Below are 115,343 nucleotides of genomic sequence, written 5' to 3' on the forward strand. Positions count from 1 at the left end.
CGACTGTCCACCCTCGCTCGGAGTACTGACCCTCAACGGTCTCACCGCCGCACAGTCGGTGCTGGTGCCTCTGCAGTGCGAGACCCTCGCTCATCGAGGAGTCGGCCAACTGCTGCGGACGGTGTCCGAGGTGCAGCAGATCACCAACCCCGACCTGACACTGCTCGGCGCACTGCCCACACTGTTCGACGCTCGTACAACCCACAGCCGGGATGTCCTCGGTGACGTTTCGGACAGATACGCGCTGCCGGTCCTGGCGCCACCTATCCCGCGGACCGTTCGATTCGCCGAGGCGAGCGCATCGGGCGCGACGGTGCTGTCGGGGCGAAAGAACAAGGGAGCGCAGGCCTATCGGGAACTCGCCGAGAACTTGCTCGCGCACTGGGACGACGGAGCAGCGCTGACAACGTACGACTCGGCCGAGTAGATCCGTTCCGCGGGCAGATTGGTCAGCCGAGAGCGACGAGGTCGTCGCCGCGCTGCTCGACGACCACATCACCGATCACCGACATCTGGATCGGACCGGCGTAGTCGCCTCGGTCGACCGGGATCTCGGCCGTCGCGACGCCGGTTGCGAGATCGAGCACCGCGATACCGTCGGGCACCGGAACCAGCAGCCGTCCTGCCATGACGGCTCCGCTCCCGAGGGCTCCGGGGTAGGACCACGACGGCGACAGGTCGGCGGTATCGAACGCCTGCACTCCTGCGCCGGTGAACCAGGTGAAGACCGAACCTGCTTTCGTCGCAGGCGAATTCGGGGAGCCCTGAGCGGGAGAGAGGGTGCCGGGCAGGGTGAATTCGGAGATCTTCGCGGCCGAGTCGTCGAAGATTCCGACTCGATCAGGTCTACCGTTCTCTGCTGGAATGTGCAGCGCAACAAGGCTTCCGGTTACCGCGATGATGCTTCCGGTAGTAGGGGAGTCGGGCCCGGGAACGAGTTCGGGTACTACGGTCGACCCGTACTCCTCGGGTTCGCTCGCGTCCTTGGGGGCGGGAGCGAGCACCGACAATCTGGCTGCGGCCTCGCCCGGGCACTGCTCGAGTACGGCGGTGCGGGAGTTCGACGACGCCGAGGACAACAGAGTGCACCCGGTCCTCGGCTGACTACCAGGATTGACCGGGGCAGCGACCCGACCGTACTCGAGGGTGCGCACCATGTCCGATCGCCACAGTTCCATGCGGGTATCGCCCCTCGACGTCACGTAGGTGCCGTCGGAGGACAGACGAACCGCCGCGTCGGCGTCGGATGTGCGTTGCGCAGTCCGCTGCCCGGTTGCCCCGCCGAGTTCGGTCACCTGTGAACAGCCGCGATCATCGCGGTAGACCGCGACTGCGGTGTTCCAGGACGAGACCACCGCGCAGAGCGGCAGATCACGACTGTAGGACCAGGCCTGTTCGCCGGACCGTGGGCTTCGACCGACGACCGACCCCCCGTCGGCGGTCACCACCGAGGACCCGGTGACAACCGGCACCGGTGTGCGGGCGGCGTCCGTGGCCCCGCTCGCTGCGCGCCACAGTTCGGTCAGGGACGCAGGCACAGCGGTCGCCGGCTCGACCGCGGGAAGCGGTTCTCCGGCGGGCACCGAGGTGGTGCCGCGGGCATCGCCGGTGAACCACGCGGTGCCCATGGCAACCAGTACCACCACTGCAATGGCTGCTGCGACGACGAGGTCGGTTCTCGTCCGACGTTCTGGAGCCAGCACGACGGGAGGCTACTCCGACGCGCTCGCGGTGGCCGGCCCGGCATCGGCGGAGGATCCACTGGACCGGCGGCGTCTGCGGCGACGCGGAGCGGTCTTGGTGGTCGTGTCCGATGCAGAATCTCCTGCGCCGCCCTCGGGGGCACCCGACGCGGCGGCGGTTGCGGACTCGGTGGAACCGGACGCCTTCTGGCTGTCCTGCCCGGCGCGGGTACGTCGACGACTGCGCGAGCGGCGCGGCTTGGTCGGCGTGGACGGGTCGGCTGCCGTCGACGCGGCGCCTGCCGTGCTGTCGCCGTCCGACTCCTCCGACGCGCGCGACGGTTCCTTGCGCATGGTGCCGGTGGCATCGGCAGGGATACCGAGGTCGGTGAACAGGTGAGGCGAGCTCGAGTACGTCTCGAGCGGATCCGGCATGCCGAGATCGAGGGCCTTGTCGATCAGTTGCCAGCGCGGAATGTCGTCCCAGTCGACGAGGGTGACTGCGATACCGGTACGTCCGGCACGGCCGGTACGGCCGATCCGGTGCACGTAGGTCTTCTCGTCCTCGGGGCACTGGTAGTTGATGACGTGCGTGACATCGTCGATGTCGATACCGCGAGCCGCGACGTCGGTTGCAACCAAGACGTCGATCTTGCCGGTGCGAAAGGCCTTGAGTGCCTTCTCGCGCTGGACCTGGCCGAGGTCACCGTGTACGGCACCGACGGAGTAGCCGCGCTCGGACAGTTCGTCCGCGACCTTCTGCGCGGTGCGCTTGGTGCGGGTGAACACCATGGTTGCTCCGCGTCCCTCGGCCTTGAGTACCTTGGCGACCATCTCGACCTTGTCGAGTGCGTGCGCCCGGTAGACATGCTGGGCGGTGCGATCGTGGACCGCCGAGGACTCCGCCTCTTCGGCGCGGATGTGCGTGGGCTGCGTGAGGAATGTGCGGGCCAATGTGATGATCGGCCCGGGCATCGTTGCCGAGAAGAGCATCGTCTGGCGCTTGTCGGGCACCATGCCGAGGATGCGTTCGATATCGGGCAGGAATCCGAGGTCGAGCATCTCGTCGGCCTCGTCGAGTACCAGGACGCCGATCTTGCCGAGGATCAGATGGTTCTGCTTGGCGAGGTCGAGCAGTCGGCCGGGCGTACCGACGACGACGTCCACGCCTTTCTGCAGCGCGCTGATCTGTGCCTCGTACGGCCGACCGCCGTAGATGGACAGCACCTTGACCGGACCGTTCGCACCGCTGAGGTACTTCGAGGCGTTCTCGAGGTCGGAGCTGACCTGGACGCACAGTTCTCGGGTCGGCACGATGACGAGCGCGCGCGGCGTGCCGTCGAGCGGGGTGGTTCCGGAGTTGTCGGTGGCCAGGCGATGCAGAAGAGGTACTCCGAAGCCGAAGGTCTTGCCCATTCCGGTGCGCGCCTGACCGATGAGGTCGTCGCCGGCGATGGCGAGTGGCAGCGTCAACTCCTGAATGGCGAAGGTTCGCTCGATTCCCATTTCGGACAGCGCCCGAACGATGGAGGCGTCCACGTTCAGTTCGGCGAATGTGGGAGGTACGTGAGTGTCGTCCAGTTGTGCCGACATCGTCGTGTCGCCGGTCTCGGATTCTTGGTCGATGACTATCTTGCTCAGGGGACTGCCTTCCTCGTGGTCGAACGTACGCACAAGGAAGGGCACAGGCCTATTGCCGGCCGAAGTCGATGCCCTCAATCCGATGTGATGTCGCCGTCAGCCTCAGCGCGGCCACGGACTGTGACGTCCGCTGCGGCGAAGCTGTCGAGGCGACCCGGATCAGGTGCGCACACATTATCGATGATCATCGCGTGTTCTTTCGGTCCGTTTCATCGGTCCGCGAGCGACGATCGGGTTCCATGGTAGCTTGCCGAACCGAATTCTCCATCGTCGCCCGGTGACGGCAGGTCCTGCGCGCGCTGCGACGGGGCATCGCACACGGGACTACGATTGCCAGCCATGGGACCCCACTCGTCGGAGCCGTCGTCCGTAGCTGCATCCACCACGTTCGCCGGGTCGGCAGGTTCGACCGAACCTGGCCCGCCCAGCACCCGCATCGAACCTGCCATCGCACATGATCACCCCGGAGTGCCCGATCTGTTCGCGGTGCTCGCGTACGGCGAGATCTCGGCGTTCTACCGGCTGGCCGAGGACGCCAGGATGGCACCGTCACTCGAGGGCCGGGTGGCCCTGGCCAGCATGGCGGCAGCGGAGATGAGTCACTTCGAGACCCTGGAGCGGGCGCTGTCGGACCGCGGACTCGACGTGTACGCCTCGATGTCACCGTTCGCGCGGGCGCTCGACGACTACCACGCGTCCACGACGCCCTCGACGTGGTTGGAGTCCCTCGTCAAGGCCTATGTCGGCGACGGAATCGCAGCCGACTTCTATCGGCAGATCGCGCACAGCCTCGACCCGGACGTGGCGGATATCGTTCGCGATGTGCTCGCCGAGACCGGCCACTCGGAATTCGTCGTGCACGAGGTATCGGATCGAGTGCGCGCGAGCACCCAGGACAAGGCACGCCTGATGCTGTGGGGTCGGCGTCTGCTGGGCGAGGCCATCACCCAGGCACAGTTCGTGCTCGCGCAGCGAGATTCGTTGACCGATCTCGTCATCTCCGCATCGGGCGACCTCAACGGGGTCGTTGCCCTGTTCGATCGAATGCAGGAACAGCATTCCGAACGCATGTCCTCGCTCGGCCTGGACTGACCCGCCCACGCCCGGTGTTCGCTGACAGCACAGGGCTGCGGGCGCAGTGAGTGAGCCCGCTGCACTAGCCTGGCGTGAGCAGAGTTGTCGAGAGTTCGGAGGTTGACCGTGGAGGTCAAGATCGGTGTTTCGGAGAGTTCCCGTGAGCTCGTCGTGAACAGCACGCAGTCCCCGGCCGAGGTCGAAGCGCTCGTATCGACCGCCTTCGCCGGTAAGGACGGAGTGCTGTCTTTGGAGGACGAGAAGGGACGCAAGTTCTTGATCCAGGCCGCCAAGGTGTCGTACGTCGAGATCGGCCCGTCCGATGCTCGGAAGGTCGGGTTCGCGACCGCCTGAAACTGCCAGGAAACGCACCGCACGCCCCTGACTCGGATTCGAGTCGGGGGCGTGCGGCGTTGGATGAGGTGTACGACGCGCTACGGCGACTGCAGAGGAACGTGCGACAGTCCGCCCCAGGCCAACGACACAGTGGTGTCGACTGCGTCCTCCTTGGAGATCGGCCGATCGGCCTCGAGCCAGTACCGCGCTGTGAACTGACTGGCACCGACCAGACCGACCGCGAGCACGCGGGCTCGGTAGGGGTCGAGCCCGGAGTCGTGAGCGACCAGATCGAACACGGCGTCCACGCAGGCCTCGGTCGCCTGTTCGACGCGCGCATTGACCTGCGGGTCGCCCATCAGGTCCGACTCGAAGACCAGGCGGAAGCCCTGTGTATCGGTATCGACGAAGTCGTAGAACGCCAGTACTGCGGCGCGCACGCGCTGGCGGTTGTCGGTGGTCGAGCGCAGGGCCTGCCGTACTCCAGCGATCAGAGTGTCGACGTAGCTCTGCAGTACCGCAAGGTACAGCTCGAGCTTCCCGGGAAAGTGCTGGTACAGGACCGGCTTGCTCACGCCTGCACATTCTGCGATCTCGTCCATTCCGGACGCGTGATATCCGCGGGTTACGAATATCTCGCTCGCAGCGGCGAGCAGTTGCGCCCGACGGGCATCGCGCGGCAGCCGTGCGCTGCGGCGATTGCCGGTGGTGGCCGGTCGGTCCGAAGACCTCCGGTCGTCGAGATCTGTCATCAATTCTTGTCCCATCCACGTCGACAACTGCGCTCGTCTTGGTCCGACAGCGAGCGATCCGATATGAACTTCCGGCGGGTGGCCGTCGGTTCGGAACGCTCGTAGCGCAGATCACGGGTAACGATACTCGTGGTCGTCAGCACCATCGGAATCCCGGGTGATGGCGATGAAATGCGAGATTGCCGAAACCGATCGAGAGGTTTGTTCGTATGATGATTTCATACCTGGAACCCGATAGTTCCGTTGCCGTTTTCGGCGTGCCGAGCGGCGGGCGGCAAGGATTGTGAGATTGTGATCGAGTGACTGACCGAGGCGGGCCGCGCATTCGCGGTGGTGTGCCGTCGGGCGGTGTCGACGACGAGTACGGAGATCGGACGGACGGCTTCCCTCGCACGGTGGGAAGCCGGGGTTCGCATCAACCCCTCCGCGCGCAGTGGGACCCGACGCAACGCGAGGTCAAACAACGCAGTTCTCGGCCCGATCGTGACGTACGCAAGCAGAGCAGGTTGGGCAAATTCGCCTCGACGTACGGATGGCGCGCGTATGCGGTGCCGATCCTGATCGTGGTCACCGGTCTCGTCGTGGTCGATGCTGTGCGCACCGGCGAGCCCATTACCGGTAACGCAGTGCAGAGCACGGATGTCGATCCCGGGTTCGGCACCCTCAGCGGAGATACGACGTCGGGCACCGGAATCATCGGCGTGCCCCCGCAGGCCGATGGCAACTTCGCGTCGTCGGTGCCCTCGGGCGAGCTTCCCGACGGCGGTCCGTTCACGGTTCAGGGTGCCCAGACCTGGCACATCGTGTCCGGTACCACCGATCAGGTGGGGCAGGGGACCGAGCGGGTCTTCACGTACACCGTCGAGGTCGAGGACGGTGTGGACACGGTCGGGTTCGGCGGCGACGAGTCGTTCGGACGACTGGTGGACCAGACGCTCGCCAATCCCAAGAGCTGGACGAACGACCCACGCTTTGCGTTTCGGCGAATCGACCAAGGCGATCCCGATTTCAGGATCTCGCTGACCTCGCAGATGTCGATCCGTCAGGCCTGCGGATACGACATCCAGCTCGAGGTCTCCTGCTACAACCCGGGGATCGGACGAGTAGTACTGAACGAGCCCAGGTGGGTGCGCGGGGCGATCTCGTTCCAGGGCGACATCGGCTCGTACCGTCAATATCAGATAAATCACGAGGTGGGCCACGCGATCGGGTATCAGCAGCATCAGCCGTGTGAGACCGACGGCGGGCTCGCTCCGGTGATGATGCAGCAAACGTTCGGGACATCGAACGACGACATTGCGCGCCTGGATCCGGAGGGTGTCGTGCCCATGGACGGTAAGACCTGCCGCTTCAATCCGTGGCCCTACCCGCGAGGGTGATCGGGCGCGGATTAGATTCGAAGGCGGCGCGTCGGGTCCCCGGTCGCCGTGTCGAGTCGAGGAGCGTCGCTGCGTCGTGGTCCACCTACCTCCCCTGGTCGAACCGGCAGGCGAACTGACGCCCGATGAAGTTGCCCGGTACAGCCGCCACCTGATCATCCCCAACGTGGGTATCGACGGGCAGAAGCGGCTCCGACATGCGCGCGTGCTCGTCGTCGGTGCCGGGGGACTGGGATCGCCCGCATTGCTCTACCTCGCGGCCGCGGGCGTCGGGACCCTGGGAATAGTGGAATTCGACGATGTCGAACTGTCCAATCTCCAACGGCAGATCATTCACGGGCGATCCGATGTAGGACGTCCCAAAGCCGAGAGCGCCAGGGACTCGATTCTCGAGCTCAACGACGGGGTCGAGGTCAGGCTGCATCGGGTTCGGCTCGACTCCTCGAATGCGCTCGAGCTGTTCGAGAACTACGACCTCGTGCTCGACGGGACCGACAACTTCGCTACTCGATACCTCGTCAACGACGCGGCCGCCATCGTCGGCATCCCGTACGTCTGGGGTTCGATCTATCGTTTCGAGGGCCAGGTGTCGGTGTTCTGGGACGGTGCGCCGGACGGAGCAGGCATCAACTACCGCGACCTGTACCCGGAGGCCCCGCCCCCGGGCATGGTTCCCTCGTGTGCCGAGGGCGGGGTGCTGGGCGTTCTGTGTGCCTCGATCGGGTCGATCATGGTGACCGAGGCCGTCAAGCTGATCACCGGAATCGGCGAAACGTTGTTGGGCCGACTGATGATCTACGACGCGTTGGCCATGAGCTATCGAACGGTGGGCCTCAGTCGCGATCCGCACCGGGTCCCGATCACCGAACTGATCGACTACGAGGCATTCTGCGGAGTCGTCCCCGCCGTCGAATCGAAGGACGCGACCATCACTGCCCAGGAACTGCGAACGATGCTGGATTCCGGCCGCGAGGTGGCACTGATCGACGTGCGTGAGCCGGTGGAGTGGGACATAGTCCGCATCGACGGTGCGCGCCTGATTCCCAAGGACCGAATTCTCTCGGGGGCCGCCCTGACCGATCTTCCCCAGCATGTACCGATCGTGCTCTACTGCAAAACCGGCATCAGGTCTGCAGAAGCGCTTGCTGCCGTGGTCGGTGCCGGTTTCTCGGACGCGTCCCATCTGCAGGGCGGAATTGTGGAGTGGGCCAAGCAGATCGACCCGGGTATGCCCATCTACTGATGCGGAGCGGGTGTGCGCGTCGTCCGCGGTGGCGGCCTGATCGGCGGTACCGTTGCGTTCGTGAGCTCTGTCGAACCTCCTCAGCACGTGATCTCTACGTTCGGGCTGCGCGATGTCGACCCTGCGCCGCTCGGTGCGGACTGGGACGGCGGGTGGCGGCTGGGTGATGTCGTGTTGTCTCCGGTTGCCGACCATGCTCGCGCCGCCTGGTCGGCCAAGGTACGTGAGACCTTGTCGGTCGACGGGGTTCGACTGGCCCGCCCTGTGCGCTCCACCGATGGCCGATACGTCGTGTCGGGCTGGCGCGCAGACACGTTCGTAGCCGGGGAACCCGAGCCTCGTCACGACGAGGTGGTCTCGTTGGCGATGCGGCTGCACGCAGCGACGGCGCAACTCGAGCGCCCCCGCTTTCTGGTTCAGCCGCCCGTGGCACCGTGGGCCGATGTGGACGTGTTCGTGGCGGCGGACAGAGCGGCCTGGGAGGCCGTTCCGCTTCGGTCGGCGCGGGGCGCGGGAGCGCCCGAGCCCTCTTCCAATGACGGCAGGACCAGCCTCGAATTGGTCAAACAGCTTGCGACACTGCGCAAGCCCGTCGAGTCGCCGGATCAGTTGGTGCATGGCGATCTGTTCGGGACGGTCTTGTTCTCGGGCAGTGACGCACCCGGAATCAGCGACATCACGCCCTACTGGCGACCCGCGCCGTGGGCCGCCGGAGTAGCCGTGGTGGATGCGCTCTCCTGGGGCGACGCGGACGACGGGCTGGTCGGCCGCTGGGACGCTCTTCCGGAGTGGCCGCAGATGCTACTGCGCGCGTTGATGTTTCGACTGGCCGTTCATGCACTGCATCCGAGGTCTACCTCGGAGGCGTTCCCGGGCCTCGCGCGGACAGCAGACCTGGTACGTCTCATTCTGTGAGTTCTGCTGCGCGAGTTGGGGGCTCGGACAGCTCTCGGAAGAGCGATCGGGCCGCTGTCGTCGCGCCGCCGACGTCAGCGTCGATGATCGCCTGAACCAGCGTGGTGTGCTCGGCGATGTAATCATCGTCGTGATCGAGGAAATGATCTCGTATCGCCTCGTGGATGACCGGAAGCAGTGAGTCGTAGAACTCGAGATAGATGGCGTTGTGGCTGGCGGCGACGATGGTGCGATGCAGGCAGGCGTCGATGCCGACGGCCTCGGCCAGCGGAGTCCCACTCGACCACGCCGCGTTGCGATTGTCGAGAGCGTCGAGCATGGCGCGGATGTCTTCGTCGTCGCGCCGGTCTGCCGCGAGCGCAGCCGCGGTGACTTCGAGTGTCTCGCGCAGTTCGGTGACGTCGCGGTGCCGGGCGTCCGAGAAGTACTTGCCCAGAGTGCCGCCGAGGCCCGAGTTGGTCAGCACGAAGGTGCCCGAGCCCTGTCGGCGCTCGAGCATGCCTGCGTGAACGAGCGCCTGCACAGCTTCGCGCACGGTGTTGCGTCCCGTGCCGGTCAGATCGCACAGCTCCGGTTCGGTGGGAATCCGACTGCCGACCGGCCATCGCTGCGACGTGATCTCCTCGCGCAGCTGGGCGGTGACCTGTGAGATCAGGCTCGATCGCTTGACCTGGCGCACGAAATGCTCCTCGTTCGGTTGATGGTCCGTCGTCGATGATACGTCGTTGCACCCGATGATCCGGTCATCCTATGATTATCGGGTGAGTGCCTCTGCCGTGTCCGAAACGACCCCCACCGCCGTGTCGATCGTCCGGGGCCGTCTTCTGGTGTTCGCGGCCATCGTTCTCTCGGCGCTCACCCTGCGCGCTGCTGTCACGTCCATCAGCCCGCTGTTCGGCAGGATCGCCACGGATCTGCACTTCGGCGACACCGTCATCGGAATCACCGGGATGCTGCCTCCGGCGATGTTCGCGGTGTTCGGCCTGGCCACGCCGTTCCTCGCCAAGCGCACCGGCCTCGAACGAGCAGCTCTGCTCGCGATGACGCTGACGACCGTGGGCATGGCGACTCGGGCTTTCGCGCCCGGAACTGCATCCTTGCTCGCACTGTCCGCGATCGCCCTGGCAGGCATGGGTATCGGAAACGTCGTGATCCCCCCGCTGGTGAAGCGGTACTTCTCGGACCGACTGGCAGTGGTCAGCACCATCTACATCTGTGTGCTGCAGATCAGTACGATGGTTCCGCCCCTGCTGGCGGTCCCGGTCGCGGATGCCCACGGCTGGCGACTGTCGATAGGAATGTGGGCGATCGTCGGCGTCGCCGCCGCACTGCCGTGGCTCGGCGTCGTGATCGCCCGACGTGGGCACGATGAGAAGGACGTCTCGGCCGAGGCGGGTTCGGCCGCCGTGCACTCCACATCCGGTGGGCGGATTCATCGGTCCACCCTGGCGTGGGGGATGGTCATGATGTTCGCGATGACGTCGCTGATCACGTACTCCATGCTGACCTGGCTCCCGACGTTGCTGGTCGACTCGGGCATCGGCGAAGGGTTGGCGGGGGCCTCGGTCGCCGCCTTCGGCGCAATGGGCTTGGTCACCTCGCTGGCCACTCCGACCCTCTGCGCGAAAATGCGCAATCCGTTCGGGCTCGTCGTGCTCGCCGCACTGTGCTACCTCGGCGGCTTCGGCGGCCTGCACTGGTCGCCGTCCGCGGGGACGGTGGTGTGGGTGTGCCTGATCGGGCTCGGCACGATGACCTTTCCGATGTCGCTGACCCTGATCAACCTCAGAACCCGCACGCCTGCAGGCTCGTCCTCGCTGTCGGGATTCACCCAGGGCCTGGGCTATGTGGTCTCCTCCACCGGCCCCGTCCTGTTCGGGCTCTTGCACACCCGCTCCGGCGGATGGGGCCTGCCGCTGTTCTCGCTCACCGGATGTGTGGCAATCCTCCTCCTCGGAGGTTATCTGTGCTGTCGTCCGAGGATGCTCGAAGACACCTGGTGACGCCGCATCTCACGCCGGTCCCCGCGGCGGCGTGAGAGCAAGTTAATCTTCCGAGTCACTGCGGGCAGCGTCGCGGCAACATGACTTTCCTAGGTTCGGTTCACACACCGATCAGGAGTCCAGAGTCGACCAGTCTTCCTCGCAGCGGTCCGCCAGCACGGCCGCGACCGTCGTAGGAGCAATCGAGAAGCTCTGCGCGGAAACGCGAATTCGGAAGGACCGGCAATGAAGAACGCGGTAGTAGTAGGCCACGGAATGGTCGGGCATCGCTTCGTCGAAGCGTTGCGCGCGCGTGACGAGGCGGCCGAGTGGAAGGTCACGGTGCTCTGCGAAGAGCCGCTACCGGCCTACGACCGGGTGGGTCTGTCGTCCTACGTCGGTGCCTGGGACCACACAGAACTGGCGCTGGCCGGCAACAACTATCCTGATGACGCACTCGTCGAGATGCGCACCGGCGTGCGGGCCGATCGCATCGACCGTGACCACCGCATCGTCGTGACCTCGGCGGGCGACTCGGTCGGCTACGACGCGCTCGTCCTCGCCACCGGTTCCTACCCGTTCGTGCCCCCGATCACCGGACACGATCTGCCCGCGTGCTTCGTGTACCGCACCCTCGACGACCTCGACAAGATCCGGGCCCGCGCCGATGCCGCGGGACCGGGTGCCGTCGGTGTGGTGGTCGGCGGTGGATTGCTGGGTTTGGAAGCTGCGAATGCGCTGAAGAAGATGGGGATGACGCCCCATGTCATCGAGTTCGCCCCACGGCTGATGCCACTGCAGGTGGACGAGGGCGGTGGCGCGCTTCTGGCACGTCTGGTCACCGAGCTGGGACTGAATGTCCATGTGGGAGTGGGCACGTCCTCGATCGTCGAGAACAGTGACGGTGCCCTGACGGTCGAGTTGAGTGATGGGACCACGATCGAGGCAGCATTGCTCGTGTTCTCCGCAGGGGTCAGACCGCAGGACCGGCTCGCCCGCGAGAGCGGACTCGAGATCGGTGAGCGGGGCGGAATCATGGTCGATATCGGCTGCAGTACAGCCGATCCCGCCGTCTACGCGATCGGTGAATGCGCCGCGGTCGAAGGTCGGTGCTACGGCCTGGTCGCGCCCGGATACTCCACCGCCGAGGTGGTGGCCGACAGGTTGCTCGGCGGCGCAGCGCAGTTCCCGGGTGCCGACATGTCCACCAAACTCAAGCTCATGGGTGTCGACGTGGCGAGCTTCGGCGACGCGATGGGGGCTACGCCCGGGGCGCTCGAGGTGGTGTTCAGCGACGCTCCCAAGGGCACGTACGCCAAGCTCGTGGTGACGGACGACGCGAAGACCCTGCTCGGCGGAATCCTTGTCGGTGATGCGTCGGCGTACTCGCTGCTTCGGCCGCTGGTGGGACGCGAGTTGCCCGGCGACCCGGGTGCTCTGATCTCACCGGCAGCCGAACAGGTCGGTATCGGTGCGCTGCCCGACGACGCCGAGATCTGCTCCTGCAACGGGGTGAGCAAGGGGGCGATCTGCTCGGCGATCGACGAGGGAGCCTGTGATCTGGCGACCGTGAAGAGCTGCACCACCGCGGGCACCACCTGCGGCGGCTGCCTGCCGTCGATCAAGTCGCTGCTGGCGGCATCGGGAGTGGTGCTCTCGAAGTCGTTGTGCGAGCACTTCGTTCAGTCCCGGGCCGAGCTGTACGAGATCGTTCGGGCCACGAACACCCGCACCTTCTCCGGATTGATCGCCAAGTACGGCACGGGAAAGGGGTGCGACATCTGCAAGCCCGTCGTGGCATCGATCCTCGCATCGACGTCCTCCGATCACATCCTCGACGGCGAACAGGCATCGCTGCAGGACACCAACGATCACTTCCTGGCCAACATCCAGAAGAACGGCACGTACTCGGTGGTGCCGAGAATGCCCGGCGGCGAATGCACCCCCGAGCAGCTCATCGTGATCGGTGAGGTCGCTCGCGACTTCGGTCTGTACACCAAGGTGACCGGAGGCCAGCGCATCGACATGTTCGGTGCCCGCGTCGAGCAACTGCCTGCAATTTGGAAACGTCTGGTCGACGCCGGAATGGAATCGGGTCAGGCGTACGGGAAGTCGCTGCGGACCGTCAAGAGCTGTGTCGGATCCACCTGGTGCCGCTACGGCGTCCAGGATTCGGTGGGAATGGCCGTCGACCTGGAGAACCGATACCGGGGTCTGCGGTCGCCGCACAAGATCAAGTTCGGCGTCTCCGGCTGTGCACGTGAGTGCGCCGAGGCCCGAGGCAAGGACGTCGGAATCATTGCCACCGAGGGCGGCTGGAACCTCTACGTCGGCGGCAACGGCGGCCAATCACCCAAGCATGCTCAGTTGCTCGCCTCGAACCTCGACGATGCCACGTTGGTGAGTTACATCGACCGCTACCTCATGTTCTACGTGCGCACTGCAGACCGATTGCAGCGCACCGCGCCGTGGCTCGAGTCGCTCGACGGGGGACTCGATCATCTCAGAGCGGTCGTGTGCGAGGACAGCCTCGGCATCGGCGCAGAACTGGAAGCCGACATGGCTCGTCACGTCGCCGGGTACAAGGACGAATGGGCAGGGGTGCTCGAGGACGAGAACAAGCTCGGTCGCTTCGTCTCGTTCGTCAACGCACCGGGCGAGGCCGACCCCACCATCGCGTTCGACGAATCGGGGGCACGCAAGGTGCCGGTGCTGATGGGCATGCCTCGAGTCGGCTCGTAGGCCGACAGATTCTGACAATCGACCGGTCACGACACTGAGTGCATGTGCACAGGCGAGTAATCACCACTTAACGGGCCAGAAACAACGGCAACGTGGAATAGCTGACCAGGAGGTACGCCATGACTGTCATCGACTCACACACAGCAGTACCGAACGACGTAGCTCATGATTGGACCCCGGCCTGCACGCTCGACGCCCTGATCCCGGGTCGGGGAGTTGCCGTGCTACTGCGAGGCGGTACCCAGGCGGCGCTGTTTCTGCTCGACGACGGACGGCTGTTCGCGGTGGGCAACATCGATCCGTACGGTCGCGCGGCCGTGATGTCGCGCGGCTTGGTGGGTGATCGTGGGGGCGAGCCAACGGTGGCATCGCCGTTGCTCAAACAGGTCTTCTCCTTGGCGGACGGGCGTTGTCTCGACGACCCCGAGGTCACGCTGGGATCCTTCGAGGTCTCCTGCCAGGGCCGCGTCGTGCTCGTCCGCGGTGGCTCTACGTGAGTGAAATCGCCGGGGCGGGAACGCCTCTGGCCGGGTTCACCGTGGGAATCACCGCCTCCCGCCGGGCCGAGGAGTTCGCGACTCTACTCGAGCGGCGGGGCGCAACGGTGATGCATGCACCCGCAATCCGCATCATCCCGCTCGCCGACGATGCCGAGTTGGAACGCGTCACTGCCGCCGTCATCGCCGATCCACCCGAAATCACTGTTGCAACAACAGGAATAGGATTTCGAGGCTGGATGGAGGCGGCAGACGGCTGGGGCAAGGTGGAAGACCTCGGCCGCGCACTCGGTGCGTCCCGGGTGCTCGCTCGTGGGCCCAAGGCGAAAGGGGCGATCCGGGCGGCCGACCTGCGCGAGGAATGGTCGCCTGCCTCCGAGTCCTCGGCGGAAGTACTCGAACATCTCCTTGCCGAGGGGATCGAGGGCAAGCGCATCGCGGTGCAACTACACGGCGCGACCACCGAATGGGAGCCCATCCCCGACTTCTGCGAGGTACTGCGCTGCGCCGGAGCCGAGGTGGTTCCGGTGCCGGTGTACCGCTGGACGGCCCCGGACGATCAGAGTCCGATGGATCGGATGATCGAATCGGTGATCATCGGCGATCTCGACGCGCTCAGCTTCACCTCTGCGCCTGCGGTGGCGTCGATGCTGATGCGTGCCGACGAGAACGGCGTCCTCGAACCCCTGCTGCAATCGATGCGATCGAGAGTGCTTCCGGTCTGTGTGGGGCCGGTGACGGCTGCTCCCCTCGAGCAATTGAACGTCACCACCACGCAGCCCGCGCGGGCGCGCTTGGGTGCCCTGGCGCGGCATATCGCCGAGGAACTGCCGCGCCGAACCGGGCGGCTGCATGCAGGAGGTCACGTGGTCAGTGTTCGTGGCCGCTGCGTCGTGGTCGACGATGAGGTGCGACCGGTGTCTCCGGCAGGCATGGCGTTGATGAAGACGCTCGCCCGCAACCCCGGACGTGTCGTCTCTCGGGAGGATCTGCTCGCCTCGTTGCCCGGCGGCGGGGGCGATACCCATGCGGTGGAAACCGCGATGACCAGACTTCGATCCTCACTCGGTGCTCCGAAAGCAATCCAGACCGTGGTCAAGCGGGGCTATCGCATCGCCCTCGATCATGTCGAGACCGAATCGACATGCGACGCAGGAGTATTGGAGCCACGGGTGGCCGCCGTAGACGGGGGAAAGTACTGATGACACCGACCTTGGTGTTGGTCGCACACGGCACCCGAAACCCCCGTGGCGTCGAGATGGTCGCAGCACTCGCCGATGCCGTGTCCACTCGGATCGGCACCACGCGAGTGGCTTTCGTCGACGTACTCGGACCGTCCCCGGCCGAGGTGCTGCGCGGCACCCCCGAGTCGGCAGTAGTGGTGCCCGCATTCCTGGCATCGGGGTATCACGTTCACACCGATGTGCCGAGGGAGATCGCCGACAGCGCCCACACCTCGGTCGCGGTCACCCGCGCTCTGGGACCGGACCCCGTGCTGGCAGAGGTCATGATCGACCGGCTACGCGATGCAGGCTGGCAGGCGGGTGACGCCGTCGTGCTCGCAGCGGCAGGCTCTTCCGATGCTCGTGCACTGGACGAACACCGGCGTGCGGTCGAGATGTTGACCGACCTCGCCGGGGTCCCGGTACGCGTCGGCTACGTCGCCACCAGTGTCCCCACCGTGTCCGACGCGGTGGCCACACTGCGCGAAGCCGGGCACGCACGTGTGTTCGTGGCCTCGTATCTGTTGGCGCGCGGGCTCTTTCACACCCGGTTGGCCGATGCAGGTGCCGATGGCGTCGGTGATCCGCTCGGAGTGCATTCCTCGGTCGTCGATCTGGTCGTCTCGCGCTACCGCGAGGGCGTTCGATCGCTCGGTGGATCTATCGGTGTGGCAACGGAAGAATTATCGCCGGTTCGTCGTCGCTGATCTGCGCTGGAATCAGGGCAAGCGCATCGCGGCCGACCAGATGGGCCAGATGTGCGGTGCGAACCGTGGTGTCGGCTCGAAAGCGGGTGCCGACCGCGGTGACGGGGACGAGGCGCGGGACCGCAGATCGAACATCGGCGGCATTGGACAACAACCCGAGCTGAGGAGGGCGCACCGTCCGACTGGTCAGAGCGTCGACGATCGACGGTGCCGTCAGCAGGGCAGTGCTGACGGCCGCGAGCGGATTACCGGGGAGGCCGAGCACCACGGTGCCGTCGGGCAGTACCGCGGTGATCTGGGAACCGCCGGGACGTACCCGCACTCGGCCGACGATGGAGTGCGCGTCGAGCGCGGCCAGTGTGGAGCGCAGTTGGTCGGCTGCGCCACCGCCGGTCGCTCCGACGACGACGACGACATCGACGTCCTGCGTTCGGGTCAGGGCGTCCCTGAATCCCGTCGCCGAGTCGTCGAGCAGTGTCACATCGATCGTGTCGATGCCGCAGTGCGCCAGATACTCCGGAAGAACCGAGCCGAGAACGTCCCGGGTCTCGCCGGGGGCGAGCGGGCCCGTCGATCGAATTTCATTGCCACTGATCACAACTCGGCCGCGAACGGGTCCGCGTACTGCGATGTCGGTGATCTCCGCGCTGGCCGCCAGCGACCGTACCGCAGCATCGACCGGGGTGCCCGCGCTCACCAGTTCCGCCCCAGGTAGCCACTCCTCGCCGCGTCGACGCGTGTCGTCGGCCTCGGGTGCCGTCGGCAGGCGGCGCAGCACACCGTCCGAACCACCGGTCACGCGCTCGTCACGTACCACCGACGTGGATCCGGGTGGAACCGCCGCTCCGGTTGCGATGCGCACCGCGGTTCCCTCGGTGAGCGCAGCGATATCTGCGCTTCCCGCGTACGCGATGTCGGGACGCAGCGTCCACGGTTCGGTGCCGCATACGGCATAGCCGTCCATCGCGGAAATGTCGACGGCAGGCAATGCTGTCACGGCCACCAGAGGTTCCGCGAGAACACTTCCGGCACTGTCGAGTAACCGAACACGACGGGTCGCAAGAGCGGTGATGTGGTGTCGGATGCGATCGAGTGCGTCGGCGACGTCGAGTGTCTCCGAGGGCTGTACGGCGAGGCGGGCGGCGAGAAGATCGGCGGGGGTGTCGCAGTCTTCGATTCCGGGTAGATCGATGACCAGATGATCGACCGGGACGATTCTTCGCATCGAAGCGCCCTGCGTTGAATCCAACTGTGCTACAGCGGACTTCAATGCGGCGTACCGCCAGACGCCGAGCAGGAATTGGGTGCGGCCCGCACCGTCGCGGGCGTAGACGGCGTCGGACTGCGTGTGCTGCAGCGATGTGATCAACGACGTGACGGCGTCTGCGTCGAGACGCGGAATGTCCGACGCGATGACCGTTACCAGATCCGCTGTGCCGTCGAGCAATCGCAGTGCGGCGGCAAGGGCCGCGACGGGCCCACCCCCTGCGGGGGTCTCGCGGGTCTGAAACACGTGCTCGGGCACTCCGTCGCGCGCCGGTCCCACCAACACCGTTCTGCGGCAATTCGATACTGCATCCAAGGCGATGTCGACCATGCGTCGTCCGCCGACCGTCATGGCCGGCTTGTCCACATCGTGCGAGGAGTTCGTATACCCGGGATCGAACATTCTCGATCCGCGACCACCGGCGAGGACGATCGCATCGCACACCGGTCGGGTCATGTTCTGGGCGCTGTCATGTCGGCAGGGGCACGTTCTGAAGCCGAACCTGACCGCGGGCGATGGTCTTGCCGCTGTCGGTGGCCGTGACGGTTACCAACCACAGTTGCTGAATGCGACCCTGCTGCAACGGTTCTGCGAGAACATCGACGCGTCCACCCTTGCTTGCGCGCAAGAAATCGGTGCCGTTGTGCACTCCGACGGCGAACTCACCGCGATCCTTGACCGCCTCGCTCGCACCGATGCTCGCAGCACTCTCCACGGCGGCGGTGTACACGCCGCCGTGAACGACACCCCACGGGGTGAAGTGCTCCTCCGTCAGGTCGATGTGTCCAGCTACCCGAGTGCCCGAGACCTCGTCCACCACGAGACCGGCCGAGGCGACGAAGGCGCTCGCGCCCGACAGCGCGTACTTCGCGGTCGGGCGCGGATCGAACTGTCCGAGCGAGTCTCTGATGTTCATGCTCCGAGGTTAATGGTCGGTGGGAGGTAGCGGTGGGAGCGCCCCGAAGTCGAAACGAATCGACTTCAGCGGGACTCGGCCGTCGTGCACCGCCACGCCTTCGCTGCGTAGCGTCTCGAGCTGCCGTGCTGCCAGGTGTGGGGCGGGCTTGCCACTGGCGCCGAGCACTCGATGCCAGGGCAAGTCCGCGGAGTCGGTGCGCATGATCCACCCGACGATGCGCGGACTGGACAGCTCCGCAGCGGCGGCGATATCGCCGTAGGTGGCGACGAATCCCGCTGGAATGGACGCCACGAGCGCGCGCACCCGCTCTACCTGGATGTCGGTGATGGGGGCCATCTACAGCACGGATCGCACCAGATCGGCCACCTCGACCGGCTTGGCTTGGCCGACCATGTGATCGCAGTCCAGTTCCACCGTGCGGAGATTGTCGCCGAGCTTGCCGCGCAGCGCCGAGACGAACTCGTCCGTCACATAGGGAGGGTCGACACGCATGGCCCGCACCACGATCGTCGGGACATTCTCGGCGGGCACCACGATCGGACGAGCCAGCTCGCCCCACGTCGCGACGATGGCCGGAATCGACATTCGCCACGAGACCTTGCCGCCGTCGGCGGGGACCAGATGATCGACGATCTCGCGGTCGAGCAGTGCGGTGGGAACATCGGCCCAGGCCCCGTGGATCTTCTCCGATCGCGCTTCGTCGGCGTCGGTGTAATCGGGGAACTTCGCCGTCGTCTCGGCCATGTCGAGCAGTTCCTCGGGAGGCAGTGCGATCGCGGGATCGAGCAGAACCAGCGCGCGTACAGCTTCGGGGAATCGCTGAGCGAGGTGCACGGCCAGCGCGCCGCCGTACGAATGGCCGAGGACGACAACCGGTCCACGCGCATGGGCGTCGAGAACGGCTTTCAGAGCGGTGACCTGAGCGTCGATGTCCCAGGGCGGCGTGGACGGGGAATGCCCGTGACCGATGAGGTCGGGTGCCAGGATCCTTGCCTCGGGAAGGTGGTTCTCGGCGAGGTCCCACCAGCGGGCACCGTGTCCGGTGACACCGTGGACGGCCAGGATTTCGGGACCGTCTGCGGGTCCGAACGTATGCAGATTCAACTCGGGCACGTCGACCACTATGCCGTATCGCCCTAGGACCAGCGAAACAACCGGACGGCGCACGCGATCCCGAGGATCACGGTGGCGACGAGCCCGATCGGTCCGGCGGCGTCGACCGCAGTTCCGGCCCAGGCAGACCCCAGCGCAGTGACGGTGGCACCGAAGGGTAGTACTTCCCCGACGGCCATCACCGGGTCCGGTAGATCTGTGACCGGTCCGAACAATCCGCCGGTGGCACCGAGAAGCAGGAACACGGTGAGGCCGATCGCGACGGCCGAGTTCGCGGTGGGTGCGAGGGCAGCCACCACGATCCCCAGCGAATACATCGCCGCGCCGCCCAGCATCAGAATTGCCGCAACCAGAATCGGGTTGTGCGGGGGCGTGATTCCGAAGAGCACGGCCGCAGCCGACAGGGCGATGCCGATTCCGAGCATCGCTTGGACGGCGCTGGTGATCACCTGTGCGGCCAGCACCTGCGTCGGTTCGATCGGTGTCGTCGACAGTCGCTTGAGCACCCCGGACTTGCGATAGAGAGCAAGAAAGCTCGGCATGTTCACGATGCCGATGACGGCGACGATCATGGTCAGGACAAGCGGTAGGACGAACCGATCGAACGCGGTCATCTCGCCCGGGCCGACGATCTCCGCCGAAGTACCGGCTCCGTTCATGACCAGTACGAGAACCGGGAGGGCGATGGGCACGATCAGCCCGGCCGTGTCCCGGGTGACCATGCGCAACTCGGCCCCGACGAGTGCTCGCGTGGCACGCAGGCCAGGGCGAGGTGCAGCGTGAATGTCGTGTGCGGTCATGCCGAACTCCGATCCGTCAGTGTCAGGAATGCGTCTTCGAGGGTGGCCCGATGGTCGCCTCCGAGGCCGGCATCGGCGATCAGAGAGTCCGGTGTGCCGGTGGCCACGACGGACCCACGATCGAGGACGGTGATGCGATCGCACAGGCGGTGAACCTCGTCCATGTGGTGACTGACCAGCAGGATGGTGACACCGTCTGCGCGCAGATCCTCGATCAGGTGCCACACGGTGCGTCGCGCATCAGGGTCGAGTCCGGTGGTGAGCTCGTCGAGCAGGACGACCCGAGGGGAACCGATCAGGGCGAGAACCACCGACAACCGTTGTTGCTGGCCGCCGGACAGACGCTCGTAACGCACCCGGCGGTGCTCGTGCAGGCCCACTGCGCGCACGAGTGCGTCTCGATCGGCAGGTCGACGATAGAACGAGGCGAACAGATCGACCAGTTCGGCAACGGTGAGGGCGGTGTGAAGGTCGTGGGACTGCAGCTGTACCCCCAGAACGGCGCGCACTCGATCGCGGTCGGTGAAGGGATCGAGTCCCAGAATTCGCACGGCACCCGAACTCGGTCTACGAAGGCCCGCAACGGTTTCGACCAGGGTCGTCTTACCCGCACCGTTGCGCCCGAGCACGCCGTGCGTCTCGCCTTCGGCGACCGAGAGGTGCACGCCTGCCACAGCGGTGTGCCCCCGATACCGCTGCGTGATGTCTCGAACGTCGATCGCTGCCATCCGATGCTCCTTTCTCGATGGTCTCGATCTCGACGCTAGATCCGTCGTGGCCTGCGCACAGGTGCCGATGGTCACCGATGGCGATCGTGACTTTCGGCACGGGTGTGCAGGCGAATCGGGCGATAGGGTCGCCAGAATGAGACGCTTCGAGCCCGACGTTCTGGCCGGAGTGTTCGTGTCCGCGCTCGCGGTCGCTATGGGCGCTCTCGTCGTCTTCGATCGGTCGATGGCGGACGGTCTCGTGGTTCCTCGCTGGTTCTGGGTTGTGCTGTTCGCGGCTTTTCTCCTGGTGCAAACCGTGGGTATGTGGTGGGAAGACCGGTTACCGGATCGTCTCGTGCGCGGGTGCTTCGCCGCGCAGGTGGTGCTGGTACCGGTTCTGGTGCTGACTGCTCCGTCGGCAAGCTGGTTGCCGATCCTGCTGGTCTTCACCTCGACGTTCGCCGTGTATCGGGTGACCGGTTCGTCGGTAGCGGTGATAGTCGCGGTCTACACCTGTTGTGTGGGGGTGTCGGTTGCGATCCGGGGTGGACGGGTCTCGGAGATCGCCCTGATCATGTCGATCTACGGAGCGTTGCAGGTGGCCAGTGCGTTGTCGGTGACCGCGCAGCTGCACCAGGCCCGCTTGCGGCGGGAACTTGCCGTTGCGCACGCCGAACTGCGCGCCGCCAGTGCGTTGTTGGACGATTCCTCCCGTGCCGACGAGCGATTGCGGATCGCGCGAGAGTTGCACGATGTTCTCGGCCACCAGCTCACCGCACTGAGTTTGGAGCTCGAGGTTGCCTCTCACCAGGTCCCCGAACCTGCGCGCGAACATGTCGTTCGAGCCCGATCCATCGCGCGCGACCTGCTCGGGGACGTTCGGGCGACCGTCGGCGAGGTACGCAGCAGAACTCCGGTGCTGGGCGAATCGCTCGAAGGTCTGGTCGCTCGGCTACCCGAACCGGTCGTGCATCTGACGGTCGACTCCGAGATTCGGGTCGACGACGCTCGCGCGGTGGCGGTGATCCGCTGCGTACAGGAGTTGATCACCAATACCATTCGTCATGCGAATGCCGAGGAGATGTGGATCGAGGTACGCGCAGATCCGGCAGGCGCGTTGTCGGTCTCGGTACGCGACGACGGCCGGGCGTCGGCCGAATTCGAGCCGGGGCACGGGCTGCAAGGAATTCGAGAGCGCATCGAAGGACTGGGCGGCACGGTGTCGTTCGTGGTCGATCGCGGATTCGCGGTCCATGCCACGGTGCCGGCACCGTGATCACGGTGTTGATCGTCGATGACCACACTCTGGTCAGGCAGGGGATCCGGAGCCTGCTCGAACTGGACCCCGACATCGAGGTGACCGGTGAGGCGGAGGACGGCGCTGCTGCGGTCGGGTCGATCGAACTCGATCCTCCCGATGTGGTCCTGCTCGATCTACGCATGCCGCGGTTCGATGGATTGTGGACGCTTCGGGCATTGCAGGACAGGGAAATTCGGGTTCCCGTCTTGGTTCTGACGACATTCGACGACGACGAGTTGGTGCTCGGGGCACTTCGTGCAGGCGCTCAGGGTTACTTGCTCAAGGACGTGAGCTTCGAGCGGCTCTGCGGCGCTGTCCGTGATCTCGCGGCCGGGCGCACCGTGGCTCAACCTGCCATCACCGAGCGACTGCTGGATGCTGTTCGGAGCGGGAAGCACGGCCGCAGCGACGTCGGAGTCACGGAAACACTCACTGCCCGTGAGATCGACGTTCTACGGCTCGTGGCAAGTGGGTACACCAACAGATCCATCGCCGACGTACTGCATCTCGCCGAAGGAACCGTCAAGAACCATATGTCCTCGGTGATCGTCAAACTCGGAGCGAACGATCGAACGAGCGCCGTCCTGCGTGCGTTGCGAGACGGGTTGCTCGACTGACCGGGCCGCGCCCTTGTTCCGGGCGGCGGCCGAGGTGTCGGTGGCTCGTGATTGCATCTGTGTCATGAGCTCGGACAGCAGACACGGCGCGACGGTCACCCTCGTCCGGGCACCCAAAGTGGCTCGGCCCGCGCGCACGTGGACCGGCGCGGCGGCTCGGCTGCTGTCGTCGACGCCCGACTCGGCAGCGGAGGCCGCGAAAGGGGCTCCGCGGTGGAATCCGTGGCAGGTGATCGGTGGCCCCGGAACGGGTAAGACCTCGCTGGTCGCCGATTACGCGGTCTCGCGCATCGTCACCGGTGATCCGGAGTCGGTTCTGGTGCTCACTCAGTCCAAACGGGCCGCAACCGCGGTGCGCGAGGTCATCACCTCAGGTCTCTTCAGCGGCGATCATGCGTTGCGGGCAACCCGTGAACCGTTGGTACGCACGGTGCACTCCTATGCCTTCGCAGTGCTGCGGCTGCAGGCTTCGCTGTACGGCAATCCGCCGCCGCGATTGCTGACCGGTGCCGAGCAGGACGCTGTGGTGCGAGAGATGCTGCGCGGCGATCTCGAGGATGGGGCACACGACTGGCCGGAGCGGTTGCGCCCGGCATTGGGCACCGCAGGATTCGTCACCGCGGTGCGAGACATGATGCTCAGGTCGGCCGAACGCGGGATCGGCCCGGAAGACCTCGTCAAACTCGGGCGCAAGCACGGCAGACCGGAGTGGGTGGCCGTCGGGAGGTTCGCCGCTCGGTACGAGCAGGCCATGCTCTTGCGCGGTGCCGTCGGAGTGGAAGCGGCGGGAGCCACGGCACCTGGTCTCGATGCCGCCGAGCTGATCGGTGCCGCGCTGATGGCGTTCGCCACCGATCCCGAACTGCTACGCAGTGAACGGGCTCGTATTCGCCATCTCGTCGTCGATGACGCGCAGCACCTCGATCCGCAAGCGGCACAACTGGTCCGGCTGATCGGCACCGACACCGAATCGACCGTCGTCGCCGGGGACCCCGATCAATCCGTATTCACGTTCCGAGGTGCCGACCCCACTTTCGTGACCGACCTGGTCGAGGTGGACTCGCCGCGTCGCGTCGTACTCGACCGCAATCACCGGTCCGTGCCCGAGGTCGCGGAGCTGACCGACATCGTTGCCGGACGGCTGCCCGGGCTCGGTCGGCACCGCTGTCCCGAACCGGTGGGGACCGCCCGATTCGGAGAACCGACAGCGCGAGTGCACGTCGTGTCCTCGCCTGCGAAAGAGGCAGCGATCATCGCCGACGCCATGCGCCGGGCCCACCTGATCGACGGCATGCCGTGGTCCGATATGGCGATAGTGGTTCGGTCTGTGCCGCGCACCCTCGCACCGTTGCGTCGAGCTCTCCACGGCGCAGGGGTGCCGATGATCACCCCGACCTCGGAGCTGCCGCTGCACCGCCAGCACGGAGCCGTGGGTCTCCTGCTGGTTTTGCGGGCGATCTCCGACCCGAGCTTCGACGGTGAGGATGCACTCGCACTGCTCTCCGGGCCGATCGGTGGAGCCGACCCGGTGGGTCTGCGCCGACTGCGCCGGGGCGTGCGCAGGCTCGAGCTCGCATCGGGCGGCGAGCGCGACTCGGCCGAGTTGCTCAGAGTCGTACTCACCGACGACACGCGGGGGAGTGCCGGGTGGACCGGCGGACTCTCGGATGTGGAGTCGGCCCCGCTGCGCAGAACCCTCGGTGTGATCAGGAAGGCACGAGCGCTCGCCCGCGCCGGTCGTGGTGTCGAGGACGTGTTGTGGGCGGCATGGCAGGCATCGGGACTCGAGCGGCGTTGGTCCAGCGCGTCCGCCTGGGGTGGCTCGGCCGGGGCTCAGGCCGACCGCGACCTCGACGCCGTGGTCGCGCTGTTCGACGCGGCAGCGGCATACGTGGACAAGTTACCGCGGGCCAGTGTCGGTGGATTCCTCGATTACATCGCGCAGCAGGAGATTCCAACGCTCAACTCGCACCGCACCACGGTACGAGCCGATGCGGTGTCGCTGCTGAGTGCGCATTCTGCGGCCGGTCGGGAATGGGAGCTCGTCGCGGTTGCCGGCGTGCAAGAGGGGCTGTGGCCGGCTCTGCGGTCACGCGGCAGTCTCCTGGGCACCGACACCCTGGTCGACCTCGTCTCCGGCACAGTCGACGCAGCTGCGGCACTCGACGGACGACTGTCGAAGTCCGCGCCGTTGCTGGCCGAGGAACGCACCCTCTTTCTGGTGGCGTGCAGTCGCGCTCGGTCGACGCTGCTCGTCACCGCCGTCGATTCCAGTACCGGGGATGCGGATCTGGTCCGGTCGCGGTTCGTGGACGAACTGCGCGGCCACGACGCCGAAGCGGGAACGGATCTCGCACCCGAGCTGCCCGCTCCTGAGGCTGCACACCGGGTGCTTGCGCTGCCCATGCTGGTGGCCGAGCTGCGCAGTGTCGTATGCGATCCGGTTGTCGCCGAGCAGGATCCGGACAGGCGAGCCCGAGCAGCGCGGCATCTGGCAACGCTCGCCGAAGCCGGAGTTCGCGGCGCGCATCCCGACGAGTGGTTCGGCGTGGCAGGGCCGAGCACCGACGCGCCGCTGTGGCAGCTCGGCGACGGTCCGGTTCCGCTGTCGCCATCGACGGTGGAACAGCTCACCACCTGTCCACTGCGCTGGATGCTCGAACGTCACGGCGGCAACGACGGCACGAACACCCATGCGGTCACCGGCACACTCGTGCACACTCTCGTGCAGGCGGTGGCCGGTCGGATACCGCCGGATCGACTCCGCCGCGCTCTCGAAACAGCCTGGGATGCAGTAGATCTCGGATCGCAGTGGTATTCGAGGCACGAGCTCGACCGAACCGGGACGATGCTCGAGACCTTCGAGGCCTGGTTGCAGGGCAGTCGAGGCGAGCTCACCGAGGCCGGAGTCGAAGTGCGCGTCGACGGCATCCTCGACGCCCGGTCGGAGAACGAACCTGCGGTGGCGTTGCGCGGCCGCATCGACCGACTCGAGCACGATCCCGATGGTCGGCCGGTGATCATCGATGTCAAGACGGCCAAGACCGTGCTCTCCAAGGAGGATGCCCGTAACCACCATCAGCTGGCCACCTACCAGGTTGCCGCGGCAGCAGGTGCCATCGAGGGCGAGCCCGCGGGCGAGCCGGGCGGAGCGCGGTTGGTATTCGTTGCCAAGCCCCACAACAAGGACGGGGCGACGCAGCGTGTCCAGGAAGTGCCGACGCCGGAGAGACTCGAGGAGTGGCGAGACACCGTGCACCAGGCCGCATCGGCAACGCAGGGACCCACGTTCGAGGCGCGGATCAACGACGGCTGCAGGCATTGCCCGGTCAAGTCCAGTTGTCCGGCACACGAGACGGGTAGGCAGGTGACCGAGCAGTGACGACATCGACGAGGCCACGGACCGCCTCGGTGCGGGTATCGCCGATCGAGCTCGCCCGGGCGCTCGGGCAGAAGCACCCGCCGACCGACGAACAAGCCGCGGTGATCGCAGCGCCGCCCGGCCCGACGCTCGTCGTCGCGGGTGCAGGTGCAGGCAAGACCGAGACCATGGCTGCCCGCGTGGTGTGGATGGTGGCCAATGGTTTCGTCGACCCGGACCAGGTTCTGGGACTGACCTTCACTCGAAAAGCTGCACAGCAGTTGACCTCTCGGATCAGAGCCCGGCTGGCACGGCTGGCCGGGTCCGATCTGGTGCGCGCACTCGATCCCAGTCTGGCGCTTCGCGAGCGCATCCTCGGTGCCGAGCCGGAAGTGAGTACCTACCACTCCTATGCCGGCCGATTGCTCACCGAGCACGGCTTGCTGTTGCCGATCGAACCGTCCGCGACGCTGCTCTCGGAAACCGAACTGTGGCAGCTGGCCCATCGCGTCGTCAGTACCTGGGACGGAGATCTGGACACCGACCGCAACCCCACCTCGGTGACCGAGGCAGTACTCGCGCTCTCCGGTCAATTGGCCGAGCATCTGGTCGACCCCGAGGAACTGCGTCACGCGCACGTGGAGCTCGAGAAGTTGGTGCACACGCTCGGTCCTGGGCCGCGACAACGCGGCGGCCCCACCAAGGAGCTGCTGAACATCCTCGACGCCCAGCATCAAAGAATCGGGTTGTTGCCGTTGGTGGAACGGCTGGCGCAGACTCTACGGCGCGAGGGAGCGCTGGATTTCGGCTCGCAGATGTCGATGGCGGCGCGGGTCGCTGCCGAGCATGCCGAGGTGGGAATCGCCGAACGGCAACGCTTCCGGCTCGTGTTGCTCGACGAGTACCAGGACACCGGCCATGCCCAACGCGTCCTGCTGTCGTCTCTGTTCGGTTCGGGGACCGACCCGCAGTTGGCCCTGACCGCCGTCGGCGACCCGATGCAATCGATCTACGGGTGGCGCGGCGCATCGGCTGCGAACCTGCCTCGGTTCGCCACCGATTTTCCTGGCGCCGACGGCAGCCCGGCACCTCGGCTCGAGTTGCTCACCAGCTGGCGAAATCCGCCCGAGGCGCTGACTCTGGCAAACCTGATCACCGACCCACTGCGCCGCGTCGGTGTGCCGGTGCCGACGCTGCGGGCCCGGCCCGGTGCGGTTCACGGTGATATCCGACTCGCCGTCACCGATACCGTCCTCGGCGAACGAGAGTGGATAGCCGACCGGATAGCGGGGGAGTACCGCGCAGCCCTCGAGCAGGATCGGCCGCCGCCCACCGCAGCAGTTCTGGTACGCCGAAACGCCGACGCCGAGCCCATCGCGGAGATGCTGCGAAGCCGCGGGTTGCCGGTGGAGGTCGTCGGGCTCGGTGGATTGCTCCATGTTCCCGAGGTGGCCGACATCATCGCGATGCTGCGGTTGGTAGCCGACCCCACTGCCGGTAGCTCGGCGATGCGCATCCTCACCGGATCTCGGTGGCAGATCGGGCCGACCGATCTGCGGGCACTCTCCCAGCGAGCCCGAGAACTCGAGATCCGCGGTGGATACGGCACTGCGGGGCGGGTCGACGACTCGCAGGCACTCGAGGCGGCGCTCGGTAGCGCGCTGCCCGGTGAGCAGTCGGAGCAGGCCGGACTGGCCGATGCGATAGCCGATCCCGGTCCGGCCGAGCGGTACTCGCAGGCGGGCCATCGCCGGATCCTCGCCCTGGCCGGCGAGCTGCATCTGCTACGCGACCGGATCGGTCAACCGCTCACGGAATTGGTCGCCGATATCGAACGGATCATGGGCATCGGGGTCGAAGCGCAGGCGCGCACGCCGATCAGCACCGAGGGTGCGGTCGGCCGTGAACACCTCGACGAGTTCGCGCATGTGGTGGCCGATTACGCCGACAATCCGACCGCCACCGTCACCGGGTTCCTGTCGTTCCTGGCCGCCGCCGAGACGGTCGAGGACGGCCTTGCCCCCGGAGAGGTCGACGTCGCACCCCATCGTGTGCAGGTGCTCACCGTCCATTCGGCGAAAGGCCTCGAATGGGAGGTGGTGGCCGTCCCACACGTGGCGAAGGGAGTGTTTCCCTCATCCAACGCATCCTCGACCTGGCTCGGGGCACTGGCCGAATTGCCGCCGACCTTGCGCGGTGACCGCGCGCTCGACGGCGAAGGCTCCGAAGGGGTTCCCGTTCTCGAACTCGACCGACTCCACAATCGCAAGGATCTCGAGGACGCCGTCAAGAGTCACAAGGATGCGCTGGCGCGGCGTCGGCTCGCCGAGGACCGGCGACTGTTCTATGTGGCACTCACCCGCACCGAACGGGTGCTGTTCGTTTCGGCCCACCACTGGGACGAGACGTCCACGAAGCCACGCGGACCGTCCGAGTTTCTCGACGAGTTGTACCGGCAGGTCGGCGAATCCGCCGATGCGCCTGCGGTGATCGAGCACTGGGCACCGGCTCCTGAGGACGGGGCACAGAACCCGCTCGGGGCCGAGCCGCACACGGCGTCCTGGCCACGCGATCCGCTCGGCCCGAGGCGGGCCGCAGTCGAGAGCGGAGCGCGCGAAGTGCTGCGCGCACTGGAAGATGTCTCGGCTGCACCGAGCGATGAGTGCGAGGCCGTCCAGGATCGAACGCAGGAGGACCCGGAGAACTGGGCTGCCGATGTGCGGACGCTGCTGGCGGAGCGGGCAGCGAGATCGGTCGCGGGAGTCGATGTCACCCTGCCGGGCAATCTCTCGGTGACGCAGTTGGTCGACTTGGCTGCAGATCCCGATGCCCTGGCGTCACGTCTGCGCAGACCACTACCGTTCCCTCCGAATCCGTTGGCCCGCAGAGGAACCGCCTTTCACGCCTGGATCGAAAGACGGTTCGGTGCGACGCGGCTACTCGATCTCGACGAGCTGCCGGGCTCGGCCGATACCGGTGCCTCGGCCGACGTCGACCTCGAGACCCTGCAACAGGCATTTCTCGACTCGAAGTGGTCGCTGCGCAGCCCGGTGGAAGTCGAGGTGCCCTTCGAGACATCCGTGGCGGGAACGGTGCTGCGCGGACGCATCGACGCCGTGTTCGCAGACTCCGACGGCGGCTGGACCGTCGTCGACTGGAAGACCGGTGCCGAGCCGACAGCGTCGGAGGAGCAGGCTGTGGCAATGCAACTCGCGGCCTATCGTGTGGCGTGGGCGGAGTTGATGTCGATCGGGCGGGCCGAACCCGTGCCACTCGACCGGGTGCGTGCGGCATTCCACTACGTCCGCAGCGGTCGCACCGTCTCGCCTGAGAACCTGCCGGACGCCACAGCGTTGGCCGCGCTGCTCGACGGTCCGAGGACGACCGAGCCGTCAGGATCTACGGGGCATTCCGACGAGCCTTCAGAGCCTCGGTGACCAGTGGGATCTGCAGCGGGAGGCGGGCGATCATGGCCGCTTTGAGTGCCGGTGAAGCCTTCGGGCTCTGCACGTACTTCCAGGCGAGATTGATATTGGCGGGGAAGACCAGGACGAACAGCGCAGCCGCCAGCGCGCCTCCCACTCGACGTGTCCTGGGAACGGCCAGTGTCGCGGCCACGGCCAGCTCGGCGACGCCCGAGACCTGGGTGTAGGTGCGCGGCGAGCCCGGCAACGCTGTGGGGACCTGAGTATCGAAGAATTTCGGAGTGACGAAGTGAAGAATACCGGCCCCGGTGAGCAGTCCCGCGAGGCGCAGCGCCGCTGCCTGGCTTGGTCCCTGTGTCATGCACACACCGTGCCACATCGGCTGTTGTCGGCGCGGATTTGTCTCGTAGGGTTACGCTGCGTGCCGTGAATGATCTCGACTTCGGTGAGTACCTCGGCGGGCGACGTGGCAGGTAGGTTACGTGCGCGCCTGAGCGACAGTGGTGCGCTGACCGACAAGCCCGATTTCGCGCTCGTCGGAGTGCTCCGAGTGCCGGAACTGGAATCGAGTCCGTGGCGCGCCATCTACAAAAGGGTGCTGTTGGCGCTGGGAATTCTGTTTCTCGCAGCGTTCGTGGTGTACCTCGACCGCGACGGCTACAGCGACGCCCAGAACGGCGAGCTCTCGTTCCTGGACGCGTTCTACTATGCGACGGTATCGCTGTCGACCACGGGATACGGAGACATCGCACCGATGAGCCCGTCGGCGCGGCTGGTCAATATCCTTGTCATCACACCACTTCGGGTCCTTTTCCTCATTCTGCTGGTCGGTACGACGTTGTCGGTTCTCACCGAGCGGTCCCGGCAGGCATTCAAAATTCAGCGATGGAGACGCAGCGTGCGCAATCACACCGTGGTCATCGGTTTCGGCACCAAGGGCCGAACCGCAGTCGACGCGATGCTCGGAGACGGCGTGACGGCGTCCGACATCGTCGTGGTCGATACCGACCAGACGGTGCTGGACGCCGCATCGGCTATGGGGTTGGTCACCGTGCACGGTTCGGCGACCAAATCCGACGTGCTCCGGCTCACCGGGGCCCAGCATGCAGCGGCCATCATCGTGGCGACCAATCGAGACGACACCGCCGTCCTGGTGACTCTCACCGCTCGGGAGATAGCTCCCAAAGCCAAGATCGTCGCAGCGATCAGGGAGGCAGAGAACACCCATCTGCTACGACAGTCCGGAGCCGATTCGGTGGTGGTCTCGTCCGAAACAGCGGGCAGGTTGCTCGGTATCGCCACCTCGACCCCGTCCGTGGTGGAGATGATCGAGGACCTGTTGACTCCGGAAGCAGGATTTGCGATCGCCGAGCGTGAAGTCGAACGCGACGAGGTGGGCGGATCGCCGAGGCACCTCACCGACATCGTCCTCGGAGTTGTCCGGGGCGGCAAACTGTTTCGAGTCGGGGCGGCGGAAGTGGATGCGATCGAGGCGGCCGACCGCCTGCTCTACATCCGTCGTGTGGGTGATTAACGAAGGCAAAGTAAGGTTTCGAGTGTGCCGAAATTCCACCTCGCTCACCCACCTCGCTTGTCCCGATCGCCAGTGAACAGGGCAGAGGAATTGCGTCGAGACACCGCTGCCCTGGCGGCGGGCTGGGCCACCGGCCGAATACTCGATGTCGATGGCAGGGGAAGATTCGGCGTCGACGAGGCGGGCCTCGTCCTCACGTCGGCGCTCGATGTGGCAGCAGAGCCGACGGCCGACGCGGTTTTTCTCGGAATTCACGACGATCGGCACCTGTGGGCGAGGCGGGTGGAGATCGTGGAGGGCACGCTCGGCGACCTACGCACCGACGGCGATCGATTGGACAGTGACGCGCTGTCGATGGTCACCGCCGCCCTCGCGATCCTGAACTGGCATGCGAGCGCACAGTTCAGCTCACTCGACGGTGCGCCGTCGATTCCGTCGAGCGCGGGATGGTCTCGAACCAGCACATCCACCGGGCACGAGGAATTTCCCCGTACCGACCCTGCCGTCATCTGCCTGGTTCACGACGGAGGCGACCGGGTGCTGCTGGCGCGCGCGCCGGCCTGGCCGGAACGGCGATTCTCCGTGCTGGCGGGATTCGTCGAGGCTGGCGAATCGCTGGAAACCTGTGTGGCACGGGAAATCGAGGAAGAGGTCGGCCTCGACGTCTCCCAGATCGAGTACCTGGGTAGCCAACCGTGGCCGTTTCCGCGCTCGGTGATGATCGGATTCTCGGCCGTCGCCGACCCGGAGCAGCCGTTGTCGTTTCAGGACGGTGAAATTGCCGAGGCCCACTGGTTCGATCGAGCCGAAGTGGTCGCGGCTCTCGAACTGGGTGACTGGGGGTCCGATTCGACCTCCAGATTGCTGCTTCCCGGGTCGATCTCCATCGCACGCGGAATGCTCGAGGCGTGGGCGGCGTCGAGCTGATACTCGGCCGGGTCAGCGCGAGAGTGCGCGTTCGACCTCGGCGAGACTGGGATTGGTGGCCGTCGAGCCGTCCGCGAAGAGCACGGTGGGTACCACGTGGTTGCCGTTGTTGACGCTGCCGACGAAATCGGCTGACTCCGGGTTCTGCTCGATGTCGATCTCGGCGTACGCGATACCGGCTTGGTCGAGTTGCGTCTTGAGGCGGCGGCAGTAGCCGCACCACGTGGTGGAGTAGACGGTCAGCGCGGCCGGGGTCTGCGGAGTGTTCTCGGAAGTAGTCACGACAACAGTCAACAGGAACGCCGACGCGATTGTTCCTGCCGATCCCGGAACAGGGACGGGACAGGCCGGGACAGGGCGGGGGAGCTGTCGGTACGCACTGACACAATGGTCCTCATGGCTGACGACGCGATGACCGCCGGACTCGATCCGGAGCAATCCGCGGCGGTACTCGCTCCTCGTGGCCCGGTGTGCGTTCTCGCCGGCGCTGGTACGGGCAAGACGCGCACGATCACCCGACGCATCGCGCACCTCGTCTCGGCCGGGCACGTGTCCTCTGGGCAGGTGCTGGCGGTGACGTTCACTGCACGCGCGGCAGGGGAGATGCGCGGCCGCCTGCGCGAACTCGGTGTCGGCGGGGACGGACCGCCGGTGCAGGCCCGCACGTTTCACGCCGCTGCGATGCGCCAACTCAAGTACTTCTGGCCACAGGTGGTCGGAGACACCGGGTGGCAGTTGCTCGATCGCAAGTTCACCGTGGTCTCGCAGGCCGCCAACCGCGCCGGGGTGTCCACGTCCACCGACGCGATCAGAGATCTCGCGGGCGAGATCGAGTGGGCCAAGGGATCTCTGATCGCACCCGAGGACTATCCGCGTATCGCGGCCAGCAACCGCCGTGATGTTCCGATGGACGCAGCGAAGGTCGCCGCTGTGTATGCAGGCTACGAGGAGCTCAAGTCCCGTGGCGGTGACGGTATGTTGCTCGACTTCGACGACCTGCTCCTGCACACGGCAGCGGCCCTGGAAGAACACTCGTCGGTGGCCGACGAGTTCCGTGAGCGCTACCGCTGCTTTGTCGTCGACGAGTACCAGGACGTGACGCCGCTGCAGCAACGTGTCCTCGACGCCTGGGTGGGTGAACGAGACGATCTCACTGTCGTCGGCGACGCGAATCAGACCATCTATTCCTTCACCGGTGCCTCCCCGCGGTATCTTCTCGACTTCTCCCGGAAATACCCCGAGGCCACCGTGGTTCGGCTCGAACGCGACTACCGATCGACGCCCGAGGTGGTCTCGCTCGCGAACCGCGTCATCGGTGCCGCACGTGGTCGCATTGCCGGCACCAGATTGCAATTGATCGGCCAGCGCGAGCCGGGACCCGAGCCGGAGTTCTTCGAGTACGACGACGAGCCGGCGGAAGCCGACGGCGTGGCACGGGCGGTCAAGAGGTTGATCTCGAAAGGCGTGGAGCCGGCCGAGATCGCGATTCTGTACCGCATCAACGCACAGTCCGAGGCCCACGAGCAGGCCTTGACCGAGCTGAAGATTCCGTATCAGGTTCGCGGCGGCGAGGGCTTCTTCACCAGGCCCGAGGTGCGGCAGGGAGTCAACGCGCTCCGGCAGGCTGCCGGGCGCGACGATCTGCCCGAGGGTGCGCAGGCGGGGGACGGTCTGACCGCCCTGGTGCGGGCCGTGCTTGCCCCGTTGGGTCTGACGGCCACCGAACCGGCCGGCGCACAGGCCCGGGAGAAGTGGGCATCGCTCGGCGGTCTGGTGCAACTGACCGAAGAACTCCTCGTGCACGAGCCGGACTTGACGCTCGAGAAGCTACTGGGGGAGCTGGCAGCTCGCGCCGAGGCGAGGCATCCACCGACGGTGCAGGGCGTCACGCTCGCCTCGTTGCACGCGGCGAAGGGCCTCGAGTGGGATGCGGTGTTCATCGTCGGGCTGGCCGACGGCACTCTGCCGATCTCGCACGCGATCGGCAACGATCCCAGCGCCAACAACGAGGCGGCCGTCGAGGAGGAACGCAGACTGCTCTACGTCGGTGTCACGCGCGCCCGGGTCCACCTCCATCTGTCCTGGGCGCTCGCCCGCAACGAAGGTGGGCGTAAGTCGCGTCGCCGATCGAGGTTTCTCAACGGCCTCGTCCCCGAGGATTCGCCCGCATCACGAATCGCGGCACCGGCGGCCAAGAAGTCAGGGCCCAAGTGCCGGTTGTGCGGAAAGCCCCTGATCGGGACGTCGGCGACCATGCTCGGCCGCTGCGACAGCTGCCCGTCGAACGTCGACGTCGCCCTGCTCGATGCGCTCAAGTCCTGGCGACTGGACAAATCCCGTGAACTGAAGGTGCCCGCGTACGTGGTGTTCAGCGACAACACACTCACGGCGATTGCCGAGCAGCAACCTCAGGACGAGCGTGGCTTGGTGGCGATACCGGGAATCGGGGCCAAGAAGCTGGAGCGGTTCGGTGAGGACGTGCTCACAGTCGTTCGGTCCTCCGATCGGTGATGGCGCGGCGTGCTCATCGAAGAAAAACTGCAGGTCAAAAATAACTTGTGCAGATATCGACGGGGGGCTTAGTCTGTTTCACGTGCCGCGGGAGACTGCGCACTGCCCATCCACCTACGAGACCAGAACAGGAGCTGAAAGAAATGATCAACACATTCCACGCCGCCGTTGCCGATGCAACCGTCGCGTTCAGCCCTGTCCTTGGCATGGCGCCCTTGGGTATCGCGTCTGAGCGCAATGCCGGTGCCGCAGCCGCTGGCTCGGTTGCACAGACGTGGATTCGCTCCTCCGCCTTCGGTCCCACTCAGGAATCCGCAGCCGTGGCACCAGGAGCGAATGCAGTTGCTCTGGCAACTCGACGTCACCGCGCACCCAGCGCGTCCGTGGTCGACAGCAGACACCGACTTCACTGTCGGTAGACGCTTCGATCAGCCCCACCAGGCCACGGACCCGCAGACGCGGACCGTGGCCTTTCTCGTTCAGGTAGTTCCTCTATCCGAGCGTGAGGCCGACAGGTTCGCATTACCCCTCGAACCGATAACGAAGCCGCACGAAAAGTAGAGGAGACCGACGTGTCAACCGCCACGATCCGGACGACATGCCGACCAGAGTCCGAAAGTGCCTACGCTGCACAGTCTTCGACCGAACAGGTCGAGCTGGCACTGTCGGTACCCTGTCGAGCGGCGAACCCCGACATGTGGTTCGCCGACACCCCTGCCGAACTCGAGCAGGCCAAGGCGTTGTGCGCCGACTGCCCCATCCGGCGTACCTGCCTGAGCGCGGCCCTCGACCGCGCCGAGCCATGGGGCGTGTGGGGCGGCGAGATCCTCGAGCAGGGTGTCGTCATCGCACGCAAGCGTCCTCGGGGACGGCCGCGCAAGAACGCAGCATGAGGCCCGGCACCGATGCCCGGCTTCGCCGAACGAGTCAGTCGGTGAAGCCGGGCAGCCACTCGGTGAGGATGGCCATGTACGGCGCATAGGCGTCCAACTGCGCGCAAATTCCCACCAGCCCGCCCAGCACCCGGAAGACCATCACGTACTCGGCAGGCATGTTCAACGCGCGAACCGTACGAAACTGCGCGCTGTTGAAATCCGTGGCGGTGCCCGCGGCCTTCTGCAGCCAGGCCCGGGTGAAGTGGAACGATTCGGTGTGAATCGGGTCGGTGAAGGGACGCAGATAGTCTTCGATCTCCTTCTCCGTGACGGTGCGCCCGGGAACCACGAAACCGCTCTCGCTGCAGAGTTCGACCAGTTCGTCGAACTTCTCGTCGCGTGCGAGCGAGACCATCCGACCCAGAACGGGTGGGAGGCCGTCCGGCATCGGAGCGCAGGCACCGAAATCGATGACGCCCATGCGCCCGTCGTCGAGCATCATGAAGTTGCCCGGGTGTGGATCGGCGTGCAGCAACTTCGCGCGAGCGGGTGACATGAATGCGAACAGTGCCAGGAGTTCGCCGGCCCGGTTGCGTTCCTCGGCCGTTCCGCTGGCAATGACGTCCGACAATGGTCGGCCTGTCATCCACTCGCTGACAACGACTTTGGGCGCACTGGCGACGATCCTGGGGATGGCGAATTGCGAATCGCCCGCGAATTCCTTGCTGAACACCCGCTGGTTCGCCGCCTCGATGCGGTAGTCGAGTTCGTCTTCGGTGCGGGCGGTCAACTCTTCGAGAACCGGTTTGACGTCGGTTCCCGCGAGGACGGTGCTGAACAGGTTCGCAAAACGTGAGAGCGTCTTGAGGTCGGAGCGCAATGCGTCGTCCGCACCCGGATACTGAATCTTGACCGCGACATCGCGTCCGTCCGACCACGTAGCGCGGTGCACCTGGCCGATGCTCGCCGAGGCGATGGCGGTGTCGTCGAATTCGAGGAAACGCGATCGCCAGGCAGTTCCGAGTTGCTGGTCCAACACCCGGTGAACCGTCTTCGCGGGCATGGGTGGCCCCTGGGCCTGGAGTTTGGTCAACGCCTCGCGGTAGGGCTCGGAATACTCCTCCGGCACCGCGGCTTCCATCACCGACAGCATCTGCCCGAGTTTCATCGCGCCGCCCTTGAGTTCCCCGAGCACGGCGAAGAGTTGTTCTGCTGCCTTCGCGGCCATATCGGCATCTATCTCGTCGCGATTGCCGCCCGCGAGCTTCTTGCCGAAGCCCATGGCGGCACGCCCCGCCATTCCCAGGGGAATGCTGGCCAGCTTTGCGGTGCGGGTCGATCCGCGGCGAGGTATGTCAGACACGACTCCATCATGGCCGAACCAGCCGACAAATGCTCGGACCGCCCGGTTGCCGCCGGTATCGGTCGAGGTCAGCTCGCGCGATGGGCATCCGGTCAGTGCCAACAATCGCAATGCGGATGCTTGGACCACTGTCTTTTCCGCACGGTGGTTCCGGATGCTGCAAACTTCAACTCCATCGTGCAGTCGGCCGTTTCGGGCAGGGCAGCGTCGCTTCGGGCGATGAGGGATTCGAGTTGAGCGAAAGCACACGCTGCCGTGGCCAGTACCGTCGCGCTACTGGCATGGCCGACCGTGCCGAGAAGGTGAGCGGACAGATGCGGCCACTCGGGCTCGAAGTCGCAGCGAGTCAGATCCGCGCACCGCAGGCAACTCGTGCGGCCGGGCAGTACGAACGGGCCGACCAGTCCCGCTCCGTCACGTAGGCGAACCTGCAGATGCGGGATGCGGAGACGCACCAGATCGGCGACCAGCCGCGGTTCGGCGACGAGATCGTCGGTGAGTACGACGACATCGTAGGTCCAGGCGTTCACCGCTGCGTGTGGGTAGCGCGTCGGGGTTAGACTCGACCGGGTCACAGAGGCGTTGGTCCGACTCAGCCCTGCAGCCAAAGCATCGGAAATCGGACCCCGCCCCACGAGATGGACGGTGTTCAGCGTCGCAGGCATGTCCGGCGGGACGCGTTTTGAGGCATCGGATGCGACGGGTCCGCTCGTACCGTGCACGAGCAACCCGGATTCCTCCAGCTCGCCGAGCATCGCCGAGGTTCTGTTGGCCGACAGCCCCAATGTCATTGCATGGCAGACGATATGAGGTCTCGAGTGGCCTGCGGCGATGAGGCGAAGTATCTCGAGTATCGAACCCGGCTCGGCATCGGGAGGTGGAGTGACGACGACACTGGTCTCGGGGCTCCAGCCCAACTGAACAGTGCCGTCTCGTCGCGGCAGGATTGCCACCGAAGGATCGAGTCGAACGGTCGGTGTGATCATGGAACACACTCTGGCAGCGAAAGCAGTGACGAATGCCCGCTCGAAGGCGGTTATCCACAGGGCGGAAGTGCCTCCGAGCAGGCATTCTGTCGATTCGGGCGAATCAGCACGAACGAGACCGGATCAGGGTGTGGATGAACCCTTCTCGGGGTCCTCGTCGGTACCGTCGTCGTGGCTCGCGGCCTCGGCGCGCTCCTTGGCCTCCATCGCTTCCAGTTGTGCGATCGGGTCGTCGAAGCTCGATGTGCCGCCGCCGACGACGCGGTCGATGAAGGACGCGGGATTGTCCAGATCCGAGGAATCGGGAAGCAGGTCGGGATGGGCCCACACGCCGTCACGTCCCTCGATGTCGGCGGCCGACAGCAGCTGACGCCACAGATCGGCTGCTTCGCGGACCTTGCGTGGCCGCAGCTCGAGGCCCACCAGCGTGGCGAAGGTCTGCTCGGCCGGTCCGCCGGATGCCCGGCGTCGTCTGATGGTCTCGCCCAGTGCGACCGCCCCGGGCAGGCGGTCACCCAGTGCCGCTGCGACCACAGTCTCCACCCATCCCTCGACCAGGGCCAGCAACGTCTCGAGACGTTCGAGAGCGTGCTTCTGCTCCGGCGTGGTCTGCGGCTCGAAGGAACCCTGCTGCAGGATTTCCTCGATCTTCGACGGATCGGTCAACGCGGACGGGTCGAGACCCGCAGCCGCCTCCTCGATCGCCGAGAAATCCATCCGGATTCCGCGTGCGTACTCCTCCACTGTGGCCAGCACCCGCTGTCGTAGCCACGGAATGTGGCTGTACAGACGTTGGTGTGCGGCCTCTCGCGCTGCGAGGAATACCAATACCTCGCGCTCGGGCTGCTCGAGACCCTCACTGAACGACGCAATGGCCGAGGGCAGCAACGCCGCTGTTCCGGACGGGCCGAGTGGCAGGCCGATGTCGGTCGAGGTCAGAACCTCCTTGGACAGCTGGCCGAGTGCCTGGCCGAGCTGCGAACCGAAGGCCATGCCGCCCATCTGCGTCAGCATGCCCATCATCGGCCCGGCCATCTGCTGAGCCTCGGCGGGAAGACCGGAGGTCCACATGCCCGAGATCTGCTCGGCGACAGGGTCGCACAGGCGCTTCCAGGTGTCGATGGTGTTGTCGAGCCAATCGACCGGTGTCCACGCAACGGTCTTGGTGGCCCCGGCAGGCAAGGTCGTCGCCCCGTCGAGCCAGAGCTCGGCCAGGTGAGCGGCATCGGTGATGGCCTCGCGCTCGCCTGCCGAGACCGGGCTGAAATCGCCCATCTGCTGGCGCGCGAGCTGCTTGGCGAGGTCGTAGTTGACCGGGCCCGACCCGGTTCCGCCTGCCCCGGCAGCACCCATGCCGCTGAGCATCTGGCCGAACTGCGTGAGCATCTGACCCAGCTGGGCAGGGTCGAAGCCTTCGGCACCGAAGCCGAAACCGGCAGCGCCGGCCGAACCGTCCGGATCCTTTTTCTTGTCCGGATCGTCGTCGGAGGCACCGAAACCAAAATTGCTCATGACTCAACGGTACAAGCCCGGCGAAGGCAGAGCGTGGCAGATCGTCACGCTGACGGCGAACACGGGTGCCACCGACGGCGCACAGGGCCCTGCGGTAGGGGCGGTCTGCACGGGCGATGGTATTCGGATCTAGTGTCTACGGAGTGAACCGAAGGATCGCCACTCTTGTCGCTGCGTTGGTACCGGTGGTGGTGCTGGGCGTCACCGGTTCGGTCGTCACCGTTCCGTTCGCAGCCCTCGGCCCCGGCCCGACCTACAACACTCTCGGCGATGTGGACGGGGAACCGGTGGTGCAGATCGACGGAACCGCTGTCGATCCGACCACCGGCCACTTGAACATGACGACCGTGGCCGTGCGCGATCAGCTCAATCTGTTCGAGGCACTCGGTTTCTGGGCGAGCGGTCGTCAGGGTCTGGTGCCACGTGAAGAGGTCTATCCGCCGAACAAGACCAAAGAAGAAGTGCAGCAGGGCAACCAGGCCGACTTCGAGGAGTCCGAGTCCAGTGCCGAACTGGCAGCCCTGCACTACCTGAATCTGCCGGTGTCGCTGACGGTGGCGAGCGTGGCCGAGGACGGGCCCGCCGCAGGCGCATTGAACGTCGGTGACACGCTCGTGTCGGTCGGCGGTACCCCCGTTGCCACTGCGACGGAGGTGCGTGAGGCGGTCAGCTCCAGATCGCCGGGGGAGTCCCTCGACATCGAGTACATCCGAGACGGCACTACTCGGACGGCCTCGGTGGTACTCGGAGCGCGCCCCGACGACGCATCCAAGGGATACCTCGGCGTGACGCCCGAGGAGCAGCCCGATGTGCCGTTCCAGGTGACGTTCAATCTCGCCGACGTCGGTGGGCCGTCGGCCGGACTGATGTTCAGCCTCGCGGTGGTGGACAAGCTCAGTCCCGGTGAGTTGAGCAACGGGCAGTTCGTCGCGGGCACCGGAACCATCGACGCCGACGGGACGGTCGGCCCGATCGGCGGAATTCCCTACAAGCTGATCGCCGCCCGCGAGGCCGGAGCGACCACTTTCCTGGTCCCGGACGCGAACTGCGGTGAGGCGCAACAGAACGTCCCCGACGGCCTCCGGCTGGTACGCGTCGAATCGCTGGACAGCGCCGTCGACGCGCTGCAGACGATCGGCTCCGGCGGGGACGCTCCGTCCTGCAGCTAGTCGTCCCTGCAGCTAGTCGTCCTCGACCGCGTCGAACGTGGCGTAGAGGCCGTGCACGATGTTGGGGGCCAGATTCTCGGCGATCCGCAGTTCGATCGGGGCGAAGGGATCGGCGTCCTCGTCCGGGTGCAACTGCAGAAGTGTCAAGGACGGGCCGTTGTCGAGTACCGCCACGATCAGTCGCGCATCGCGCTTGTCGGGATGGTTCTCGGCAGCCGAGCGAGCGGCGTGGTCGGCGGCGTCGGGATCGGCGAGCAACGGCATCAGGGCGTCGTCGAGGGTCGATTCGGCAGTCGGGGGCAGGACGACGATCTCTTGAACCAGAGCGCATCCGACGACGCCCTCGGGCCACGTCGAGGTGGCGAGGAATTCGTCGAGGGCGGGGGAGCCGCCGGTGATGTCCTCGGGGAGCGAATGCTGCTGAATCGGAGTCAGTGCCGCGCCGTCGGCCAGATCGTCGAGCAAACCCGGCTCGGCCGCGGCGAGTGCTGCGGTGGGCACCAATGCGAACATCTGCGGTGCCTGCTGCCATCCGCCTGCATCGACGAAGTCCGCCACCTCGCGGGCACACCGCGCCAGAGCCTCGGCCGCGTCTCGACCACCCGAACGAGGGTCGAACTCGTCACCGAAATTGTCTTCGTCGTGTGGTCCGTCGCTGTCGTTGCTCACGGCACTATCCTCGCATTCGGATGGTTCTCCGGATGCCGATGCTCCTGACCTGCGGTTGGCTGTGGCCGCAGTACGGGTGTCGCAGCCGTAGGATCAACGTACGTACAGTAGGGCGAAACGGACATGCGGTGCACGACGAGTGTGCCGAAGAAGTCATCTGCGGCGCCGGACGGCGTCGCCCGAAGTTGGAGTGTGGCACGTGGGCATGAGGCCCCCCACCGGTATGCCGTCCTTGTCGCGGCGAAGCCGGATCTTGCTCGTATTGGCCTTGGTGGCAGCAGGTCTGCTGCTCATCGGACCCCGTCTGATCGACATTTACACGAACTGGCTGTGGTTCGGCGAGGTCGGCTTCCGCGGTGTGTACACCACCACCCTGCTCACGCGCGTCGTGCTCTTCGTCGTGGTCGCGCTGGTGGTCGGGCTCATCGTGTTCGGCGCACTGCTGGTTGCCTACCGCAATCGTCCGGTGTTCGTTCCGGTCGCCGGGCCCAACGATCCGATCGCGCGGTACCGCACCACGGTGATGAGCCGGTTGCGTCTGTTCGGCATCGGAATCCCCGTGGCGTTCGGGTTCCTCTCCGGCATGATCGCCCAGACGAACTGGGCAACGGTGCAGCTGTTCCTGCATGGTGGTGACTTCGGGATCACCGATCCTCAGTTCGGTATCGACGTCGGGTTCTATTCCTTCGACCTGCCGTTCTACCGCTTCATCTTGAACTGGTTGTTCGTGGCCATCGTGGTGGCCTTCTTCGCGAACCTGGTGACGCAGTACGTGTTCGGCGGGATTCGCCTCGCCGGGCGCGAGGGGGCTCTCACTCGCGCTGCACGCATTCAACTGGCAGTTATCGCCGGCACGTTCGTTCTGCTCAAGGCGGTCGCGTACTGGTTCGATCGGTACACGCTGCTGTCGAGCAGTCGAAAGGAACCCACCTTCAGCGGTGCCAGTTTCACCGATATCAACGCGGTCCTGCCTGCCAAGCTGATCCTGCTGGCCATCGCGGTCATCTGCGCAGTGGCGTTCTTCGCGGCCATCTTCCTGCGTGACCTCCGTATTCCGGCCTTGGCGACTGCGCTTCTGGTGCTCTCGTCCATCCTGATCGGAGCGGTCTGGCCGCTGGTGATGGAACAGTTCTCGGTTCGTCCGAACGCGGCCGAGAAGGAGAGCACCTACATCCAGCGAAACATCACCGCGACTCGGGACGCGTACGGAATCGGCGACGACGTCGTCGAATATCAGGCCTATTCGGGCGAGAGTTCGCAGAACCCGCGCGAGAGTGCGGCGGACAGGACCACCATCGCCAACACGCGCCTGTTGGACCCGAACGTGCTCTCCCGGACGTTCACCCAGCAGCAGCAGCTGAAGAACTTCTTCGGTTTCCCCGACACCCTCGACATCGACCGGTACGAGATCGATGGGCAGCTGCAGGATTACATCGTCGCTGCTCGCGAGCTCTCCCCGCAGTCGTTGACCGGTAACCAGACGGACTGGATCAACCGGCACACCGTGTACACACACGGGAACGGCTTCGTCGCGGCACCTGCCAACCGGGTGAACGCAGCGGTACAGGATCCCACCGCCGAGGGTGCGACCAGTAACAGTGGCTACCCGATCTACACGGTCAGTGACATCGCCTCGCAGGGCAAGAATCAGGTCATCCCGGTCGATCAGCCACGCATCTACTACGGCGAGGTCATCGCGCAGGCAGACCCGGACTACGCCATCGTGGGTTCCACGGGTACCGGTGACCGTGAGTACGACACCGACGAATCCAACTACACCTACACCGGTTCCGGCGGCGTCCCGGTCGGTAACTGGTTCAACCGGTTTGCTTTCGCCGCGAAGTACGCCGAGCGGAACATCCTCTTCTCCGGTGCGATCGGCAGCGACTCGAAGATCCTGTTCGATCGCGATCCTCGCGACCGGGTGCAGAAGGTTGCGCCGTGGCTGACGACCGACACCGATTCGTATCCGGCAGTGGTGGACGGCAAGATCGTCTGGATCGTCGACGGCTACACGACGCTGAAGAACTACCCCTACGCCCAGCGTGCCTCGCTGGACGGTTTGACGGTGGACAGCGTGGAGCCGACGACGGGTCGCCCGTTGCCGCGCGACGAAGTGTCGTACATTCGCAACTCCGTCAAAGCGACGGTCGATGCGTACGACGGCACGGTGACGCTGTACCAGGTGGACGACAAAGACCCAGTCCTGAAGGCGTGGATGGGTGTGTTCCCGGGTTCGGTTCAGCCCGAGTCCGCGATCACCGACGAGCTCCGTTCGCACTTCCGTTACCCGGAGGACCTGTTCAAGGTCCAGCGGGAAATGCTGGCGAAGTACCACGTGGACAACCCCAACGAGTTCTTCACCAACAACGCGTTCTGGTCTGTACCGAGTGACCCGACGAGCAACAGTGGTGCCGGCAGTGATCTGAATCAGCCGCCGTACTACGTGCTCATCGGTGATCCCGAGACCGGAAAGCCCTCGTTCCGACTCACCAGCGCGATGGTCGGGTTCAATCGTGAACTGCTCGCTGCGTATATTTCCGTGCGCTCCGATCCGGACAATTACGGCAAGTTCACCGTTCTGCAATTGCCGACTCAGACTCAGACACAGGGTCCGCAGCAGGCGCAGAACTCGATGACCTCCGACGCGCGTGTGGCGTCAGACCGAACCCTGCTCGAGCAGTCGAACGAACTGCAGTACGGCAACTTGCTGACACTGCCCATTGCCGACGGCGGAATCCTGTACGTGGAACCGCTGTACACATCGCGGAAGAATGCGGCGACGTCGACGTTCCCCCAGCTGACCAAAGTTTTGGTGAGCTACCGCGAGCCAGGGGCCGAGGGTGGTGTGCGCGTCGGATACGCGGCCAGATTGTCCGAGGCACTCGATCAGGTGTTCGGTGCGGGTACCGGATCGGCAGCCACTGCTCCCGGTGGAGCGCCCGAGAATCCGCAGCCGGCGGAGTCCGGCGGAACAACAGGGTCGGAGACACCGGCACCTGCGCCTGGGAACCCGGCTCCGTCCAACGGCGGCTCGGCTACGAGGGACGCTGCGGTCACCGGGTTGAACTCTGCGCTCGATGCCGTGCGCACCGCACAGCAGAGTGGAAACCTGGCCGATCTCGGTACTGCACTCGAGAACCTGCAGACTGCCGTGGACACGTACAACTCCGCCGCGAACTGATCGTCGAGTTCGCAGCGGACTGACCTACGCGAAGAGCCGCCTCACCGAAACGGTGAGGCGGCTCTTTCGTTGTTCGCTACCCGCGACTGGGTGCCTTCGGCACCGCGGGTGGACGACCGTACGTGCTTATCAGCGTCCGATCGGCGCGAGCACGGGAGCGTTCGCAGCAACGAGGTGCTGGAACTGGGCGCTCAGACCGTACTGATCGGCCAGCTTGGAGGCAGCGTCGAACGCTCCCTGCGCGGCCTGCGTCACGGCGGCTGCCTCGGGTGCGACGGCCGGTGCCGGTGCCGGTGCGGGTGCCGGAGCCGGCTTCGGTGCCGGTGCGGCCTCGGGCTCGGGCGTGGAGGTGCCGGTGGTGAGGTGCTGGCCACAGACGGGCCACGCGCCGGGGCCCTGGGTCTGCAGGGTGTTCTCCGCGACGCGGATCTGCTCGGCCTTGGATGCGTTGGCCGGCGAGCCGGTTCCGCCGTTGGCCGTCCAGGTGCTCTGCGAGAACTGCAGGCCGCCGTAGTAGCCGTTTCCGGTGTTGATGCTCCAGTTGCCACCGCTCTCGCACTGTGCGACGCCGTCCCAGTTGTGGGTGGCTGCGTTGGCGGTTCCGGCAGAGACGCCGAGGGGGATTGCTACGGCGGCACCTGCGATGGCGGCCATTCCGAGTGCGCGCCGAGCCTGCACAGCGACGCGGGTCTTCGTGCCGAAATTGTTCTGAGTGGTCATGCGGGGTGAATCCTCTCCGCGCTCGACTGGCGCGACTGGCCTGCAATCACGTCGCCGGTGTTGATGGCGATGGTGACCAGGCGCTTCGTATCGTCGCGGCTCTGCCCCCGTACGTCTTGGGGACCACACCCGCGGGGCAGAGCGAAGGAAGCGGCGGGGTGGTGCAGGCCCAGCTGTTGAGGGCCGTCCGTGAAGGTAGTCGAGGAATCACGGGCCGTCACTGAGGAGAAATGGGATGAAACGCGATCACATACTGGGACGTCGTACGCGTTTTCCCTGCTCAATACTGGTTGTGGCGCTAATGTTGCTACTTCGTGACCTGAACGTTATGTGATGCGAAACACGCAGAAAAAGAGACGCGGAGCACTATTTCGGGGCCGCTTCGACGTGCTATGCGGCACGTTCGAGTACGCCTCCCGCACCTGTGCTGGAGTACCCGAGCACTCGAATGTCATGTGATTTGCATTCGCCGTACGCGCGGGAGTAACTTCGTAGATGCAACGCGGGGTGGAGCAGCTCGGTAGCTCGCTGGGCTCATAACCCAGAGGTCGCAGGTTCAAATCCTGTCCCCGCTACCAAAGTGGAAAAGTTAGAACCAGCGCCCTCAGGGCGCTGGTTTTTTCTTTTGAGCAAGGAACGACCGGTTGAGTCGGGGGTTGTCGAAAACTGCGAGTTCAAAGTAGTCCACGACCCGTCCGGCTCCTGCTGCGCGTCAGACTCTGCACGAAGACGCTTTGCAATATTCGGGTCCGTAAGGACCTCAAACAGTGAAGTCATCTTCACGTCGATGTCATCGTCCATCACCTCGAAGTGTCTGATGATGGATGCATTGAGTTCGCGTCGAACCGCACCCGTCCCCTTCTCGTACAACTGTCCTGCGTTGGCCAGTATCTTGAGTGCCCGGTCCAGGCTTCGAGTGATGTGGTCGTGGGTGAGGCGGGTGCCGTCCAGGGTGTTTTGAGCATGCGTAATCTGCTCTGCGATTCGTTCCTGTTCCGTCTTCAGCTGATCAAGCGGCACTGCGCCTTGATAGTGGGCGTGTAAGACGGCCTCACGTTGTTTCTTCAATTTGGCAACCGCGTTCTCAGCACGGGTAATACGTCGACCGCCGCTCAACGAAGAAAACGACTCGTGGCTGCGTCGAAAGTTAGCTGACAGCAGGCACCAGGAGGCAGAGCACTTCTATCGAGCGCTTGAGGCAAGCACGATGGGGGAGAACATTCATTCGATTTGGCAGAAGTTCGTACTCGACGGACATCGAGCAGAACTATCGGGCGACACCAGTGCAAGCCAGGTGCACAGCACAATCGCAGCGTGTGAGGAATATCGCAGTGCGATTGATCAGGACTGGCTGAAAATAGCTGATTGGTATGCACCGGGCTCGAAAGCGCCGCGTGGAAAAGACGGAAAACATCTGTATGCAGAACACGTGGAGTCGCTTGAAATAACGCCACAATAATTTGGGCTTATTGTGAAATTAGGTGCTGGACTCGGCGTCAGGGACAAGCTCGACGCTCCAACCTGCGGCGAAATCGTCTCCGACTACCTGGTCGATACTTTTCTCGGACAGAACTCTGACCAGGGCGAGTCGCCTGCTTTCAAGATCGCGCAGCGTCGCATCTCTCGTTGAGTCGAGACTGTGTGGTGCCACCACGGCGATGTCCGCGTCCTCGCTGTCGATCAGCAAATAGTTTGATGCCCTGTATCCAGCGTCTGCCGCGTTGTCTGAGGCACCGTGGAGCAGGTCAAACATTCCGATGGTCTCTTTTGTTGCTCGTTCGCTGCTTCGACCCGGTTTAGGTAGATGGTTCACGGCCATTGGTTCTCCCAATTAGTATTGTTTAATACGACTTTATCACAATTTGTTGTCAAAATCGACCGGTAAAAACTAGCTAACTCTGGCATCATTCATGAACCAGAATCGCAGCATGCGAACTGTGCTGACTGATATCGCAATAGCCGCCATCCATGCGCTGATGCCAACTGCAACATTCCAGAGGATAGTGGAATCAAAGACTGCCATAACCCACGGCAGGTTTTCCACGTTTCGACCGGCTACAACCAGTGCGTATGCGAGAAATTCCAGGTGAGGCTGACGGCTCCAATTAGCGAGAACGCTAGGGCGCTTGCAGATGACACAAGTGAACGACGCATTCGTGCCAAGTAGATAGTGACGGCCGTTGCTATAAGTAGTGGACACGCCAGAGTTGCGGCAACGAAGTCGCTGCCCGATTCTGAATTGACGACGGCCTGACGGAGCGAGATTGTGATTCCTAGAACGATTGTCAGCCAGAATGCCGAAAGTAGGTCTGAACCAGTCGGCCTCTCAAATACTCTTAGCCGCATGAAGTAATCGGAGTTTCCCGATTTTGCAGCTTCTCGGCTATAAAAATGTGTCTGTGATGCACCTCGTTGTGGCAGTCGGAAGTAGCCTGGTGACATTGTCGATGCCGGTCGCGTTGAGCGGGTAGTGTTGCCTGTTCGATGCTCGATGGTTATCCTGTCCATAAAGGATCCATCGGGTACGGTTACCGATAGATGATAACTTTTAGACCGCTCGGCTCGGCCGAGGCCAATCTGAACGTGGCCGCTTGAGATTTTGAACAGTCGAAGAAACAATTGCGCGGGACGGCTGTATTCTGATTCGGACGCTGACTTCTGTATGGCGCTGTTCGGTATGTCAAAGGAATAGTTAATGGAGTAATGTGTCTGCGCTGGAGCCTGGATCACTATAAAGAATCTTGTCACCAGAGCCTGCGCGAAAAGCCTGGAGAGGGAGTGTGCATTTGGGTCATTTATTGTTGAATTCGAGAATGCGCTGTTGACCCTCCCCAGTAATTGGGCGGAAATGCCTCCGTTATTGCGGGCAAGAACATGAGCTGGCTGAATGGCTGCACCGACCAGATCATTCAAATGTGAGGTAAACTCGTGGGACCAAAGGCTGAGATCGGGGTCAAGATTATATGCTTTCTTGTATAGAGAGATCATTGATGCGACCGCGAGAATGTTGCAATCGGCGAGTGATTGCGCACTCTGCGTAGTCGGGGGATCAGTTACCGCCGCCGTTGAAGTTGCCGCCGCCGTTCATCGTCCACCCCCCTTCGCGTAGATCATTTCCTTGCCAGCTGAGTAGTCGGCAGACGTTACGCGGGTGGATCTTCGTCTGACCGTCCTCGCAACGTCAGGATCAGAATACGCCGTTTACGCATGGGTGCAATACGCATGGGTACATTCCTCTCTGGCCGTATGGACGTGGGCCGTATGGGGTTGATAGGTGCCCGATGCAGCGAAGCCTCCCCTCAACGCCACGACGCGCGAGTTTGGGGCGCGTATCCGTGCCCGCCGGGAGGAACTTGGACTCAGCCAGGAGGCCGCCGCGCTGCGGTGTGGCATCCACTGGACGCAGCTCGGGAAAGTGGAGCGCGGTCAGCGCAGTCTGCGGCTGGAGAACATCGTAAAGATTGCGTTTGGTCTTGATGTCACACCAGGTGGGTTGCTCAACGGCGTGCCGTTGCCTGGTGATGAGAATCAACCCGGATGATGGAACGCGGATCCCATCGGTATCAGTACCACCCCGTCACAGCCTGACTCAGCGGTAGCGATTGGTAAGGAGCCTGTCTGATTCGGACGTGCAATTGCAGCATTTCGGTCCGACGACGCATCAGGCCGTGAGTTCAGCACTTTTGGCGTAAGTGCTGATATCAAGGTGGGCCTTCGGGCGTTGTTGTCGCGATCGGAGTGCGCTCATTGGTTGCGGAGTGCGATTCGTGTAGTCCCCCAGCGGGCGCTTATGGCACTATATGGGTTCGAGTAGTGTAAGAATTCAAAACGGTCGGTATTCTATCGTTCGTGGCGCCGGAAGTGAGTTCGGACGCGAGGTTGGGGGTCTTTTATGTCCGTCGCAGTATGGTATCTGTTGCCATTCGCAGCAGTCGGAGTCCTGACGACCCTTCATGCGTTGCGCGCGTTTGCTCGTCGATCAGGCGACAGCCATGTGGGAGTCTCCGGCGTATACGGAACCTATGATCCGGAAGCAAACCCCAATGTCAGAGCAGGTGTTGCGATCGTCAAGCAGAGAGGATCACGAATTTGCGTTCGAGTTGAGCGCGAGATTAGTCGATCGAACACGCCGCAGAGTCCCCGGAGAGTATTCGTCTACCGCGGGATATACCAAGCTGATAAAATTGCGTTGACCTTTGCAGACCGACGTCTTAAGCACCGGATTGGCACCTTAATTGTGCACCGGGAAGGAACAAATGACTTTTTCTCCGGACTTGCGGTGTTCTACGAAGGTGACAACTTAGTGACGCACAGGTTTCAGCTCCGTAAGGACGGTTCACTGACAGGCGGTGCTGTTCTGCGATGGAGGGTCGGCACCGCGTTGTGGTTGTGGGGCGGCCTTGGTTGAGGGCGGCATGTACGTCACTCAGCTGGTATAATACCTACATGAAGCCTGATATCCCCGCTATGAAGCCGGCCGGTCACGCCGGCAGCGGCTTCGGGTGTCGCCACGTTTTGCCGCGGCCAATCGAGGCTGCGGATTTGGCGCGTATCGCGTCGAGGTTCCAAGCCGTCGTGGGTTCTAAGATCGACGGACCAGTCCATCTAATCTCTGTGGCCAAGAGTGGCTACCCAATAGGCACGGCAGCGGCGCTGGAATTGATGCGCTCGGATGCTCAGCGTCAGGTGTATTTAAGTTGTGTAGATCCTACGGCAGATTTAAACACTTTCGCCGATATTGTTCAGTTTTCAAACTGCACAACCATACTTGTAGATAACTCGATAAAAACTGGAGAAACTGCTGTTCAGAGCGTAAAGATTCTTCACGATGCGTCTATTGATATCAACTTTATTGTTAAACTTGTAGAGTATAAAGACCTTGCCGAAATTGAGGCTCAGTCGTATATTAGTGGAGTGTGTCCATCGGCAGAAATTCTATCGCTGTACAGCGAAGGCGAAATTCGACAGCGCATAATTAGCGGATCTTGAGTCGTTTATACTTTGGCAAGCTTAGGGGATTCCTATTATTACCGCCATTCTAGCTGGATTTTCGGTGCTTTCGGGTCTAGTTACTATTGTCGCTTTCTGCTTTATTGTCCATGATGAGATTATCACTCGTCGAGTTAAGTCGTCCGATCTGAATGAGCCGTTGCGGATATGGCGATCGATCAGATACCGAGACTACTTAAACTCTATCGCTGTAGTGACCGAGCGTATGAAGTCGGCAGAGTTTTCACCATCTTATATTGTCGCAATTCAGTACGGTGCCTTTGTTCCATCGGCTGAATTTGCAAAGAAGTTTAGGGTTCCTGTTTTGCACGTCGAAGTAGACTTGGATACAACGGATGTTGTGCCTGTTTGCGAGAGAGTAAAGCTGAAGTTCGATATAGAACTAATTGCAAACCGGCAGATACTAGTAGTGGATAACACAATTACCACCGGTAAAACTTTACGAATGACTTTAGATGAGATTGGAAAGGTGGATGGTGTCAAATTGATATCCTGCGTAGTTTATCGTCCGAGTCTGAACTCTCCCAATTATGGTTCGCCGGACCATCTCTTGTTTCAGTCCAGGAGGAGGGTGACGCCGCTACTCCGTTGAAAGAATCGCATCATTTTTGTTGAACTAAATAGTCGGTCTATTGGCCGAAGCGTATATGCCGTATTCATTTCTCCTCCTTGGTGTGAGTCTCCTCTTTATCAAAACTGGGCCATACCAGCTCCGTGGCTTTCAAACGTCAACAAGCACGAATGTGTCTGTCAATATTCTTGCTTGAGTCTGCCAAGCTGATGCAGCCTCGATCTTTTCGACGAAATGCCCCACTACCGCGACGAGGGTCAACTTGCGGTTCGGTGCGAAGGTGTCTCCGAGCGCGCCATAGTTGTAGTTTGAGCCATGTGCTTAAATGGCATGATAAGTTCGTAACGCACACCAGAAGAGAGACCATCGTCATGGCCAAGCAAATCTTCGTCCAACTCGTCGACGATCTCGACGACAAAGAGATCCCCGAAGGTACGGGGGAGAACATCACATTCTCGGTCAACGGCAACGAGTACGAGATCGATCTGAGCGACAAGAACGCCAAGGAGTTTCACCGCAAACTCGACTACTACATTGGGTACAGCACCAAGGTTGGCGGACGCAAGGCGCGCAAATCGGCCAAAACGGGAGCTACCGCAAGCTCGACCGGCGCGCCCAAGCGAGACGCAGCTCAGACCCGTGCCATCCGTGAATGGGCACTTGCGAATGGGTACGAAATCTCCGCTCGCGGCCGTATTCCCGCAACAGTGGAAGAAGCATTCGACGCTGCTCACTGATTGACCGTTGATCATAGAGGTGTTCGTAGATCGGCATGAAACGCCGCAAAACTGAGCCGGTATGAGGCTTTGTCAGCTGGAATTTTGATTGTCCGGGCCGCGTGGATGTTCAACGCACCGCATAGCCCAAAGCCCGCCGGACACCCGATGCGTCGTCCAACTTAATTCCTGCGCCGTACCGCGTAGCTGCAGGTAAACGCCGCTATTGCCAATGGCCAAGACATCACGATGCTCCTAGAATTGGGTGTTTCGCGACCCAGTGAAGTTGTTTTGATGTCGCTTGGACTATCCCGAACAGCTACGCTTGCGCTAGCCGCATACGTGACGTCTGAGAGATGGACCGCTACCGAAAGCATCAGCTGGCTGAGGCGTCAAAACATTGAAGGACTGGATATCCCGATCTTAATACAGAAGGAGATCCAAACTCTGCTAGATTCGCTTCAGTCTCGTCCTGAACAGCCTGGCTAAATATGGCGGCCCACCGATTGAATCTGTACGGGTGTTGAAATCAGCAGAAATTATTTTTCGACTAGCCGAAGTTCGACGTTCACGGCGTTGACGTCACTGGGCCTTGGCGTCTGCTTCCGTTTAAGCCTTTGCAACCAAACTATCGTCGCTAATATCAGCAACACTGCCGAGTCAATTCGCGATGGCCTTTTCGCCCGCTAGGATTGTGACGAAGGTGTCGCGCTAGTCACATGCCCTGACGAATGTGAAAAGGTTTTGAGCGACCGAATGATGGGTGCAAGTCGGAACACAAATCAAACGATGCGCGCCCGGATCCGTGACGTTCTTCCATCCTTCAGTCGAATGACAAGCTATCCGTATGTGGAGTTGACCATCACGTCCGGCTCTGCGACCCAACCCAGCTCTATGCGAATCGCGAGAATACTAGCTGGTATCACCATTGGTCGGTCCGTCGAAGAGCCTGCGCGGCAACATTAGGCAAAGAAATAGTAGCTACCTAGGTGTGATGCGAAAGCCGGATGTTAAGATGGTAAGAACATAGACATGCGATTTAAGTTTATTTTTTGACAAGTTATCTTAATTGCAAGAAGGAGGCAATAGTTGCAATGGCAATTTCCGAGCAAGACGTGCTTCGTGTTGTCAACCGCTATATCGGGGTTGATGGAGGATATTTGGGTGACTTCAGTTATAGAACGCACACAGATTTCTACACCGAGTATTGCGGCATATATGACATATTTCCTGACGAGCTCGAAGGAACGACACGTCAAAGATTCATTTCGATTCTGACTCAACAGTCGGCGGACAGGCAGGCAAAGATTCTGCGTGGTGTTCTGGAAAAGTACCCAGCAAACAACGAGTCTAGACGGCAATTCCTTCCAACTATTGAAGCCTGGATCAGGCAGCTTGAGGGAGCGCCCGTTGTCGACAGTCCAAAGCCAATTGAGTCGATGAGTGCAGTTGTTCGACAAGCGTTGGTTGATGCTGAGAATCTTATTCGGACGAGTGGACCTGCAAGTGCGGTAGATAGGGTTCATACTGCGCTGCATGGACATGTTAAATCCTTGTGCGACGCTGCAGGAATAGCACTTCCTGAACGTCCGACGTTGCAGGTTGCGGTGAAGCGTCTACGTGAGAACCATCCGCAACTTGTTCCAGCCGGTGAGCGTGCTGACGAGGTAAGTCGAATCCTGTATTCAATGGCTACGACACTGGACGCTCTTACGACTTTGCGCAACAATGCTACAGCGGCGCATCCGAATGAGTCGTTACTGGGCGACCATGAAGCATTATTAGCGATTAATTCGGCCCGTACAGTCTTTGCGTATCTTGACTCGAAGGTGCAGGCATGAGTCAGCTGTTTAATCGAGGAGAGTTAAGCGACTATCTTTCAAGTCGGCTAAGGTCTTGTCTGGGTCGGCTGGAGGCTATGCATGAGGACGAAGTCTTAGCGAGATCAACCGACGATATCGTCGCAGCACTTGCTGAAGCTGCCTATGTTGAGCCTGTAAAAGTTGGAGCGGACGCCGTAGATGGAGGTGTGTCCGAGACGAAAGTCGAGTCATACGATCGCTTTGATGGACAGTCTTATGTAGTGGCAGGACTGAAAATTCATGCTGTGTTCGAGTACTCTGGCAATACTGAAATTCTTTACTATCGCCCTTCCACACGGCTTCTTACGAGCTTCAATGCAGAAATAAGAAATAATACCATCACAGTGAAGATCGAGCAGGCAGGATCAACCCCCAACCCGACTGTAGCCAAGGATGCTATTAATCGTCAGATCGACCAGATCAGAACCATGGTCGGGCATGCTTCTACGGATATTACGGCCTTTAATGCGACGCTTGATACTCGAATTCGATCAGCTGTTGAGCGTCGCAAAGAATTTTTGCAGAACAGGCGCGATCTAGCTGGTGCCCTTGGGTTCCCGTTGAAAAGAAGAAGCGATGCGCCCGCTCCGGTTCCACTACACCGCAAGGCTATGGGTGTCAGTCGATCAAGTTCTGCTAATCCGCGGTTGCCTTACAAAGACGAGCCGGCTTTGACCGAAGCGCAGTACGAGGATGCTATATCTGTCATTTCTTCTGCGTTGCTCTCGATGGAGCGTACGCCGTCTGTGGTTGCAGGAAAGAATGAAGAAGAGCTTCGCGATTACATCCTTTTTATGCTGAACGGCACGTTCAAGGGATCGGCCACTGGCGAAACATTCGTTAAGTCGGGTAAGACTGATGTTCTAATTCGTGTAGAGGATCGACATGTATTTGTCGGTGAGTGCAAGTGGTGGAAGGGCGCAAAGGCGCTTGATGCAGCAATCGGCCAATTGCTCGGTTACTTACCATGGCGTGACGAAAAGGCGTCGCTTATTATCTTCATAGACAATAAGGATGCCAGTGCAGTCTTCGATAAGGTGGAAGCGTCGGTGAAGGCACATTCTGCTTACAAGCGGGCGGGGAAAGCATCATCTGATGGTACAAGGCGACGAAATTTTGTTCTAGGTCACCCAGAAGATCCTGAGCGGGAGATCCAACTCGCTGTCATGTTTGCCGTTGTAGACACAAAGTAGATGCTGTCTCCGCCGCACCTTTTATGCACTGGCGTGTCTTGGGCTATCAGAATATACAGCGGCAGGTACAATTTTTGACTTTCTTGGGGCTATTCTAAGAGTACTTATGCAAAACCCTGAACCAAAGAAACGTACGACTCCATCAAAATCATCACCACGAAAACCTCGCAACATTAGCGTTCGCGCGGTGCGGCTAGAGAACCCCGATCTCGATCGGTTCGCCCGAGCGGTCCTTGAGATTGCTCTCTTGGAAGCCGAGAAGGCTGCCCGCATCGAGCAGAACGACAAGCTTGACTGGCCTAAGTTGCCTAACTGAGTCTGGCTCAATACCGCCCACCCCACGGCCGAACCGTCGCCTCACGTTCGCGCAGTACCTTGAGAACCGTCGCCTTCCCGATGCCAAGCTCCTCGGCAACCATCCGGCTCGTCGACCCAGTCTCATACAGCTCCACGACTCGATCCTTCAGCCGCTCAGTCATGCGGGTACGTGTTCGTGGCCGTTGGTCGTCTGTATCAATGAACGTACTGGCGTCGGGTCTTGCATTCACCGTAGATCTGTGAGCAAGATCACTGTATTCGCTCAAGTTAAGTTGCTCCAGCGCTACCAATAAAAAGACCCAGGACATATGTCCTGGGTCTTTTTCGTGATTGCATGAGCGAATGACTCCACGTGGCGTGACCTGGTACCGAGCGGGCCGAGTCCGGTGATCCTTCCCCAAGTCAGAGACCCGCGATTGATCACCGTGCGCCGCGGCGGCCAACTGTCCGACGAGGACCATCGACATATCGCACTGTGGGCGGCCGAGTGTGCCGAACACGTCCTGGGATTATTCGAGGAGGTCGAACCCTCCGATTCGCGGCCCCGCGCCGCCGTCGACGCGATCCGCGCGTGGACGCGTGGCGAACTCGCCATGATGGACACGCGAGCGTTCGGCGGACACAGCATGGGTGCAGCGCGGGCCCTGTCCGGTGCCGCACGTTTCGCCGCCTACGCGGCCGGCCAGGCGGCGTGTGTGGCCCATGTTCCCGAGCATGATCTGGGAGCGGCCGCGTACGCCATCAAGGCGGTTCGGGCCGCGGCACCTGCGGGTGCGCAGGCAGTCGCTGGACGCGAGGAACGCGCGTGGCAGCGCGATCGTCTCCCTCCCAGCGTGCGGGAGTTGGTCCTGGAGGATCAGAAGCGACGGAACAGTATCTGCTGGTTCGTATTCGATTCCTGATGCCCTGGAACCGCTCGCCTGAGTGTCATGCCACCCGAATCAGTCCGAGACCTGCTCCCGGGCATCGTCGGACGTGACAGTCTCTGCGCCGTCGTCGGAATCATCGGCGGTGAGGTCGACCGTGTCTGCACCCTCGAGCGCCGTCAATTCCTGCTCCGCCTCCGCGAAAAGGCCTTTGGCGTTCTCTTCGATCTTCTTGACCCACTCGGCCATGCCGGTCACACCCTTCACTCGATCGTGTATCACCGGTCTACCAGACTTTTCGACCTAGGATCGACCATGTGCGTGCACGAACCTCACGTCTCGATCTCGACGAGCCGGCCGATGCGGACCTCGATGAGCTGTATCCGATGTGTAGCGATCCGCGGTCGTGGACACACTTCCCGAGCCTGCGTCACACCGATCCCAGCGTCACCGACCGAATGCTGCGCGGGTGGATGGCGCAATGGCGTCGGGATGGATTGGGCACGTGGATCATTCGCGAGCACGGTAGTGACTCGATCAGCGGCTACGGTGGATGCTCGGTGCGGAGCAAGGCCTTCTGGAATCTCGGATATCGGCTCCAGCCCGACGCGCAGGGCAAGGGATACGCCACCGAGGTGTCCGCGGTCGCAGTGGAACAGGCCCACCGGATCCGGCCCGACCTGCCGGTCGTGGCCTACCTCCTCGAACACAACGTGGCGTCGGCGAGGGTTGCCGAGCGTGCGGGGCTCGAGCTCGTCGCCCGCGGACCGGATGCCGGCAACCCGGATCCGACCGCGATCCGTCTGGTGTATGCAGACCGTCCGTTGCGTGCGGATCAGATGGACTCGGTGCTCTCGGCCTGATCGATACTGCCCTGCACCTCGGTCAACCGGCGCCGCAGCAGTTGTTTCTCCGGAGCCGTTCGGGCGAAATCGAGTGCCCGTCGATACTGGACCGCCGCCTCGTCGAATCGTCCGAGTCGTTGCAGCAGATCGGCTTTCGCCATGGGATACGGATGGTAGCGGCGCATCGACGGCTCGTCCGCCAGCAGGTCCAGCTCACGCAGACCGGCTTGCGGACCCTCGCGCATCGCCAGAGCAACCGCCCGGTTCAGGGCAAGGATCTGTGCCCAATCAGTCCTCCACGCTGCTGCAGCCCGGTGCTGCTCCGGGCGCGGTGTCGGCATTGATCAAGAGGATGTACTTCATGGTGCGCTCCTGGTGTCGGTACGTCGGTGTCACGGCGTGTATCGCCGTACACGATGACGACGTTCGACAGGCCACGATATCGACACCGGTGCCGGAATTTTCTTTCTGACGCACGAAAACGGCACCGGACGCGAGGTCCGATGCCGTTTCGCGGATACTTCTCGGCTCGACGACGAGCCAGGTGTCACTTCAGCTCTGCCGACGACTTTCCGAGTACACGACGAGCAACGATCAGCTGCTGAATCTGCTGCGTTCCCTCGAAGATGTCGAGGATCTTGGAGTCGCGGCTCCACTTCTCGAGCAGCGGGCGCTCGGAGTACCCGTAGGTACCGGCCAATTCCACTGCCTTGAGAGTGATGTCGACCGCAGAACGACCGGCCTTGGCCTTGGACATCGAGGCCTGAAGCGAGTTGGGCTCCTTGTTGTCGGCCATCCACGCCGCGCGCAGTGCGAGCAGATGCGCTGCCTCCCAGTCGGCTTCGAGGCGCAGGAACTCTGCGGCCGCCGCGTGCTGGTTGTAGGCGGGGGTCTCGTACGAGACCTCGACTCCGGCGTCCACCAGGATGGACCGCAGCTCTTCGAGTGCTGCCCGTGCCACGCCGATGGCCATGCCGGCCACCAGGGGGCGCGTGTTGTCGAAGGTCTGCATGACGCCGGCGAAGCCCTTTTCGACGTTCACCTCGGCGGTGCCGAGCAGGTTGTCCTTCGGAATGCGGCAATCCTCGAGCAGCAATGCTGCGGTGTCGGAGGCCTTGATGCCCAGCTTGTGCTCGAGGCGGGCAACCGACAGTCCCGGTGCGTCACGCGGGACGACGAACGACTTGATGGCCGCACGGCCGAGAGACTTGTCCACTGTTGCCCACACGACGATGTGGGTGGAACGCTCACCGGCCGTGACGTAGATCTTCTCGCCGTTGAGTACCCACTCGTCGCCGTCGAGCACGGCCGTGGTCGTCACCGCAGCGGAGTCGGAGCCGAACCCGGGCTCGGTGATGGCCATCGACGCCCACACCTTGCCGAAGCGCTCGAGCTGCTCGTCGGTGGACACTGCCGCGATGGCAGAGTTGCCGAGTCCCTGATAAGGGATCGACAGGGTAAGGCCGACGTCGCCCCAGCAGGTCTCGATCACGTTCACCAGAGCAGACATGTTGCCGCCGTTGGCGTTCGCGGTCTTACTGGGCTTGGCCGACTCGCTGTCCTTCTCGCGGCCACCGGCGGCTCCGCCGATCTGGCCACCGGCGTCGGACATGCCTTCGACCATCGAGGCCATCGTGTCGAGCTCGACCGGGTACTCGTGCTCGGCGAGGTCGTACTTGCGGGAAATGGGGCGGAAGATCTCGGCAGCGACCTGGTGAGCCTGATTCGCCTGCGCCCGAAGCTTCTTGGGAAGTTCAAGATTGATCATCGTATGTGTCCTTGGGTGAGTGCCATGGAATTCGGGGCGGCAAGCTAGATGAGAACGATGCCCTCGGCGACGCCGACGGACCGCAGATCGCGGTACCAACGCTCGACCGGGTGCTCCTTGGTGAAGCCGTGGCCGCCGAGCAGCTGCACACCGTCGGAACCGATCTGCATGCCCTTCTCGGAGGCGAGTCGACGCGCGAGTGCCGATTCACGAGTGAACGACAGTCCCTGCTCGGCTCGCGAAGCGCCGCGCAGCGTGACCAACCGCATGCCGTCGAGTTCGATGGCGATGTTGGCGACCATGAAGGCGACGGCTTGCCGGTTGCTGATCGGCTCGCCGAAGGCAACGCGGTCGTTGACGTAGGGGACTACGTAGTCGAGAACGGCCTGACCGGTACCGACAGCCAACGAGGCCCAGCCCAGACGCGCCAGGCCGATAGCGGCGCTGTACTCGGCGGCCCGCTGGTCCGCGTCCCCGTCGCCGAGCAGAGCCGACTCGGGCACCGCGACATCGGTGAGAATCAAGCGGCCGAGACCCGCTGCGCGCAAGCCCATGCTCGGGTCGGCCTCGACCACGAGTCCATTGGAACCGGACTCGACGATGAAGAATGCCGGACGGCCTTCGAGTTCGGCGGCGATGATGAACAGCTCGGAGCTTCCGGCGGCGGGCACGAGGCTCTTGACGCCGTTGAGCTTGTAGCCGCTGGGGGAGCGGACGGCCTTGGTCTGGAGTGCATACGGATCGAACAACGCGCGGGGCTCGTTCACGACAACGGCCGCGTTGGGTACTTTCTCGCCGACGAAGGCCGGGAGGTACGTCTTCTGTTGCGCGTCCGTTCCCCACTGGGTGAGGGCGACGGCCACACCGCTGGGCGCGAGAATCGGCAATGCCAGGCCCATGTCTCCGTGCGCGAGTGCCTCGGCGACCAGAGCGTTTGTCACGGCTCCGCGTTCGGTGGCCGCGCCGTCGAGTTCCTCGGGAACGTTGATCAAGGTGATGCCGAGCTCTGCCGAGCGGCGCACCAGATCCTCGGGTGAGGACGCATCGTGGTCGGCGTCGAAGGCGGCCGGACGCAGAATCTCCTCGGCGAACTCTTTGACCGTCTCGACGATCATGCGCTGCTCGTCGTCGGGGGTCAGATCGAAGTAGCTCAGGTTCTTGGCGGCACCGTCGTCGAGACGCTTGGGCTTACCGCCACCGGTGACCTTGGAGAACGTCCGATTGGCCGCGCCGAGTGTCTTGAACCCGGTCTTGGTGCTCTCGTACGTCACCCTGTCGATGGTCTGACGGAGGTTGTACTTCTCCGCCAGTTCCGATCCGGTGATCGCAGTCAGAACACGCATGGCGGTTCCGATCGCGTCTCTCTTGAACGGATTGAGGCCAACCGCTGAAGTATCGCGGGGCACCTTCGGATGCTGCGCGTCGACCACACTGTCTTGCTTGCTCATGATCACCAGTTCCTCGGCATCGGTCACGGACCAGATGAATCTTACTCCCGAGTAAGTTAGCTGTCTACTATCGAGTAAGTTTGCGTGGCGCACGACACCGAACCCCGAGTTCGTACCCTCCGGCGCAGCTGTGTGTCAGGCTTGTCCCGTGCATCCGACAGCTCAGATCTTCGCCGCACTCGCAGCGGCGCTCCACGTCGTCATCTTCGTCATGGAGAGCGTCCTGTGGTCGAAGCCGGCCGTATGGTCCAGGTTCGGGCTCGCGAGCCAGAACGATGCCGACATCACCAAACCCATGGCCTTCAATCAAGGCTTCTACAACCTGTTTCTCGCCATCGGCATCGTGGTCGGTCTCGTCATGGGCGGATCCGCGGGTGACGCCATCGTTTACTTCGCATGCGCCAGCATCGTCGGCGCGGCGCTCGTGCTGGCCACCGGTGGCGCAAAGTACTTCAGGGCCGCCACAATTCAGGGGATCACACCGTTGATTGCACTGGTACTGGCCGCAGTGCTGTAGAGACCCGAACTCAGGATTCGGGGGACAGTCGGCGCAGTGCCTCGCGCTGCAGCAGACCGTTGGTGGCGACCGCACTGCCGCCGTGCGGACCGGCAACACCGTCCAGTGCGGTGAAATCGCCACCGGCCTCGCGAACGAGCACGTCGAGCGCGGCGAGGTCCCACAGCGAAACCTCGGGCTCGGCCGCGATATCGACCGCACCCTCGGCAACGAGACAGTACGAGAAGAAATCGCCGTACCCGCGTACCCGCCACACGGCGTCGGTCAGATCCAGGAACCGGTCCCGAGCGCCACGGTCGGCCCAACCCGACAGGCTCGAGAAGCTCAGGCTCGCCGAGGACAGTGCATCGACCTTCGAGACGGAAATCCGTCGCCCCGCGGCCGCGTCCGAGGCCGTCCAGGCCCCCAGGTCTCGCGCTGCCCACCAGCGGCGCTGCAATGCAGGCGCGCTGACAACCCCGACGCGGGGTATTCCATCGTCGAGCAGTGCGATCAACGTTGCCCACACCGGGACGCCCCGCACGAAGTTCTTCGTCCCGTCGATGGGATCGACCACCCACTGGCGGCCGCTGAACGTCGCAGTGCCGCCGTATTCCTCGCCCAGCAACGCGTCGCCCGGACGCTCCGAGCCGAGTTCTGCGCGAATCATCGTCTCCACGGCCAGATCCGCGTCACTGACGGGTGTGAGATCGGGCTTGGAATCCACCGAGAGGTCCATGGCCAGAAAACGTCGACGGGTGATCGCGTCGGCCTCGTCGGCGAGTCGGAGGGCGAGAGAAAGATCAGCGGCGTAATCGGTCACCGGAGAAGACTATCGCCGTGCACGCGGCCTCTCGCATGTGGCGACCAGTGTCCTCGGGCCTATCCGCCGACTTCGTTCAGCTTTCCGGTGGCCACATCGAAGACGAAGCCTCGAATGGATTCGTGCAAGGTGACGAACGGACTCTGCTCGATGCGTGCCAGCGACCGGCGAACATCACTGTCCAGATCGGGGAATGCTTCCGCGGCCCAGTTCGGCTCGATTCCGGTCTCGTCCCGCAGAGCCTTCGCGAACTCGTCGTCGGTGAACGTGAGCATTCCGCAGTCGGTGTGATGGATCAGGATGATCTCTTTCGTGCCGAGCAGGCGCTGGCTGATGGCCAGCGACCGAATTTCGTCGTCGGTGATCACACCGCCCGCATTCCGGATGACGTGTGCTTCACCGTCGGCCAATCCCAGGATTCGATAGACGTCGAGTCGAGCGTCCATGCACGCCACCACTGCGACGTGCTTCGACGGCGGCAGCGGCAAGGGGCCGTCGAACGTCGCGGCATACGCCCTGTTGTTCTCGAGGTACTGATCGGTGACGGTCATACGGGGCTCCTGTGTGCTGCGGGTGTGGCCGCCGCCGAGCGGTGGCAGGCGTGTCGAGATGCGAATATGTCGATGATCCGAAACCTAGTGGCCGACCGGCTGGTCCGACGAGAGTTGAAATCAGCGCGATTCGAACCCTCGACGTCGGACTCCGTCCGGCTCGTGTGGATCGGCGGAGTCGGGGGCGGTCGGGCTCGGCTTCGACTGCCGGTAACCTTGACTCTCGTGCATCCCGACGTTTCAGCAGACCTGGCCGAGCTAGACACCACTCTGTCCACCGTCGAGTCGGTGCTCGACGTGGAGGAACTGCGGCGGCGCATCGACGAACTCGAGCATCAAGCGGCGTCACCGGACCTGTGGAACGACCAGGAGCACGCCCAGCAGGTGACCAGCCAGCTCTCCCATGCGCAGGCCGAGCTTCGCCGCGTCGAAGAGCTTCGGCAACGGCTGGAGGACATGCCGGTTCTGTACGAGCTGGCCGAGGGCGAAGAGGGCGAGGCGGCCACGGCGGCCACCGCCGACGCCGACGCCGAACGAGCAGCGCTACGTGAGGACATCGCCGCCATGGAAGTACGGACCCTGCTGTCCGGCGAGTACGACGCCCGCGATGCCCTGGTCAACATTCGGTCCGGTGCAGGTGGGATCGATGCCGCCGACTGGGCCGAGATGTTGATGCGGATGTACATCCGCTGGGCCGAGAAGCACGGGTACGGCGTCGAGGTCTACGACACGTCCTATGCCGAGGAGGCGGGTATCAAGAGCGCCACGTTCGCCGTCAAGGCCCCGTACACGTACGGAACCTTGTCGGTCGAGCAGGGCACACACCGGCTCGTTCGGATCAGCCCGTTCGACAACCAGGGGCGTCGACAGACCTCCTTCGCCGAGGTCGAGGTACTTCCGGTCGTCGAGACCACCGATCACATCGAGATCCCCGAAGGCGATGTGCGCGTGGACGTGTACCGGTCTTCCGGGCCGGGTGGACAGTCGGTCAACACTACGGACTCCGCGGTCCGGTTGACCCACATCCCGACCGGCATCGTGGTGACCTGTCAGAACGAGAAGTCCCAGCTGCAGAACAAGGTTTCGGCCATGCGCGTGCTGCAGGCCAAGCTCCTCGAGGTCAAGCGCAAGCAAGAGCGTGCGGAGATGGATGCCCTCAAGGGCGACGGTGGTAGCTCCTGGGGTAACCAGATGCGCTCGTACGTATTGCACCCGTACCAGATGGTGAAGGATCTGCGAACCGAGTACGAGGTGAACAATCCGGCTACTGTTCTCGACGGGGACATCGACGGGTTTCTGGAGTCGGGAATTCGCTGGCGAATGCGAGGGGAGCAGTAGATCCGATGGCAAGTTGGCTCGATCCGACGCTCGAGGTCAAACTCAACGGCCTCGGAATCGTGCTGTACATCCTCGGAGGTCTGCTGGCTGCGCGATTCGTCACCTGGACCGGGTCCAGAATCACGTCTCGAATAGATGCGAACTATCAGCACAGCGATGCGCTCGTTCGGTCCGAGGCCGCCAAACATCGTCATGCGTTGGCTCAGGTCATCACCTGGGTGGCGGTCACGCTCATCTACACCCTGGTCACCATCGAGGTGCTGCGCCGCTTCGGATTCGGTGTCGGCGGCCTCGTCGCACCGGCGACTGTCCTCGGTGCAGCTCTCGGATTCGGAGCTCAACGCGTCGTGCAGGACATCCTCGCGGGCTTCTTCATCATCACCGAACGCCAGTACGGATTCGGTGACGTAGTGCAGATTGCGGTGCTCGGGTCCGCGGAGGACGCCCAGGGCACCGTGGAGGACGTGACGCTGCGGGTCACTCGCGTTCGGAGCGTCGACGGTGAGGTCATCACTATCCCGAACGGGCAGATCGTCAAGTCGATCAATCTCTCCAAGGACTGGGCCCGCGCCGTCGTCGATGTGCCTGTGCCGAGTACCGCCGATCTCACGCAGGTCAACGCGCTGCTGCGGGCGGTGGGTCGGGACGCGTTCGCCGACGCTCGACTGCGCCCACTGCTGCTCGACGAACCGACGGTGATGGGTGTGGAGAGCATCGAGGTGGGCCAGGTCAATGTCCGTCTCGTGGCGCGGACATTGCCGGGTAAGCAGTTCCAGGTCGGTCGCGATATCCGGGTGCGGGTGGCTGCTGCCCTGCAACCCGAAGGAATCAGCGTCGCGCCGGACCTCAGCACGGCGGGCGTTGCCCCCGACGCCTCCGGGCCCGTGAGGACCGAGAAGAAATGACCACACCGGATTCCGGAACCGAGTCGCCCCGGCGTAGCTGGCGACAGTGGCGTATCCCGGCGACGATCGGTGGCCGCATCCGTACGTCGACGGTGGCGTTCGGCATCTGCTTCGCTCTCACTGCCATGCTCTACGCCCAGGTCAGTGCGGAGTTGAAGGCGCAGAACGAAGAAGCGGTCCAGGGGCCGGTAGCGGTGGACCCGAACGCGCCGACGCCGTACACCTCGCCACAGAATCAGACGACTCGGTCGGCGACGTCCAGCGTGTCGTCGACGCCCACCGCGACGGGTGAAGCCGAACAGCCGACAGGCGTGGCAGGGACCGGTCAGCAGCCCTCGACGACCACACCGCCCACGACGACAGCGCCATTCGGTCTGCCGATTCCACCGGCGATTCAGTCGCTGGTACCGAGCCAACCTGCGCCGACATCGTCGCGCTGACGCGGTCTTTACCGTCTCTGGGGACTCGCCGCTGTGCCCTCGAGGTTCGAGCGGTTACCGGTGGGTAAGGACTACACTGGCGACCCGTGATCAGCACCTCGAATGTCTCCAAGTCCTACAAGACCTCCACCAGGCCCGCCCTGGACAAAGTGACGGTCTCCATCGACAAGGGTGAGTTCGTGTTCCTGATCGGCCCCTCGGGGTCCGGTAAGTCGACGTTCATGCGTCTGCTCCTCAAGGAGGAGACGCCTACTTCGGGCGATGTCCACGTGGCCGACTTCCACGTCAACAGGCTCGCCGCCCGACGAGTCCCGCGGCTGCGGCAGAGCATGGGGTGTGTGTTCCAGGACTTCCGCCTCCTGCAACAGAAGACGGTGGTGGAGAACGTCGCGTTCGCGCTGGAGGTGATCGGAAAGCCTCGTTCGATGATCAAGCGAACCGTCCCCGAGGTGTTGGACCTGGTGGGACTCGGCGGCAAATCCGATCGTCTGCCGAACGAGCTGTCCGGTGGCGAGCAGCAGCGGGTGGCCATCGCGCGGGCCTTCGTCAATCGCCCCCTGGTTCTGCTCGCGGACGAGCCGACCGGAAACCTCGATCCGGACACGAGTCAAGACATCATGCTGTTGCTCGAGCGCATCAACCGCACCGGAACCACGGTGCTGATGGCCACCCACGACAACCACATCGTCGACTCGATGCGCCGTCGCGTCGTCGAACTCGACAACGGACGAGTCGTTCGGGACGAGGCCCGCGGGGTCTACGGCGTCGGGCGCTGACGCCCTCGACCGGACTGAACCGCTCAGACTTCTCCACCGAACGAATCGAAGGGCTCGGATTCCGCGATGCGCGCAAGTTTCATCTTCAGTGAGGTCTTCACCGGACTTCGTCGCAACATCACCATGACGGTCGCCATGATATTGACGACGGCGATCTCCCTCGGCCTGTTCGGCGGTGGACTGCTGGTGGTGCAGATGGCAGGGAAAACTCAACAGATCTTTCTCGATCGGGTGGAAGTGCAGATCTTTCTGACCGACGACATCTCGGCATCCGATCCCGATTGCACCCAGGAGACCTGCGCAACTCTGCGCTCGGATCTCGAGAACACACCGTCGGTCGTGTCGGTGCAGTATCTCAACCGCGAGGACGCGGTGAAGGACGCCACCGAGCGAGTGTTCAAGGACCAGCCCGAGCTGGCGGAGCTGGTCAGTGCAGACAGTTTCCCGGCCTCGTTCAAGGTGCGCCTGAGCGATCCCGAGCGGTTCGGGGTGATCAACGACAGCTTCGAGAACCGGCCGGGTGTGCAGAGCGTGCTCAATCAACGTGACTTGGTCGAGCGCTTGTTCAGTGTGCTCAACGGTGTGCGCAATGCTGCGTTCGCGATCGCCACGGTGCAGGCCATCGCGGCCATCCTCCTGATCGCCAACATGGTCCAGATCGCTGCCTTCACCAGGCGAACCGAGGTCGGGATCATGCGATTGGTCGGTGCCACTCGCTGGTACACCCAGCTGCCGTTCCTGCTCGAGGCCGTCGTGGCGGCATTGATCGGATCCGCACTGGCCATTGCCGGGCTGTTCACGGCGAAGAACATGTTCATCGACGATGTGCTCTCGGACGTGTATCAGGCCAATATTCTGGCCCGAATATCGAACAGCGACGTGCTACTGGTCTCACCGTTCCTGGCGTTGGTCGGCGTGGGAATGGCCGCTGTGACGGCCTACATCACGCTGCGTCTGTACGTGCGCGAATAAAAGCGTTTGCTCATCGGTTCTATGCTGGAGCGGTTGCCCGTGGAACCGGTCCACCCGGCGAACGCTCGAGAAAGGGCCCTGCAGTGAGAGAGAAGGGCCGTAAGGCCATCGCGACCAACCGCAAGGCGCGGCACAACTACTCCATCCTCGACGTCTTCGAAGCCGGAGTTGCGCTCGTCGGGACCGAGGTCAAGAGCCTGCGCGACGGTAAAGCCTCACTGGTCGACGCCTTCGCAACCGTGGACGACGGTGAGATCTGGCTGCGCGGGCTGCACATCGCGGAATACACGCTCGGTAGCTGGACCAACCATGCGCCGCGTCGAAACCGCAAACTGCTGTTGCATCGCCGTGAGATCGATCGCCTGGCAGGCAAGGTCAAAGAAGGAAATCTGACATTGGTGCCGTTGTCGATGTACTTCTCCGACGGCAAGGTCAAGGTGGAACTTGCACTGGCCAAGGGCAAGCAGGACTACGACAAGCGACAGTCGCTGGCCAAGCGCACTGCCGAGCGCGAAGTGACCCGTGAGCTGGGGCGTCGCGTGAAGGGTATGCGCTGACCGCAGTCCTGCTCGCTCTCGTGGCAGCCGTCGGCTACGGGGTGAGTGATTTCGTCGGCGGCGTCGCATCCCGCCGGGTCGCCGCCCTGCGTGTGGTCATCGTCTCCTACCCACTGTCGCTGGTGATCGTGCTGCTCGCTGCACCGTTCGTGGGCGGAACGATCGAGCTTTCGGCAATGCTGTGGGGTCTGGCCTCCGGTGTCGCCGGTGGTGTCGCGGTCTGGTGGTTCTACCTTGCTCTCGCTGCCGGGCCGATGGCCGTCGTCTCCCCGGTCACCGCGGTGTTGGTTGCCGGGATTCCGGTGCTGGTGGGCTTGTCGATGGGGGAGCGTCCCGGCATCCTCGCGTTCGTCGGCATTGCGGTGGCGCTGGTGGCAGTGGTGCTCGTCAGCAAAGAGTCGCCCGACGAGTTGACCGGTGAAGTGGCCGGTGGTCGCGAGATGAAGTTCACCAGAACCGTGGCCTTGCTGACGGTCGGTTCGGGCGTGACCTTCGCCTTCGCCTTCATCTTCCTGCACCAGATCGGCGGCGGTAGCGGCCTGTGGCCGCTGGCGGCCTCCCGCGCGTCGGCGACGGCCGTGGTCTGGGTCGTGGCGTTGGCGTCCGGTCACTTCTCGCCCCCGCACGGCAGCGTGCTCAGACTCGCCGCCTTCGTCAGTGTGCTCGATGTGGTTGCCAATGCGGCGATGATCTACGCGTATCAGGGCGGCCTGCTGTCGTTGGTGAGCGTCATCGCCTCGCTGTATCCGGCAGCGACTGTGCTGCTGGCGATGGTGATGCTCGGTGAGCGCGTGGGAACTCTGCAGAAAGTGGGAATGGCGTTGGCGCTCGGTGCCATAGCCATGATCGCGCTCGCGGGTTGAACACTCTCGCACGCGGGTAATGCCCCCGGTTATGACAGCTTCCGATTCTGCCTCCGATGCCCCCACGTCCGAGGCCGCGTCGCGGCCTCGCGTCCTGGTCACCGGTGCCACCGGATACCTGGGCGGGCGGTTGGCTCCGCGACTGCTCGAGGAGGGCTACCGCGTTCGGGTGTTGGCGCGCACCCCGGCCAAGCTCGACGCCGTCCCGTGGGCGGCCGACGTCGAGATCGCCGAAGGAGACCTCAGTGACCGGGAATCGTTGAAGGCGGCGCTCACCGGCGTCGACATCATGTACTACCTGGTGCACTCGATGGGAACCGCCGGGCACTCCGATTTCGCCGATACCGAACGAGACAGCGCCGAGAACGTCGCAGCCGTGGCGGCCGAATGCGGTGTGGGGCGCATCGTCTACCTCGGCGGACTGCATCCACCGACCGGTGAGCTCTCCCCGCACCTGAAGTCCCGTGCCGAGGTGGGACGCATTCTGATCGACTCGGGTGTACCGACGATCGTGCTGCAGGCCGGCGTGGTGATCGGATCCGGATCGGCGTCGTTCGAGATGATCCGACACCTGACCAACCGGCTTCCGGTGATGACCACTCCTCGGTGGGTGCACAACCGCATTCAGCCCATCGCCGTGCGCGACGTGCTGCACTACCTGATCGGAGCCGCGAGTGCGCCGATCACCGAATCCAGAACATTCGACATCGGTGGCCCGGACGTGATGCAGTACGGCGAGATGATGAACATCTACGCCGATGTCGCGGGGCTTCGGCAGCGTCGGATCATCGTGTTACCGGTACTGACACCGCGACTGGCCGGCCACTGGATCGGGCTGGTGACTCCCATTCCGCGCGGGCTGGCGATGCCGCTCATCGAATCACTGCAGTACGACGCCGTCGGCCACGAAATGGACATCGACGCGGTGCTACCGCGTCCGGACGGCGGCCTGACCGGCTACCGCGACTCCGTCAGATTGGCTCTGCGCAAGATCGACGACGGCGAGGTCGAGACGAGGTGGACCGACGCCACCGGTACCTCGGCACCCTCGGATCCGTTGCCCTCGGATCCGGATTGGGCAGGCGAGGTCGTCTACACCGACACCAGGGTCGCCCGAATCGCGGCGGAGTCGACCGCGATCAGACCCGCACTCGAGAGGCTGGCCGACTCCGACGTTCTCACCGGCTGGCGTCGCGACGCCACCGGACCCGACGCATCCGCGTCGGGCACCGAACGAACCACTCGGCTCGAGTGCTCCACTCGACTTCCCGGTGAGGCCTGGCTGGACCTGACGGTCGGCGGCACGGCGAAGCAGCCGACGATCGAGCAGCGGTTGGTGTTCTTCCCGCGTGGTCTGGCCGGCCGTGCCGTCTGGTACGCCTCTCTGCCCGCACGGCTGGTCCTGGCACGCCGAATGTTGCGCACGGTGGTGCAGCGTGTGGAGGCCGATGCCGCATCCCACGTGACGGATCGCCGGGCCGACAGTTAACGGGATGAATGTGGCCATGCGAGGCGTTACACTGAACAGCCCGGACAGAGTGTTCGGGAACATACGGGGCTGAACGGTTTCGACTTTGTATGTTGAGTCAGGGGAAGCGTGTCGGTGCAGGCGAGAGACCACCGTAAGCGTCATCGCAACCTTATAAGCGCCGATTCCAATCAGCGCGACTACGCACTCGCTGCCTAAGTAGCGACTGCGTGTCTGTCAGTCCGGGCTTGCCCTCGGCCCGGGTACTGGCATCAGCTAGAGGGCTTACCGATTCATCCGGCCGCGGGATGATGAGGAACATCAAACAGTGGCTGGGATCGTCATCCTGACTTGTTCGCGAGATCGGGAGATCCAAGCAGAGACATAGCGGACTGCACACGGAGAAGCCCTGGCAATGCAGCAGAGGACCCGGGTTCGATTCCCGGCAGCTCCACCGCTGAAGACCGGACCGAGAGACACGCTCTCGGTCCGGTCTTCTTTCTTCTGTCGGGCAGGTCACAATGGGCCCGAGGAGACCGATCCCACCCGAACTGGAAGCGGTGTCGAATAATGATCATGAGCAACGAGCCGACTCCCGTTCTGCGCGCAGGCAGGCCGATGACCGATCCCGCCTTGGTCGTGTTGGTCCTCGGCGGCGGCAAGGACGTCAGCCGGGCGCGCAGTAGGCCGTGGCACCTGGCCGGTCTACGAATGTGGCAATTCACCTGGATGCTTCGCCGCGCGGGACGGGGACGCGGCATCTCGGTTCAGCAACTGCAATATCGGTTCCGTGGTTGGAACGCTCCGGAGCGGACCCCCGTCGAGGACGCCCGTTGGGCTCTGAACCGAATCCACACCGAGCATCCTGACGTTCACGTCGTGGTCGTCGGCCATTCGATGGGTGGCCGTACCGCCGCTGCCCTGATCGAGGACCCTTCAATTGTGGGAGTGGTGGCCTTGGCACCGTGGTGGCCCGAGGGCACCGAGGCAGACTCGTTCGACGAGCGCCACGAGTTGCTCGTCGTGCACGGAAAGGCAGACCGGTGGACCGATCCGCGAAGCTCGCGCGCCGCGACGGAGCGGGCCGCGTCGGCGGGGGCAGCTGCTCGATACCTGTCGGTACCGGGTGGGCATTTCATGCTGCGCAACCCTCGGATGTGGTCACGGACAACGCGTGAGATGGTTCTCGGCATCGCCGACGCCCTGGAGCGCCGAGACGATCGTTCGGCCTCCGATTCGACGGCCACCTGCTCGGGCGGGCAATCGTGAGCCGCCGTCGGGTAGCTGTCGTAGGAAGCGGAATTGCCGGTCTGACGGCAGCGTACGCACTGTCGAAGACATCGTCGGTGACGTTGTACGAGGCCGATTCTCGCCTCGGTGGCCACGCGGACACCCACTACGTCGACGGTCCCGGCGGAAAGGTCGGAGTCGACACCGGGTTCATCGTGCACAACGATCGGACGTACCCGACCCTGCTTCGAATGTTCGCAGAACTCGACGTGCCGACACAGGATTCGGACATGAGCATGTCGGTGCGCTGCGACGGCTGTGGCCTCGAGTACTCCGGGGGCCAGGGCATGCGCGGGATCCTCGCGCAACGCACAGCGGTGTTCCGGCCTCGTTTCGTCTCGATGCTGCTCGACGTCAAGCGTTTTCATCGGCTGGCAACCGAACTGCTCGACCGGTCGGATTCCGCGGATTCCGAGATCACCCTCGGTCGGTTTCTCACCGAGCACTCGTTCTCGCCGTATTTCGAGTCACATTTTATGACGCCGCTGGTGTCGGCAGTGTGGTCGTGTGACCCCGAGACGGCTCTCGCGTACCCGGCGCGCTACTTGTTCACGTTTCTTCGGCACCACGGAATGCTCACCGTCACCGGATCTCCCACGTGGCGTACCGTCACCGGAGGGTCCATCGAGTACGTATCACGGGTTGCACGACACATCGACGAAGTATTGACCGACACCCCGGTGCGTGCGGTCTACCGGTCCGAGGACTCGGTACAGATCCGTGACGTCAGAGACAACCTACGCACGTTCGACGCCGCAGTGATCGCCGTCCACCCCGGTACCGCGCTGAAGATGCTCGCAGAACCCACGGCGCGCGAGCACGAGGTCCTCGGGGCGATGCCGTACTCGGTCAATCACACCGCACTGCACACCGATTCGTCGGTGTTGCCGAAGAACACCAGGGCACGAGCGTCGTGGAATTATCACCTCCCGGCCTGTGACGCCAAGCCCGATCGGGTTCTGGTCAGCTACGACCTCACCAGGCTGCAGCGGTTGGCCGATACCGACCGCAGAATGCTGGTCACCCTCGGCGGAGCCGATCGCATCGATCCCGATTCCGTGCTCGACGAGATGACCTACGAGCACCCGCAATACACCCCGGAATCGGTGGCCGCGCAGAGCCGGCTACCGGAATTGGATACCGACAGGCTGGCTTTCGCCGGGGCCTACCACGGCTGGGGATTCCATGAGGACGGTGCGTTGTCGGGAGCACGCGCGGCCGGACGAGTAGGTGCGAGGTGGCTGTGACCCCGAATCTGCCGACCACCCGTGCCCGGGGGGCGGCGCTGTATCTCACCCGAATCGACCACGTTCGACGAGCTCCGATCAGAAACTCGTTCTCGTACAAGAGCTACAGCTGGTTCGTCGATCTCGATGCACTGCCCGAGTTGCCCAGGCTGCTTCGCCCCCTGGCGTCGTTTCAGTCGCGCGATCACCTCGGTGACCCGACCGCCACCATTCGGCAGAACATCGATGCGTTTCTGGCAGAACACGGCATCGACCTCGCGGGCGGACGCGTCATGATGCTGGCGAGCGCTCGGGTGTTCGGTCACACGTTCAACCCGCTGAGTGTGTACTGGTGTCACGAGCGCAACGGAGACCTCCGCTGTGTCGTTGCGGAGGTGCACAACACCTACGGTGAACGGCACCGGTATCTACTGCACACCGACCACCGCGGTGCGGCGCGCACGCCGAAGGAGTTCTACGTATCGCCGTTCAACGACGTCGACGGCGAGTACTCCATGCGGTTGCCCGAACCCGACGCCTCGCTTCGGCTCTCGATCGTCCTCGAACGCACCGGCCAACCCCCATTCGTGGCAACCGTCACCGGTCACCGGCGAGAGGTGACGACCCGGTCGATTATTCGCACAGCACTGGCGATTCCGTTTGCACCGCTACGAGTGGTGGTACAGATTCGCTGGCAGGGTATTCGGCTCTGGGCGCGTGGTCTGAAGATCGTGCACAAGCCTGCCCCTCCGGGGGCACGAAGCTTACAGAAGGAAAGGGCCAACAGATGACTACAGTGTCGAAACCCAATTCTGTGTCCAGCGTCCACAATCGGACCGCTGTCGGTCCCCGCCCGGTCGTCGACCCCCGGGTGTGGCCCCAGATCGCGCGCGTTCCCGGCGGCGTCAAAGTTGCTGCCGCCGCGCCGGTCGCAGACTTCCTCTTCCGTCGTGCGGTCGCGCGACTGCCCGTCAGAGTCTCGATGCCCGACGGCGCGATGATCGGTGGCGGGTCCGAGGATGCTCCGTTGATGACCGTGTATCGGCCACGCGAATTCGCCGCCCGAGTCGGCGACAGTGGGCTCATCGGATTCGGTGAGGCGTACATGGCAGGCGATTGGGATGCCGAGGACCTCACCGCCGTGCTCGAGGTCTTCGCGCGGCGAATGGCCTCGCTGATCCCGAAGTCCCTGCAGCGACTGCGCGGGCTCTACATCCCCAAGCCACCACGCAACGAGCGTAATTCGACGAAGAACACGCGATCGAACATCTCGCGTCACTACGATCTGTCGAACGATCTCTTCGAGCTCTTCCTCGACGAGACGATGACGTACTCGAGCGCCCTGTTCAGCGATCCCAGAAACGAGCACGACAGTGAGGAGCTGGCCGAGGCGCAACGCCGCAAGATAGACCGGCTACTCGACCGCGCAGGCGTCGGTGCGGGAACCAGGGTGCTCGAGATCGGGACGGGGTGGGGCGAGCTGGCCATCCGCGCAGCTGCACGAGGTGCAACCGTTCGGTCGGTGACCCTGTCGATCGAACAGCAGGAATTGGCGCGCAAGCGTTGCGCCGCTGCCGGTTACGGCGACCGGATCCAGATCGACCTGTTGGATTACCGTCTGGTCGACGGTGAGTACGACGCGATCGTGTCGGTCGAGATGATCGAGGCCGTCGGGCATCAGTACTGGGGAACGTACTTCGAGACGATCGACTCGCTGCTTGCGCCGGGTGGGCGCGTTGCCATCCAAGCGATCACGATGCCGCACGATCGAATGCTCGCCACCCGAAACACCTACACCTGGGTGCACAAATACATCTTTCCCGGTGGATTTCTGCCGTCGGTGCGGGCCATCGACGAGGTGACCGAGCAGCACACCTCGCTTCGGGTTCGGGAGCGGCTCTCCATGGGAGATCACTACGCGCGAACCCTCGATCTGTGGGACGCGCGTTTCGCGCAATACCGTAGCGAGGCCGAGGATCTGGGCTTCGACGAGGTTTTCGCCCGCATGTGGCATTTCTATCTCTGCTACTCGGCGGCCGGATTTCGTTCCGGGTATCTCGATGTTCAGCAGATCGTGCTCGATCGAAGGGACGAGAAATGACATCGTCGACACTCGCCGAACCCGTGCTCGACTCCGGTGTGGGCGTGGCACCTCGACTTGCCGCCATCATCGAACCCCTCATCGGCGGCCCACTGCCGGTCCGCTTGCAGGCCTGGGACGGATCGGTCGCCGGTGATGCGGGCGCTCCTCATGTGAGCCTGCACAGTCCCGATGCTCTGCGCCGATTGCTCTGGAGTCCGGGCGAACTCGGAGCGGCGCAGGCCTACGTCACCGGTGAGCTCGACATCGCCGGGGACGTAGGAGCAGCCCTCGACCACGTATGGGCGGTGGTCCGCGCACGAGAACTCTCGGCGGTTCGACCGAAGCCGCGCTCTCTGTTGCAGTTGGCAGCACTGGCCAAGGACCTCGGGGTGCTGGGCCGGCCGTTGCCGCCGCCTGCGTCTCAGGCGGTGGTGAAAGGCCGACTGCACTCGCTGATGCGGGACCGGGCAGCGATCAGTCACCATTACGACCTGTCCAACGACTTCTACGAGCTCGTGCTCGATTCACACATGGCCTACTCGTCGGGGTACTGGACCTCGGACTCGCCGGACTACACCCTCGACGATGCACAACGCGACAAGCTGGACCTCGTCTGTCGCAAGATCGGGCTCGACAGGAAGCCTGGGCAGCGTTTTCTCGATGTCGGATGTGGTTGGGGCTCACTGAGTCTGCATGCCGCTGCGGAGTACGGGGCGCAGGTCGTCGGCGTGACCATCTCGCGCGAGCAGAAAGCCTTCATCGACAAGCGAATCGCCGATCGAGGGCTACAGAACAATGTCGAGATTCGAATCCAGGACTATCGGGAAATCCCGGACGGGCCGTTCGACGCGGTGGCGTCGATCGAGATGGGCGAACATGTGGGGGAGGACAACTACCCGACCTATACGGCCGCGCTGTACGCCAACGTCAAGCCGGGTGGGCGCGTACTGATTCAGCAGATGTCGCGAAAAGAGGGCGACAATCCCGGCGGTGGCGCGTTCATCGAGTCGTTCATCGCCCCCGATATGTACATGCGCCCGGTCGGGCGGACGGTCGCGATGATCGAGGAGGCCGGACTCGAGGTGCGCGACGTTCATGCCATGCGAGAGCACTACGTCCGCACCGTCGAGGTCTGGACCGAGCGTTTCGAGGCCCGCTTCGACGAGGTGGTGGCAATGGTCGGCGAAGAGGTCGCTCGCGTGTGGCGGCTCTATCTGATCGGTGGCGCAATGGCATTCCGGGACAACAGGATGGGCGTCGACCAGATTCTCTCCGTACGTCCGGACGGGGGCTCCTCGGGTATGGAACCGGTTCGCCCGGACTGGGTGCCCGCACGGTGAACTGGTCCGACTTCCTGACCGTATCGCTGGCGAGCCTCGGCGCAGTCGCACTGTTGATGATCGTCACCGCGGTCATCGGCGCGCGGATCGGACGCCACAATGTGGTGGACGTGACATGGGGCGGCGGTTTCGTGCTGATCGCGCTGATCTCGGCCGTGACCGGCACCGGAGAAGGCTGGCGCCGAATACTGCTGCTCGTACTCGTCGCCGTGTGGGGGCTTCGCCTCGCGCTGCACGTCTTTCAACGCTCACGCGGGCACGGCGAGGATCCGCGCTACGACGAACTGCTGTCCAAGGCTCCTGGCAACCGAACCCTCTATGCCCTGCGGAAGATCTATCTGACGCAGGCGCTCGCATTGTGGTTCGTGTCCCTGCCGCTGCAGGTCTCTGCTGTGGCGCACGGGTCGGTCCTGCCGGTTGTCGTGGTCGGTGTGCTGCTCTGGCTGCTCGGGTGGACGTTCGAGACAGTCGGCGACGCACAGTTGAAAGCCTTCAAGGCCGACGCGTCGAACAAGGGCAAGATCATGGATCGGGGATTGTGGTCCTGGACTCGGCACCCGAACTACTTCGGTGACTCGGCTGTGTGGTGGGGCTTGTTCCTGGTGTCCGCGTCGGCGTGGCCCGGGGTGTTCACCCTTCTCTCGCCTATTGCGATGACGTATTTTCTGGTGTTCGCCACGGGCGCGAGGCTGCTGGAGCGGAGCATGGAAAAGCGTCCGGGGTACCGGGAATACCAGCAGCGAACGAGCTATTTCTTCCCGCTCCCGCCGAAACGTAGCAGCATGTAGAACGTCGACGGGCCGGCAGCGTTAGGGTTGATCGAGAAGTTCGATTCATCGATCGAATTCGGTTCGTCCACACATGAGGAGGCGCATCGTGGCGCACGACAGGGCTGGAACCACCGCGTTGCCGGAGGATCTCGTGGATCTCTCCCAGCTCGTGACGGCGTACTACTCGCGTGTTCCCGATGTGTCGGAGCCGAGTCAGCAGGTGGTCTTCGGTACGTCCGGGCATCGAGGGTCGAGCATGGATTCGGCCTTCAACGAGGCGCATATCGTGGCGACCACGCAGGCGATCGTGGAGTACCGCTCCGCGCAGGGCATCACCGGGCCGTTGTTCATCGGTCGAGACACTCACGCGTTGTCCGAGCCGGCGTGGACGACGGCTCTGGAGGTGTTGGCTGCCAACGACGTCGACGTACTCGTCGATTCCGGAGATCGGTACACACCCACCCCGGCCGTCAGCCATGCGATCCTGCGTTACAACGAGTCCGGACCGGCAGCGAAGGCCGACGGCATCGTGGTGACGCCATCGCACAATCCGCCGCGAGACGGCGGATTCAAATACAACCCGCCGCACGGCGGCCCGGCGGACAGCGATGCCACATCCGTGATCGCCTCTCGTGCCAATGAGATTCTGCGCGAAGGCATTTCGGGGATCAAGCGGGTGACGCTCGCGCAGGCGTTCGCGGGAAGCGTGTCCCGTTACGACTTCCTCGGCACATACGTCGACGACCTACCGAACGTCCTCGATATCGACGCCGTCCGCGCGGCCGGCGTGCGGATCGGTGCCGATCCGTTGGGGGGCGCAAGTGTCGACTACTGGGATGCCATCGCCGAGCGGCACAATCTGGATCTGACCGTGGTCAACCCTTTGGTGGACGGCACGTTCCGGTTCATGACGCTCGATACGGACGGCAAGATCAGGATGGACTGCTCGTCGCCGAACGCCATGGCCTCGCTCATCGCTGCGTGCGATCGATTCGACATCTCGACCGGTAACGATGCCGACTCCGATCGCCACGGCATCGTCACCCCGGACGGTGGGTTGATGAACCCGAATCACTACCTCGCGGTTGCCATCGAGTACTTGTTCACTCATCGCCCGCGGTGGTCTCCGACGGCGGCGGTGGGCAAGACTCTGGTGAGTTCGTCGATGATCGACCGCGTCGTCGCAGGTCTCGGCCGCCGACTGCTCGAGGTACCGGTCGGATTCAAGTGGTTCGTGCCGGGGTTGCTCGGCGGTGAGCTCGGATTCGGCGGTGAGGAAAGTGCCGGGGCGTCGTTCCTCAGGCACGACGGCCGAGTATGGACCACCGACAAAGACGGCATCATCCTTGCGTTGCTCGCGTCCGAGATCACCGCCGTCACCGGATCGACGCCGTCGCAGCGCTACGCGGAGTTCACCGCGAGGTTCGGCGATCCCTCGTACGCCCGGGTCGACGCACCCGCGACTCGCGAGCAGAAGGCGGTGCTGGCGAAGTTGTCGCCCGATCAGATCACCGCCACCGAGTTGGCCGGCGAATCGATCACGGCGACGCTGACCGAGGCCCCCGGAAACGGAGCCGCGCTCGGCGGGCTGAAGGTGACCACGGACAGCGCCTGGTTCGCGGCTCGGCCGTCCGGAACCGAGGACGTGTACAAGATCTACGCGGAATCGTTCCACGGTGCGGAGCACCTCGCCGAGGTGCAGGATGCGGCACGTGCTCTGGTGTCTTCTGCGCTCGAGAGCTCGTGACCGATACTCCGACACCCGATCACGACAGTTCGAGCTCCGAGCCGACACCGAAGTCAGGGAACGCTCTACCACCCGAGATCTGGGTGTTGGTGTCGGCGGCGTTCGTCATCGCCCTCGGATTCGGCATCGTCGCTCCTGCTCTGCCGCAGTTCGCCCGTGAGTTCGGGGTGGGAGTGGCGGCCGCGTCTGCCGTGATCAGTGCTTTCGCGTTGATGCGGTTGTTGTTCGCACCGGTGAGCGGATCTTTGGTACAGAAGCTCGGTGAACGGCCGGTGTATCTGATCGGACTGCTGATCGTCGCGGCGTCCACCGGTGCTTGCGCTCTGGCCCAGACGTACTGGCAGCTGCTGGTGTTTCGCGGGCTCGGCGGCATCGGGTCGACGATGTTCTCGGTGTCGGCCCTGGGATTGCTGATCAGAATCAGTCCACCCACGAGCAGGGGCCGCATATCCGGTCTCTACGCCACCGCGTTTCTACTGGGAACCATCGGTGGTCCGCTGGTCGGCGGCGCGCTGGTCGGGTTCGGTCTGCGGGTACCGTTCGTCATCTACGCAATCGCCCTCGTGATCGCCGCTGCTGTCGTGTACTTCACCCTGGGTAATTCCGATCTCGTCCGGCCGGAGAAGGGATCGGCCCCGCCGACGATGTCCCTGCGGTCCGGGCTGCGTATTCCGACTTATCGAGCCGCATTGGCGTCGAACTTCGCCAACGGGTGGGCGGTGTTCGGCGTTCGAGTAGCGCTGGTCCCGTTGTTCGTCGTCGAAGCGATGCAACAATCCGAAGTGTTCGTCGGTATTGCGCTGACGGTATTCGCGGTCGGTAATGCAATTGTGCTCACCAGCGCCGGTCGGTTGTCCGATGTGCGCGGGCGCAAGCCGTTCGTGGTCGGCGGTTTGGCCGTGTGCGGTCTGGGAACCGTGGTGATGGGATACGTCCACGATCCAGTGCTCTTTCTTGCTGTGACATTGATCGCCGGAATCGGATCGGGGTTGATGAGTCCTGCGCAGCAGGCATCGGTTGCCGATGTGATCGGATCGACTGCGCGGGGCGGGCCGGTATTGGCTGTCTTCCAGATGGCCTCCGATGTCGGCGCGGTCATCGGCCCGATCATGGCGGGGTTGATCGTGGAGAAGTCCTCGTTCGGACCGGCCTTCGCTGTCACGGGGGCACTGCTTCTGCTGGCCGGGTTGTGGTGGTCACGTGTTCCGGACACCCTCGAGCGCGAGCGCACCTGACGGCGGCGACCGTAGTATTCGCTGTGTGAGCCAGAAGAAGATATCGAGCACGAAACATACGCCGCAGGCCACATCGAACACGGTGACCTATGTATTGGGCGGCATCGCGTTTCTGGTGGTGGTGGTCGTCATCGTGGTCGCAATCCGCTGGCAGAGCGGATCCGACGCGCCCCGCAACGACGGCTACGGGACCGTGAAGAACCCCGAGGTCGAATTGTCCTTACCGGGTGACGGCGTGGTCCAGTTGGCGCGTCCAGGAGCGCAACATGTGATCGATGTGTTCGAGGACCCGATGTGCCCCTTCTGCGGAGATCTGGAAGTGAAACACGGTCAGGAGTTGGCTCAGAAAATTGACGACGGTGTTGTCGGGGTGAATTACCACCTGGTCAACTTTCTGGACGGGCGGTCGGCTTCGGGTGATTATTCGACGCGTGCTGTCGCAGCGTCGCACTGCGTGGCGGCATCGGAGAATGCGCGCGTGTACTCGGCTTTTCACGCCGGATTGTTCGACCCGGAATTTCGCCCCGAGGAAGGCGGTGACTCCGACCGAAGTGACGCAGATCTCGCCGATCTCGCTCGAACGAACGGCGCAGGCGATCCGACGGTGGAGTGCATCGTCAGCGGCGCGCAGCGTGATGCTGCGATAGCGGACTCGAACACCGGACGTGAGGCGCTGGCGGCGTCGGGTGCGCGTGGGACGCCGGGGGTGCTGGTGGATGGTCAGGTGATCGACGCGCTGGGCGACTCGGAGTGGTTGGCGAACATCAACTGAGAACCCGGGCAGGTGCGGTCGGTCGCGAGGTCTTCGAACCGTCCGCACCAGGTGATTTGTTGCTGCTGCGACCGATGGTGTAACTTCGTTCGAGCAACCGCATGAGCGGGAGCATGCAGTAACTCGGGGCTATGGCGCAGCTGGTAGCGCACCACACTGGCAGTGTGGGGGTCAGGGGTTCGAGTCCCCTTAGCTCCACCGATGTAAGAGCTCCACCGATGTAAGAGCTCCACCGATGTTCAAGCTCCACCGATGTACTGGCTCGACCGAATTGATCTGCGTGGTCGACCATCCGTGGAAGTCACGAAAAAAAGCGCCGCTCTCGAGCGGCGCTTTTTTCGTTGTAGCGTCAGTGTCTACGCGTCGGTGTCTACGCGTCAGTGCGCCGCGTCGAAAGCCTGCTCCACCTCTGCGGGGATTCGCCCGCGCGCGGAAATGGTGTGGCCGTTCGCCTTCGCCCATTCTCTGATGGCCTTGGTCTGATTCGCGTCGCGCTTTGCGCCGGCCGCCGAGGCACCCGACTTCTTCGTCCGCTTTCCTCCGAGCTTGGTGGAGTGTTCGATGTAATAGTCGAGCTTGCGGTGAAACTCCTTGGCGTTCTTGTCGCTCAGGTCGATTTCGTAGCTGACTCCGTTGACCGAATAGGTTATGTGTTCGCCACCGGATTCGATCGGTTTTTCGTCGATGTCGTCGACTAGTTGCACATAGACTTTTCTGGCCATGCTGAAACTCTCCAATGATGCAGGGAATGATGCGGGGATGTCCAGATCGAACGGACCCGACTATACGGCCCGACAAAGTGTTTATCCATGCAGGCCGGGGGATTGTTACTCGATTCGCAGAATTGCCGCGGAATCGGATCGATCGTTCACCGAATCCGGAGAGTTGTGCGCGAGTAGCAATCGACGCGTCGGGATACTTGTCTTTTCTCGAATGGACGGACGAACTGACCGGTTTGCATTTCTTTTGCCGTCCTGACGCTGGTTCGTTTTCGATGGGATTACCGACGCTGTTCGGCAACGAACCGGTTACGAAACGCAGTCGTTTCGCTAACGAAAGATGGACCGCTGCGTTCGATCTGCAATCTCTGGTTCACTTGAGGCGCAAGTGTCTGCTGTGACGTCTGATGTCCCGTGAGTTCGGTGACACGTCCGATCAGTGGCATACGAGGGTCGAGAGGGGAGTAGCGCCCGCCAGCGTCACGGGGTGCCAAAGGACTGTATGAAATCAGCACGAATTTCCAGGTCTGCAACGACAGCACTGATGTGTGCCGGAATTCTCGGCGCGGGCATCCTGGTATCCGCACCGGCCGGGGCGGCACCCGCCACGGATAGTCTGTCAGTTTCAGAAGTGGGCGTCATAAATTCCTGGGTTTTCACCTCAGATTGCAGTCGTCTTCTGACATTCTGAGTGCAGGAGTGGGCTTCACAATCGGTCACCTGGGTTGGGTGTTCGGAGGCTGCGATGGATGCGGACAAGTTCGACGTCGTAGAGGCGGGTGTGCTGACCGCGTCGGCCGAGCAGTGGGAGCAGGCACGGTCGCGGTTTGCGGTGCTCAGCGGGCTGTTGGATCGAGGCTCGATCGGTGCCGCAGCGGTCGAGGATGCAGCAGAACAGTTGGGGGTCTCGGCCCGGCGTGTGTACGTGCTGTTGTCCCGGCTCCGGAATGGGGAAGGGGTGGTTACCGATCTGCTGGTCTCCGTGCCCGCAGGCGGACGTGGACGCTCCCGTGTGCCGGTCGAGGTGGAAGACGTGATCACCGAGCACATCAACCGTGAATTCCTGGCTCGCCAAAAGCTCAGTGTCGCTGCACTGCATCGGCGTATCGCGCTGGCCTGTCACCGCGCCGGACTCCCGACCCCAGCCCGCAACACAGTCAATGCCCGGATCGCAGCAATGCACCCAGGCCGTGTCGCACGCTCACGTGGCGGACCGGACGCCGCCAGGTCGCGGCAATCCGCGGGCGATGTCCCGCCGCCGGTGACGGCCGTTCTCCAGCAAGTCCAGATCGATCACACTGTGGTTGATCTGATGATCGTCGACGAATACGACCGGGCGCCGATCGGACGTCCTTACCTCACGATTGCCATCGATGTCTTCAGCCGCTGCGTACCAGGCTTCGTGGTGACACTCGATCCTCCGTCCGCAGTGTCGGTCGGGCTATGTCTGGGCCGGGTGTGCTCGGACAAAAGCGTATGGATCGACTCTCTGGGCCTCGGTGCGGATGTGCGATGGCCGATGGCAGGAAAGCCGCACCGCCTGTACGTCGACAACGCTTCCGAGTTCAAAAGTGAAGCGCTCCAGCGTGGTTGCGAGCAACACAGTATCGACCTCGGCTACCGCCCACCCGGCAGGCCGCATTACGGCGGGATCGTCGAACGCATCATCGGCACCGTCATGACCCAGGTTCACGAGCTCCCCGGCACGACGTTCTCGAACCCGACGCAGCGGGGCAGCTACGACTCGGATAGTAAGGCGGCGTTGACGTTACGAGAACTGGAACGCTGGCTGATCCTGGCGGTCGCGGCGTATCACGCAGAGGTGCACACCAGCCTCCGCCAGAGTCCGGCTGCGCAGTGGATCAGCAACACCGCCGCCGACAGTGCTCGGCCGACGTCGACGGTAGTGGACGAGACCGCATTCCTGGTGGACTTCCTTCCCGTCATCCGCCGTCGCCTGACCCGGACGGGGTTCGTCATCGACCACATCCAGTACTTCTCGAACGCTCTGAAACCGTGGATCGCCAGGCGAGAGAAGTTGGGTCAGTTCGTGATCCGGCGTGATCCACGAGATCTGAGCAGGGTGTGGGTCCTGGACCCCGACAGCGGCGGCGGGTATGTCGAGGTGCCGTACCGGACGATGTCACATCCGGCGGTGACATCGTGGGAACACCGGGCAGCGGTGGTGCGTCTTCGAGAGCAAGGCCGAGCAACTATCGATGAACACGCTCTGTTCGCGATGATCGAGAAGATGCGAGAGATCGCTACATCGGCGCAGAAGGACACCAGACGGGCTCGACGTAACCGCAGTCGTCGTGCGCACCTGAGCAGCGTCGTGACATCACCGAACGCGATGGGCCCGCCCGAGCTCCGCCCAGGCACCGACGACGTGTCGGTTCCGATCTTCGACGACATCGAAGAATGGTGAAACGGTGAACAACGACCCCCGAATCACTCCCGCAGGCGACGGCGACGACCGCAGCTGCCAGGACATCGACCCCGGTAGTGCGGATCTGACCCACCTGCGAAGTTCGGTCAGATCGATAGCGGGTCTTCCTGCAGCGCAACGCATCAGGCACATTCGTACGGAACGGTGGATCGGGTATCCGCGTGCACGGTCGGTGATCGAGCACCTCGAGACGTTGCTGGTCTGGCCAGATCGGCAACGAATGCCGAACCTGCTACTGATCGGACCGACGAACAACGGCAAGTCGATGATCATCGAGAAGTTCCGGCGTGCGCACCCCGCTGTCAGCTTGCCCGACCGTGAGCACATACCGGTGTTGTGTATGCAGATGCCCCCTGACCCGGCACCCATACGGTTCTACCTCGCGATGCTCGCTGCCCTCGGAACGCCGACCCGGCCACGGAGCCGCGTTCACGAACTCGAACAGCAAGCAGTCACGCTGCTGCGAGCAACCGGGGTTCGGATGCTGATCATCGACGAGCTCCACAATGTTCTCGCCGGCCGCGACAACGTGCGCCGAGAATTTCTGAACCTGTTGAGGTTTCTGGGCAACGAACTACGGATCCCTCTCGTCGGAGTCGGTACCCGAGAGGCGTACCTCGCGATCCGCAGTGATGCACAGTTGGAAAACCGTTTTCACCCCATGACTCTGCCGATCTGGACCAACGACACCGACACCCGCTCCCTGCTGGCGAGCTTCACCGCCAGCTTCCCGTTGCGTGCGCCCTCTCACCTGACATCGACGGAGATGACCGATTACCTCCTCACCCGGTGTGAGGGCACCATCGGCGAACTGGCCACGCTGTTGACCGCGGCCGCGGTGACTGCGTTAGAGGTCGGAGAGGAATCGATCACCTCACAGGTGTTGACCCAGACCGCCTACTCCGGGCCCACCGAACGCCGCCGCCACTTCGAACGGCACCTGGCATGACACCAGCCGATGCCCCTGCAGCGCACACGGCGCTCGACCACAGCGCGCATCCGCGGTGGCCACTGCACCCGCAACCACTACCTGGTGAGACTCTGACGTCGTGGCTGGCCCGGACCAGCGAACAGTATTCGTCGATCACCGCCGCGGACCTTCTCGACGGGCTCGGCCTCGAGACTTCGGGCGTGGACCCGGACCGCTACACACCCGAGCCGGTCCTGGACGCCCTCGCCCAGAAAGGTATCTGTACGGCGGAACGGTTGCGTGAGATGACGTTGGCGGGGTGCACGCCCTGGCTCCTCGACAGCACTGACCCCGCCGAATGCGACTTCGACACCTACGTCCACCAGTTCTCTGTCCTACTACCGGCGGGTCTGGCGATGGCAGATCGACGTCGACGCACACCGCCCGCCGGCACGTGGCTTCCCTGGGTGAGCACGCTCGATACGCGGGCATGCCCCCTGTGCATCGACGCCCTCGACACCGACGCCGACATCGCGGTCATGATGGCTCATCAGTACCCGATGCTGACCAGCTGCACGAAGCACCTCTGCCGGTTGGAATTCTGCGCTGTGATACCCGGGAGACTGGTCTTCTGGGACAGAACACCGCCCGGCTCGGACGAACACGCACCACCGATACCGGTACCGACAGTCGTTGCAGAAATAGACCGGCGCACCGCCGCCGCGTTGACGAGCGGGTCCGTCGAGCTCGGCGCGGGCCGCGTGCATGCCGCAGTGTGGTTCAGGCTGCTGCGCACCGTCGTCGACGAGGTATCGACACCGCTGGTTCGCACTGGATGGTGGGCGAAGCCACTGAGCGCGATCTGGAAGTCCACCGGCCATTCTCGCCCGCTGCGGACATCGTGGGTTCCGTTCGAGCAACTGCGGTGGGACGAGCAGTCGACAGTCATGCTCGCTGCCTCCACCGCGATCATCGCGGTGGAGAACGACGAGATAGCCGCGAGCGGTACTGATGCCTGCTTGCTGCGGCCGCGACGGTACGAGCCGGTCGGTCCGGGGACCCCTCCGACGAGGTCTCGCAGTCCGGTACCCGCCCGCAGCGCGTGGGACGGTGTGATTGCGGCGATCGATGCCGCTGTCGCCGCAGCCCGCGTCGACAGCGACGCCGCTCGATCTCTGTTCGGATTCGCTCGAACGGGGTGCCGCACCGAAGACGACGTCGATGAGCTGGCCTATGCCTTCGTCGAGCTCGGTATCCGACTGGACTGGGACTGAAGCGCGCATGATCACGCCACGGTTCTCTGCGCTCGCTCCTACGGGGGAGTCGATCGCCTCTTGTAGTCACCCACGATTTGTGTGCGGTGACCGACGAGAATTTTCCTTCCCGCACCGTCTTCGTCTAAATCCCTGCTCAGCGCGTTTCAACTCGAAAGAGCTGTCGGGGGTGCTCGCTACAGTCCCTGTCATGGCAGATCGGCAGCTAGGTGAGGTCCTGGACACGGATTCAGTCGTCCCGGTGAGGAGTGCGGAGGTGTTTCCGGACCTGTCGGGCGAGGTCGCCGCTCGGATCGAACGGTCGATGGCGTCGGCACGGTCCGGTGCTACCCGCCGCGCCTACGATTCGGCGTGGCGACGCTTCGAGACCTGGTGCACCGTCGCCGGGCACCACGCGTTGCCGGCGCATCCCGCTACGGTGGCGGCCTATCTCGTTGCGGCTGCCGACACGCTCACCGTCGACGGGACGCGGGCGTATGCGCCGTCGACGTTCGGCAAATGGATCGCGGCGGTCGCGGACCGCCACCGCGCTACCGGCTACGACAACCCGTGCGGGCACGAGATGGTGCGCGCCACTCTCTCGGGTATTCGGCGGGATTACGCGTCTGCGGGGGAGCGGCCCCGTAACCCGCGCGCACCGCTGCTGACCTCCGACATCACTACGATCGTCGATTACGCGCGTCGAGGTGGGGCCGGGTGGGCGTCGGAGGTCCTCGAACGCCGCGACACTGCGCTGCTCCTGATGGGCTACACCGGCGCATTCCGCCGCAGCGAACTCGTAGCGCTCGAATGCCGCGATGTCCACCGCGACCGCCTCGACGGCGCGCACGTACGTATCCGCAAATCGAAGACCGACCAGGACGGCACCGGAACCGTGAAAGCACTCCCGTTCACCGACCGCCACGAGTCATGTCCGGTCTGCGCGTGGGTGCGATGGCTGCAGATCGTCGCAGCGTTCGACACCGGCGGCAGAGTTGCTGTCATCCGAATACTTTCCCGCGCAGTGGAATTCGACTCCCATATCTGCCGCGGCACCCTTCCTGTAGTCGAGAAACGGTCCCCTCTGTTTCGGTCCGTCCGCAAGAACGGCAACCTCTCCGACACAGCCCTGTCCGGAGCCGCGGTGCACGCGGCGATCCGCCGCCGCGCTACTCGAGCTGGATACGGCCCCGACACCGTCGCCCAGCTCGGCGGGCATTCCCTCCGTTCCGGCTTCGTCACGCAGGCCTTCCGCAACGGTGCCGACGCGCATGCGATCATGCGCCAAACCGGGCACACCACACCCGCAATGGTCGAAACATACGCTCACGAGAATGCGCCACTGGTCGGCAACGCCGTCACCGAGCTCGGCCTATGACCAGGCACCCGACCGAACCAGTGAGCGGCGACGGGACGACAGGGGTAGATGCTGACCACGACGACCGCCCTTGTCCGATACGTGCATCGGACATCACGAACACGTCGATACCGAGGCGGGATCGGCACACGTGGTCACTGTTCGAGGACTGGTGCACCGCCCATGGCGAACCCCCATTGGCGGCCTCTCCTGAGTCACTTGCTCGGTTCCTGTATGCGCACCCCGCCGCGCCGACGACCCAACGCCGCCGGATCGCGGTGATCGACTCCGCTCATCATCGGCATCTATTACCTCCTCCAGGGCGCGCTGAGACCGTCCGGGCTGCGCTGGATGGGGCCCGCACGTCGCGCCTGCAGGAGGTGGCAGCCGTGATCGGCGGAATCATCGCCCGACTCCCCGAATACGGTTGGCCGTCAGCGTTGTTCGCGCGCAGAGACGCGCTGATCCTCACGCTCGCTACGACAGGTCTGCCGTACACGCAGATCGCGGCCCTGCGGGCATGCGATGTCACCGCCGATGCGGGTCTCGACGCCCTTCGCATCGAGACAGGCCGCGGCGTTCATACCCTCACCTCCCTCGCGCTGGCGGGGACGGGCATTTCTCCGCGCACGGTGTACCAGCGCTGGTGTGAGGTGCTCGGCCATCAGGCCCGGTATCCGAGCACCCGAATGCTCGCCGACGCTTTCGATGCCGTGGACGGCACCGGGCTCGGCGGATACGACCGGTATTTCGACCCGGCCGGTCAACATCCGCTGTCGACTGCGATCGACCGGTGGGGCCACACCCCGTTGGCTGCGACCCCGCTGACCGCCCGTGCGGTAGCGGGCATCGTGCGAATGCACTGGGACGGAAGGGCACCCACCCACCTGCAGCCCACTGCGCGGTCACAACATCCGGAGCAGATCGCGGCACCGGATCCAGTACCGCGGGTTCTACTCGACCCCGGCTACTACGAACGCGGAACGCTTGCGCGTAGACACGCCCACGGTCTTCTCGACGACGTGGACTCTGTCCTGGCCGATGTCGAAACCCGCGCGGACAGCCTGTTGGAAGCTCTCGTCGACTTTCTCGAATCGGAGACCGCACGCGTGCCGGCCGACACCGTCGAGTGACTAGTGGTTGGTACTCGGGTTTGCACACACTCTTCTTCTCACGGCAGGGAGGCGGTGACGTCTCAGAAATCTCCGAGATGAAGATCGATCAGGCCGCGAACGAACGAGGCATCGATCTCGACCCCGTTCTGCGGGGTCTACGTCGAATCCGGGTCGTCTGAGAGTCGGGGATTTCGGAAATCTTTCGGAGAGCGTCCGGTCCAGCGTTTGAAGGCGTGAGAGAAGTTGGCGAGGTCGCTGTATCCGAGTTCGGTAGCGATCTCGCTGACCGAAACCGATCGGTCGAGGAGCCGTAGCATCGCGCGCTCGTACAGCAGCGAGTGGCGCACCTTGCTATAGGTGGTTCCTTCTTCGGCAAGCCGCCGTTTCAACGTGCTACTCGACATCGACAATGCTTGTGCAACATCATGGTTGGTTCGCTGTCCGAGGTCCTTTTCCAACTGTTGCCTCACCTTCTCGGCGGATGACATGGACCCACTCCGCTGGGCGAGTGTTCGCTGCAGATCAGCGATAGCGAGACGATATGCGAGGGGGTCCGAGAAGCGACAAGCCTTGTTGAGGGTCTCCTCGGGTACGTGGACGAAGGAAATCGGAGCGTCGAAGAACCGGCGATTCGCCCCCGGACCTTCGTCGTGGCTCACCTCGGCCGGCTCCGGCCAGCTCAGATGGAGTGTCACCGGCGATATGTCACCGGCGAGCATGTCCAGCAGTCGTAGTAACGCCGACCCACCGTAGGTGATGACCAAGCAGTCCAGTGCGGAATCGCCTGTGTGCGCAGTGAGCCCGACGATCAGACCGTAGTCGCCGGTGTGGAACTGCGACTTCAACGCCGTGGAGATCAATGGTAGGTATGTCAGGAGATCGACGATCTCGGCGACCGAACCAGCGCTGATCAAAGGTGAACTCAGAGGCCCGAACGATGTCAACTGGGCCTGCTCGGCAAACGCAAATCCGAGTCGAGTGGCCTGGGCGATATCGAGTTCGGGATAGACCTCCCGAAACCACCGTATCGGTGCCTGAACGTCATGCTGAATGAGCGTCGCTTCACTGGTTCCTTCGCGGTGCATGATCACACGAAGCCGCGCGGCGGCGTCAGGGTCGAGTGCGCGGCGTTCGAGCAACTGAACGAACGCAAGCGGTGGCACGCCCTCGTCGCTCAGCTTCACGGTGACCCCTTTGACCCGAATTCACAAGTTTATGACTCCACCGAACATAGCCGTCACCCGCGTTTGCGACGACACTTTCGTCAATCACGCCGGAAAACGAGGAGTTGACATGGCAGCTGTAATTTTCGTCGCCCACGATGGTGAGAAGCACGAGGCGGCTCTGGTCGAAGGTCGCTCGCTGATGCAGATTGCAACCGACAATGCTGTGCCGGGGATCGATGGAGACTGTGGGGGCGAAACGGCCTGTGGCACCTGCCATGTGATCGTCGACCCGCAGTGGTCAACAGAGGTGGGTCTGTCCGGCGCCGACGAGGAGGAGATGCTGGCGATGAACCCCGAGCGTGAACCCACGTCTCGGTTGTCGTGCCAGATGGTGGCCTCGGAAGCGTGGGATGGCCTGATCGTTCGAACACCTGAATTCCAATTGTGATGTGCGAAAGGCAGGCACGACAGCATGAAAGTTTCTGAGTCGATCGCCGACAAGGTCCAGTCGACCATCCCGATAGGGCTGCAGATCCAGGGCGCTCATTTGTACGACAAGACCCGACGGTGGGTGACTGGCACGAATGGCAAGAAGATCTTCGTCGAAAGTCCCATCCCACCGGTCGAGGATGTCGAGCTCGCCGACATCGACCTCAGTAACCCCTTTCTTTACAGACAAGGGCGGTGGCAGTCGTACTTCGAGCGCGTGCGGAACGAGGCACCGGTGCACTACCAACCCAATAGTCCGTTCGGCCCGTTCTGGTCGGTCACGCGCCATGCCGATATCGTGGCCGTCGACAAGAATCACGCTGTGTTCTCGGCCGAACCGTTCATCGTCATCGGCGTTCCGCCCCGGTTTCTCGATATCGAGATGTTCATCGCGATGGACCCACCACACCACGACAAGCAGCGCGCTGCCGTCCAGGGGGTTGTCGCACCGAAGAACCTCCGGGAGATGGAGGGACTGATCCGATCGCGCGTACGGGAGGTATTGGACGACCTCCCCTTGAACGAGCCGTTCGACTGGGTGCAGAATGTCTCGATCGAGTTGACAGCTCGGATGCTCGCAACTCTTCTGGATTTCCCCTACGAACAACGCCGCAAACTCGTCTACTGGTCCGATTTGGCAACCTCGATGGAGCAAGCCAACGGTGGGCCCTCGGACAACGACGAGGTGTTCGAAGGCATGCGTGACATGGCCCGTGGCCTCAGCGCTCTCTGGCATGACAAAGCAGCCAGGAGGTCTGCAGGGGAAGAGTCCGGTTTCGATCTGATCACCATGTTGCAGAGCAACGAGGACACCAAGGATCTGATCGATCGTCCGATGGAATTTCTGGGCAACCTCGTCCTGCTGATCGTCGGTGGCAACGACACCACGCGAAACTCGATGAGCGGTGGCGTTCTTGCGTTGAACCAATTCCCCGACCAGTTCGAGAAATTGAAGGCCAATCCCGATTTGATCCCCAACATGAACTCGGAAATCATCCGATGGCAAACACCCTTGGCGTACATGCGCCGAATCGCCAAAGCCGACACCGTTCTGAACGGACAATTCATCCGCAAGGGTGACAAATTGGTGATGTGGTATGCCTCGGGTAACCGCGACGAACGCGTTTTCGAGAATCCTGATGATTTCATCATCGATCGTGCCAATGCGCGCAATCACATCGCGTTCGGATTCGGTGTGCACCGGTGTATGGGCAATCGGCTGGCCGAAATGCAGCTGCGGATTCTGTGGGAGGAGTTGCTTCCCCGCTTCGAGAACATCGAGGTCGTCGGCGACCCCGAGTATGTTCAGTCGAATTTCGTGCGGGGCATCAGCAAGATGATGGTGCGCCTGACGCCTACTTCCAGCGTATGACATCGCAACGGGCGATCATCGTCGGCGCAAGCCATGCTGGGGCACAACTGGCAGCTAGTTTGCGCCAAGAAGGTTGGACAGGCGACATCGTCCTCATCGGTAACGAGTCTGCCGCTCCCTATCAACGCCCCCCGCTGTCGAAGGCATACCTGGCGGGCAAATGCGTACTCGACGATATCGCCATTCGCAGCACGGACTTCTACTCCAAGCAAGGTATTCAGCTCCTGAACGCGCAGGTGGAGACCATCGTTCGGTCGGAAGGCAACGTCGTTCTCGACACCGGGGAGAAGCTGGCCTACGACAAGCTCGCGCTGTGCACGGGAGCCCGCCCTCGTCGGCTCACCGTTCCCGGGGCCGATCTCCACGGGGTCTACTACCTGCGCACCGCAGCGGACGTCGAGAGGATCCGTATGGCCACCGGCCCTGGCCAGCGGGTGGTGATCGTCGGAGGCGGCTACATCGGACTCGAGACAGCGGCATCGCTGCGCGCACTGGGCGTACAGGTCACAGTCCTCGAGGCAACTGGGCGTGTGCTCGAGCGGGTCACTGCTCCCGAGGTATCGACGTTCTTCGAGCGGATACATCGCGAACAGGGAGTCGACATCAGAACGAACGCGATGGTTCAGGGCCTGTCCGGTGACCGTGAGGTTCGTGAAATCACCTTGGCCAGCGGAGAATCGATCCCCGCAGATCTGGTCATCGTCGGTGTCGGCGTCGAGCCGAACACCGACCTCGCCGCCGATGCGGGTCTTGTCATCGACAACGGCATCGTGATCGACGATCACACTCGGACCAACGACCCCGACATCATGGCGGCGGGGGACTGCGCGAGCCACGACATGGCCCGTTACGGCCGTCGACTACGGTTGGAGTCCGTCTCGAGCGCAGGAGAGCAGGCCAAAGTCGCTGCGTCGACCGCCTGCGGGAAGTCCAGAAAAATCGAAGCGTTGCCGTGGTTCTGGTCGGATCAGTATCACTTCAAGCTGCAGATCGCCGGCCTCAACACTGGATACGACGAAGTGGTTCTCAGCGGTGACCCCACCCGCGACAGTGATTTCAGTTGCTTCTATCTCCAGGCCGGTGAGCTCATTGCCGCCGACTGCATAGGTCGCCCGCGCGAGTTCATGTACAGCAAACGGGTGATCGCCCAGCGACTCCCCGTCCAACGCGAAGACCTGATGCTCGGCGGACTCGCGCGCAACTGACCGATCCTTCGGTCGTTGTGCACACAACAGCAACCGGTTTGCTCAGAGAAGGGAACATCAGCGATGACCATGACAGACCGCCCGCCCGGAGCACATACTACGCAGCCACCACACGCATACCTGGGAGCAACGGACTTCCTCGACATCGAGCACGAATCCGTGCGGGCGTTCACCGCCGCGGCAATCGGAGATGCGAGCAGCGACCGTGACAAGGCCAGACGCCTCTTCGCCGCCGTCCGCGACCGAATCTGGTACGACCCATACACCGTGTCGGACGATCCGGCCCACTATCGAGCGAGCTTCGTCCTCGAGGCCGGGCGCGCTTACTGCGTCCCGAAGGCGGTGCTGTTGACCGCAGTGTGCCGGGCGGCGGGTATCCCAGCACTGCTCGGCTTCGCCGACGTCCGAAATCACCTGCAGACCGAGACGTTGCGCACGCTGATGGGCGGCACCGACCTGTTCGTCTACCACGGCTACAGTCGCCTCTACATCGAGGGCCGGTGGTTGAAGGCCACGCCGGCATTCAATGTCGAGTTGTGCGCTCGTTTCGGCGTGCCGCCAGTGGAATTCGACGGCGATCGCGATGCTCTCATGCATGCCTTCACCGCAGACGGAGCCCAGCACATGGAGTATGTCCGCGAGCGAGGAGTCTTCGACGACCTACCCTTGAACGCGATCTTGACGGTGCTTCGGCACGCCTACGGCCCCACGATCTTCACGGGCGCTCACCCACTCGATGATGTTTTCACCGGCCGCACCCGGCCGGACGAAACTCCCGGGGATCGAAACCTTCCGCGGGAGTCTCGATGAACACAAGCGGTGAGAACATACGCGCCGAACCCCGTATCGCGGCCGACTGCCGATCGGTCGGAGCTCTCTCCGCGAACAATCGCGATCGTGAACACTCGGACCGCCTCGGACACCTTCGAATCGGGTGAGCCGATACCTGCTGGCAGAGCTGTGCCACATGACTGTCTCGTCGCCGCGGCCGTGGTAAGGCCGACACCGGAAGTTGCACCGAACAGACGAGACTCGCTCTGCCGCTGGAATTGCGGCTGCGGGCGATGAACGACCGATCCGAACGCCTCCCCGGGCACGAGACGACGCGCGATACCCATATCCCTCTCCCGTGTGCGCAGCCGCTACCGCGAGAGCGGGCCGACAGGCGTCTACCGATGTCTCTCATCTATGCAAGGAGCGCAGCAGATGACAAACAACGCACCTCACACCCCCGCCAGGACCGTGGCGATCACAGGTGGAGCTCGCGGCATCGGCTATCAGACAGCGAAGGAGTTGATTCGACGAGGCCACCGGGTCGCCATCGGCGACATCGACGAGGCACGTGCGAAGGAGGCCGCCGCCGAACTCGGGGTGAAGGTCGTCACCCGACTCGACGTCACCGAACCTGACTCGTTCACAACGTTTCTGGACCTGGTCGAACGTGAACTCGGACCCCTCGACATCCTGATCAACAACGCGGGCATCATGCCTACCGGCCACGCCCACGAAGAGGACGATGCAGTAACCCGGCGTCAAGTCGAGATCAACGTCCTGGGTGTCATCTTCGGGACCAAACTGGCTCTTCAGCGCATGCTGCCGCGCCGCACCGGACACATCATCAACACTGCGTCATTGGCCGGCGAGCTCGCGGTACCTGGTTTGGCGACCTACTGCGCTACCAAGTTCGCAGTCATCGGATTCACAGAGGCCGCACGACTGGAGTACCGCAAGTCAGGGGTTCGACTGTCCACAGTCCGCCCGACGTTCACCAACACCGAACTCGTCGCCGGAACCGCCGGCGCAAAGGGATTACGCAACGCCGAGCCGGAGGAAATCGCCCGCGCGACAGCAGATCTGATCGAGAATCCACGCCCCTTCGTCCGCGTCACCCGTCTCGCAGGCGCAATGGTCGCGGCGGTGAAATTCGTCCCCCGGCGGCTGGCGACCGGACTGGGTGCGGCCCTGAACACAGATTCGGTGTTCCTCGCGGACGTCGACATGACTGCTCGCCGAACGTATCTCGACAGAATCCAGAACAGCTGAGCATGCCGACACGCGCGCTCGACCAACCACCCGAAAGGCAGCCACAGTGACCCCCACGACTCTGATCGAGAACTATCCCCACCGGATGGGAGGGCACTGCGGGTCAGGTGCAATGCGAGACCTTCTCCAGTGGCACGGTCTGGGATGGGACGGACCACCCGACGAGGGGTTGGTGTTCGCACTGGGTGGTGATCTCGGTTTGTCCTACCTGCGATCGGACGACCTGGTCCCACCGATGTACCTGGTCGGCCGCGGTGCCGACTTCGAGATCGACTTACCGCGCAGGCTCGGCGGACAAGTCGAGGTTCTCACGACCGACGATCCCGGTGAGGGATGGTCATGGGTTCGCGACGACATCGATGCGGGAAGACCCAGTCTGGTCTGGGCCGATATCGCTGAGCTGCCCTACTTACGGGTGAAACTGCAGATGAGTCGCCACGACATCGTGGTGATCGGCTACGACGAGATCGGGGGGACTGCCTCGGTCGTCGACAACGATCGGGCCGACGTGCAGAAGATCCCGCTCGACGCGCTGGCTCGGGCGCGATCTTCCACCTCGTTCCCGCAACCGACACGTCACTGCACGTACCGAATCACGTGGCCGCAGACACTGCCGCCCGTGTCGACTGCCGCGGCCGCGGCCTTCGCCCGATCCGCCGCCAGCATGCACGCCCCATCGACACCGGGAATAGCCGACCACATACCAGCAGCCGGTGCCGACGGTTTGGCCGCGGTCGACCAGCTGGCAACCGACGTCAAGAGCTGGGTCGACCTTCCGCCCGATGACCTCGAGACGCTGCTGTTCAGTCTCGGTATCTTCATCGAAAAGGCCGGAACCGGAGGCGGGCTCTTTCGTCGGCTTCTCGCCGACGGCTGTACCGAGATTGCACGTCTGACCGGTGATCCCGCTACCGCAGACCTCGCGGTGGCCGCCGATCACTGCGCCCAGGCCTGGACCGAAACTGCCCGCGCCGGAACACAACGCGGTCTCGATGTACGAACACGCGCAGCTGCGGTGGCCGTGTCGGCTGCCAGACTGTCGGAACTCGAGCTGATCCTGGTGGAGTCCCTGGAGTCTGCTTCACGCTCGCTGTCCGCCATCACGAGATGATGCCCACCGTCGTTCGATGGCGCGCGGTACACGGGGCGCATCGCACTGTGCTGCAGCTGTCGTCGCCGACACCGTACGCCCTGGCGACCTCACTGATCGGCTTGGAAGAGTCGATGACCTCTCGGCACAGTTCGTCTTTGAACTCGGTGCTGAAAGATCGACGCGATCTGCTCATGCTTGTAGATCCCTATTCCAAGCGGGTCTAGTGTCCGAATCCCTGGGCCGATCAGATCACGACGCCAGCCACTGGGCTGCGGGGTGGATGACCCTCATCTGCAACCTCGCCGACGTTTTCAACGCTCGACGAGGCGACCTTGGCAGGTCCCCGATAAGTCGGGCCACCGTGTTCTAGATCCACGGTGTAGTTGATTCAGCGACCTCGCAGCCCTCGACCGGTTGGTGGTTGTGGGTGCATCGGGCAGCGTACGCCCCCGCAAGCGGGAGGGACCCCCAGGGCGGCGTGAGGTATCCGAGTGATGAGTGCCGGTGTCGATGGTTGTGGTGGTCTTTGAAGTCCTCGATCACCACCCTCGCTTCGAGCAAGCTCGTCCAGTGATTGCGGTTGAGGCCCTCCGTAGTCGATTGTTGACGGATTCGATGTGTCCGTTGTTCCACGGCGTCCCCGGCTGGATGTAGGAGATACCGACACGGTCGCGCAGAAATGTTGCAGCACATGGGAAATGAACTCCGGACCGTTGTCCATCCGCAGCACTTGCGGCGGCCCGTCCCACAGCACGAACGTCTTGTCGAGCTCGCCGGTCAGCCGCTGTGCGGTGATCGACCGCTCTACGATATTCAAGAGGGACTGCCGGGTGTGTTCGTCGATCATCGACGCGATCTTGATCGCCTTACCATCGACGGTCGAATCGAACTGAGAGTCCTTAGCCCACAACACTTTCGGGGCATCGGCTTCGACCTGCGGTCATGAACTGATGCCGGCGCGTTTGCGGGGATGGTAGATTCGAACCTGCAGACCCTCCTTCCAGAGCCGGTGGACCTTCTTCTTGTTCACCGACAAGCCCCTCGTCGTGCCTCAGATGCGCCCAGGCGCGGCGGAAGCCGTGCAGTGGATGCGAGCCTGCGTACGTCCGCAACGCGGCCCTCAGGGCTGCGTCGGCGATCGGTGTTCGTGCGTAGGTGGAGCGGGTAAGCCCAACAGCTTCGCACGCCCAGTCGTTTCGACAGACTCATGGTGTACACGAGCATGTCGACAGCGCTGCGCTTGGCGGCTGGGCTCAGAATCTTCCCTTCGCTACCTCCCGCAGTGCATCTTTCTCCAGCTCGGCCTTGGCGAGCAACCGTTTGAGCTTGCCGTTCTGCTCGCGCAACTCTTTGAGTTCCTTCGCGGCATCGGTGTCCATCCCGCCGTACTGACGCCGCCAGTTGTACAACGTCGCCGCCGACACCTCGAGCGCCGCCGCGATCTCCTCCTGCGTCTTGCCCGCAGCGGTCAGTTCGTCGGCACTGCGCAGCTTGCGCACGATGTCCTCGACAGAGTTGCGTTTCCGTCCAGCCATGTTTTCCATCGTCCTATCCGCCCAGCTCATGGGCAACAAGGCTCTAAATCGAGATGGCTCCGTTCACTTGGGGACACGCCAACCTGTCAGCTGATTAATCCGACGGAAGTTCCCGAAACCATGTATCAGGTATGCACGTACCTGATACTGTGCGAACACCTTATCGCGACGAGCTGCGCAGACAGAAGAGGAGACCGGTATCTATACAGAAATTGCTGGTCGAGCGACAGCCAGTCTTGTGACCTTTGGAAATTCGATTGCCCTCGCCGGCCAGGCACTGCGGTGGGCCGTGCGCGATATTGTCACCGGACGGTTTCCGTTTCGGGAGTTTGTCACACAGACGTGGTTCGTCATCACCGTAACGACGTTGCCAGCGATCCTGGTCGCGATTCCGTTTGGCGTCATCGTCTCGGTGCAGGTCGGAAGTCTAACCCAGCAGGTCGGGGCCACATCTATCGCCGGAGCCGCCGGTGGACTCGGGATCATTCAGCAGGGGGCACCGATCGTCACCGCGCTCCTGCTCGGTGGTGCGGCAGGGTCGGCCATCGCCTCTGACCTTGGCGCACGCACCGTCCGTGAAGAAATCGATGCCATGGAGACGCTCGGACTAAATTCGACACGTCGACTCGTCGCACCTCGATTCGTCGCGGTTCTCATCGTCGCTCCGATGTTATGCATGCTCATCGTGTTTACCGGTCTCGTGGCCGGCTACATCCTTAGCGTCAACGTCCAGGGCATCACGCCGGGGAGCTACGTCGCATCGTTCGCATCGTTCGCATCATCGGCGGACATCCTTGTAGCGCTGATCAAGTCAGTGGTGTTCGGTCTCGTGGTCGTGACAATCGCGTGTCATCGGGGCCTGTCCACGAAAGGTGGCCCTAAAGGTGTGGCTACATCTGTCAACGCCACCGTGGTCCTAGGGGTGGTGGCGTGCTTCGTCATCAACGTGTTCATCACCCAACTGACCATCATGTTCGTCCCGCAGACCATCGGATGACGGAGAACACGTGACCGCAGTACCATCCACCCGTTATACTTCGGTTACTCGTCCGATCGTGCGTGCTGTGACGCCCCTCGCTGAGGTCCCCGCGCAGCTCGGGCACATTACAACATTTACCATCGACACCGTCGCCGGAATTCGGCACGTCGCAACCACCTATCGACGACAGACGTTTTTATTCATACAGGAGTTTGCCTGGGGACGAGGCGCTGTACTGGTCGGCGGGGGTACCGCGATCGTGCTTGTGATTCTCGGAATGGCTGTCGGGGCGTCCATCGGCATCCAGGGCTACGCCTCGCTAGACCTGGTCGGGATGGGGTCTCTTACGGGATTCATTTCGTCATACGCCAACACTCGAGAGTTGGCACCGATGATCGCCGCGATCGGCTTCGCAGCCCAGGCCGGCTGTCGCCTCACTGCGGAAATAGGTTCGATGCGTATCGCTGAAGAGATCGATGCGCTCGAGTCGATGGCGGTGCGGCCGATTCCGTACATCGTCAGCACGCGTGTAGTCGCGGCGATCACTACCATCATCCCCCTCTACATCGTAACGCTGATACTCAGTTTCGGCGCGGCCAAGCTGGTCGTCATCCTTCTACACGGCCAGTCAGGTGGCACCTACGATTTCTATTTCAATGCGTTCCTCAAACCGCAGGATCTGGTGTTCTCGGTCATCAAGGTCCTCATTTTCGTAGTATCGGTCGTCATCATCCACAGCTACCAGGGTTACTACGCCAGCGGCGGAGCAGAAGGCGTCGGCCGCGCGTCTGGTCGAGCGATCCGCAGCAGTCTCATCATCATCGTCGTGGAGGACATGATCTTGACCCTGTTGATGTGGGGTTTCGATTCGGGCGTCCAGATTTCGGGCTAGGAGTTTCAAGTGGCTGTATTTCAAGATCCATCAGGACGCGCGCCCTCACTGGCGAACTTGACCCTGCGCGGGATCGGGGTTCTCGTCGTAGTGACGGTTGCCGGCTATCTTCTGGTGGGAAACGCGACCGGAAAATATGAAGACAACACGACAGTGACGATCACCACCGACGCGATTGGTGACGGGCTGAAGGGCGGATCGGAGGTGAAGTATCGGGGCTTCACGGTGGGCAAGGTGTCCTCGGTGTCGGGGCGCGACCAAAGTGTAAATGTGAAAATCGAGCTCACCGGAGCTAACGACGACATCCGGTTGCGTCAGGGCCTGGCCGTGAATTACACGTCCGCCAGCGCGCTGGGGCCAACGGCACTGGAGATTGTTGACCCCGGACGGGGAGAGTTAATCGGTGATGGCGGCAGTGTCTATGTCAACAAGCAGCAGTCCGAACAAACGTCGGTATCGACCCTGATTCGAAAACTCTCGAAGCTGGTCGATGCTCTCGATCAGCCGGCGTTCAATTCTGTGGTGAAGTTTGTCGTCGATGATTCCCAAACGTTTGCCGACGCCGGCAAGCTCATGTTCCAGATCGCGCAGCTCACTCGGGACGTTCAACAGCGTCCAGTGGGCCAGGATTTGGCGATCGCAGCAGACCTGTCCCAGGGTGTAGCCGATTTCATGACGCCGTTCGTTCCGGGCATCCTCATAAACGTCGACGTCGCTGACTTCTTCGCCACCGACGAGGCCATCAAACAGGCCACAGGCAACCTCAACAGCTACAACGAGTTTCTGTTCGGGGGACTAGGACTGTTGAGCGAAAACTACCCGGCGTTGAGTTCACTACTGGACGTCGGCCTCGATCTGGCGAGGCCGGTCGCCAGATCGGCATCGGGACTCGCGCAGACCATTTACACCATCCCGCAGATCCTGGACAGCATCGACAACGCCACGCCGCAAGTCGGCGAGCGAGTACAACTTCAGGTCGCCCTGGTAGTGCAGACGTCACCTGCGCTGCAGAGCGCGCTTGCAGCAGGAGGACCAAGAAGATGAAGCTCAAGTCGTTAACTCCCACCATCGTCAAGATCGTCGCGTTCGCCGCAGTCATCGGCGTTCTCACCTACGTGATCATCGCCATCCTCGAACCCAGCTCGGACGGACCGAGTTCTGAACGATCTGCGGTCTTCTCCGATGCATCCGGGCTCAAGCCTCGCGACGGTGTGCGGTTGGCGGGAGTCAAGGTCGGATATGTGACGGCGATCGACCTGAAAGGGCCCACCGCGGTCGTTCATTTCCAACTGAACAACGACGTCGCGATCACGTCGAGCACTACCGCCGCCGTGAGGTATCAGAATCTTCTCGGACAGCGATATGTCGAATTGATCGGTGCGGCACAGGGAAAGACACAGGGGGCGGCGCTTACACAGGTGGCGCTCGACAAGACCGTTCCCTCATTTGATGTGTCCACCTTGTTCAACGGGTTCAAGCCGGTGTTCGACACGCTTAACGCCGACGAGATCAATGAACTGCAGTCCAACTTGTTGCGCGTTGCTCAAGGTGATGGGAGGGGTATATCGCCTGTTCTGGAGCAGGTCGCCAACATCACCGCCTACGGGGACCAGCGGTCTGAGATCATCACGAATATTGTGACGAGCCTCGGCCAGGTCTCCGACCAACTCGAAGGCCGCTCGGCGCAGCTGGTCGAACTCGTCGACAAGCTGGGATCGATCGTCGACGAGTTCAGCCGCGTGAGTGACCGGTTGCGGGAGTCGCTAGGCGAGATCAACCGGTCCATGGAGAAAACTGTCATCGCCGGGGAGCAACTTGAGTCAACGTACGACCAGAGTTTCGCGACGATCTATCAGCGTCTGGCGCGAGAACCCGGGGAGTTGGAGGGGCTACTGAATGGCGCGGTACTGCTCAAGCCCCTTATGGACTCGCTGAACGCTTCGACGAATTCCACGCCGACTGAGGCACGATGTTCGAAAGGCCTTCTGCCCCTGCCGGATACAGCTACGATTGCGCTTATGGGGCAACGATTGGTGGTGTGTAAGTGAGGTTGTTCAGTCGAAATCGACCGCATCACCAGTCCGAACGCAGACGCGACCTCATCGTCGCCGCTGTGGTGGTGGTGACCGTGGTGGTCGGTCTGGTAATCGCCGGGACCGTGTATATCGCACCGCCCGGCCAAAAGGTGTACTCGGCGCAACTGGTCAACACCGGAGGGCTGGAGTCGGGTGATCAGGTGCGTATAGCGGGGATAAGACAGGGAACGGTGTCGTCGGTGGACCTCGCGGGAACGTTTATCACAGTCGAATTTCGACTCGACGACTCAGTGCCAGTCCGTTCGGATGCCACCGCAGCGGTTCGCCTGATCACGCCGATCGGCGGGCGAGTTCTGGATCTGGACCCAGGGTCAGGACCGACCTCGCTGTCGGGGGCGATCCCCCTTGTTCAGACATCGAGTACTTACGACATTTCGGACACGCTCGAGACGACGACGCCGGTGTTCCGCGATGTAAAGGGCGTCGATCTCCGTCAGACTGCGTCGCTGCTGCAGAATGCGTTCTCCGACGGCAACACAAACATTCCCGACGCACTGAGGAACACCAGCAGTTTGATGGAACTCTTAGAGCGACAGTACGGTCAGCTCGACAAAGCGGTCGCTCTATCCGATGAATACGTCAACGCTTTCGCCGATCAAAAGCAGATGCTGGTCGACTTTCTCCGTCAACTCAGCTTCGTTGCCAGTACGCTGGGACCTGATATCGAGAACGTCCGCGGCGGGTTCGACCTTCTCAGTCGTCTGTTCAAACTTCTCACGAGGCCGCTCGTGGCTTACAGCGATGGAATCGAACCGTCTGTCCAACAATACAAGACGCTCCTCGACAAGGTGTCGTCAGAGCTGCCAGGCTACTCCGATGCCCTGGCCCAGGTTGATCAGATCACTCAGCGCCTCGGCGTCCTCCTCCAGGCGCCGGTCGGTGCGTCGACTACCACAGAACCAGAGGTTCGTGTGTGCATTCCGAGTGGTGACGACAAATGTTGACTACATGGATCCGAAGACTGTTGCTCCTGATCGCCGTGGTGGTTGTGGTGGTCGCTAGTGTGGAAATAGGGGGGAGGGTGTCCGACGACACGCGCTCCCTGTGTGCCGAGTTCACCGACGCATCGGGCCTCTTCGAAGGCAACACAGTAGCCATGCTCGGCAAGAAGATAGGCAGCGTCGTCGGGGTGCAACAGAATAGTGATCAGTCCGGTGTAAGGATCGAAATGCGGATCGACAAGAGCGTGCCGCTGCCCGCCGACGTCGGCGCGACTATGGTGTCGACATCCATCGTGACCGAACGTCAAATCGAGTTCACCAAGCCGTACTCCGGTGGAGCCCGATACGAGACGAATCAGTGCATTCCGTTGAGTAAGACGAGAACCCCGCTGGGAATCAGTCAGACGCTCGACTCGATCAGCAACTTGTCCGAGGACCTGGTCAAGGACAACGGCAGGAACACCGACGCGATCTTGCAGTCCCTCGAGCTCGTCTCCCGCAATCTGGAAGGAACGCAGGGCGACGTGGCCGGGATCATCAAGGACTCAGCCACGCTCATCAACGACCCGGCCAAGCGGGATGGACAGATTCGCAGGATCGTCGGGAACCTCGCAACACTGACGGGGGTGGCAACCGAGAACGACAAAGAGCTGACCGCCCTCTTCGACAACTTCGTCGGTGCCATCGAGGTCATCATCGCGTACGGCCAGACCTTCGGCGCGGCAGTCGAGTACGCGGGGACGTTCGTACCGATCCTCTCGCGGCTCGCAACAGATTTCGGTCCCCCGATATTCGCGATCGGTGATGCTGCCGTTCCGCTCATCGCCGACATGGGAGAGCAGCCGGACATGATGGCAGCAGTAGCAGCCCGCACGGCAGACCTCATCGTGAAACACCCCGATGCCAAGTCAATTGTGCAGGCGTTCGCAGTGTCGCTGCCTTTGCGAAGCCTCGTCAGTAGCTGCGCCGCGCCGGTGGCAAACGGCGTCTGCAGGTCCAGCGATGCATCAAGGACGATCGCCGGGATGATGGGTGGAGGGGCCTGATGATCTCGGTCAACCGGGCACGCCTCGGACCCACGATAGTCGCACTGATGGCAACGATAGTTTTCGTAACATCGTGTGGGATCAACGCCGACAATCCGCCGACGATAGCGACCTCCGACGCGGACGGCTACGACATCCAGATGGAGTTCACCAGCGCACTCAACCTGCCAGCCCTCGCAAAAGTTCTCTCGGGGGGAATCAGCGTCGGGTTCGTCGAAGATGTCACGTACGAGAACGGGCATGCGGTCGTGAAAGCTCGCATCGACAACACGACTCAGCTGCCGGGCGAATCGCGAGCCGAGCTACGTCAGGACACTCTCCTTGGTGAGATCTACGTTGCCATCCTTCCCCCAGCCGAGCCGTCGACGGGTGCCTTGCTGCGGTCGGGTTCGGTGATCCCGCTGGCACGGACCGAGCCGGCAGCAAATGTCGAGGACGTCATGCGCGGAATGGCGAATGTCCTCGGCGGCGGTGAGCTCGACAAGATCCACACCGCCATCTCGACATTGAACACCACGTTCCCCAAGGACCCGCAGCAATTCGACGCCCTGTATCAGACAACGCTGGAGACCGTCTCGGAGGTCTCCTCGAATACCGACAAACTCGACGTAGTGTTGAGGTCGGCTGATCAGACTCTGAAAGTGATCTTGGACGATCCGTCGGGAATCGACCGGATGCTGACCAAGGGCGGACGCAACTTTTCTGGCCTCGGCGACTCCCTGATCGAGGTCGCGTTACTCATCGCCAACTCGCGTGATTTCGCTGTGTCCGCGGGCAGGATCGTGGATCCGGAGTACTTACGGATCAAGGAGTCAGTGGCCGGGATCGCCCCGGTGATCGATTCGATCGCCAACTCCGACATCTACTCGAAGTCCGTCACGGAGCAGGCAACGAGCGTCATCCGCGACAAACTCATTCCATTCGTGCGGTCGCCCGACATCAACCTCTCGGACATCTCCATCGATGGTCGGGACCTAGCGCGGCGTGACGCCGAATCCTTCATAACCGTGTTGAGATCAATCGGAATGATGCCGTGAACCGCAGCAGCACGCTCATATCGATACTGGCTCTCGCCGTCGTGTTCGTCGTAGGGCTCGGCTACCTCGTCGTCGGCGTGGCACACATCAACCCCACCCGCTCCGAGTACTCGTTAACCGCCATCATCGACAGCTCAGGCGGTCTGCTGGACACATCGCCGGTGATGGTGCGGGGGGTACCCGTCGGAAAGGTGTCCTCGATCAACGTCGCGGATTCGGCAATTAAGGTCGAGATGACGATCGATTCCGACCACAAGATCCCCCAGGACAGCGAGATGTCTATCCAGAATCTGTCGCTCGCGGGGGAACAGTACATCAACTTCGTGCCCGCGGGCACGGCAACCGGTGGGTACTTCGATAACGGAGACGTGGTGCCCGCGGACGCGGTGCACGTGTCGCAATCGGTTCCCCAGGTGTTGCCAAAGTTGGCTGCAGTGGCAGATGGGCTCGACCCGGAATCGATCGAGTCCATCAACAAGACCGTCGCCGAGGCCGTCGCCGGACGGCAGGACGACCTCGACACGATCGGCGACATGATGCACCGTGTAGTCGATTTCGTCGGCAAAGATGGGTCCGTCCGGGTGACCGCGGACAACGCCGAGTTCCTGCTCGGCCTCTTGTCCAATGCCGGGGACGTCCTCACTACGGCATCTGTACGCACCCCTGACGCCGTGAACGGGTTTGCGCGGCTTCAACGGGCGTTCATCAGGTTCACAACCACCTCGTACGACAAGTGGCCTCCCGTGTTGAAGCTTGTGGAAAAGCTCAACGGCTATATTCAGATCCTGCAGCCGGATCTGCTGACGATCACCCGGGCGGTGAAACCGGCGACCGAGAAAGTCGCCGACACATACGTCGACTTCGGGTCGATCGGCGACCTCCTCGGCCGAACTTTCCCGGCGTCGCGACCAGGTCGCGCCGAGGTCCCCGTCACCGTGTCGCCGCCACTACGGTGACGCCCCGTCCGCAAGCGACTGTCACCGTAAGTACACAGAAGGTCCCACATGACAAATGACGACCGAACGAAACCGCACCCCGAGCCCACTGAGGTCGAGGACAGCGCGGCAGCAGCGACGCCGGATGGCGATCTACTGATGGACGAAAACGCCCCAGCCGCGTCCGCCGTAGCCACGGCTGGGGCTGGAGACAGCGACGTCGAACCCCCCTCGCCAGGTGGGCACCGCTGGTCAGCATCGCCGCGATCACGTGCCGTGGTGGTTTCGGCCGTGATCGTGGTGCTCGCTGTGCTGGCCGGCGTGTTCGCCTACCTCTACCTCGAGGCCGACGAAGCGAAGTCGGTATTGGAAAACGACGCCGCGCAACGGGCCGCCGCGGCGAAGGCCGCCTCGGATTACACGACCAGATCCCTGACCTACAGCTACCAGAACACCGACGCCTTTTTCGCGGCAGTCAAAGAGGACGCGGGTGAGGCTCTAGTCAAGCGGTATGACGAGGTTCGGCCGACGCTGACCCAGATTATCCAGCAGGCCCAGGTGCAGGCGTCGGGACGCGTTCTGGCCACCAGCGTCACCAGCGTCACCGGTGACACCGGTGACACCGACGAAGAATACACGGTGATGGTCTTCGCGAGCCAGAAGACGCAGAACGTGCAGAATCCACAACCGAGTGAACTGCCGACATTGTTGAAGGTGGTCGTGACGAAAACCGCCCAGGGCTGGCAAATTCAGGACTATGGCCCAGCTGAATGAGGCGGCGGCTCCGCAGAAGGAGTTCCACGAAGAGCAAGATGCAGGACGGTACTCATTCTTCGACGCGGTCGCAGATGTCGGAGATGTCGGCGGGGTCGACGCCGGTGAGGAGTTGGGTGATCTCTTCGGGTTGCGGGTGCCACTCGATCGGGTCAGTTTGCGAGTGGTCGAACACCGACATAATCGGGAATGTCGGGATTTTGCAGGCCTCCTCGCCGTGCCGACGGTCAAAGACACAGCGATGGTCACCACGGCGCTGAAGATGGCGTTGTGGCGACGAGATCACGGTGGACGCCGCGTCGGCTCAGGGCTCATCCATCACAGCGGTGCCGGCAGTCAGGGCGGATTCAACCTGTCGTCGCAACACAGTGCCGTGAAGCCGAGCGTATCTGCTCTGCAAGCACTTCCGCTGGGGTTCGCCACCCATGTGTTTTGCGCGGGCGGTTGTTGAGTGCATCCGTCACGGCCTGAACGTCACTTCGACGGTATCGAGCGAGATCGGTTCCCTTCGGAAAGTATTGTCGCAGCAATGCATTGGTGTTTTCGTTCGGTCCTCGCGGCCAGGGGCTGTACGGGTCGCAGAAGTACACACGGATCCCGGTTTCTGCGGTCAACTCCGCATGACGTGCAAGCTCCGCCGCGGTCCCAGGTCACCGATCTGCGCAGGTGCTCCGGCAGCGGTGTCATCGCAGCCTGGAGTGCATCGCGGACCGACTCCGATCCGTAACCGGACAACGCCGGCCCGTTCTTCACCGGGGGCGCATCCCCGTACCCATCCTTACGTGGCAGATGCAGCAACGTGGTGAATCTGCTGGTGCGTTCGACAAGCGTACCCACTGCGGACCTGCCCAGCCCGATGATCAGACCTCACCGTTTTCGTCGCGGATCACGCCCGAGAGCACTTCCTGCACGTACTCTCGAAGAGGTTCGTGTTCAACGAGTTTGGCTACCTTGGGTCGCCTTGCCGCAAGATCGGCTTTCCATTGCGCCACTGATGTGCGGTACTCGAGCTTGCCGTCGCGGGTGGCAGCGTTGCGAGGGGATTGCGGCATCGATCCGCTGTGTCGGGATGCGTACGACAATGCGTTGGCCGAGAGCACAATTGGGTTGTTCAAGACCGAGGCAGTATCGAAGAGAAGCCCGTTCCTGAACGGCCCGCTCAAGACCATCGACGATGTCGAGTTCGCCACGATGGGATGGGTCGACTGGTTCAACCAACGCCGCCTCCCACAGCACCCTCGACTACCTCACACCAGACGAATTCGAGAAGGCCTACCGCAGTCAAGAATCGGCTGTCTGGTGGCGTTGCTTCACCCGCCTGGGCGCTATCGGACTGGATGCTGGGGAACGCCCAGGGCGCAAAGCGGGTCGGTCAACCCTGATGTTCACTCTCTGCTATCGACTCAACTTCCTCGAGCGTGGTGGGGATGTGGTACGGCGGTCTGCTCGTGCCCGAGATGCGATAGCGGTCCCAGAAATCAGGGTCGCCCACGACGCACTCGGCGCGTCCCTCTGGTGTCGCAAAGACGGCAACCGTGCGCCTTCCCGAGAGGGCGGCGTGGAGCGCATCATTCTTGTCGATCCTGCCGTACCAGGTGTATAAGCCGTTGAGGGGCTGGAAATAGCCTTTGATCTTCACCCCGACAGCAATCTCCTTGCCACGGCACACCAAGGTGCCCTCGCCGGAGTAGTCGAGATCGTGGTCGTCAGACACGCAAGGCTCACTTTCTTCACATCAAACATTGACAAAAGAACGCATTGGCGCAGACACTATCAGTATCTGGTACCCGGAGTACGGGTATGAAGTCGAGACTCAGCTCGGCCCGGAACGCAACGGAGGTGTCACATGACCGTTCAAAATGTGGAGACCAAGCCCGACGTCTCAACGGAAGGCGCTGCGCGTGTCAGCGCCCGCAAGCCCGTCGACATGCAGAGATCTGCCGGCCGACTGCTGCGGGCGGCGGCCGAAAAATTCTATGACGCGGAGATCGACATCGATTGGGACTCACCCTGGGAGGAAGGAAAGTACTACCTGCCAGAGCATCGGGTCTCGCTCTACGGCACCAAGCTGTGGGAGAGAATGAGCGACGAGCAAAAGGCGGAACTCGGGCGCCACGAAATCGTCAGCATCCTCAGCTTCGGTATCTACGCGGAGAATCTGCTCAGCTCGGCGCTGCTCCGAACATCCGCCAAAGGCGCCCTGACAGATCAAAGGTCCCTCTACGCCCTTAACGAGATCGGCGACGAGGCACGTCACTCGACGATGTTCGCCCGACTGATCAACAAGACGGGCCTGGCACCGTACAAGTTGCCGAAGGGGTTCTTGAGCATCGCGAAGATCTTGCACTTTGTGCCTCTCGGCCCGTCCGTGTCCGGCGCGACTCTGCTCATCGAGGAGATCCTCGACCGCGCTCAGCGCGAGGCGATGAATGACCCGAAAATGCAGCCGCAGCTGCGCCAGCTCATGAAGATCCACGTTCTCGAAGAGGCCCGTCACATCACGTTCGCGCGGCTGGAAATGGTGGAAGGGATGCAGCGTCGCGGACGCATCTCGCGCGCCTGGCATAGAGGCACGTTGGCGGCCATTGCGAACTTTGCATACCCGTTGCTCATCAATCCGAAGGTATATCCCGATGTCGGAATCAGCCGTCTGCGCGGCCTGTGGGCGCAGCAGACGAGCCCGAACTATCGCGTCAACTTGCAGTTCATGTCCGAGCCGATGATCCGATTCTTCCACGAGGCCGGAATGATGGAGGGGAAGTTCACGATGGCGATGTGGCGCGCAACGCGCAGCCTGCCCGACGATCTGCGCTAACACGCCCGGCCCGGTCCGCGCGTCCCACAGCCCATTCCTCGACCCCACGACCGGATTCCTCGGTTCGTGGGCTTGGGCGGATGACATTCCCACACCTGCCACGCGTCACGGCGCGCCGTGCGGGTCCGTTTTCTGCATTCGATCAGGAGATTTTCACAATGCCGTCCTCCAACGCCAAGTCCGCCGCCACGGCGACAGACCCGGGAATAACCGAGCCCATCACTACCAAAGTTCTCATCATCGGCAGCGGCTTCTCTGGCCTCGGTATGGCCGTCCAGCTCCGCCGACGCGGGTACAGCGATTTCATCGTTCTAGAAAAGGCCGACTCCGTCGGTGGGACGTGGCGCGACAACACCTATCCGGGATGCGCGTGCGACGTACCGTCACTGATGTACTCCTACTCGTTCGAGAGTCGCGGTAGCTGGTCGAAGGTGTGGTCCTCGCAGCCCGAAATCGAGCAGTACCTGAAAGATATCTCCAACAAGCGTGGTGTCACTCAGAAGATCCACTTCGGGCAGAAGTTGGTCTCCGGATACTGGAGCGAGTCCGAATCTCGGTGGCACCTGCATACCGAGTCGGGCCGGGAGTACGTCGCGCAGTACGTCGTGTCCGGTGTCGGCGCTCTGCACATCCCGAATTTTCCGAACATCCCCGGAATCGACGAGTTCGCCGGCCAGGCGTTCCATTCGGCACAGTGGGACCACACGGTGGATCTCCAGGGCAAGCGGGTGGCCGTCATTGGCACCGGTGCCAGCGCGATTCAGTTCGTGCCGTTCGTGCAGAAGGACGCCGGCACACTCACGGTCTTCCAGCGAACCCCGGCTTGGGTACTTCCACGCAAGAACTTCGCGGTGCCGCCGGTACTTCGGACGCTGCTCAGCAAGATCCCCATTACTCGCCGCCTCGCTCGGTGGTCGGTCTACTGGGGCGCAGAGAGCCTGGCCTTCGGGCTCAACGGCCACTCCAACCTTATGCGACCAATCGAAAAGGTGGCGAAATGGAACATCGAGCGTTCTATCACCGACCCCGAGCTACGCCGGAAGCTGATGCCGTCCTACCGCATCGGATGCAAGCGCATCCTGGGATCGAACGACTACTACCCTGCGCTCGCCGCCCCCAACACGACAGTGATCAGCGATCGGATCGAAAAGATCACTGCCGATTCGATCGTCACCCCTGACGGCGTGTCACACCCTGTGGATGTGATCATTTACGCCACAGGGTTCCATGTCACGGACGGGTTCGATCAACTCGCGCTCAAGGGCGCTCGGGGCGAGGACTTGCCGTCGCACTGGCACCGGACGGGCATCAATACCCACCTCGGCATCACCACCGAGGGCTTCCCGAACCTGTTCTTCCTGCTCGGACCTAACACGGGTCTTGGGCACAACTCTGTCGTGTTCATGATCGAGCAGCAGATCAAGTACATCATGAAGGCCATCGACGCCGTCGACAGTCGAGGTGCGGAGCGTGTTGATGTGCGGGCCGAGGTTCAAGAACACTTCAACAAGAGCATCCAACACAAGCTCGCCAAGGGCGTGTGGACCAACGGCGGATGTACGAGTTGGTATCTGGACTCGCAAGGTGTCAACCGTACGGTGTGGCCCGGGTTCACCTGGCAGTACTGGCGAGCGACGAAAGACTTCGAGCCCGCCGAGTACGAGATCGCCTGACAATCCAACCGTAGGTCATCGAGAAGTGAGTATCCGACAGTGAGTAGTTCGACAGCAGGCAATTACGCGACCCAGGTCGCAGTCGTCACGGGAGCCGCCTCAGGGATCGGTCGGTCCCTTGCCCTCCAACTGGCCGAACGCGGGGCCAGCCTTGCCTTGTCCGACGTCGACGAAGTGCATCTCGAGGAGACGGCGGACATGTGCCGTACCGCGCATCGTGCGACCGTGGAGACCGCGGTGTTGGACGTGGCAGATCGTGCTGCGTTCCAGGTTTACGCAGAGAGCGTGCAGTCGTCTTTCGGGCGCGTCAACATGGTGTTCAACAATGCCGGCGTCGCCCTCGGCGCCGACGTTGTCGACATGTCCTGGGAGGATTTCGACTGGCTGATGGGCATCAACTTCGGTGGTGTCGTCAACGGGACCAAGGCGTTCCTGCCTTATCTGATCGCCTCTGGTGATGGTCATCTGGTAAACACCTCCAGCGTCTTCGGTCTGGTCGGGATCCCCAGTCAAAGCGCTTACAACGCCGCGAAGTTCGGTGTGCGTGGCTTCACCGAAGCGCTTCGGCAAGAGATGAAAATCAGTCGGCATCCGGTCACGGTGACATGCGTTCACCCCGGCGGCGTCAAGACTAATATCGTCAACAACGCTCGTGGTGTATCCGATATGGGGGCAGATACCGCCACCATTGCCTCGATGTTCAACAACATCGCCAGGACCACTCCGGAGAAAGCTGCGTGCGCCATCCTCAAGGGAATGGACAAGAAGAAGCCCCGAGTGCTGATCGGCGCAGACGCACGTGGCTTCGACTTTGTCGCACGCGTTGTCGGTCCGCGCTACCAGGACATCTCTGCGCCTGTCACACGCGCGGGCTACGCCTTGGCTCGTAAGCGGGGGATCATCAAATGACCCTCGAACAGGAGAATCGGCCGGGCACCACCGCGCGATCGCGAACGCTGACCGTGTCGGAGGTCGTGCAGGAGACCAAGGACTCCGTGAGCATCGCCTTCGAAGTGCCTGACGAGATCGTCGACGATTTCAAGCATCTACCCGGGCAGTTCATTACGTTGAAGATCCCGTCCGACCAGACGGGCCACGTCGCACGATGCTACTCGCTGAGCAGTTCGCCTCATGTCGATGACTTCCGCCTCGAGATCGGGGTGAAGCGCACCGCTGGGGGGTATGCGTCGAACTGGTTGTGTGACAACGTTTCCATCGGCATGGAGGTGACCGTCCTCACGCCATCGGGAAAGTTTACCGCTAAGAGCCTCGACGTCGACTTGCTCTTCTTCGCTGGCGGAAGCGGCATCACTCCGGTTCTGTCGCTGGTGCAGTCGGCTCTGGTGTCGGGCAGTGGGGAAGTTGTCCTGTTCTACGCAAACCGTGACTCCGATTCGATCATGTACGAGTGCCGGCTTGAGCAGATTAGATCTGAATTCGCCGAGCGGTTCACTTTGGTTGACTGGCTTGAGTCGGAGAACGGGATTCCCACATCAGAGGCTGTAGAAAAGATTATTCGTGAACACAAGGGATCGGCAATTTTCACCTGCGGGCCTTCCCCTTTCATGGATCTTGTGGAAAGCTCTGCCGCCGCATGCGGAGTGGATCATTCGGATGTACATCGAGAGGTATTCCAGTCGCTGACGGGTGACCCGTTCGACACCGCAACACTGCGTCGACTCAGTGACGACGAGGGTGTAGCTACGGCCACGGTTTACCTGAACGGAGAGTGCATCACCACGGAGTGGCCACGTAACACGCCTCTGCTCGATGTGCTGCTCTCGCGAGGGCACAATGCACCGTACTCGTGCCGAGAGGGCGCATGCAGCGCGTGTGTGTGCAAGCTCATCGATGGCGATGTCGAGATGGTGCAGAACAACATCCTCGTAGACGACGACATTGAGGACGGCGAGCGACTCGCGTGCCAGGCACTTCCGCTCACCGACGCTGTGACGGTGAGTTTCGATGACCTCTGACTCCTCGAAAGCTGGCCTATTGTCGCGGCGGTCGCGGGAGGTTCTCTCCAGTGACGGCACGAGGCTGTTTGTCGAGGAGTACGGGCTCGGTGATGATGCGCCGCTGCTGGTGTTCAGCCACGGGTGGGCTTGCCAAGGTCGGTTCTGGAGACCTCAGATCGAGCACTTCGCCACCACACACCGTGTGGTGGTGTACGACCAACGAGGGCATGGCTGGAGCGACCGGGGTCGCGCGCCCTTCTCTTCGTCGGTGCTCGGCGACGATCTCGAGGCTGTCTTGCGCGCTGTCGTCACGTCTAATCGTAAGGCATTGGTGACCGGTCATAGTATGGGCGGGATGTCCATCATGGGTTGGGCTGCCGAGCACCCGGAGTCGGTGCCCGTCTTATCCCGTGGTGCCGTCTTGGCGAGTACCGGCCCCTCGCAGTTGGTGAGTAAATCGACGCTAATTGGGTCGCCACGTCGATTCCGCGCCTCACTGGAGCGGGCATTCGCAGCCGGGCTCGCCACCGCGGGACCGGAGATGCTTGACACTCGCTTCAACCGACGGTTGGTGAAATACGGGACGATGGGTCCACACGCGCCAGCAGACGTTGTGGCTGAGTGTTCCGACATAGTACTGCGGTGCCCCCCTGCGGTTCGGGGAATGTGGGGCAGGGTCCTGGCCACCATCGATGTGAGCAAAGGAATCGACTCACTTACGGTTCCGACGACCGTGATCGTGGGCTCGGCCGACAAGTTGACACCCGCGGTTCATTCCATTGATCTCGCCGACCGACTGCAGCAGCGCCGCCGGTTGCATGAGTTCGTGGCGTTGCCACAGATCGGTCACATGATCAACATGGAGGCACCAAACTATTTCAACGAAGCAGCGGCCCGATTGGACGCAGCCACGGTAGGCGATGGCTTTTGAACCGTCGACCGGACACACATGAGCTCGTGAGACGGCCACGATCGTCGACAGGCCGCGCGTGTCCGAGTTGGGAGGGGTCCATCGAGGCGTACAGCATCGATGGCATCGCCACGGTGATCTTTTTTGCGTCGATGGTGCGCAGCACCTCGGCGGATAAAACTTCGGCAGCACCATCATCGGGCCGCCTTTCGTCAGGGTCGGCACGAAGAACGCGGCCCCAGCATGCGACAGCGGGGTGCACATCGAGAATTTGGGGAACCCGGTCATTCTCACTCCGGAGAGTTGAATCTGCGTCATCGTGAACATTGCCGAAGCCTCCGATGGCTCCCTTCGGCTTTCCGGTCGTGCCGCCGGTGTATGTGATCGACACGGTGCGATCCGGCGGACGATCGGCTGCTTGAGGGAGGGTGCCGAACCGCTGCGAGCGAACCGAGAGGTTTCAGCGAACGGCTCTCCAGCCCGACTCGCTTGAGAGGACCCTTCAGGGTATTGTTAACCCCATAATGTCATTCGTCCGCCGCGTTTCATTTACTCCATCTCAGGTGCAGCGTCGAGTGGCCGATGCCCGTAGCACCCGCTGGGATGAGCATAGAGTCGAGGTACGCGCGCAGCTGGTCGACGCGACCATACGGATCATCGAACGGTATGGTGCAGGCGTCAGCATGGACGACATCGCTGCGGAGGCCCGTGTATCTAAACCAAAGCTGTATCGCTACTTTGGCGACAAAGCGGGCTTGAACGCGGCGGTGGCGGCGAAACTCGGTGCGTTGATGTGGGATTCGGCGAAAGTCACTATTCTCGCCGACCAAGATTATCTTTCGGTTGACGACATGGTTCGCTCGTCCGTCCAGAGCTACGTCGCGCTCGTCGGGCAGTATCCCACTGTCGTCAGATTCCTTATGGCGAATCACTTGTTTCAGTACTCCGGATCGGGAAATGGCGGAGTTGCTGACGAACTGAGGTCGGTGATGGAGGTCGTCGCCGATCGGTTCACTGAAAGTCTTCAGCGTGTTCACGCAGATACTTCGGTCATTCCCTTGGCCGTGGCGTCCATTCTGGGTTCTGGTCTATCTGCGACTCAGTGGTGGATCGACAACGGTCGTGAGCAAGGGGTGGATGATACGTTCTTCGCCGCACACCTATCAGAGACGACGTGGGGAATCATCGACGGCGCGGCCGCAACCGTAGGCGTGGCCTTCTCACGCAGTCTGCCATTCAGCCATCCCGGTTTCGCGTCCCGCCACAAAATGGACTGAATCACCCTAGATATCCAATAATTGTAACTTGTCAAGCTGCGTCGGGTTGTTGCGCGGTGCGGTGTGCCCAAGCGGTGTGTTCGTCGTATTCGGTGCAGTGGCGTACGCACCCGTGCAGGAGCCCGACAAGTCTGTTGGCGAGTGCGCGGAGCGCTTGGTGGTGGAGGTCTCCGGTAGCACGGTGTTGTTCGTAGAACGCGCGAGCGGCCGGACTCTGGCTGAGGGCGCAGAACGCCCACCGGTCGATGGCATCGTAGAGCCGCCGGTTGCGGATATGTCGAGCCAGTACGGCCCGCTTCTTGCCCGACGCAACTGTCAGGGGTGACGTACCGGCGTAATTCTTGCGAGACTTGGCGTTGGTGTAGCGGTCGACGTCGTCGCTGAATTCACCGAGCCCCGGGCGGCGAGGATGACACCGATTCCTGGCAGGGAGAGGTAGATGGCGGCGTTGCGTGTCAGCGTCCGGGTGTGTTTCAAAATGGCGGGTCAGTTCGGCTTCGAGGTCGCCGATCTGACGGTTCAACTCCGCGATCAACGCCAAGAGTGCGCCCGGCATCGCGCTCGACCTGCGCTGCGAACGCCTGCAACCACGAAAGGCGAACGCTACCGATCCCGTTTCTGCGCCCGCTGCGCACTCCGCGACGACCTCCATGCAATCTTGATATTCGATAACGAGGACATCGCGCTGGACGCGCTCCTTCAAGCGTTGGGCGCAACAAATCGACCTCAGAGCGCGGTCATCTTGATGCGAGGCGCGCGGGCCTCGCCTGCCGCCGCGGAGCGGCAGAGATTGGGGTCGTCGAAGCATTCGGCCGAGGCAGGTCGGGTGTGAGATAGTTGCATTCGCGAGATGCCCTTCGTGGTGGCTGGAATGTTCCCTAGACAAGAACTCAGTTACGGGCAGTCCGCAAACGCGGCCTCAGAATAGTCATCTCCAGGTCCGAAATCCTCGCGGCAGATCACTTCTCTCTTTAAAGCTATGTCGGCTTGGTCGATCCTTTAGTGCGGTTCACTTCTGACATAGTGCAGTTTATCTTTCGAAACTAACAGCGGTGCAGGCCGAGCGCACGAAGACGCGACAGACTCGGCACAATGTTTTCACGACAGAGAGGTCCGACCATGAAAAGAATTCCAGACGAGGTCAGCGGGTCGGCCGGCCCCGCTATCGAGAACTGGGCGCGCTCGTTCTGGAGCACGAGTTTCGATTCGCCTGATCTACCGCCCCACCACCCCGACTGTCTTGGTTGTGGGCCGCAGAACCCGCACGGCCATGCCCTGTCGGTCCAGCGTGACGAGAACGGCGTGGTGGCTCACCATGTGTTCGATCAACGTCATGTCGGGGCACCCGGGATAGCACACGGCGGCGCGGTGGCGACCGTTCTCGACGATCTGTTCGGCTTCCTGCTCTACACAGTGGGTGAGCTCGCCGTGACGCGGCGTCTCGAGCTCGACTACCTAGCGCCGGTTCTGCTCGGCACTCCATACGTATTGCGTGCTGCCGTTCGGTCTCGTGATGGGCGCAAACTGGATCTCACGGCCACGATGGACGATGCGCAGGGCCGCTCGGTAGCCACCGCTACTGCCCTGTTCGTGGTGGTCGAGGTCGAACACTTCATGCAGTCCCAAGCCCGAGCCCAACTCCGGGCCACAGACACGAATCACACCGAAGAATAGACACCCTGGCCGACCTTCACCGACGTCCGTCACCCGCGGTGGCTGTCGTACGGCTGCGTCTACCTGGCGCAAAGACGGCGAGGACGAGTGCCCCAGCGGCGGTCAGCGCCGCCAACGACAGCGTCGCCTGACCACTTCCGTGTACGAATGCGGCTCTGGCGAACTCGGCCAGCGGCTGACCAGCTGGTCCTGCGCGGTCGGCGACCTGCAACGCGGCGGCCAGAGAATCGGCCACCGGACCACGGG

106 protein-coding genes, 2 tRNA genes, 1 other RNA gene and 5 pseudogenes (2 of these 114 running past the window's edge) are annotated in these 115,343 nt (G+C 62.9%); 80 read left to right on the forward strand and 34 right to left on the reverse strand.

Annotated elements, in window-relative coordinates:
• Nucleotides 1-427, forward strand: the 3' portion of a protein-coding gene (locus J1M87_RS12590) for a ParA family protein (protein ID WP_206489852.1). The gene continues 368 nt to the left of window position 1, outside the view; only the last 427 of its 795 coding nucleotides appear in the window; its start codon lies off the left edge, out of view; its stop codon occupies nt 425-427.
• A 22-nt stretch (nt 428-449) separates the two neighbouring features.
• Here J1M87_RS12590 and J1M87_RS12595 read toward each other — a convergent pair whose 3' ends face one another.
• Nucleotides 450-1,703 (reverse strand): hypothetical protein, encoded by a 1,254-nt coding sequence (locus J1M87_RS12595; protein WP_206489853.1) that lies wholly within the window; start codon nt 1,701-1,703, stop codon nt 450-452.
• Between the two features lie 9 nt (nt 1,704-1,712).
• The gene (locus J1M87_RS12600; protein WP_307830799.1) at nt 1,713-3,368 is read right to left on the reverse strand and encodes a DEAD/DEAH box helicase; all 1,656 of its coding nucleotides are present in this window, start codon (nt 3,366-3,368) and stop codon (nt 1,713-1,715) included.
• Nucleotides 3,369-3,662: 294 nt separating this feature from the next.
• Between J1M87_RS12600 and J1M87_RS12605 the strand changes: the two genes are divergently transcribed.
• Both J1M87_RS12605 and J1M87_RS12610 read left to right on the forward strand, forming a co-directional pair.
• Nucleotides 3,663-4,415, forward strand: coding sequence for a ferritin-like fold-containing protein (locus tag J1M87_RS12605; RefSeq protein ID WP_241256818.1), 753 nt, complete (start codon nt 3,663-3,665; stop codon nt 4,413-4,415).
• A gap of 108 nt (nt 4,416-4,523) precedes the next feature.
• Nucleotides 4,524-4,751, forward strand: coding sequence for a DUF3107 domain-containing protein (locus tag J1M87_RS12610; protein ID WP_179275923.1), 228 nt, complete (start codon nt 4,524-4,526; stop codon nt 4,749-4,751).
• Between the two features lie 80 nt (nt 4,752-4,831).
• Here J1M87_RS12610 and J1M87_RS12615 read toward each other — a convergent pair whose 3' ends face one another.
• Nucleotides 4,832-5,485 (reverse strand): TetR/AcrR family transcriptional regulator, encoded by a 654-nt coding sequence (locus J1M87_RS12615; RefSeq protein ID WP_094674752.1) that lies wholly within the window; start codon nt 5,483-5,485, stop codon nt 4,832-4,834.
• A gap of 299 nt (nt 5,486-5,784) precedes the next feature.
• On the opposite strand from J1M87_RS12615, the gene J1M87_RS12620 reads away from it, so the two are divergent.
• From J1M87_RS12620 to J1M87_RS12630, 3 genes are all read left to right on the forward strand, one after another.
• Complete coding sequence (locus tag J1M87_RS12620) at nt 5,785-6,864, forward strand: DUF3152 domain-containing protein (protein WP_206489854.1); 1,080 nt, start codon at nt 5,785-5,787, stop codon at nt 6,862-6,864.
• Nucleotides 6,865-6,940: 76 nt separating this feature from the next.
• Entirely contained in the window at nt 6,941-8,107 is a 1,167-nt protein-coding gene (gene moeZ, locus J1M87_RS12625) for an adenylyltransferase/sulfurtransferase MoeZ (RefSeq protein WP_206489855.1), read from the forward strand.
• Nucleotides 8,108-8,167: 60 nt separating this feature from the next.
• Nucleotides 8,168-9,022 carry a TIGR02569 family protein gene (locus tag J1M87_RS12630; RefSeq protein ID WP_206489856.1) on the forward strand — a complete coding sequence of 285 codons (855 nt, stop codon included), beginning with the start codon at nt 8,168-8,170 and terminating at the stop codon, nt 9,020-9,022.
• Here J1M87_RS12630 and J1M87_RS12635 read toward each other — a convergent pair.
• Nucleotides 9,012-9,701, reverse strand: a complete 690-nt coding sequence (locus tag J1M87_RS12635; RefSeq protein ID WP_206489857.1) for a FadR/GntR family transcriptional regulator — start codon at nt 9,699-9,701, stop codon at nt 9,012-9,014. The two genes, J1M87_RS12630 and J1M87_RS12635, sit on opposite strands and share 11 nt — an antisense overlap.
• 82 nt (nt 9,702-9,783) lie before the next feature.
• On the opposite strand from J1M87_RS12635, the gene J1M87_RS12640 reads away from it, so the two are divergent.
• From J1M87_RS12640 to J1M87_RS12660, 5 genes are all read left to right on the forward strand, one after another.
• On the forward strand, nt 9,784-11,025 hold the full coding sequence (locus J1M87_RS12640; protein WP_206489858.1) for an MFS transporter: 1,242 nt from the start codon (nt 9,784-9,786) through the stop codon (nt 11,023-11,025).
• Between the two features lie 225 nt (nt 11,026-11,250).
• Nucleotides 11,251-13,746, forward strand: coding sequence for a nitrite reductase large subunit NirB (nirB, locus tag J1M87_RS12645; RefSeq protein ID WP_206489859.1), 2,496 nt, complete (start codon nt 11,251-11,253; stop codon nt 13,744-13,746).
• A 119-nt stretch (nt 13,747-13,865) separates the two neighbouring features.
• Nucleotides 13,866-14,243, forward strand: coding sequence for a nitrite reductase small subunit NirD (nirD, locus tag J1M87_RS12650; RefSeq protein ID WP_206489860.1), 378 nt, complete (start codon nt 13,866-13,868; stop codon nt 14,241-14,243).
• Complete coding sequence (locus J1M87_RS12655) at nt 14,240-15,445, forward strand: uroporphyrinogen-III synthase (RefSeq protein ID WP_206489861.1); 1,206 nt, start codon at nt 14,240-14,242, stop codon at nt 15,443-15,445. Before nirD ends, J1M87_RS12655 begins: the two co-directional genes overlap by 4 nt.
• Nucleotides 15,445-16,173 (forward strand): sirohydrochlorin chelatase, encoded by a 729-nt coding sequence (locus tag J1M87_RS12660; RefSeq protein WP_206489862.1) that lies wholly within the window; start codon nt 15,445-15,447, stop codon nt 16,171-16,173. The genes J1M87_RS12655 and J1M87_RS12660 overlap by 1 nt, the downstream gene beginning before the upstream one ends.
• Here the strand turns inward: J1M87_RS12660 and J1M87_RS12665 are convergent.
• From J1M87_RS12665 to J1M87_RS12690, 6 genes are read right to left on the reverse strand one after another with little or no spacing between them, the layout of a single operon-like run.
• Complete coding sequence (locus tag J1M87_RS12665) at nt 16,127-17,896, reverse strand: NTP transferase domain-containing protein (RefSeq protein ID WP_206489863.1); 1,770 nt, start codon at nt 17,894-17,896, stop codon at nt 16,127-16,129. The two genes, J1M87_RS12660 and J1M87_RS12665, sit on opposite strands and share 47 nt — an antisense overlap.
• A 13-nt stretch (nt 17,897-17,909) precedes the next feature.
• Nucleotides 17,910-18,356, reverse strand: a complete 447-nt coding sequence (locus J1M87_RS12670) for a PaaI family thioesterase (RefSeq protein WP_241256820.1) — start codon at nt 18,354-18,356, stop codon at nt 17,910-17,912.
• Between the two features lie 9 nt (nt 18,357-18,365).
• The gene (locus J1M87_RS12675; protein ID WP_206489864.1) at nt 18,366-18,695 is read right to left on the reverse strand and encodes an MGMT family protein; all 330 of its coding nucleotides are present in this window, start codon (nt 18,693-18,695) and stop codon (nt 18,366-18,368) included.
• The gene (locus tag J1M87_RS12680; protein ID WP_307830800.1) at nt 18,696-19,472 is read right to left on the reverse strand and encodes an alpha/beta fold hydrolase; all 777 of its coding nucleotides are present in this window, start codon (nt 19,470-19,472) and stop codon (nt 18,696-18,698) included. It abuts the gene before it with no gap.
• 23 nt (nt 19,473-19,495) lie between these two features.
• Nucleotides 19,496-20,272 carry an ABC transporter permease gene (locus tag J1M87_RS12685; protein ID WP_206489865.1) on the reverse strand — a complete coding sequence of 259 codons (777 nt, stop codon included), beginning with the start codon at nt 20,270-20,272 and terminating at the stop codon, nt 19,496-19,498.
• Nucleotides 20,269-21,000 (reverse strand): ABC transporter ATP-binding protein, encoded by a 732-nt coding sequence (locus tag J1M87_RS12690; RefSeq protein ID WP_206489866.1) that lies wholly within the window; start codon nt 20,998-21,000, stop codon nt 20,269-20,271. The genes J1M87_RS12685 and J1M87_RS12690 overlap by 4 nt, the downstream gene beginning before the upstream one ends.
• 136 nt (nt 21,001-21,136) lie before the next feature.
• Between J1M87_RS12690 and J1M87_RS12695 the strand changes: the two genes are divergently transcribed.
• The 4 genes from J1M87_RS12695 to J1M87_RS12710 all read left to right on the forward strand — a co-directional run bounded on the left by J1M87_RS12695 (nt 21,137) and on the right by J1M87_RS12710 (nt 29,697).
• On the forward strand, nt 21,137-22,258 hold the full coding sequence (locus tag J1M87_RS12695) for a sensor histidine kinase (protein ID WP_206489867.1): 1,122 nt from the start codon (nt 21,137-21,139) through the stop codon (nt 22,256-22,258).
• Between the two features lie 5 nt (nt 22,259-22,263).
• The gene (locus J1M87_RS12700) at nt 22,264-22,899 is read left to right on the forward strand and encodes a response regulator transcription factor (RefSeq protein ID WP_307830801.1); all 636 of its coding nucleotides are present in this window, start codon (nt 22,264-22,266) and stop codon (nt 22,897-22,899) included.
• 64 nt (nt 22,900-22,963) lie between these two features.
• Nucleotides 22,964-26,281 (forward strand): ATP-dependent DNA helicase, encoded by a 3,318-nt coding sequence (locus J1M87_RS12705; protein ID WP_206489869.1) that lies wholly within the window; start codon nt 22,964-22,966, stop codon nt 26,279-26,281.
• Entirely contained in the window at nt 26,278-29,697 is a 3,420-nt protein-coding gene (locus J1M87_RS12710) for an ATP-dependent DNA helicase (RefSeq protein WP_206489870.1), read from the forward strand. Before J1M87_RS12705 ends, J1M87_RS12710 begins: the two co-directional genes overlap by 4 nt.
• On the opposite strand, the gene J1M87_RS12715 is transcribed toward J1M87_RS12710, so the two are convergent.
• Nucleotides 29,660-30,046 (reverse strand): hypothetical protein, encoded by a 387-nt coding sequence (locus J1M87_RS12715; RefSeq protein ID WP_206489871.1) that lies wholly within the window; start codon nt 30,044-30,046, stop codon nt 29,660-29,662. The two genes, J1M87_RS12710 and J1M87_RS12715, sit on opposite strands and share 38 nt — an antisense overlap.
• A gap of 105 nt (nt 30,047-30,151) precedes the next feature.
• Between J1M87_RS12715 and J1M87_RS12720 the strand changes: the two genes are divergently transcribed.
• Together J1M87_RS12720 and nudC are read left to right on the forward strand one after the other, a co-directional pair.
• Nucleotides 30,152-31,219: a TrkA family potassium uptake protein gene (locus J1M87_RS12720; protein ID WP_206489938.1), complete on the forward strand. Its 1,068-nt coding sequence runs from the start codon at nt 30,152-30,154 to the stop codon at nt 31,217-31,219.
• A 24-nt stretch (nt 31,220-31,243) separates the two neighbouring features.
• Nucleotides 31,244-32,146 carry an NAD(+) diphosphatase gene (nudC, locus tag J1M87_RS12725; RefSeq protein ID WP_206489872.1) on the forward strand — a complete coding sequence of 301 codons (903 nt, stop codon included), beginning with the start codon at nt 31,244-31,246 and terminating at the stop codon, nt 32,144-32,146.
• Nucleotides 32,147-32,158: 12 nt separating this feature from the next.
• Here nudC and J1M87_RS12730 read toward each other — a convergent pair whose 3' ends face one another.
• On the reverse strand, nt 32,159-32,428 hold the full coding sequence (locus J1M87_RS12730) for a mycoredoxin (RefSeq protein ID WP_206489873.1): 270 nt from the start codon (nt 32,426-32,428) through the stop codon (nt 32,159-32,161).
• Between the two features lie 114 nt (nt 32,429-32,542).
• Between J1M87_RS12730 and J1M87_RS12735 the strand changes: the two genes are divergently transcribed.
• Both J1M87_RS12735 and J1M87_RS12740 read left to right on the forward strand, forming a co-directional pair.
• A complete protein-coding gene (locus J1M87_RS12735; RefSeq protein ID WP_374222383.1) occupies nt 32,543-34,657 on the forward strand; it encodes an ATP-dependent DNA helicase UvrD2 in 2,115 nt (704 codons plus the stop codon).
• A 572-nt stretch (nt 34,658-35,229) separates the two neighbouring features.
• Nucleotides 35,230-35,550, forward strand: a complete 321-nt coding sequence (locus tag J1M87_RS12740; protein ID WP_307830802.1) for a WhiB family transcriptional regulator — start codon at nt 35,230-35,232, stop codon at nt 35,548-35,550.
• Nucleotides 35,551-35,584: 34 nt separating this feature from the next.
• On the opposite strand, the gene J1M87_RS12745 is transcribed toward J1M87_RS12740, so the two are convergent.
• The 3 genes from J1M87_RS12745 to J1M87_RS12755 form a co-directional block, all read right to left on the reverse strand.
• Complete coding sequence (locus J1M87_RS12745) at nt 35,585-36,895, reverse strand: AarF/ABC1/UbiB kinase family protein (RefSeq protein ID WP_206489875.1); 1,311 nt, start codon at nt 36,893-36,895, stop codon at nt 35,585-35,587.
• Between the two features lie 92 nt (nt 36,896-36,987).
• Nucleotides 36,988-37,881: a hypothetical protein gene (locus tag J1M87_RS12750; RefSeq protein ID WP_206489876.1), complete on the reverse strand. Its 894-nt coding sequence runs from the start codon at nt 37,879-37,881 to the stop codon at nt 36,988-36,990.
• 123 nt (nt 37,882-38,004) lie between these two features.
• The gene (locus J1M87_RS12755) at nt 38,005-39,393 is read right to left on the reverse strand and encodes a zinc-dependent metalloprotease (protein ID WP_206489877.1); all 1,389 of its coding nucleotides are present in this window, start codon (nt 39,391-39,393) and stop codon (nt 38,005-38,007) included.
• A gap of 143 nt (nt 39,394-39,536) precedes the next feature.
• Between J1M87_RS12755 and J1M87_RS12760 the strand changes: the two genes are divergently transcribed.
• Nucleotides 39,537-40,562 carry a PDZ domain-containing protein gene (locus J1M87_RS12760; RefSeq protein ID WP_206489878.1) on the forward strand — a complete coding sequence of 342 codons (1,026 nt, stop codon included), beginning with the start codon at nt 39,537-39,539 and terminating at the stop codon, nt 40,560-40,562.
• A 12-nt stretch (nt 40,563-40,574) separates the two neighbouring features.
• On the opposite strand, the gene J1M87_RS12765 is transcribed toward J1M87_RS12760, so the two are convergent.
• Nucleotides 40,575-41,141 (reverse strand): PPA1309 family protein, encoded by a 567-nt coding sequence (locus J1M87_RS12765; protein ID WP_206489940.1) that lies wholly within the window; start codon nt 41,139-41,141, stop codon nt 40,575-40,577.
• 289 nt (nt 41,142-41,430) lie between these two features.
• On the opposite strand from J1M87_RS12765, the gene J1M87_RS12770 reads away from it, so the two are divergent.
• Nucleotides 41,431-44,415, forward strand: a complete 2,985-nt coding sequence (locus J1M87_RS12770) for a UPF0182 family protein (RefSeq protein WP_206489879.1) — start codon at nt 41,431-41,433, stop codon at nt 44,413-44,415.
• A gap of 129 nt (nt 44,416-44,544) precedes the next feature.
• On the opposite strand, the gene J1M87_RS12775 is transcribed toward J1M87_RS12770, so the two are convergent.
• The gene (locus tag J1M87_RS12775; RefSeq protein ID WP_206489880.1) at nt 44,545-45,135 is read right to left on the reverse strand and encodes a transglycosylase family protein; all 591 of its coding nucleotides are present in this window, start codon (nt 45,133-45,135) and stop codon (nt 44,545-44,547) included.
• A 501-nt stretch (nt 45,136-45,636) separates the two neighbouring features.
• Between J1M87_RS12775 and J1M87_RS12780 the strand changes: the two genes are divergently transcribed.
• Together J1M87_RS12780 and J1M87_RS12785 are read left to right on the forward strand one after the other, a co-directional pair.
• Nucleotides 45,637-45,713 (forward strand) — tRNA-Met (locus tag J1M87_RS12780).
• 629 nt (nt 45,714-46,342) lie between these two features.
• On the forward strand, nt 46,343-46,594 hold the full coding sequence (locus J1M87_RS12785) for a hypothetical protein (protein WP_206489881.1): 252 nt from the start codon (nt 46,343-46,345) through the stop codon (nt 46,592-46,594).
• 18 nt (nt 46,595-46,612) lie between these two features.
• On the opposite strand, the gene J1M87_RS12790 is transcribed toward J1M87_RS12785, so the two are convergent.
• Nucleotides 46,613-46,954 carry a hypothetical protein gene (locus J1M87_RS12790; RefSeq protein WP_206489882.1) on the reverse strand — a complete coding sequence of 114 codons (342 nt, stop codon included), beginning with the start codon at nt 46,952-46,954 and terminating at the stop codon, nt 46,613-46,615.
• A gap of 1,455 nt (nt 46,955-48,409) precedes the next feature.
• On the opposite strand from J1M87_RS12790, the gene J1M87_RS12795 reads away from it, so the two are divergent.
• From J1M87_RS12795 to J1M87_RS12820, 6 genes are all read left to right on the forward strand, one after another.
• The gene (locus J1M87_RS12795; protein ID WP_206489883.1) at nt 48,410-48,676 is read left to right on the forward strand and encodes a helix-turn-helix domain-containing protein; all 267 of its coding nucleotides are present in this window, start codon (nt 48,410-48,412) and stop codon (nt 48,674-48,676) included.
• 905 nt (nt 48,677-49,581) lie between these two features.
• A complete protein-coding gene (locus tag J1M87_RS12800) occupies nt 49,582-50,124 on the forward strand; it encodes a hypothetical protein (RefSeq protein ID WP_206489884.1) in 543 nt (180 codons plus the stop codon).
• Nucleotides 50,125-50,350: 226 nt separating this feature from the next.
• On the forward strand, nt 50,351-50,737 hold the full coding sequence (locus J1M87_RS12805) for a phosphoribosyltransferase (protein WP_206489885.1): 387 nt from the start codon (nt 50,351-50,353) through the stop codon (nt 50,735-50,737).
• A 350-nt stretch (nt 50,738-51,087) separates the two neighbouring features.
• Entirely contained in the window at nt 51,088-51,453 is a 366-nt protein-coding gene (locus J1M87_RS12810) for an Lsr2 family protein (protein WP_206489886.1), read from the forward strand.
• Nucleotides 51,454-52,526: 1,073 nt separating this feature from the next.
• Nucleotides 52,527-53,273 carry an abortive infection family protein gene (locus tag J1M87_RS12815; RefSeq protein ID WP_206489887.1) on the forward strand — a complete coding sequence of 249 codons (747 nt, stop codon included), beginning with the start codon at nt 52,527-52,529 and terminating at the stop codon, nt 53,271-53,273.
• Nucleotides 53,270-54,487 carry a hypothetical protein gene (locus J1M87_RS12820; protein ID WP_206489888.1) on the forward strand — a complete coding sequence of 406 codons (1,218 nt, stop codon included), beginning with the start codon at nt 53,270-53,272 and terminating at the stop codon, nt 54,485-54,487. Before J1M87_RS12815 ends, J1M87_RS12820 begins: the two co-directional genes overlap by 4 nt.
• A 323-nt stretch (nt 54,488-54,810) precedes the next feature.
• Here J1M87_RS12820 and J1M87_RS29435 read toward each other — a convergent pair whose 3' ends face one another.
• Nucleotides 54,811-55,272: a helix-turn-helix domain-containing protein gene (locus J1M87_RS29435; protein ID WP_374222384.1), complete on the reverse strand. Its 462-nt coding sequence runs from the start codon at nt 55,270-55,272 to the stop codon at nt 54,811-54,813.
• On the opposite strand from J1M87_RS29435, the gene J1M87_RS12830 reads away from it, so the two are divergent.
• Nucleotides 55,192-55,707, forward strand: coding sequence for a putative immunity protein (locus tag J1M87_RS12830; RefSeq protein WP_206489890.1), 516 nt, complete (start codon nt 55,192-55,194; stop codon nt 55,705-55,707). The two genes, J1M87_RS29435 and J1M87_RS12830, sit on opposite strands and share 81 nt — an antisense overlap.
• Nucleotides 55,708-55,746: 39 nt before the next feature.
• Here J1M87_RS12830 and J1M87_RS12835 read toward each other — a convergent pair whose 3' ends face one another.
• Nucleotides 55,747-55,938 carry a hypothetical protein gene (locus J1M87_RS12835; protein WP_206489950.1) on the reverse strand — a complete coding sequence of 64 codons (192 nt, stop codon included), beginning with the start codon at nt 55,936-55,938 and terminating at the stop codon, nt 55,747-55,749.
• A 50-nt stretch (nt 55,939-55,988) separates the two neighbouring features.
• Here J1M87_RS12835 and J1M87_RS12840 point away from each other — a divergent pair, with 50 nt between their 5' ends.
• Nucleotides 55,989-56,534, forward strand: a complete 546-nt coding sequence (locus tag J1M87_RS12840) for a GNAT family N-acetyltransferase (RefSeq protein WP_206489891.1) — start codon at nt 55,989-55,991, stop codon at nt 56,532-56,534.
• Here J1M87_RS12840 and J1M87_RS12845 read toward each other — a convergent pair.
• The 3 genes from J1M87_RS12845 to J1M87_RS12855 form a co-directional block, all read right to left on the reverse strand.
• A complete protein-coding gene (locus tag J1M87_RS12845; protein WP_206489892.1) occupies nt 56,507-56,857 on the reverse strand; it encodes a hypothetical protein in 351 nt (116 codons plus the stop codon). The two genes, J1M87_RS12840 and J1M87_RS12845, sit on opposite strands and share 28 nt — an antisense overlap.
• A 206-nt stretch (nt 56,858-57,063) precedes the next feature.
• A complete protein-coding gene (locus J1M87_RS12850; protein ID WP_206489893.1) occupies nt 57,064-58,284 on the reverse strand; it encodes an acyl-CoA dehydrogenase family protein in 1,221 nt (406 codons plus the stop codon).
• Between the two features lie 44 nt (nt 58,285-58,328).
• Complete coding sequence (locus J1M87_RS12855) at nt 58,329-59,738, reverse strand: acyl-CoA dehydrogenase family protein (RefSeq protein ID WP_206489941.1); 1,410 nt, start codon at nt 59,736-59,738, stop codon at nt 58,329-58,331.
• Between the two features lie 142 nt (nt 59,739-59,880).
• Here J1M87_RS12855 and J1M87_RS12860 point away from each other — a divergent pair, with 142 nt between their 5' ends.
• On the forward strand, nt 59,881-60,249 hold the full coding sequence (locus J1M87_RS12860; RefSeq protein WP_206489894.1) for a DUF1304 domain-containing protein: 369 nt from the start codon (nt 59,881-59,883) through the stop codon (nt 60,247-60,249).
• Nucleotides 60,250-60,259: 10 nt separating this feature from the next.
• Here the strand turns inward: J1M87_RS12860 and hisN are convergent, their stop codons facing one another.
• The gene (gene hisN / locus J1M87_RS12865) at nt 60,260-61,051 is read right to left on the reverse strand and encodes a histidinol-phosphatase (RefSeq protein ID WP_206489895.1); all 792 of its coding nucleotides are present in this window, start codon (nt 61,049-61,051) and stop codon (nt 60,260-60,262) included.
• A gap of 59 nt (nt 61,052-61,110) precedes the next feature.
• Nucleotides 61,111-61,602, reverse strand: coding sequence for a carbonic anhydrase (locus J1M87_RS12870; protein WP_206489896.1), 492 nt, complete (start codon nt 61,600-61,602; stop codon nt 61,111-61,113).
• A 225-nt stretch (nt 61,603-61,827) separates the two neighbouring features.
• Between J1M87_RS12870 and prfB the strand changes: the two genes are divergently transcribed.
• From prfB to J1M87_RS12965, 19 genes are all read left to right on the forward strand, one after another.
• Nucleotides 61,828-62,940: a peptide chain release factor 2 gene (prfB, locus tag J1M87_RS12875; RefSeq protein WP_206489897.1), complete on the forward strand. Its 1,113-nt coding sequence runs from the start codon at nt 61,828-61,830 to the stop codon at nt 62,938-62,940.
• A gap of 5 nt (nt 62,941-62,945) precedes the next feature.
• Nucleotides 62,946-63,845, forward strand: coding sequence for a mechanosensitive ion channel family protein (locus J1M87_RS12880; RefSeq protein WP_206489898.1), 900 nt, complete (start codon nt 62,946-62,948; stop codon nt 63,843-63,845).
• Nucleotides 63,842-64,285, forward strand: coding sequence for a hypothetical protein (locus J1M87_RS12885; protein ID WP_206489899.1), 444 nt, complete (start codon nt 63,842-63,844; stop codon nt 64,283-64,285). Before J1M87_RS12880 ends, J1M87_RS12885 begins: the two co-directional genes overlap by 4 nt.
• A gap of 86 nt (nt 64,286-64,371) precedes the next feature.
• Nucleotides 64,372-65,061: a cell division ATP-binding protein FtsE gene (gene ftsE / locus J1M87_RS12890; protein ID WP_206489900.1), complete on the forward strand. Its 690-nt coding sequence runs from the start codon at nt 64,372-64,374 to the stop codon at nt 65,059-65,061.
• 66 nt (nt 65,062-65,127) lie between these two features.
• Complete coding sequence (gene ftsX / locus J1M87_RS12895; RefSeq protein ID WP_206489901.1) at nt 65,128-66,033, forward strand: permease-like cell division protein FtsX; 906 nt, start codon at nt 65,128-65,130, stop codon at nt 66,031-66,033.
• An 83-nt stretch (nt 66,034-66,116) separates the two neighbouring features.
• The gene (gene smpB, locus J1M87_RS12900; protein WP_206489902.1) at nt 66,117-66,590 is read left to right on the forward strand and encodes an SsrA-binding protein SmpB; all 474 of its coding nucleotides are present in this window, start codon (nt 66,117-66,119) and stop codon (nt 66,588-66,590) included.
• An 8-nt stretch (nt 66,591-66,598) separates the two neighbouring features.
• Entirely contained in the window at nt 66,599-67,453 is an 855-nt protein-coding gene (locus tag J1M87_RS12905; protein WP_206489942.1) for a DMT family transporter, read from the forward strand.
• Between the two features lie 31 nt (nt 67,454-67,484).
• Nucleotides 67,485-68,942 (forward strand): SDR family NAD(P)-dependent oxidoreductase, encoded by a 1,458-nt coding sequence (locus tag J1M87_RS12910; RefSeq protein ID WP_206489903.1) that lies wholly within the window; start codon nt 67,485-67,487, stop codon nt 68,940-68,942.
• Between the two features lie 65 nt (nt 68,943-69,007).
• Nucleotides 69,008-69,378, forward strand: a transfer-messenger RNA (tmRNA) gene (gene ssrA, locus J1M87_RS12915).
• A 119-nt stretch (nt 69,379-69,497) separates the two neighbouring features.
• The gene (locus J1M87_RS12920) at nt 69,498-70,190 is read left to right on the forward strand and encodes an alpha/beta hydrolase (protein WP_241256826.1); all 693 of its coding nucleotides are present in this window, start codon (nt 69,498-69,500) and stop codon (nt 70,188-70,190) included.
• A complete protein-coding gene (locus J1M87_RS12925; protein ID WP_206489905.1) occupies nt 70,187-71,458 on the forward strand; it encodes an FAD-dependent oxidoreductase in 1,272 nt (423 codons plus the stop codon). The genes J1M87_RS12920 and J1M87_RS12925 overlap by 4 nt, the downstream gene beginning before the upstream one ends.
• Entirely contained in the window at nt 71,449-72,228 is a 780-nt protein-coding gene (locus J1M87_RS12930) for a DUF1365 domain-containing protein (protein ID WP_206489906.1), read from the forward strand. Before J1M87_RS12925 ends, J1M87_RS12930 begins: the two co-directional genes overlap by 10 nt.
• Entirely contained in the window at nt 72,225-73,538 is a 1,314-nt protein-coding gene (locus J1M87_RS12935) for a cyclopropane-fatty-acyl-phospholipid synthase family protein (RefSeq protein WP_241256827.1), read from the forward strand. The genes J1M87_RS12930 and J1M87_RS12935 overlap by 4 nt, the downstream gene beginning before the upstream one ends.
• Nucleotides 73,535-74,860 carry a cyclopropane-fatty-acyl-phospholipid synthase family protein gene (locus J1M87_RS12940; protein ID WP_206489907.1) on the forward strand — a complete coding sequence of 442 codons (1,326 nt, stop codon included), beginning with the start codon at nt 73,535-73,537 and terminating at the stop codon, nt 74,858-74,860. The genes J1M87_RS12935 and J1M87_RS12940 overlap by 4 nt, the downstream gene beginning before the upstream one ends.
• Before the next feature lie 56 nt (nt 74,861-74,916).
• Nucleotides 74,917-75,648, forward strand: a complete 732-nt coding sequence (locus tag J1M87_RS12945; protein WP_241256884.1) for a DUF1295 domain-containing protein — start codon at nt 74,917-74,919, stop codon at nt 75,646-75,648.
• Nucleotides 75,649-75,736: 88 nt separating this feature from the next.
• Complete coding sequence (gene pgm / locus J1M87_RS12950; RefSeq protein WP_206489909.1) at nt 75,737-77,377, forward strand: phosphoglucomutase (alpha-D-glucose-1,6-bisphosphate-dependent); 1,641 nt, start codon at nt 75,737-75,739, stop codon at nt 77,375-77,377.
• Complete coding sequence (locus J1M87_RS12955; protein ID WP_206489910.1) at nt 77,374-78,612, forward strand: MFS transporter; 1,239 nt, start codon at nt 77,374-77,376, stop codon at nt 78,610-78,612. Before pgm ends, J1M87_RS12955 begins: the two co-directional genes overlap by 4 nt.
• Nucleotides 78,613-78,637: 25 nt before the next feature.
• A complete protein-coding gene (locus J1M87_RS12960; protein ID WP_206489911.1) occupies nt 78,638-79,384 on the forward strand; it encodes a DsbA family protein in 747 nt (248 codons plus the stop codon).
• 125 nt (nt 79,385-79,509) lie between these two features.
• Nucleotides 79,510-79,582 (forward strand) — tRNA-Ala (locus tag J1M87_RS12965).
• A gap of 179 nt (nt 79,583-79,761) precedes the next feature.
• On the opposite strand, the gene J1M87_RS12970 is transcribed toward J1M87_RS12965, so the two are convergent.
• Nucleotides 79,762-80,106, reverse strand: coding sequence for an Lsr2 family protein (locus tag J1M87_RS12970; protein WP_206489944.1), 345 nt, complete (start codon nt 80,104-80,106; stop codon nt 79,762-79,764).
• A gap of 742 nt (nt 80,107-80,848) precedes the next feature.
• Between J1M87_RS12970 and J1M87_RS12975 the strand changes: the two genes are divergently transcribed.
• The 5 genes from J1M87_RS12975 to J1M87_RS12995 all read left to right on the forward strand — a co-directional run bounded on the left by J1M87_RS12975 (nt 80,849) and on the right by J1M87_RS12995 (nt 87,205).
• A complete protein-coding gene (locus J1M87_RS12975; RefSeq protein WP_241256829.1) occupies nt 80,849-82,531 on the forward strand; it encodes a Mu transposase C-terminal domain-containing protein in 1,683 nt (560 codons plus the stop codon).
• A gap of 64 nt (nt 82,532-82,595) precedes the next feature.
• A complete protein-coding gene (locus J1M87_RS12980) occupies nt 82,596-83,501 on the forward strand; it encodes a TniB family NTP-binding protein (RefSeq protein WP_206489945.1) in 906 nt (301 codons plus the stop codon).
• Nucleotides 83,498-84,736 carry a TniQ family protein gene (locus tag J1M87_RS12985; RefSeq protein ID WP_241256830.1) on the forward strand — a complete coding sequence of 413 codons (1,239 nt, stop codon included), beginning with the start codon at nt 83,498-83,500 and terminating at the stop codon, nt 84,734-84,736. The genes J1M87_RS12980 and J1M87_RS12985 overlap by 4 nt, the downstream gene beginning before the upstream one ends.
• Nucleotides 84,737-84,926: 190 nt before the next feature.
• Nucleotides 84,927-86,093 carry a site-specific integrase gene (locus tag J1M87_RS12990; RefSeq protein WP_032364181.1) on the forward strand — a complete coding sequence of 389 codons (1,167 nt, stop codon included), beginning with the start codon at nt 84,927-84,929 and terminating at the stop codon, nt 86,091-86,093.
• A 368-nt stretch (nt 86,094-86,461) separates the two neighbouring features.
• Nucleotides 86,462-87,205 (forward strand): recombinase, encoded by a 744-nt coding sequence (locus tag J1M87_RS12995; protein ID WP_230591063.1) that lies wholly within the window; start codon nt 86,462-86,464, stop codon nt 87,203-87,205.
• Nucleotides 87,206-87,342: 137 nt separating this feature from the next.
• Here J1M87_RS12995 and J1M87_RS13000 read toward each other — a convergent pair whose 3' ends face one another.
• Nucleotides 87,343-88,371 (reverse strand): AraC family transcriptional regulator, encoded by a 1,029-nt coding sequence (locus J1M87_RS13000; RefSeq protein WP_052047647.1) that lies wholly within the window; start codon nt 88,369-88,371, stop codon nt 87,343-87,345.
• Between the two features lie 109 nt (nt 88,372-88,480).
• Between J1M87_RS13000 and J1M87_RS13005 the strand changes: the two genes are divergently transcribed.
• The 6 genes from J1M87_RS13005 (at nt 88,481) to J1M87_RS13030 (ending at nt 94,573) form a co-directional block, all read left to right on the forward strand.
• Nucleotides 88,481-88,801 (forward strand): 2Fe-2S iron-sulfur cluster-binding protein, encoded by a 321-nt coding sequence (locus tag J1M87_RS13005; protein WP_206489947.1) that lies wholly within the window; start codon nt 88,481-88,483, stop codon nt 88,799-88,801.
• A 24-nt stretch (nt 88,802-88,825) separates the two neighbouring features.
• Nucleotides 88,826-90,214: a cytochrome P450 gene (locus J1M87_RS13010; RefSeq protein WP_032364182.1), complete on the forward strand. Its 1,389-nt coding sequence runs from the start codon at nt 88,826-88,828 to the stop codon at nt 90,212-90,214.
• Nucleotides 90,211-91,419, forward strand: coding sequence for an NAD(P)/FAD-dependent oxidoreductase (locus tag J1M87_RS13015; protein WP_032370840.1), 1,209 nt, complete (start codon nt 90,211-90,213; stop codon nt 91,417-91,419). The genes J1M87_RS13010 and J1M87_RS13015 overlap by 4 nt, the downstream gene beginning before the upstream one ends.
• A 69-nt stretch (nt 91,420-91,488) precedes the next feature.
• Complete coding sequence (locus J1M87_RS13020; RefSeq protein WP_032370982.1) at nt 91,489-92,229, forward strand: transglutaminase family protein; 741 nt, start codon at nt 91,489-91,491, stop codon at nt 92,227-92,229.
• 396 nt (nt 92,230-92,625) lie between these two features.
• Nucleotides 92,626-93,462, forward strand: coding sequence for an SDR family oxidoreductase (locus J1M87_RS13025; protein ID WP_032364247.1), 837 nt, complete (start codon nt 92,626-92,628; stop codon nt 93,460-93,462).
• Nucleotides 93,463-93,508: 46 nt separating this feature from the next.
• Nucleotides 93,509-94,573: a BtrH N-terminal domain-containing protein gene (locus J1M87_RS13030; RefSeq protein ID WP_032382558.1), complete on the forward strand. Its 1,065-nt coding sequence runs from the start codon at nt 93,509-93,511 to the stop codon at nt 94,571-94,573.
• 55 nt (nt 94,574-94,628) lie between these two features.
• Here the strand turns inward: J1M87_RS13030 and J1M87_RS28615 are convergent.
• Nucleotides 94,629-94,748: pseudogene (locus J1M87_RS28615) on the reverse strand (transposase); the annotation flags it as partial.
• 173 nt (nt 94,749-94,921) lie between these two features.
• Nucleotides 94,922-96,090, reverse strand: a pseudogene (locus tag J1M87_RS13040) (IS3 family transposase).
• Nucleotides 96,091-96,328: 238 nt separating this feature from the next.
• Between J1M87_RS13040 and J1M87_RS13045 the strand changes: the two are divergent.
• The 10 genes from J1M87_RS13045 to J1M87_RS13090 are packed head-to-tail and all read left to right on the forward strand — an operon-like array spanning nt 96,329 to nt 105,241.
• Nucleotides 96,329-97,087, forward strand: coding sequence for an ABC transporter permease (locus J1M87_RS13045; RefSeq protein ID WP_027498258.1), 759 nt, complete (start codon nt 96,329-96,331; stop codon nt 97,085-97,087).
• Between the two features lie 10 nt (nt 97,088-97,097).
• Nucleotides 97,098-97,961, forward strand: coding sequence for an ABC transporter permease (locus tag J1M87_RS13050; protein WP_206489912.1), 864 nt, complete (start codon nt 97,098-97,100; stop codon nt 97,959-97,961).
• Nucleotides 97,962-97,970: 9 nt separating this feature from the next.
• Nucleotides 97,971-99,005 (forward strand): MlaD family protein, encoded by a 1,035-nt coding sequence (locus J1M87_RS13055; protein WP_206489913.1) that lies wholly within the window; start codon nt 97,971-97,973, stop codon nt 99,003-99,005.
• A complete protein-coding gene (locus tag J1M87_RS13060) occupies nt 99,002-100,009 on the forward strand; it encodes an MlaD family protein (RefSeq protein WP_206489914.1) in 1,008 nt (335 codons plus the stop codon). The genes J1M87_RS13055 and J1M87_RS13060 overlap by 4 nt, the downstream gene beginning before the upstream one ends.
• Nucleotides 100,006-101,001: an MlaD family protein gene (locus J1M87_RS13065; RefSeq protein ID WP_206489915.1), complete on the forward strand. Its 996-nt coding sequence runs from the start codon at nt 100,006-100,008 to the stop codon at nt 100,999-101,001. The genes J1M87_RS13060 and J1M87_RS13065 overlap by 4 nt, the downstream gene beginning before the upstream one ends.
• Nucleotides 100,995-102,044: an MlaD family protein gene (locus tag J1M87_RS13070; RefSeq protein WP_205334194.1), complete on the forward strand. Its 1,050-nt coding sequence runs from the start codon at nt 100,995-100,997 to the stop codon at nt 102,042-102,044. Before J1M87_RS13065 ends, J1M87_RS13070 begins: the two co-directional genes overlap by 7 nt.
• Nucleotides 102,045-102,091: 47 nt before the next feature.
• Nucleotides 102,092-103,081: an MlaD family protein gene (locus J1M87_RS13075; RefSeq protein ID WP_241256831.1), complete on the forward strand. Its 990-nt coding sequence runs from the start codon at nt 102,092-102,094 to the stop codon at nt 103,079-103,081.
• Nucleotides 103,078-104,037 carry an MlaD family protein gene (locus J1M87_RS13080; RefSeq protein WP_307830803.1) on the forward strand — a complete coding sequence of 320 codons (960 nt, stop codon included), beginning with the start codon at nt 103,078-103,080 and terminating at the stop codon, nt 104,035-104,037. The genes J1M87_RS13075 and J1M87_RS13080 overlap by 4 nt, the downstream gene beginning before the upstream one ends.
• A 48-nt stretch (nt 104,038-104,085) precedes the next feature.
• Nucleotides 104,086-104,790 carry a hypothetical protein gene (locus J1M87_RS13085; protein ID WP_181992005.1) on the forward strand — a complete coding sequence of 235 codons (705 nt, stop codon included), beginning with the start codon at nt 104,086-104,088 and terminating at the stop codon, nt 104,788-104,790.
• Nucleotides 104,774-105,241, forward strand: a complete 468-nt coding sequence (locus tag J1M87_RS13090) for a hypothetical protein (RefSeq protein ID WP_206489951.1) — start codon at nt 104,774-104,776, stop codon at nt 105,239-105,241. Before J1M87_RS13085 ends, J1M87_RS13090 begins: the two co-directional genes overlap by 17 nt.
• Here the strand turns inward: J1M87_RS13090 and J1M87_RS13095 are convergent.
• Nucleotides 105,138-105,827 (reverse strand): annotated as a pseudogene (locus J1M87_RS13095) (IS30 family transposase); the annotation flags it as partial. The gene J1M87_RS13090 and the pseudogene J1M87_RS13095 sit on opposite strands and share 104 nt — an antisense overlap.
• 31 nt (nt 105,828-105,858) lie before the next feature.
• On the opposite strand from J1M87_RS13095, the pseudogene J1M87_RS28620 reads away from it, so the two are divergent.
• A pseudogene (locus J1M87_RS28620) lies at nt 105,859-106,066 on the forward strand (integrase core domain-containing protein); the annotation flags it as partial.
• Between the two features lie 96 nt (nt 106,067-106,162).
• On the opposite strand, the gene J1M87_RS13105 reads toward J1M87_RS28620, so the two are convergent.
• Nucleotides 106,163-106,504, reverse strand: a complete 342-nt coding sequence (locus J1M87_RS13105) for a DUF4873 domain-containing protein (protein ID WP_027498244.1) — start codon at nt 106,502-106,504, stop codon at nt 106,163-106,165.
• A gap of 132 nt (nt 106,505-106,636) precedes the next feature.
• On the opposite strand from J1M87_RS13105, the gene J1M87_RS13110 reads away from it, so the two are divergent.
• From J1M87_RS13110 to J1M87_RS13130, 5 genes are all read left to right on the forward strand, one after another.
• Nucleotides 106,637-107,605 (forward strand): diiron oxygenase, encoded by a 969-nt coding sequence (locus J1M87_RS13110; protein ID WP_027498243.1) that lies wholly within the window; start codon nt 106,637-106,639, stop codon nt 107,603-107,605.
• Between the two features lie 158 nt (nt 107,606-107,763).
• Complete coding sequence (locus J1M87_RS13115; protein ID WP_206489917.1) at nt 107,764-109,278, forward strand: NAD(P)/FAD-dependent oxidoreductase; 1,515 nt, start codon at nt 107,764-107,766, stop codon at nt 109,276-109,278.
• Between the two features lie 39 nt (nt 109,279-109,317).
• Nucleotides 109,318-110,187, forward strand: coding sequence for an SDR family oxidoreductase (locus J1M87_RS13120; RefSeq protein ID WP_027498241.1), 870 nt, complete (start codon nt 109,318-109,320; stop codon nt 110,185-110,187).
• Complete coding sequence (locus J1M87_RS13125) at nt 110,184-111,254, forward strand: ferredoxin--NADP reductase (RefSeq protein WP_115304719.1); 1,071 nt, start codon at nt 110,184-110,186, stop codon at nt 111,252-111,254. Before J1M87_RS13120 ends, J1M87_RS13125 begins: the two co-directional genes overlap by 4 nt.
• Entirely contained in the window at nt 111,244-112,167 is a 924-nt protein-coding gene (locus J1M87_RS13130) for an alpha/beta fold hydrolase (protein WP_027498239.1), read from the forward strand. The genes J1M87_RS13125 and J1M87_RS13130 overlap by 11 nt, the downstream gene beginning before the upstream one ends.
• Here the strand turns inward: J1M87_RS13130 and J1M87_RS28625 are convergent.
• The gene (locus tag J1M87_RS28625) at nt 112,115-112,537 is read right to left on the reverse strand and encodes a hypothetical protein (RefSeq protein ID WP_374222385.1); all 423 of its coding nucleotides are present in this window, start codon (nt 112,535-112,537) and stop codon (nt 112,115-112,117) included. The two genes, J1M87_RS13130 and J1M87_RS28625, sit on opposite strands and share 53 nt — an antisense overlap.
• Before the next feature lie 133 nt (nt 112,538-112,670).
• Here J1M87_RS28625 and J1M87_RS13135 point away from each other — a divergent pair, with 133 nt between their 5' ends.
• On the forward strand, nt 112,671-113,423 hold the full coding sequence (locus tag J1M87_RS13135) for a TetR/AcrR family transcriptional regulator (RefSeq protein WP_068052725.1): 753 nt from the start codon (nt 112,671-112,673) through the stop codon (nt 113,421-113,423).
• A gap of 31 nt (nt 113,424-113,454) precedes the next feature.
• Here the strand turns inward: J1M87_RS13135 and J1M87_RS13140 are convergent.
• Nucleotides 113,455-113,970: pseudogene (locus J1M87_RS13140) on the reverse strand (transposase); the annotation flags it as partial.
• Between the two features lie 572 nt (nt 113,971-114,542).
• Here J1M87_RS13140 and J1M87_RS13145 point away from each other — a divergent pair.
• Complete coding sequence (locus J1M87_RS13145; RefSeq protein WP_027498237.1) at nt 114,543-115,097, forward strand: PaaI family thioesterase; 555 nt, start codon at nt 114,543-114,545, stop codon at nt 115,095-115,097.
• Between the two features lie 16 nt (nt 115,098-115,113).
• Here the strand turns inward: J1M87_RS13145 and J1M87_RS13150 are convergent, their stop codons facing one another.
• A protein-coding gene (locus tag J1M87_RS13150) for an MFS transporter (RefSeq protein WP_206489918.1) crosses the window boundary here: on the reverse strand, nt 115,114-115,343 show its 3' end. 1,324 nt of this gene lie beyond the right edge of the window; the window shows 230 of its 1,554 coding nt (coding positions 1,325-1,554); the start codon falls outside the window, past its right edge; it ends in the stop codon at nt 115,114-115,116.

It is taken from the genome of Rhodococcus sp. KRD162 (assembly GCF_017168335.1).
In the GTDB taxonomy this organism is placed as follows: Bacteria; Actinomycetota; Actinomycetes; order Mycobacteriales; family Mycobacteriaceae; genus Rhodococcoides.

Coding starts and splice junctions, on each gene's coding strand:
- J1M87_RS12695 (WP_206489867.1), top strand. CDS start 21,137: ATGAGACGCTTCGAGCCCGACGTTCTGGCCGGAGTGTTCGTGTCCGCG.
- J1M87_RS12990 (WP_032364181.1), top strand. CDS start 84,927: ATGGCAGATCGGCAGCTAGGTGAGGTCCTGGACACGGATTCAGTCGTC.
- J1M87_RS12800 (WP_206489884.1), top strand. CDS start 49,582: ATGAAGCCTGATATCCCCGCTATGAAGCCGGCCGGTCACGCCGGCAGC.
- J1M87_RS12685 (WP_206489865.1), bottom strand. CDS start 20,272: ATGACCGCACACGACATTCACGCTGCACCTCGCCCTGGCCTGCGTGCC.
- J1M87_RS13090 (WP_206489951.1), top strand. CDS start 104,774: ATGGCCCAGCTGAATGAGGCGGCGGCTCCGCAGAAGGAGTTCCACGAA.
- J1M87_RS13005 (WP_206489947.1), top strand. CDS start 88,481: ATGGCAGCTGTAATTTTCGTCGCCCACGATGGTGAGAAGCACGAGGCG.
- J1M87_RS12605 (WP_241256818.1), top strand. CDS start 3,663: ATGGGACCCCACTCGTCGGAGCCGTCGTCCGTAGCTGCATCCACCACG.
- J1M87_RS12690 (WP_206489866.1), bottom strand. CDS start 21,000: ATGGCAGCGATCGACGTTCGAGACATCACGCAGCGGTATCGGGGGCAC.
- J1M87_RS12945 (WP_241256884.1), top strand. CDS start 74,917: ATGATCGTCACCGCGGTCATCGGCGCGCGGATCGGACGCCACAATGTG.
- J1M87_RS12755 (WP_206489877.1), bottom strand. CDS start 39,393: ATGAGCAATTTTGGTTTCGGTGCCTCCGACGACGATCCGGACAAGAAA.
- J1M87_RS12715 (WP_206489871.1), bottom strand. CDS start 30,046: ATGACACAGGGACCAAGCCAGGCAGCGGCGCTGCGCCTCGCGGGACTG.
- J1M87_RS13125 (WP_115304719.1), top strand. CDS start 110,184: ATGACCCTCGAACAGGAGAATCGGCCGGGCACCACCGCGCGATCGCGA.
- J1M87_RS12670 (WP_241256820.1), bottom strand. CDS start 18,356: ATGAACATCAGAGACTCGCTCGGACAGTTCGATCCGCGCCCGACCGCG.
- J1M87_RS13145 (WP_027498237.1), top strand. CDS start 114,543: ATGAAAAGAATTCCAGACGAGGTCAGCGGGTCGGCCGGCCCCGCTATC.
- J1M87_RS13075 (WP_241256831.1), top strand. CDS start 102,092: ATGGCAACGATAGTTTTCGTAACATCGTGTGGGATCAACGCCGACAAT.
- J1M87_RS12805 (WP_206489885.1), top strand. CDS start 50,351: ATGAAGTCGGCAGAGTTTTCACCATCTTATATTGTCGCAATTCAGTAC.
- nirD (WP_206489860.1), top strand. CDS start 13,866: ATGACTGTCATCGACTCACACACAGCAGTACCGAACGACGTAGCTCAT.
- J1M87_RS29435 (WP_374222384.1), bottom strand. CDS start 55,272: ATGTCGATGGTCCTCGTCGGACAGTTGGCCGCCGCGGCGCACGGTGAT.
- J1M87_RS13060 (WP_206489914.1), top strand. CDS start 99,002: ATGAAGCTCAAGTCGTTAACTCCCACCATCGTCAAGATCGTCGCGTTC.
- J1M87_RS12785 (WP_206489881.1), top strand. CDS start 46,343: ATGGGGGAGAACATTCATTCGATTTGGCAGAAGTTCGTACTCGACGGA.
- J1M87_RS12885 (WP_206489899.1), top strand. CDS start 63,842: ATGACCACACCGGATTCCGGAACCGAGTCGCCCCGGCGTAGCTGGCGA.
- J1M87_RS12790 (WP_206489882.1), bottom strand. CDS start 46,954: ATGGCCGTGAACCATCTACCTAAACCGGGTCGAAGCAGCGAACGAGCA.
- J1M87_RS12665 (WP_206489863.1), bottom strand. CDS start 17,896: ATGACCCGACCGGTGTGCGATGCGATCGTCCTCGCCGGTGGTCGCGGA.
- J1M87_RS13025 (WP_032364247.1), top strand. CDS start 92,626: ATGACAAACAACGCACCTCACACCCCCGCCAGGACCGTGGCGATCACA.
- J1M87_RS12810 (WP_206489886.1), top strand. CDS start 51,088: ATGGCCAAGCAAATCTTCGTCCAACTCGTCGACGATCTCGACGACAAA.
- J1M87_RS13010 (WP_032364182.1), top strand. CDS start 88,826: ATGAAAGTTTCTGAGTCGATCGCCGACAAGGTCCAGTCGACCATCCCG.
- J1M87_RS12735 (WP_374222383.1), top strand. CDS start 32,543: ATGGCTGACGACGCGATGACCGCCGGACTCGATCCGGAGCAATCCGCG.
- J1M87_RS12615 (WP_094674752.1), bottom strand. CDS start 5,485: ATGACAGATCTCGACGACCGGAGGTCTTCGGACCGACCGGCCACCACC.
- J1M87_RS13110 (WP_027498243.1), top strand. CDS start 106,637: ATGACCGTTCAAAATGTGGAGACCAAGCCCGACGTCTCAACGGAAGGC.
- J1M87_RS12750 (WP_206489876.1), bottom strand. CDS start 37,881: ATGATCACACCGACCGTTCGACTCGATCCTTCGGTGGCAATCCTGCCG.
- J1M87_RS12845 (WP_206489892.1), bottom strand. CDS start 56,857: ATGCCGACACCGCGCCCGGAGCAGCACCGGGCTGCAGCAGCGTGGAGG.
- J1M87_RS13085 (WP_181992005.1), top strand. CDS start 104,086: ATGACAAATGACGACCGAACGAAACCGCACCCCGAGCCCACTGAGGTC.
- J1M87_RS12870 (WP_206489896.1), bottom strand. CDS start 61,602: ATGACCGTCACCGATCAGTACCTCGAGAACAACAGGGCGTATGCCGCG.
- ftsX (WP_206489901.1), top strand. CDS start 65,128: ATGCGCGCAAGTTTCATCTTCAGTGAGGTCTTCACCGGACTTCGTCGC.
- J1M87_RS12975 (WP_241256829.1), top strand. CDS start 80,849: ATGGATGCGGACAAGTTCGACGTCGTAGAGGCGGGTGTGCTGACCGCG.
- J1M87_RS12705 (WP_206489869.1), top strand. CDS start 22,964: ATGAGCTCGGACAGCAGACACGGCGCGACGGTCACCCTCGTCCGGGCA.
- J1M87_RS13070 (WP_205334194.1), top strand. CDS start 100,995: ATGTTGACTACATGGATCCGAAGACTGTTGCTCCTGATCGCCGTGGTG.
- J1M87_RS12775 (WP_206489880.1), bottom strand. CDS start 45,135: ATGACCACTCAGAACAATTTCGGCACGAAGACCCGCGTCGCTGTGCAG.
- J1M87_RS13115 (WP_206489917.1), top strand. CDS start 107,764: ATGCCGTCCTCCAACGCCAAGTCCGCCGCCACGGCGACAGACCCGGGA.
- J1M87_RS13135 (WP_068052725.1), top strand. CDS start 112,671: ATGTCATTCGTCCGCCGCGTTTCATTTACTCCATCTCAGGTGCAGCGT.
- J1M87_RS12880 (WP_206489898.1), top strand. CDS start 62,946: ATGGCAAGTTGGCTCGATCCGACGCTCGAGGTCAAACTCAACGGCCTC.
- nirB (WP_206489859.1), top strand. CDS start 11,251: ATGAAGAACGCGGTAGTAGTAGGCCACGGAATGGTCGGGCATCGCTTC.
- J1M87_RS12910 (WP_206489903.1), top strand. CDS start 67,485: ATGACAGCTTCCGATTCTGCCTCCGATGCCCCCACGTCCGAGGCCGCG.
- J1M87_RS12935 (WP_241256827.1), top strand. CDS start 72,225: ATGACTACAGTGTCGAAACCCAATTCTGTGTCCAGCGTCCACAATCGG.
- J1M87_RS12820 (WP_206489888.1), top strand. CDS start 53,270: ATGAGTCAGCTGTTTAATCGAGGAGAGTTAAGCGACTATCTTTCAAGT.
- J1M87_RS12985 (WP_241256830.1), top strand. CDS start 83,498: ATGACACCAGCCGATGCCCCTGCAGCGCACACGGCGCTCGACCACAGC.
- J1M87_RS12660 (WP_206489862.1), top strand. CDS start 15,445: ATGACACCGACCTTGGTGTTGGTCGCACACGGCACCCGAAACCCCCGT.
- J1M87_RS12940 (WP_206489907.1), top strand. CDS start 73,535: ATGACATCGTCGACACTCGCCGAACCCGTGCTCGACTCCGGTGTGGGC.
- J1M87_RS13130 (WP_027498239.1), top strand. CDS start 111,244: ATGACCTCTGACTCCTCGAAAGCTGGCCTATTGTCGCGGCGGTCGCGG.
- J1M87_RS12815 (WP_206489887.1), top strand. CDS start 52,527: ATGGCAATTTCCGAGCAAGACGTGCTTCGTGTTGTCAACCGCTATATC.
- J1M87_RS13015 (WP_032370840.1), top strand. CDS start 90,211: ATGACATCGCAACGGGCGATCATCGTCGGCGCAAGCCATGCTGGGGCA.
- J1M87_RS13020 (WP_032370982.1), top strand. CDS start 91,489: ATGACAGACCGCCCGCCCGGAGCACATACTACGCAGCCACCACACGCA.
- J1M87_RS12850 (WP_206489893.1), bottom strand. CDS start 58,284: ATGATCAATCTTGAACTTCCCAAGAAGCTTCGGGCGCAGGCGAATCAG.
- J1M87_RS12920 (WP_241256826.1), top strand. CDS start 69,498: ATGAGCAACGAGCCGACTCCCGTTCTGCGCGCAGGCAGGCCGATGACC.
- J1M87_RS12970 (WP_206489944.1), bottom strand. CDS start 80,106: ATGGCCAGAAAAGTCTATGTGCAACTAGTCGACGACATCGACGAAAAA.
- J1M87_RS12675 (WP_206489864.1), bottom strand. CDS start 18,695: ATGGCCCCCATCACCGACATCCAGGTAGAGCGGGTGCGCGCGCTCGTG.